Origin of the sequence: Microbacterium sediminicola (assembly GCF_039531125.1) — a bacterium.
Lineage (GTDB): Bacteria > Actinomycetota > Actinomycetes > Actinomycetales > Microbacteriaceae > Microbacterium > Microbacterium sediminicola.
The window spans coordinates 1-115,343 of the sequence record NZ_BAAAPL010000001.1 but is presented as its reverse complement, the minus strand read 5'-3'; the positions used below and the strand labels follow the sequence as shown (position 1 = coordinate 115,343).

Annotated in this window: 96 protein-coding genes and 1 tRNA gene (1 of these 97 running past the window's edge); 42 read left to right on the top strand and 55 right to left on the bottom strand. The window is 67.9% G+C overall.

Annotated elements, in window-relative coordinates; genetic code table 11:
• The 3 genes in view from ABD206_RS00485 to ABD206_RS00475 are tightly spaced (at most 55 nt apart) and all read left to right on the top strand, a layout consistent with a single transcriptional unit that may run on beyond the window.
• A protein-coding gene (locus tag ABD206_RS00485; protein ID WP_344067777.1) for an acyl-CoA dehydrogenase family protein crosses the window boundary here: on the top strand, window positions 1-498 show its 3' portion. The gene continues 735 nt to the left of window position 1, outside the view; the window shows 498 of its 1,233 coding nt (coding positions 736-1,233); its start codon lies off the left edge, out of view; it ends in the stop codon at window positions 496-498.
• A gap of 39 nt (window positions 499-537) precedes the next feature.
• Entirely contained in the window at window positions 538-2,004 is a 1,467-nt protein-coding gene (locus tag ABD206_RS00480) for a phytoene desaturase family protein (RefSeq protein WP_344067776.1), read from the top strand.
• 55 nt (window positions 2,005-2,059) lie between these two features.
• Window positions 2,060-3,106, top strand: a complete 1,047-nt coding sequence (locus tag ABD206_RS00475; RefSeq protein ID WP_344067774.1) for an ATP-dependent DNA ligase — start codon at window positions 2,060-2,062, stop codon at window positions 3,104-3,106.
• A 4-nt stretch (window positions 3,107-3,110) separates the two neighbouring features.
• Here ABD206_RS00475 and ABD206_RS00470 read toward each other — a convergent pair whose 3' ends face one another.
• The 14 genes from ABD206_RS00470 to ABD206_RS00405 form a co-directional block, all read right to left on the bottom strand.
• Complete coding sequence (locus ABD206_RS00470; protein WP_344067772.1) at window positions 3,111-3,584, bottom strand: nitroreductase family deazaflavin-dependent oxidoreductase; 474 nt, start codon at window positions 3,582-3,584, stop codon at window positions 3,111-3,113.
• Window positions 3,585-3,748: 164 nt separating this feature from the next.
• Window positions 3,749-4,774, bottom strand: a complete 1,026-nt coding sequence (gene ligD, locus ABD206_RS00465; RefSeq protein ID WP_344067770.1) for a non-homologous end-joining DNA ligase — start codon at window positions 4,772-4,774, stop codon at window positions 3,749-3,751.
• A 43-nt stretch (window positions 4,775-4,817) separates the two neighbouring features.
• Window positions 4,818-5,873 (bottom strand): SseB family protein, encoded by a 1,056-nt coding sequence (locus tag ABD206_RS00460; RefSeq protein WP_344067768.1) that lies wholly within the window; start codon window positions 5,871-5,873, stop codon window positions 4,818-4,820.
• A gap of 54 nt (window positions 5,874-5,927) precedes the next feature.
• Window positions 5,928-7,511: an aspartate:alanine exchanger family transporter gene (locus ABD206_RS00455; RefSeq protein WP_344067767.1), complete on the bottom strand. Its 1,584-nt coding sequence runs from the start codon at window positions 7,509-7,511 to the stop codon at window positions 5,928-5,930.
• A gap of 108 nt (window positions 7,512-7,619) precedes the next feature.
• A complete protein-coding gene (locus ABD206_RS00450) occupies window positions 7,620-8,639 on the bottom strand; it encodes a sugar phosphate isomerase/epimerase family protein (protein WP_344067765.1) in 1,020 nt (339 codons plus the stop codon).
• The gene (locus ABD206_RS00445) at window positions 8,636-9,709 is read right to left on the bottom strand and encodes a Gfo/Idh/MocA family protein (RefSeq protein WP_344067763.1); all 1,074 of its coding nucleotides are present in this window, start codon (window positions 9,707-9,709) and stop codon (window positions 8,636-8,638) included. Before ABD206_RS00445 ends, ABD206_RS00450 begins: the two co-directional genes overlap by 4 nt.
• Window positions 9,706-10,671 carry a sugar phosphate isomerase/epimerase family protein gene (locus ABD206_RS00440; protein ID WP_344067761.1) on the bottom strand — a complete coding sequence of 322 codons (966 nt, stop codon included), beginning with the start codon at window positions 10,669-10,671 and terminating at the stop codon, window positions 9,706-9,708. Before ABD206_RS00440 ends, ABD206_RS00445 begins: the two co-directional genes overlap by 4 nt.
• On the bottom strand, window positions 10,668-12,203 hold the full coding sequence (locus ABD206_RS00435; RefSeq protein WP_344067759.1) for a GMC oxidoreductase: 1,536 nt from the start codon (window positions 12,201-12,203) through the stop codon (window positions 10,668-10,670). Before ABD206_RS00435 ends, ABD206_RS00440 begins: the two co-directional genes overlap by 4 nt.
• Window positions 12,204-12,217: 14 nt before the next feature.
• Entirely contained in the window at window positions 12,218-13,252 is a 1,035-nt protein-coding gene (gene add, locus ABD206_RS00430) for an adenosine deaminase (RefSeq protein WP_344067757.1), read from the bottom strand.
• A 58-nt stretch (window positions 13,253-13,310) separates the two neighbouring features.
• On the bottom strand, window positions 13,311-14,222 hold the full coding sequence (locus ABD206_RS00425; protein ID WP_344067755.1) for a carbohydrate ABC transporter permease: 912 nt from the start codon (window positions 14,220-14,222) through the stop codon (window positions 13,311-13,313).
• Window positions 14,219-15,196, bottom strand: coding sequence for a carbohydrate ABC transporter permease (locus tag ABD206_RS00420; protein ID WP_344067753.1), 978 nt, complete (start codon window positions 15,194-15,196; stop codon window positions 14,219-14,221). The genes ABD206_RS00425 and ABD206_RS00420 overlap by 4 nt, the downstream gene beginning before the upstream one ends.
• 7 nt (window positions 15,197-15,203) lie before the next feature.
• Window positions 15,204-16,598 (bottom strand): extracellular solute-binding protein, encoded by a 1,395-nt coding sequence (locus ABD206_RS00415; protein ID WP_344067751.1) that lies wholly within the window; start codon window positions 16,596-16,598, stop codon window positions 15,204-15,206.
• 160 nt (window positions 16,599-16,758) lie between these two features.
• Window positions 16,759-17,916 carry an ROK family transcriptional regulator gene (locus ABD206_RS00410; RefSeq protein WP_344067749.1) on the bottom strand — a complete coding sequence of 386 codons (1,158 nt, stop codon included), beginning with the start codon at window positions 17,914-17,916 and terminating at the stop codon, window positions 16,759-16,761.
• A gap of 153 nt (window positions 17,917-18,069) precedes the next feature.
• Window positions 18,070-20,466: an ATP-dependent helicase gene (locus ABD206_RS00405; protein WP_344067747.1), complete on the bottom strand. Its 2,397-nt coding sequence runs from the start codon at window positions 20,464-20,466 to the stop codon at window positions 18,070-18,072.
• A gap of 126 nt (window positions 20,467-20,592) precedes the next feature.
• Between ABD206_RS00405 and ABD206_RS00400 the strand changes: the two genes are divergently transcribed.
• Window positions 20,593-20,967 (top strand): YccF domain-containing protein, encoded by a 375-nt coding sequence (locus tag ABD206_RS00400; RefSeq protein WP_344067745.1) that lies wholly within the window; start codon window positions 20,593-20,595, stop codon window positions 20,965-20,967.
• 246 nt (window positions 20,968-21,213) lie between these two features.
• Window positions 21,214-21,286, top strand: a tRNA-Met gene (locus tag ABD206_RS00395).
• A 262-nt stretch (window positions 21,287-21,548) separates the two neighbouring features.
• Here ABD206_RS00395 and ABD206_RS00390 read toward each other — a convergent pair.
• Complete coding sequence (locus tag ABD206_RS00390; RefSeq protein ID WP_344067743.1) at window positions 21,549-22,145, bottom strand: TetR/AcrR family transcriptional regulator; 597 nt, start codon at window positions 22,143-22,145, stop codon at window positions 21,549-21,551.
• A gap of 62 nt (window positions 22,146-22,207) precedes the next feature.
• Here ABD206_RS00390 and ABD206_RS00385 point away from each other — a divergent pair, with 62 nt between their 5' ends.
• Window positions 22,208-23,137, top strand: a complete 930-nt coding sequence (locus tag ABD206_RS00385) for an NAD-dependent epimerase/dehydratase family protein (protein WP_344067741.1) — start codon at window positions 22,208-22,210, stop codon at window positions 23,135-23,137.
• Between the two features lie 23 nt (window positions 23,138-23,160).
• Here the strand turns inward: ABD206_RS00385 and ABD206_RS00380 are convergent, their stop codons facing one another.
• Window positions 23,161-24,723, bottom strand: coding sequence for a sensor histidine kinase (locus ABD206_RS00380; RefSeq protein WP_344067739.1), 1,563 nt, complete (start codon window positions 24,721-24,723; stop codon window positions 23,161-23,163).
• Between the two features lie 270 nt (window positions 24,724-24,993).
• Here ABD206_RS00380 and ABD206_RS00375 point away from each other — a divergent pair, with 270 nt between their 5' ends.
• On the top strand, window positions 24,994-25,890 hold the full coding sequence (locus tag ABD206_RS00375) for a Bax inhibitor-1/YccA family protein (protein WP_344067737.1): 897 nt from the start codon (window positions 24,994-24,996) through the stop codon (window positions 25,888-25,890).
• A 75-nt stretch (window positions 25,891-25,965) separates the two neighbouring features.
• On the opposite strand, the gene guaA is transcribed toward ABD206_RS00375, so the two are convergent.
• The 5 genes from guaA to fdhD all read right to left on the bottom strand — a co-directional run bounded on the left by guaA (window position 25,966) and on the right by fdhD (window position 31,102).
• Complete coding sequence (guaA, locus tag ABD206_RS00370) at window positions 25,966-27,549, bottom strand: glutamine-hydrolyzing GMP synthase (RefSeq protein ID WP_344067735.1); 1,584 nt, start codon at window positions 27,547-27,549, stop codon at window positions 25,966-25,968.
• Window positions 27,550-27,588: 39 nt separating this feature from the next.
• Window positions 27,589-28,125, bottom strand: a complete 537-nt coding sequence (locus ABD206_RS00365; RefSeq protein ID WP_344067733.1) for a DUF3817 domain-containing protein — start codon at window positions 28,123-28,125, stop codon at window positions 27,589-27,591.
• Between the two features lie 10 nt (window positions 28,126-28,135).
• Complete coding sequence (locus ABD206_RS00360) at window positions 28,136-28,987, bottom strand: SURF1 family protein (protein WP_344067731.1); 852 nt, start codon at window positions 28,985-28,987, stop codon at window positions 28,136-28,138.
• Entirely contained in the window at window positions 28,984-30,102 is a 1,119-nt protein-coding gene (locus ABD206_RS00355; RefSeq protein ID WP_344071365.1) for a GuaB3 family IMP dehydrogenase-related protein, read from the bottom strand. The genes ABD206_RS00360 and ABD206_RS00355 overlap by 4 nt, the downstream gene beginning before the upstream one ends.
• A 139-nt stretch (window positions 30,103-30,241) precedes the next feature.
• On the bottom strand, window positions 30,242-31,102 hold the full coding sequence (gene fdhD / locus ABD206_RS00350) for a formate dehydrogenase accessory sulfurtransferase FdhD (protein ID WP_344067730.1): 861 nt from the start codon (window positions 31,100-31,102) through the stop codon (window positions 30,242-30,244).
• Between the two features lie 166 nt (window positions 31,103-31,268).
• Here fdhD and ABD206_RS00345 point away from each other — a divergent pair, with 166 nt between their 5' ends.
• From ABD206_RS00345 to moaA, 4 genes are read left to right on the top strand one after another with little or no spacing between them, the layout of a single operon-like run.
• A complete protein-coding gene (locus ABD206_RS00345) occupies window positions 31,269-33,593 on the top strand; it encodes an FdhF/YdeP family oxidoreductase (RefSeq protein ID WP_344067729.1) in 2,325 nt (774 codons plus the stop codon).
• Window positions 33,590-34,087 carry a MogA/MoaB family molybdenum cofactor biosynthesis protein gene (locus ABD206_RS00340; RefSeq protein WP_344067728.1) on the top strand — a complete coding sequence of 166 codons (498 nt, stop codon included), beginning with the start codon at window positions 33,590-33,592 and terminating at the stop codon, window positions 34,085-34,087. The genes ABD206_RS00345 and ABD206_RS00340 overlap by 4 nt, the downstream gene beginning before the upstream one ends.
• Window positions 34,084-34,521 carry a molybdenum cofactor biosynthesis protein MoaE gene (locus ABD206_RS00335; RefSeq protein ID WP_344067726.1) on the top strand — a complete coding sequence of 146 codons (438 nt, stop codon included), beginning with the start codon at window positions 34,084-34,086 and terminating at the stop codon, window positions 34,519-34,521. The genes ABD206_RS00340 and ABD206_RS00335 overlap by 4 nt, the downstream gene beginning before the upstream one ends.
• Window positions 34,506-35,669: a GTP 3',8-cyclase MoaA gene (gene moaA, locus ABD206_RS00330; protein ID WP_425561146.1), complete on the top strand. Its 1,164-nt coding sequence runs from the start codon at window positions 34,506-34,508 to the stop codon at window positions 35,667-35,669. The genes ABD206_RS00335 and moaA overlap by 16 nt, the downstream gene beginning before the upstream one ends.
• 161 nt (window positions 35,670-35,830) lie before the next feature.
• On the opposite strand, the gene ABD206_RS00325 is transcribed toward moaA, so the two are convergent.
• From ABD206_RS00325 to guaB, 6 genes are all read right to left on the bottom strand, one after another.
• A complete protein-coding gene (locus ABD206_RS00325; RefSeq protein WP_344067724.1) occupies window positions 35,831-36,064 on the bottom strand; it encodes a MoaD/ThiS family protein in 234 nt (77 codons plus the stop codon).
• On the bottom strand, window positions 36,064-36,981 hold the full coding sequence (locus ABD206_RS00320; RefSeq protein WP_344067722.1) for an NTP transferase domain-containing protein: 918 nt from the start codon (window positions 36,979-36,981) through the stop codon (window positions 36,064-36,066). The genes ABD206_RS00325 and ABD206_RS00320 overlap by 1 nt, the downstream gene beginning before the upstream one ends.
• Window positions 36,982-37,099: 118 nt before the next feature.
• A complete protein-coding gene (moaC, locus tag ABD206_RS00315) occupies window positions 37,100-37,579 on the bottom strand; it encodes a cyclic pyranopterin monophosphate synthase MoaC (protein WP_344067720.1) in 480 nt (159 codons plus the stop codon).
• On the bottom strand, window positions 37,576-38,802 hold the full coding sequence (locus tag ABD206_RS00310; protein WP_344067718.1) for a molybdopterin molybdotransferase MoeA: 1,227 nt from the start codon (window positions 38,800-38,802) through the stop codon (window positions 37,576-37,578). The genes moaC and ABD206_RS00310 overlap by 4 nt, the downstream gene beginning before the upstream one ends.
• On the bottom strand, window positions 38,799-39,599 hold the full coding sequence (locus ABD206_RS00305; RefSeq protein ID WP_344067716.1) for a HesA/MoeB/ThiF family protein: 801 nt from the start codon (window positions 39,597-39,599) through the stop codon (window positions 38,799-38,801). The genes ABD206_RS00310 and ABD206_RS00305 overlap by 4 nt, the downstream gene beginning before the upstream one ends.
• Before the next feature lie 11 nt (window positions 39,600-39,610).
• Window positions 39,611-41,113 (bottom strand): IMP dehydrogenase, encoded by a 1,503-nt coding sequence (gene guaB, locus ABD206_RS00300; protein WP_344067714.1) that lies wholly within the window; start codon window positions 41,111-41,113, stop codon window positions 39,611-39,613.
• A gap of 262 nt (window positions 41,114-41,375) precedes the next feature.
• Here guaB and ABD206_RS00295 point away from each other — a divergent pair, with 262 nt between their 5' ends.
• From ABD206_RS00295 to ABD206_RS00275, 5 genes are all read left to right on the top strand, one after another.
• Window positions 41,376-42,695: a branched-chain amino acid ABC transporter permease gene (locus ABD206_RS00295; protein WP_344067712.1), complete on the top strand. Its 1,320-nt coding sequence runs from the start codon at window positions 41,376-41,378 to the stop codon at window positions 42,693-42,695.
• A 14-nt stretch (window positions 42,696-42,709) separates the two neighbouring features.
• Window positions 42,710-43,690, top strand: a complete 981-nt coding sequence (locus ABD206_RS00290) for a branched-chain amino acid ABC transporter permease (protein ID WP_344067710.1) — start codon at window positions 42,710-42,712, stop codon at window positions 43,688-43,690.
• A 40-nt stretch (window positions 43,691-43,730) separates the two neighbouring features.
• Window positions 43,731-44,699: an ABC transporter ATP-binding protein gene (locus ABD206_RS00285; RefSeq protein WP_344071361.1), complete on the top strand. Its 969-nt coding sequence runs from the start codon at window positions 43,731-43,733 to the stop codon at window positions 44,697-44,699.
• A complete protein-coding gene (locus ABD206_RS00280) occupies window positions 44,696-45,454 on the top strand; it encodes an ABC transporter ATP-binding protein (RefSeq protein ID WP_344067708.1) in 759 nt (252 codons plus the stop codon). The genes ABD206_RS00285 and ABD206_RS00280 overlap by 4 nt, the downstream gene beginning before the upstream one ends.
• Window positions 45,455-45,660: 206 nt before the next feature.
• The gene (locus ABD206_RS00275; protein ID WP_344067706.1) at window positions 45,661-46,077 is read left to right on the top strand and encodes a VOC family protein; all 417 of its coding nucleotides are present in this window, start codon (window positions 45,661-45,663) and stop codon (window positions 46,075-46,077) included.
• 218 nt (window positions 46,078-46,295) lie between these two features.
• On the opposite strand, the gene ABD206_RS00270 is transcribed toward ABD206_RS00275, so the two are convergent.
• Window positions 46,296-47,561, bottom strand: coding sequence for an ABC transporter substrate-binding protein (locus ABD206_RS00270; RefSeq protein ID WP_344067704.1), 1,266 nt, complete (start codon window positions 47,559-47,561; stop codon window positions 46,296-46,298).
• A gap of 286 nt (window positions 47,562-47,847) precedes the next feature.
• Between ABD206_RS00270 and ABD206_RS00265 the strand changes: the two genes are divergently transcribed.
• From ABD206_RS00265 to ABD206_RS00255, 3 genes are read left to right on the top strand one after another with little or no spacing between them, the layout of a single operon-like run.
• Window positions 47,848-48,054, top strand: a complete 207-nt coding sequence (locus ABD206_RS00265; RefSeq protein WP_344067702.1) for a heavy-metal-associated domain-containing protein — start codon at window positions 47,848-47,850, stop codon at window positions 48,052-48,054.
• Window positions 48,055-48,056: 2 nt separating this feature from the next.
• A complete protein-coding gene (locus ABD206_RS00260) occupies window positions 48,057-50,714 on the top strand; it encodes a heavy metal translocating P-type ATPase (RefSeq protein WP_344067700.1) in 2,658 nt (885 codons plus the stop codon).
• A complete protein-coding gene (locus ABD206_RS00255; RefSeq protein WP_344067698.1) occupies window positions 50,711-50,998 on the top strand; it encodes a metal-sensitive transcriptional regulator in 288 nt (95 codons plus the stop codon). The genes ABD206_RS00260 and ABD206_RS00255 overlap by 4 nt, the downstream gene beginning before the upstream one ends.
• 134 nt (window positions 50,999-51,132) lie before the next feature.
• Here ABD206_RS00255 and ABD206_RS00250 read toward each other — a convergent pair whose 3' ends face one another.
• Entirely contained in the window at window positions 51,133-52,149 is a 1,017-nt protein-coding gene (locus ABD206_RS00250) for a zinc-dependent alcohol dehydrogenase (RefSeq protein ID WP_344067696.1), read from the bottom strand.
• 80 nt (window positions 52,150-52,229) lie between these two features.
• Between ABD206_RS00250 and ABD206_RS00245 the strand changes: the two genes are divergently transcribed.
• On the top strand, window positions 52,230-53,168 hold the full coding sequence (locus ABD206_RS00245; RefSeq protein ID WP_344067694.1) for a LacI family DNA-binding transcriptional regulator: 939 nt from the start codon (window positions 52,230-52,232) through the stop codon (window positions 53,166-53,168).
• Window positions 53,169-53,287: 119 nt separating this feature from the next.
• Here the strand turns inward: ABD206_RS00245 and rarD are convergent, their stop codons facing one another.
• Together rarD and groES are read right to left on the bottom strand one after the other, a co-directional pair.
• Window positions 53,288-54,280: an EamA family transporter RarD gene (gene rarD / locus ABD206_RS00240; protein ID WP_344067692.1), complete on the bottom strand. Its 993-nt coding sequence runs from the start codon at window positions 54,278-54,280 to the stop codon at window positions 53,288-53,290.
• A gap of 152 nt (window positions 54,281-54,432) precedes the next feature.
• Window positions 54,433-54,729 (bottom strand): co-chaperone GroES, encoded by a 297-nt coding sequence (groES, locus tag ABD206_RS00235; RefSeq protein ID WP_341577724.1) that lies wholly within the window; start codon window positions 54,727-54,729, stop codon window positions 54,433-54,435.
• 155 nt (window positions 54,730-54,884) lie between these two features.
• Here groES and ABD206_RS00230 point away from each other — a divergent pair, with 155 nt between their 5' ends.
• On the top strand, window positions 54,885-56,225 hold the full coding sequence (locus ABD206_RS00230) for a THUMP-like domain-containing protein (RefSeq protein ID WP_344067689.1): 1,341 nt from the start codon (window positions 54,885-54,887) through the stop codon (window positions 56,223-56,225).
• Window positions 56,226-56,351: 126 nt separating this feature from the next.
• Here ABD206_RS00230 and ABD206_RS00225 read toward each other — a convergent pair whose 3' ends face one another.
• The 10 genes from ABD206_RS00225 to coaA form a co-directional block, all read right to left on the bottom strand.
• A complete protein-coding gene (locus ABD206_RS00225) occupies window positions 56,352-56,675 on the bottom strand; it encodes a hypothetical protein (protein ID WP_344067687.1) in 324 nt (107 codons plus the stop codon).
• A gap of 199 nt (window positions 56,676-56,874) precedes the next feature.
• Window positions 56,875-57,969: a tRNA (adenosine(37)-N6)-threonylcarbamoyltransferase complex transferase subunit TsaD gene (gene tsaD / locus ABD206_RS00220; RefSeq protein ID WP_344067685.1), complete on the bottom strand. Its 1,095-nt coding sequence runs from the start codon at window positions 57,967-57,969 to the stop codon at window positions 56,875-56,877.
• A complete protein-coding gene (rimI, locus tag ABD206_RS00215) occupies window positions 57,960-58,454 on the bottom strand; it encodes a ribosomal protein S18-alanine N-acetyltransferase (RefSeq protein WP_344067683.1) in 495 nt (164 codons plus the stop codon). The genes tsaD and rimI overlap by 10 nt, the downstream gene beginning before the upstream one ends.
• The gene (gene tsaB, locus ABD206_RS00210; RefSeq protein ID WP_344067681.1) at window positions 58,451-59,140 is read right to left on the bottom strand and encodes a tRNA (adenosine(37)-N6)-threonylcarbamoyltransferase complex dimerization subunit type 1 TsaB; all 690 of its coding nucleotides are present in this window, start codon (window positions 59,138-59,140) and stop codon (window positions 58,451-58,453) included. Before tsaB ends, rimI begins: the two co-directional genes overlap by 4 nt.
• Window positions 59,141-59,179: 39 nt before the next feature.
• Window positions 59,180-59,683, bottom strand: coding sequence for a tRNA (adenosine(37)-N6)-threonylcarbamoyltransferase complex ATPase subunit type 1 TsaE (gene tsaE, locus ABD206_RS00205; RefSeq protein WP_344067679.1), 504 nt, complete (start codon window positions 59,681-59,683; stop codon window positions 59,180-59,182).
• A gap of 208 nt (window positions 59,684-59,891) precedes the next feature.
• Window positions 59,892-61,013, bottom strand: coding sequence for an alanine racemase (gene alr / locus ABD206_RS00200; protein ID WP_344067677.1), 1,122 nt, complete (start codon window positions 61,011-61,013; stop codon window positions 59,892-59,894).
• On the bottom strand, window positions 61,013-61,378 hold the full coding sequence (locus tag ABD206_RS00195) for a holo-ACP synthase (protein WP_344067675.1): 366 nt from the start codon (window positions 61,376-61,378) through the stop codon (window positions 61,013-61,015). The genes alr and ABD206_RS00195 overlap by 1 nt, the downstream gene beginning before the upstream one ends.
• Before the next feature lie 355 nt (window positions 61,379-61,733).
• Window positions 61,734-63,587: a glutamine--fructose-6-phosphate transaminase (isomerizing) gene (gene glmS / locus ABD206_RS00190; protein WP_344067673.1), complete on the bottom strand. Its 1,854-nt coding sequence runs from the start codon at window positions 63,585-63,587 to the stop codon at window positions 61,734-61,736.
• A gap of 397 nt (window positions 63,588-63,984) precedes the next feature.
• The gene (locus ABD206_RS00185; RefSeq protein WP_344067671.1) at window positions 63,985-65,166 is read right to left on the bottom strand and encodes an esterase/lipase family protein; all 1,182 of its coding nucleotides are present in this window, start codon (window positions 65,164-65,166) and stop codon (window positions 63,985-63,987) included.
• Window positions 65,167-65,339: 173 nt separating this feature from the next.
• Window positions 65,340-66,302 carry a type I pantothenate kinase gene (gene coaA, locus ABD206_RS00180; RefSeq protein WP_344067669.1) on the bottom strand — a complete coding sequence of 321 codons (963 nt, stop codon included), beginning with the start codon at window positions 66,300-66,302 and terminating at the stop codon, window positions 65,340-65,342.
• Between the two features lie 160 nt (window positions 66,303-66,462).
• Here coaA and ABD206_RS00175 point away from each other — a divergent pair, with 160 nt between their 5' ends.
• Together ABD206_RS00175 and ABD206_RS00170 are read left to right on the top strand one after the other, a co-directional pair.
• Complete coding sequence (locus tag ABD206_RS00175; protein ID WP_344067667.1) at window positions 66,463-67,038, top strand: YdcF family protein; 576 nt, start codon at window positions 66,463-66,465, stop codon at window positions 67,036-67,038.
• Between the two features lie 306 nt (window positions 67,039-67,344).
• Window positions 67,345-68,277, top strand: coding sequence for a Ppx/GppA phosphatase family protein (locus tag ABD206_RS00170; protein ID WP_344067665.1), 933 nt, complete (start codon window positions 67,345-67,347; stop codon window positions 68,275-68,277).
• 12 nt (window positions 68,278-68,289) lie between these two features.
• On the opposite strand, the gene ABD206_RS00165 is transcribed toward ABD206_RS00170, so the two are convergent.
• The 6 genes from ABD206_RS00165 to ABD206_RS00140 form a co-directional block, all read right to left on the bottom strand.
• The gene (locus ABD206_RS00165) at window positions 68,290-69,252 is read right to left on the bottom strand and encodes an intradiol ring-cleavage dioxygenase (RefSeq protein ID WP_344067663.1); all 963 of its coding nucleotides are present in this window, start codon (window positions 69,250-69,252) and stop codon (window positions 68,290-68,292) included.
• A gap of 99 nt (window positions 69,253-69,351) precedes the next feature.
• A complete protein-coding gene (gene glmM / locus ABD206_RS00160; protein ID WP_344067661.1) occupies window positions 69,352-70,707 on the bottom strand; it encodes a phosphoglucosamine mutase in 1,356 nt (451 codons plus the stop codon).
• 20 nt (window positions 70,708-70,727) lie between these two features.
• On the bottom strand, window positions 70,728-71,198 hold the full coding sequence (gene rpsI, locus ABD206_RS00155; protein ID WP_344067659.1) for a 30S ribosomal protein S9: 471 nt from the start codon (window positions 71,196-71,198) through the stop codon (window positions 70,728-70,730).
• Between the two features lie 29 nt (window positions 71,199-71,227).
• Window positions 71,228-71,674: a 50S ribosomal protein L13 gene (rplM, locus tag ABD206_RS00150; protein WP_344067657.1), complete on the bottom strand. Its 447-nt coding sequence runs from the start codon at window positions 71,672-71,674 to the stop codon at window positions 71,228-71,230.
• Window positions 71,675-72,116: 442 nt separating this feature from the next.
• Entirely contained in the window at window positions 72,117-81,746 is a 9,630-nt protein-coding gene (locus tag ABD206_RS00145) for a DUF5979 domain-containing protein (RefSeq protein WP_344067655.1), read from the bottom strand.
• Between the two features lie 369 nt (window positions 81,747-82,115).
• The gene (locus ABD206_RS00140; protein ID WP_344067653.1) at window positions 82,116-82,895 is read right to left on the bottom strand and encodes a CPBP family intramembrane glutamic endopeptidase; all 780 of its coding nucleotides are present in this window, start codon (window positions 82,893-82,895) and stop codon (window positions 82,116-82,118) included.
• Between the two features lie 166 nt (window positions 82,896-83,061).
• Here ABD206_RS00140 and ABD206_RS00135 point away from each other — a divergent pair, with 166 nt between their 5' ends.
• The 3 genes from ABD206_RS00135 to ABD206_RS00125 are packed head-to-tail and all read left to right on the top strand — an operon-like array spanning window position 83,062 to window position 86,010.
• Entirely contained in the window at window positions 83,062-83,988 is a 927-nt protein-coding gene (locus ABD206_RS00135) for a hypothetical protein (RefSeq protein ID WP_344067652.1), read from the top strand.
• Entirely contained in the window at window positions 83,985-84,578 is a 594-nt protein-coding gene (locus ABD206_RS00130; RefSeq protein ID WP_344067650.1) for an arsenate reductase/protein-tyrosine-phosphatase family protein, read from the top strand. Before ABD206_RS00135 ends, ABD206_RS00130 begins: the two co-directional genes overlap by 4 nt.
• A 58-nt stretch (window positions 84,579-84,636) precedes the next feature.
• Window positions 84,637-86,010 (top strand): tyrosine-protein kinase domain-containing protein, encoded by a 1,374-nt coding sequence (locus ABD206_RS00125; protein ID WP_344067648.1) that lies wholly within the window; start codon window positions 84,637-84,639, stop codon window positions 86,008-86,010.
• 220 nt (window positions 86,011-86,230) lie between these two features.
• On the opposite strand, the gene ABD206_RS00120 is transcribed toward ABD206_RS00125, so the two are convergent.
• The gene (locus tag ABD206_RS00120; protein ID WP_344067646.1) at window positions 86,231-87,124 is read right to left on the bottom strand and encodes a glycosyltransferase family 2 protein; all 894 of its coding nucleotides are present in this window, start codon (window positions 87,122-87,124) and stop codon (window positions 86,231-86,233) included.
• A gap of 402 nt (window positions 87,125-87,526) precedes the next feature.
• On the opposite strand from ABD206_RS00120, the gene ABD206_RS00115 reads away from it, so the two are divergent.
• The 4 genes from ABD206_RS00115 (at window position 87,527) to ABD206_RS00100 (ending at window position 93,471) form a co-directional block, all read left to right on the top strand.
• Window positions 87,527-88,867 carry a TolB-like translocation protein gene (locus tag ABD206_RS00115; RefSeq protein WP_344067644.1) on the top strand — a complete coding sequence of 447 codons (1,341 nt, stop codon included), beginning with the start codon at window positions 87,527-87,529 and terminating at the stop codon, window positions 88,865-88,867.
• A 39-nt stretch (window positions 88,868-88,906) separates the two neighbouring features.
• Entirely contained in the window at window positions 88,907-90,127 is a 1,221-nt protein-coding gene (locus tag ABD206_RS00110) for a lipopolysaccharide biosynthesis protein (RefSeq protein ID WP_344067642.1), read from the top strand.
• 442 nt (window positions 90,128-90,569) lie between these two features.
• The gene (locus ABD206_RS00105) at window positions 90,570-91,262 is read left to right on the top strand and encodes a hypothetical protein (RefSeq protein WP_344067640.1); all 693 of its coding nucleotides are present in this window, start codon (window positions 90,570-90,572) and stop codon (window positions 91,260-91,262) included.
• Between the two features lie 97 nt (window positions 91,263-91,359).
• Window positions 91,360-93,471, top strand: a complete 2,112-nt coding sequence (locus ABD206_RS00100; protein WP_344067638.1) for an acyltransferase family protein — start codon at window positions 91,360-91,362, stop codon at window positions 93,469-93,471.
• 103 nt (window positions 93,472-93,574) lie between these two features.
• Here the strand turns inward: ABD206_RS00100 and ABD206_RS00095 are convergent, their stop codons facing one another.
• Genes ABD206_RS00095 through ABD206_RS00085 form a run of 3 tightly spaced genes read right to left on the bottom strand, consistent with a single transcriptional unit; the run spans window position 93,575 to window position 96,889 of the window.
• Entirely contained in the window at window positions 93,575-94,858 is a 1,284-nt protein-coding gene (locus ABD206_RS00095) for a hypothetical protein (RefSeq protein WP_344067636.1), read from the bottom strand.
• A 10-nt stretch (window positions 94,859-94,868) separates the two neighbouring features.
• On the bottom strand, window positions 94,869-95,774 hold the full coding sequence (locus ABD206_RS00090; protein ID WP_344067634.1) for a glycosyltransferase family 2 protein: 906 nt from the start codon (window positions 95,772-95,774) through the stop codon (window positions 94,869-94,871).
• Window positions 95,771-96,889 carry a glycosyltransferase gene (locus tag ABD206_RS00085; RefSeq protein WP_344067632.1) on the bottom strand — a complete coding sequence of 373 codons (1,119 nt, stop codon included), beginning with the start codon at window positions 96,887-96,889 and terminating at the stop codon, window positions 95,771-95,773. The genes ABD206_RS00090 and ABD206_RS00085 overlap by 4 nt, the downstream gene beginning before the upstream one ends.
• Window positions 96,890-96,972: 83 nt before the next feature.
• Between ABD206_RS00085 and ABD206_RS13615 the strand changes: the two genes are divergently transcribed.
• The 5 genes from ABD206_RS13615 to ABD206_RS00060 all read left to right on the top strand — a co-directional run bounded on the left by ABD206_RS13615 (window position 96,973) and on the right by ABD206_RS00060 (window position 101,920).
• A complete protein-coding gene (locus ABD206_RS13615) occupies window positions 96,973-97,272 on the top strand; it encodes an integrase core domain-containing protein (protein ID WP_425561145.1) in 300 nt (99 codons plus the stop codon).
• Between the two features lie 109 nt (window positions 97,273-97,381).
• Window positions 97,382-98,833, top strand: a complete 1,452-nt coding sequence (locus tag ABD206_RS00075) for a sugar transferase (RefSeq protein WP_344067630.1) — start codon at window positions 97,382-97,384, stop codon at window positions 98,831-98,833.
• Window positions 98,834-98,913: 80 nt separating this feature from the next.
• On the top strand, window positions 98,914-100,287 hold the full coding sequence (locus ABD206_RS00070) for a polysaccharide biosynthesis tyrosine autokinase (protein WP_344067628.1): 1,374 nt from the start codon (window positions 98,914-98,916) through the stop codon (window positions 100,285-100,287).
• Complete coding sequence (locus ABD206_RS00065; RefSeq protein WP_344067626.1) at window positions 100,284-101,075, top strand: WecB/TagA/CpsF family glycosyltransferase; 792 nt, start codon at window positions 100,284-100,286, stop codon at window positions 101,073-101,075. The genes ABD206_RS00070 and ABD206_RS00065 overlap by 4 nt, the downstream gene beginning before the upstream one ends.
• A complete protein-coding gene (locus ABD206_RS00060; RefSeq protein ID WP_344067624.1) occupies window positions 101,072-101,920 on the top strand; it encodes a glycosyltransferase family 2 protein in 849 nt (282 codons plus the stop codon). The genes ABD206_RS00065 and ABD206_RS00060 overlap by 4 nt, the downstream gene beginning before the upstream one ends.
• Here the strand turns inward: ABD206_RS00060 and ABD206_RS00055 are convergent.
• Window positions 101,917-102,924, bottom strand: coding sequence for a glycosyltransferase family protein (locus ABD206_RS00055; protein WP_344067622.1), 1,008 nt, complete (start codon window positions 102,922-102,924; stop codon window positions 101,917-101,919). The two genes, ABD206_RS00060 and ABD206_RS00055, sit on opposite strands and share 4 nt — an antisense overlap.
• The gene (locus ABD206_RS00050; protein WP_344067620.1) at window positions 102,921-104,384 is read right to left on the bottom strand and encodes a lipopolysaccharide biosynthesis protein; all 1,464 of its coding nucleotides are present in this window, start codon (window positions 104,382-104,384) and stop codon (window positions 102,921-102,923) included. Before ABD206_RS00050 ends, ABD206_RS00055 begins: the two co-directional genes overlap by 4 nt.
• A gap of 104 nt (window positions 104,385-104,488) precedes the next feature.
• Between ABD206_RS00050 and ABD206_RS00045 the strand changes: the two genes are divergently transcribed.
• From ABD206_RS00045 to ABD206_RS00035, 3 genes are read left to right on the top strand one after another with little or no spacing between them, the layout of a single operon-like run.
• Entirely contained in the window at window positions 104,489-105,769 is a 1,281-nt protein-coding gene (locus tag ABD206_RS00045) for an O-antigen ligase family protein (RefSeq protein WP_344067618.1), read from the top strand.
• Between the two features lie 4 nt (window positions 105,770-105,773).
• Window positions 105,774-106,793, top strand: a complete 1,020-nt coding sequence (locus ABD206_RS00040) for a glycoside hydrolase family 6 protein (protein WP_344067616.1) — start codon at window positions 105,774-105,776, stop codon at window positions 106,791-106,793.
• Window positions 106,790-107,923 (top strand): acyltransferase family protein, encoded by a 1,134-nt coding sequence (locus tag ABD206_RS00035; RefSeq protein WP_344067614.1) that lies wholly within the window; start codon window positions 106,790-106,792, stop codon window positions 107,921-107,923. The genes ABD206_RS00040 and ABD206_RS00035 overlap by 4 nt, the downstream gene beginning before the upstream one ends.
• On the opposite strand, the gene ABD206_RS00030 is transcribed toward ABD206_RS00035, so the two are convergent.
• Both ABD206_RS00030 and ABD206_RS00025 read right to left on the bottom strand, forming a co-directional pair.
• Window positions 107,910-109,658 (bottom strand): cellulase family glycosylhydrolase, encoded by a 1,749-nt coding sequence (locus tag ABD206_RS00030; RefSeq protein ID WP_344067613.1) that lies wholly within the window; start codon window positions 109,656-109,658, stop codon window positions 107,910-107,912. The two genes, ABD206_RS00035 and ABD206_RS00030, sit on opposite strands and share 14 nt — an antisense overlap.
• Window positions 109,659-109,725: 67 nt before the next feature.
• Window positions 109,726-111,168, bottom strand: coding sequence for a sugar transferase (locus ABD206_RS00025; protein WP_344067611.1), 1,443 nt, complete (start codon window positions 111,166-111,168; stop codon window positions 109,726-109,728).
• A gap of 68 nt (window positions 111,169-111,236) precedes the next feature.
• Here ABD206_RS00025 and ABD206_RS00020 point away from each other — a divergent pair, with 68 nt between their 5' ends.
• The 4 genes from ABD206_RS00020 (at window position 111,237) to ABD206_RS00005 (ending at window position 114,743) form a co-directional block, all read left to right on the top strand.
• Window positions 111,237-112,544, top strand: a complete 1,308-nt coding sequence (locus ABD206_RS00020; protein ID WP_344067610.1) for a UDP-glucose dehydrogenase family protein — start codon at window positions 111,237-111,239, stop codon at window positions 112,542-112,544.
• Window positions 112,545-112,592: 48 nt separating this feature from the next.
• On the top strand, window positions 112,593-113,276 hold the full coding sequence (locus tag ABD206_RS00015) for a DUF2510 domain-containing protein (protein WP_344067608.1): 684 nt from the start codon (window positions 112,593-112,595) through the stop codon (window positions 113,274-113,276).
• Window positions 113,277-113,414: 138 nt separating this feature from the next.
• Window positions 113,415-113,675 (top strand): hypothetical protein, encoded by a 261-nt coding sequence (locus ABD206_RS00010; RefSeq protein WP_344067606.1) that lies wholly within the window; start codon window positions 113,415-113,417, stop codon window positions 113,673-113,675.
• 123 nt (window positions 113,676-113,798) lie between these two features.
• A complete protein-coding gene (locus ABD206_RS00005; protein WP_344067604.1) occupies window positions 113,799-114,743 on the top strand; it encodes a CPBP family intramembrane glutamic endopeptidase in 945 nt (314 codons plus the stop codon).
• Window positions 114,744-115,343 lie beyond the last annotated feature (600 nt).

Below are 115,343 nucleotides of genomic sequence, written 5' to 3'. Positions count from 1 at the left end.
GTGCCGGCATCCGCGGTCCTCCCGGGCACCAAGAGCTTCAAGGATGCCTCCACGGTGCTGTACTCGACACGATCGGGCGTCGCCTGGTCGGCCCTCGGTCATGCCACCGCCTGCTACGAGGCCGCCCTGGCCTACGCCACCCAACGGGTACAGTTCGGCAAGCCCCTCGCGAAGTTCCAGATGGTGCAGGAGCGCCTGACCCAGATGCTCGCCGATCTCACCTCCATGCAGCTGTACTGCCGGCGCCTGGCCGATCTCGAATCCGCGGGCCAGCTCCGCCCCACCCAGGCCTCCCTCGCGAAGTACCACAACACCCGCACCGCGCGCCGGATCGCCGCGACGGCCCGCGATCTGCTCGGCGGCAACGGCATCCTGATCGAGAACGGCGTGATGCAGCACATGGCCGACATCGAAGCCATCCACACCTACGAGGGCACCGAGAGCGTGCAGGCCCTGCTGATCGGCCGCGACATCACGGGGATGAGCGCCTTCGCCTGACCCCTGCGAGCGCGGCCGGCCTGATGCCAGACTGGCCCCATGGCAGCGCGCGCAACGGTCGTCGGCAGCGGCCCCAATGGGCTGTCCGCCGCCGTGGCGCTGGCCCGCGCGGGGCTCGAGGTGCGCGTGCTCGAAGCCGCCCCCTCGATCGGCGGCGGGGTGCGCTCGGGTGCCGCGACCCTGCCCGGCTTCGTGCACGACGTGTGCTCGGCCGTGCACCCGGCGGCTCTCACCTCCCCCTTCTTCCGCGCGCTGGAGCTCTCCCGCCACGTCGACTGGCTCGTCCCGAAGGCCTCGTACGCGCACCCTCTCGAGGGCGGGCGGGCGGCGATCGCCTGGCACGACATCGACCGGACTGTCGCCGGGCTCGGTCCCGACGGCCCCGCCTGGCGGCGCCTGCTCGCACCGCTTGCCCGCCGCATCGACGAGGTCGTCTCCTTCACCGGAGACCAGCTGCTGCGGATGCCACGACACCCGCTCACCGCAGCGCGGTTCGGCCTGCGCGTCGCCGCGAACGCCCTTCCCTCGACCCCGTTCCGCACCGACGCCGCCGCCGCGCTCCTCACGGGCGCGCTCGCGCATGCGAACACCCGGATGCCCTCGCTCGCGTCATCGGCGGCAGGCATGCTGCTGGCAGCCCACGGCCACTCCACGGGCTGGCCTGTCCCCCGCGGCAGCGCGCAGGCGATCGCCGATGCTCTGGCCGCCGACCTTTTCGCCCACGGCGGCGAGATCGAGACGGACACGCGCGTCGGCACGCTCGCCGACCTCGACTGGGGCGATCCGGAGAACGATCTCCTCGTGCTCGACACCTCGCCGCGCTTGCTGTTGACGGCCCCGCATCTTCCCCCGCGCTACGCGCGGGCCATCCGCCGCTACCGCTACGGCCCGGCCGCCGCGAAGGTCGACTTCGCCCTGGACGGCCCCGTCCCGTGGGCGAATCCGGAGGTCTCCGCCTCCCCCACCGTGCACCTGGGCGGCACGCGGGAGGAGATCCTCACGGCCGAGGCGGAGGTCTCACACGGCCGCATCCCCGAGCACCCCTACGTCCTGGTGGTCCAGCCCTCGGTCATCGACCCCACGCGCGCCCCCGAGGGGAAGGCCGTCCTCTGGGCGTACACCCACGTGCCCCTGCACTCGCGCGCGGATGTGACCGAGGCGATCACCGCGCAGATCGAGCGGTTCGCCCCCGGCTTCCGCGACCTCATCCTCGCCAGCAGCCACGTCGCCGCGGCAGAGCGGGAGGAGATCAACCCCGCCGAGATCGGCGGCGACATCCTGGGAGGTGCGTTCACCCTCACCCAGGCGTTGCGGCGTCCCGTCGTGTCGCGGCATCCGTGGCGCACGCCGCTGCCGGGGGTGTACCTCGCCTCGGCCGCAACCCCTCCGGGACCCGCGGTGCACGGCATGAACGGCTGGTACGCCGCGCGCACCGCCCTGCGCGACCGCACCGGCATGGATGTCTGCCTGGACGACCTCTTCGGCGGCGATCTCGTCGGCGGCTGAGCCAACCCCGACGGGCGGTCTGGACAACCGGCGACCCTCGCGAGAGGCTGAGCGCGTGCCGCACCCCCTGCCCGACCCCATGCTTGCCAAGGCCGTCGACCGCATCCCCGCGGCCGACGCTGTCGCGGGCGGCCTCTCCTACGAGCCGAAATGGGACGGATTCCGGGCCCTGGTCTCCTGGGACGGCGAGCGGGTCGAGATCGGCAGCCGCGGCGCAAAATCCCTCACCCGTTACTTCCCTGAACTCGTCGCCGCCTTCGAGCAGGTGCTGCCCGAGCCGTGCCTCCTCGACGGCGAGATCGTCATCGCGGTCGGCGAGCCCGGCGCCCAGCGCCTGGACTGGGACAGCCTCACCCAGCGCGTCCACCCCGCACAGTCACGGGTGATGCGGCTCAGCTCCGAAACACCGGCGATGTTCATCGCGTTCGACATCCTCGCCCGCGGCGACGACGACCTGAGCATCCGCCCTTTCGGTGAGCGTCGCGCGCAGCTGATCGAGCTGCTGCGCGAGGTGCCGCATCCGGTGCACGTGACCCGCGAGACCCGGGATGCCGCGCTCGCCGCCGAATGGTTCGAACGCTTCGAGGGCGCGGGGTTGGATGGCGTCGTGGCAAAACCCCTCGGCCTCCCGTACGCACCGGGGAAGCGTGCGATGTTCAAGATCAAGCACTCCCGTACGGCTGAGGTCGTCGCCCTCGGCTACCGCGTCCACCGCAGCGGCAGCGGGGTCGGATCGCTCCTGGTCGGCCTCTATACCGATGATGGCCGGCTCGTACAGGTCGGCGGTGTCTCGGCCTGGACCGACAAGCGTCGCCGCGAGTTGGTCGATCAGCTGGATCCGCTCGTGGAGCGTGACGACGAGGGTCGTGCGGTCACCGGTGAGGGCGAGCGATCACGCTTCGCGAGCGGCAAGGATGTGTCGTTCGTGCGGCTTCGCCCCGAGCTCGTGCTCGAGGTGCGGTATGACCAGCTCGAGAAGTGGCGATTCCGGCACACCGTGCAGTTCCTGCGCTGGCGTCCGGACCGAGAACCGGCCTCGTGCACGTACCGCCAGCTCGATCTGATCCCAGACTACGACGTGGGCGCCGTGCTGGAGTCCTGACCGCTCAGTCGGTGGGCGGCGTGAATTCCACAACGGGAATACGAGTCGTGCCGAGTTTCTCCATGCCCGCGCTCAACGCCTCCCACGCCTTCGGGTGGCGCTCCGCGTAGTGGGCGAGCACGGCATCCGACTCGGCCTTGTCGAGCAGCCGCACATGCGCCGGCACCCGACGCGCGCGGCCCGTCGACAAGAACGCGACACCGTTCGCACGGAGGTTGCGGTACCACTGTGCTTTCGTCCCCCAGCCGGATGCCACGTAGAGCACGTTGTCGCCACGCTCGATCACCTCGACCACGACGAACCGCGACTCACCCGAGACCCGACCCTGATGCTCGATCATGACGAAGCGCGCGCCGAGCATCCACCCCAGGCCCGCCCTGTAGAGGCCGATGGGAGCGCGCAAGATCCACTTGGCCTTCAGCAGGTCGGCAACGACGCTCCCGCGGTCGTTCGTCGTGGCGTGGTCGGTCTCGCTCATGGTTTCTCCTCGGGTGCAACTCGACGGTGGGATGTGCAACTCGGCCTCACCACGTGCAACTCGGCGGGGTGAGGTGCAACTCGGCCTCACCACGTGCAACTCGGCCTCACCACGTGCAACTCGGCCTCACCACGTGCAACTCGGCGGGGTGAGGTGCAACTCGGCTACGTGGGGGTGGGGCGGGCGCGGCTGGGCTGGACGCGCGGGGGCTCGCCGGGCATCTTCGGAAACTCCGGCGGAAACGGCAGCTCCCCCAGCCCCGCCTCGAGATCCCGCTGCCACCACTCCAGCAGGGTATCGATCCGCCCGGGACGCTCACCGAACTGCGCCCACGCGTCGCCGACATCGGCCAGTCGCTGCGGAACGGTGCGCACCGTGAAGGCGCCGGGGTCGACATCCGGCAGTTCGTCCCAGCCGATCGGCGTCGACACCGTCGCTCCGGCAAGCGCGCGGGGACTGTAGGCGCCGGCCATCGTGCGGTCGCGGTTGGCCTGATTGAAGTCGATGAAGACGCGCTCCCCCCGCTCTTCCTTCCACCAGTTCATGGTGACCCGCTCGGGCATCCGCCGCTCCAGCTCCCGCCCCGCGGCGATCACCGCGTGGCGCACGTCGAGGAACTCGTGGGTCGGCTCGATCGGGCAGAACACGTGGATGCCGCGGCTGCCGCTCGTCTTGATCCAGGCATCCAGCCCCGCCTCGGCGAGCACCTCGCGCAGTGCCGGAGCGACGGCCGCGGCATCCGCGAAATCGGTCCCCGGTTGCGGGTCGAGGTCGATCCGCAGCTCGATCGGGTTGTCGGTGTTCGCGCTGAGCGAGGCCCAGGGGTGGAACACGACGGTGTTCATCTGCGCGGCCCACACGATCGCGGCCGGCTCGGCGAGAACGACCTGGGGATGCCGCCTCCCGCTGTTGTACGCGACCGTGACCGTCTGCACGTAGTCGGGGGCGCCCTTGGGCGGGTTCTTCGAGTAGAACATGTCCCCGGCAACGGAGTCGGGATAGCGCTCCAGCGACATCGGCCGGTCGCCGTTGGCCGCCAAGAAGGGGTCTGCCACGGCGATGAGGTACTCCGCGAGCTCGCGCTTGGTGATGCCCAGCTCGGGCCAGATCACCCGGTTCGGGCTCGACAGCGACACCTGCCGCTCACCGTGCGGTGCCGGAACAGTCAGCGCGACGCGTTCAGAGGCCATGGCTCGAGCCTAGGAAGCCGCGGCGACGCGGGGAAGGGTGATCTCAGCCCGCCGGCGGTGGTGCGAGAGCCACGAGAGGCTGCAGCTCTGCGCGGGACAGCCGGATCCAGGGGCCTGCGGGGTCGATGAGGATGCCCGACAGGTTGGCATCCGCACGCAGCGCGGCGCCGATCTTCGCGCCCGTGATGGGCGCGGGGCGGTCGCCGCGGCCGAGCGCGGCGATCTCGACGGGGTGCGTGAAGACCTCGAGGTAGCGCTCACCCTCCTTCGAACGTGCCTCGGCGACACCCATCCGATCCGACCCGGCGGGCTTGTTGGTGGCCACCCAGAGCTTCGCGGCGCCGAGCGCATTCACGACATCCGTCGGCGTCTTCGCGGTGCGCGGGGCCGCAAGTGTCTGCTTGACGAGCGTGTCGGGGTCGGCCTGCTCGACGAGCTGGGCGATGAGCTCCCGCGAGAGCACGGCGCGCGCCGGCGCCGAGGCGGGGTCGAGGATCACGCCCGCGTAGGTGCCGGCCAGCACAAACCGCATCACGGCGCGGGCGGGCTGTGACATCGCCGAGGTGTCGGCGGCGGCGTCAGCCGCCAGGCTCGCCTTGAGCGCCTCAACACCGCTGTAGGCCAGGATGAACTGCTTGTCGCCGATGTTGGTCACCGCCAGCGGCAGGTTGGCACCCTCGGCGAGCAGCTTCTTGGCGTCGCCCTTCACGCGCAGGAAGAGGTTACCCTGCAGCATCTGCCGCGCGACATGGAGAATCTGGGTGGTCTCGGGCTTCTCGGGAAGCGCGGCCAGCGCGGCCTTGATCGGGGCATTGTCCTGAAGCCCGGCCGGCGTCGACGGACCGGCGGGGGTCGTGGCCGCCGGCGGTGTGGGGGCAGTGGGCGCTGCCGGGGCCGTCGGCTGCGCGGCACCCAGTCCCTGGAACGACGACATGGAGATTCCCACGGCGGGGGCGTCGGGAGCGGCATCCGGAGCGGTCTCGGGCACGTCGGAGCCGGCAGGAGCGGCCGAGTCTGCGGCCTCCTGTTCGGCGGCGGCGGCTTCGCCCTTCCGCTTCTCGTTGTCGGCATTGGACGAGCGTCGCGAGAACAGTGCCATGCTTCGAGGCTACAGAGGCCGCCTGGATGCCGCATCCGGGTCGAGCTGGGACGGTCAGAACAACTGCAGCAACTGCGCGAGCAGGATCTTCACGACCAGCGCCGTCGGGTAGACGAGGCTGTAGCCGAGGGCGACGCGCACGTCCTGCCCGGCGCGGTCCTGCGCGAATGCGAGCACTGCGGTGTTGGTCTGGGCGCCGGCGATCACGCCCGAGAGCTTCGTTGCGCCGACATCCGTGAGCCGGCGCAGGGCGAACAGGATGCCGAACATCCCGACCACGGTGGTCACCGCGCCGACCCCGAGCAGCGCGAGGATCTCGCCTGACCCGATCGCCTGCAAGATCTGGGAGCCCGCCTTCGAGCCGGCGTAGGCCAGGAACAGCAGCAGACCGAGCTCACCGAGCGCTGTGGCCGCGGCGTGCGGGATGGTGGTGACGAAGCGTCCGATCCTGCCGATCCTCCCCATCACGATCCCGATGACCAGGGCCCCCGCCGCCGAACCGATCGCCAGGTGCGATCCACCGGGAAGAGGGATCTCGATGAGCCCGAGCGCCATACCGGCCGCGATGCCGAGACCGAGGGCGACGGGGTTCAGCTCGGTCATGCCGCGCTCGGAGTCACCGAGGAACGCGGTCACCTCGGGAAGGGTGTCGCGCGGGGCGACCACTCGCAGGCGGTCACCCTGATGCAGCACGAAGTCCGGCGTGCCGAGGAACTCCACGTCCCCGCGCCGAACCCGCACGATGGTCGCGCCGAACCGCTCCGCGAGCCCCAGCTGCGCGATCGAGCGGCCCGACCAGCGCGAGTCCGACAGGATCGTGCGCCGGTAGTCCAACTGGCTGCGGTCGTGCGTGATGTTGATGTCGGACGGGTGACCGAGCTCATCCACGACGGCGGCGACGACAGCCTCGGGCCCCACCGTGTTGATGATCCCCCCTGGCTCGAGCACGGTGTCGGGACGCACGACCAGCACCTCGCCGTCGGGTCGCCGAAGGCGCGAGATGACGACGCGCCCGCCGTACCGCGCGGTGACCTCGGCGACGGTGGGGGCGGTGTCGGTGTCGATGTGCACCACGAGATCCACGATGCGTGCGGGCGCGTCACGGTCGCCCGACCGCCGTCGGAGTGCGACCGAGACGGCGGCCATCGCACCGATCACACCGATCACGTAGGTGCTCGCGTAGCCGACCGTGGCTGCCGGGCTGCCTCCGGTCGCCGCGAGCGCGGGGGTGCTGGTCAGAGAACCGGCGAACACACCGGCGATCGTGTCGGGGCTGAAGCCGAGCCAGGTGCCAAGCCCCAGGGCGAGACCCGCGGCCAGCACGAGAACCGCGGCGATCGTGAGCAGCATCCACAGGGAGCTGCGCAGGGCGTTGACGAATTCAGGACCAGCGAGCACGCCCACACAGAACGCGAACAAGACCAGCCCGAAGTCTCCGATGTACGAGGGGACGACGATCTCGACACCGAGCGCGACCCCGCTCGCGGTGACGACGATCATCGTGAACAGCACCGCGACGGCGCCGAGCGCGACCCCGTAGATGCGGATCTTCCCGAGCGCCGCACCGATGCCGACAACGAGCGCGAGCAGCACCACGGGCTGTGCGGCGAAGAAGTCGAACACCGACGCGAGGGTCATCGTTCTCCTTCCACACTGCTTCGACCAGGCAGCGGGCTCCCTCACTCGCGCGCGTGCCGCGAGCCTACGCCCGAGACGCGCGCGCCAACGAGGGTCGAAGGTCCCCGCTCAGCGCCCGTCGGCGAAGGCGGCGTCGAACGGGCGGTCCGGGAGCGGCCACAGCAGCGAGCGCACGAAGCCCACGGCCTCGGCGGCGCCGTGCCGGCGATCCATGCCCGCGTCTTCCCACTCCACCGAGATGGGGCCGGTGTAGCCGATCGCCTGAAGAGCGCGGAAGGCGTCCTCCCAAGGGATGTCGCCGCGACCCATCGAGACGAAGTCCCACCCGCGACGGGGGTCAGCCCACGGCAGGTGGGAGCTCAGACGCCCCGCGCGTCCGCCGCCCATGCGAAGGCGGGTGTCCTTGCAGTCGACGTGGTAGATCCGGTCCTGGAAATCCCAGATGAATCCGACCGGGTCGATGTCCTGCCACACCATGTGCGAGGGGTCCCAGTTGAACCCGAACGCCGCTCGGCGATCGACCGCCTCGAGCGTGCGCACGCTCGTCCAGTAGTCGTAGGCGATCTCGCTCGGGTGCACCTCGTGGGCGAAGCGCACGCCCTCGTCGTCGAAGACGTCGAGGATCGGGTTCCAGCGGGCGGCGAAGTCCTCGTAGCCGGCATCGATGACGGATGCCGGAACCGGCGGGTACATCGCGACATACGGCCAGATCTTGGAGCCCGTGAAGCCGACGACGGTGTCCACGCCGAGCTTGCGCGCCACGCGTGCGGCCTTCTTCATGCCGTCGGCGGCGCGCTGTCGCACACCCTCCGCGTCGCCGTCGCCCCAGATGTCGGTGCGAAGGATGCCTTCGTGGCGGAAGTCGATCGGGTCGTCGCACACGGCCTGCCCGGTCGCGTGGTTCGAGATCGCGAACAGCTGGAGGCCGTGGCGGTCGAGGATCTCGAGGCGCTCGCGCACATAGGCGTCGTCCTCGTCGGCGCGCGCGACGTCCAGGTGGTCGCCCGCGCACGCGATCTCCAGGCCGTCGTACCCGGCCTCGGCCGCGAAGGCTGCGACCTCCTCGAAGGGAAGGTCCGCCCACTGCCCCGTGAACAGGGTGACAGGGGTGGTCGATGGCTCGGTCATGGGGTGTCCTCCCACTGGCCGGTGGCGGCGGATTCCAGGACAGCCTCGGTCAGTTGCACTGCGCGCACACCGTCCTCGAAGGTCGGAAGGCCGTCGGGCGCCGCCCCGGCGACGGCCGCATAGGTGTCAGCGGCGAACGCCGTGAAGGCGTCCTGGTAGCCCTGCGGGTGCCCCGCGGGGGTGCGTTCCAGCCGCGCCGCATCCGGTGCCATCTGCGCGGCATCCCGCAGAATGAGCATGCTCGCCGCACGCTTTCCGACCCACATGGTCTCGGGATGTTCCTGGTCGAAGGCGACGGAGGCGTCGCTGCCCGCGATCTCGAAGCTGAGCTGGTTCTTGCGGCCGGGGGCGACCTGCGACACCAGGAGGGACCCGATCGCTCCGCGTGAGAACTCGACGGTCAGGGCGATCGACTGCTCTCCGGCCGAGACGGCGCGGGGGACTCGGCCCGGCCCGACCGTGCGCGCCGTCGCGACCAGGCGCACGATGCGGTCGCCGGTCACGAACTCCAGCAGATCCACCAGGTGCGATCCGACGTCGGCGAAGGTCACCGATCGGCCGCCGTCGACGGGGTTCAGTCGCCAGGCATCCGCGGGTGCCGACAGCAGCCAGTCCTGCAGGTAGGCGCCTCGCACGGTGATGACCGGACCGATCTCCCCCGCGGCGATGCGGGCGCGTGCGTCGCGCACGAGCGGGTGGAAGCGGTAGACGAACGGCACGGTCGCGACCTGTCCGGCCGCTGCGTCGGCGAGCGCGCGGGCGGAGGCGAGGCTCGTGGTCAGCGGCTTCTCGCAGACGACGGGGAGTCCGGCATCCAGCACCGCGAGCGCCTGCGGCGCGTGCAGGCGGTTCGGGGTCGTGATGTGGATGACATCCATCTCTCCCGAGGCGAGCATCTCGTCGAGGGTTGCGAACCCGCGGTCGATCCCCAGTTCCTCGGCGGCCGTGCTCCCACGCTCGGGCGTGGAAGCGACGATCCCGGTAACTCGGGCACCGGCGGCGCGGGCGGCCCGGGCATGGACGGCGCCCATGAAGCCGGCGCCGACGATTCCGATGCGAAGCGCGCTCATGCGGCGCGGAAGGTCGCGTCCGCCCACTGGGCGCAGCGGACTGCGGAGTCGTACGGGTCGAGCATCGTCAGGTCTTGCTCGACGATGACCCAGCCGTCCCAGCCTTCGGGCAGCCGCGAGAGGATGCCGACGAGGTCCAGGTCACCGTCGCCCGGCTCGGTGAACAGGCCGCGGCTGGGGCCCCACGCGTAGTGGGTCGGAGTCGCGCGGCTGAGAGCGGCGACCTCGAGGTTCAGATCCTTGACGTGCAGGTCGATGACACGGTCCGCGTGGCGGGCGATGACCTCGCCCGCATCCTCGCCGAGCCACGCGATGTGGCCGATGTCGAAGGACGCGCCCATCCGCTCGGGCGCGATCGCGCCGAGGACGTAGTCGATCTCGGCGACGGTCTCGACCCACGAGCCGATGTGGTTGTGAAGGCCCGCGCGCACGCCTTCGGCGGCGAGGACGTCGGATGCCTCGCCCAGCGCCTCGGTGACCCGCTCCAGCCGCGCCTGGTCGAAGCCGGCGCCGACGGCGGTGGCCTCCAGGGTCCGGACATCCCAGGGGTGCCAGGTCAGCGCGGGCGCGAGGAAGATCGTGTCCAGTCCGAAGTAGGCCGACTCCTCCGCCGCCCGGCGGATGCCGTCGAACAGGTGCACGCGCTCGGCGGTGCCTGTCGCGGGAAGCTCCGGCGGCACGTCGATCGCCGCGTAGCCCGGCGCGAGCGCGAGGCCCGCGGCATCCACCATGCGGCCGAAGTCCTGCAGGGTCTGGGTCTCGAGCACCCCGAGCATGACGGTGTCCCAGCCCGCGCGCTTCACATCCATGAGGATGCCGGGATAGTCGGCACGGAAGGCCGGGTCGGCGATCAGCCATAGGTCGGCGCTGTCCGGATCGCTCGGGTCGGCCTTGCGGCTGAACCACTGGATGGGGTTCAGCGCGACCTTCGACCGCGGGATGGTCAGCGGCGTGGCGGTCATGCGCACACCTCCTCGGCGGCGGCAGCGGCCAGCGCCGGGTGGACGACGACCGCCTCGGCGGCGCGGACGGCCGTGACGGTGCCGGTGAGCGTCGAGTTGCACACGAGCGCGGTCGGCACGACGCCGTTGCCGGCGACGAAGAGGTTGTCGAACCCCCAGACGAGGCCGGAGTGGTCGCACACGCTCGTCCCGTCGTCGCTGTCTCCGGCGCGAACGGTGCCGGTGTAGTGCAGCGAGGATCCGGCGGGCAGCACCTGCGAGTCGGTCTCACGGTTCCACTCGCCAAGCCGCTCGGCGATCCCGGCCATGAAGTCACCCGCCTGTTCGATGAGGGCGAGGTCGGCTTCCGACCACGAGAATTCGGCGCGCATCACGGGCATGCCGGCGATGTCGCGGTCCTCGTCGCTGAAGACGATCCGGTTCTCGGCGCGCACCTCGGTGGGGACGTAGACCGAGACGCCGACGCCGTAGGCGAGCGGATTCGCGTCATCGTCGATGTAGGTGCGGTTCATGACCTGGCACTGGTAGGGCAGGGCGGGCGAGTTGACCGGCACCCAGAGCGAATCGCTGACGGTCTCGCCGTCGCGGTAGCCGGGGAGCTCCTCGAGAGCGATGCCGAAGCGGTCGAGGTCGAGCAGGACGCGGTTGGTGACGAAAGCGTGCTCGTTGAGGTGGGTGCCGAGGGCGGCGGGACGGATGCCGGAGGCCCAGAGCAGCTGCGGGCTGCGCAGCGCGTCGGCGGCGACGACCACCACGGCCGCGGCGATCTCGGTCACCTCGCCTGTCGTGATGTCCTTGGTGCGCGCGCCGCGGACGGTCGCACCGTCGTGGACGAGCTCGGTGACGATCTGCCCCGACACGAGCGTGAAGTGCTCGTCGCCGCCGACCTCGATGGGAGGGAAGATCACGGCCGGGCCCGTGCGCACCAGACGCCCGTCGACGTCCCTGACCGCCATGGGCATCGCCTGTGGCAGGCGGCCGGGGGCAGCCATGTGCCCCAGGTGCGCGGTGAGGGCGTCCAGCACGTGCTGTCCGGCAGTGGTGGGACCGATCGGCGAGGCCGTCACGCGCAGCACATCGCGGGCGATCTCGAGGTCACGGTCCCACCGGTCCGGGTCGCCGAAGCGCTCGGCCTCTTCGGGCCACGGGGTCGCCGCGGTCCAGTGGACTCCCATTCCACCGACGTTCCAGCCGACGGCGGCGCCGGGCAGCTGCGCACTGTCGTGACCGAGCGCGGCGATGCGGTGCATCCCCGGCTCGAGGTCCGACAGCGCGGTGGCACGCTCGGTCGCCGGCTGATCGGCGGCGTAGAGCCCCTGAATCCCGATCGAGACCTTCTCGTTGTACTGCTCCCAGAGCTCGGGGTCCTTGGTCTCGTGCAGGTGGTGTCCCGAGCCGTCGGCGATGGCGGGACCCGCGTCGACGATCGTGATCTGCGCCTCGGGGCGCTCGGCGCGCACCAGGGCCGCGACGGCGGCACCCATGATGCCGCCGCCGACGATGAGCACGTCGGTGTATTCAGGGGGGGTCATGCTGTGTGTCTCTCCTATCGCAGCGCCGACAGCGCGAGGATCTGCGCGTCGACGTCGGCCAGCATGCGATCGCGCTGCGCGCTGTCGCACCAGGACGCTTCGAACCCGGCCCGCGCGATCCGCGCGGTCTGGGCGTCGTCCAGTCCCATCGCCGGAAGGGCGTGGGTGTATTCGCGGCCGATGTCGGTCTTGAAGAAGACCGCGTCATCGGTCGCCAAGGTCACGGGAAGGCCCGCACGCACCATCTGGGCGATGCGGTGCTCGGGGGTGAACTCCCACGCCGAGAGCATGTGGGTCGAGTGGGGCGTGCACGTGAAGGGCACCCCGGATGCCACGGCGCAAGCGAGCGCATCCGCGTCATCCACCACGCGGTAGCCGTGGTCGATGCGGTCGACACCGAGGGTCTCGATCGCGTCGACGACGTTCTGCGGCGAGGCGTTGAGGGTCTCCCCCACGTGCGCCGAGGTCTTCAGCCCGTGCCGCTGGGCCAGCTCGTACGCCTCGCGGAACCGCAGCGGGTCCTCCGTGAACTCGGGCGTCAGGTCGTCCATGCCGATCCCGACGACCACGTCGCGCGGGTGGGCGATGACCGTCTCGACCATCTTCACCGCGGTCTCGGGCGAGAGGGAGCGGTTGATGGCGGCGACGATCCGGAATCCGACGCCGAAGTCCCGCTCCGCCTGCGTCAGTCCGTCTGTCATCGCATCGATCAGGCTCGGGTAGTCGATGCCGCGGGGCGCGAAGTTGTCGGGGTTGATGAAGTACTCGCGGTAGCGGAGGTTCCCGTCGCGCACGCCGTCCTCGACGCCCTCGTATGCGACGCGGGCGATCTCGTCGCCGGTCGTGAGGGCCAGGTGGGCGGCGTTGAAGACATCCAGGAAGTCGGGCAGACCCTCGTAGTCCAGGAGCGCGTCCAGGTCGTCGGTCTTCAGCTCGATCTTGTGCGTCGAGGCGAGCTCGACGAGGGTCGGGACCCGCATGACCGAGACGAAGTGGCAGTGCAGCTCGGCTTTGGGGAGCAGGCGCAGGTAGTCGTGGGTGCTCAGCATGATGTCTCCTGTTCGGGAAGCGTGGTGCTCCCCATCGTGGAGGTCGCGGAAGTCGGGCTCATTTCAGAGCACCCCCCGTGATGCCGGCGACGAAGTAGCGCTGCAGGGCAATGAGGATCACCAGCGGCGGCAGCACCGAGATAAGTGCGCCGGCGGCCGTCACGTTGGTGCCGTTCGAGGTGATCTGCTGGGCGATGCCGGCCAGCTCGAGGGTGATCGGCGTGGTCGAGCCCGACACGCCGACGAAGATGAGCGGGGTGAGCAGGTCGTTCCACGACCACATGAACTGCAGGATCGCGAGCGACACGAGGATGGGCGCCGACAGGGGCAGCACGATGCGCAGGAAGATCCGCAGCTCCGAGGCGCCGTCCACGGATGCCGCCTCGAACAGCTCTCCCGGGATCGTGTACATGTAGCCGCGCATCAGATAGATGCCGAACGGCAGCGTGTAGAACACCTGGAAGATCCACACCGCGGCGGGAGTCCCCGTGATGCCGAGGAACGAGAACAGCTGGATCAGCGGGCTGAACGAGACCTGCGGGGGCACGGCCAGCAGCGCCACCAGGATGCCGAACACGATGATGCTGCCCTTGAAGGTCCATCGAGAGAGGACGTATCCGCCGTAGGCCGAGAGCAGCACCGTGATCGCCGTGGCGGGCAGCGCGAAGGAGAGCGTCGCCAGGATCGTGGTGTCCAGGCGCAGGGTGTCCGCTGCCGTCGCATAGTTCTCGAGCGTGATGAGCGGCTGGGCGAAGATCGTCCACCACCCGCTGGCCGCCGAGTCAGGCGTCGTGCGCAGCGACATCGCGATCATCTCGAGGATCGGCGTGAACCAGAACAGCGTGACGACCAGGACGGCGATGTGCAGCAGGATGCGGCCGAGGCGGGCGCGCGCACCGCGGCGGCGACGGCCTGCTCGAGAGGCGTGCGCGGCGAGGGTGTTCTCGCCGTGGAAGGCGGTGGCGCTCATATGTGGATCTCCCGTCGCGCGTGCCGGACGTTGAACCACACGATCGGCAGGGACAGCACGAGCAGCAGGATCGCGAGGGCGCTGGCCTGTCCGACGTGGTTGGGGAACTGGAACAGCTGGGTGAACATCTCGTTGGCCACGACGTCTGTGCCGCCGTTGCCGTTCGTCATGACGTAGACGATGTCGAAGACCTTGATCGCTTGGATCACCTGCGTCGTGATGACGGTGACCATGCTCGGCCAGATGATGGGGAGGACGATGGTGAAGAACACGCGGAACTCGCTCGCACCGTCCAGGCGCGCGGCCTCGAGGTATTCCGAGGGGACCGCCTTGACGGCGGCCGACAGGATGAGGACGGCGACGCCGAGCCCGGCCCAGACGCCGACGACCACGAGCGCGAGGGTGTTGAGCCACTGCGCATCGCTCGGGGGGCGCGCCGTCCAGGCGACCGGGGCGAGCCCCACGGCCTGGAGGATCGCATTGAACAGGCCGAACTGGGTGCGACCTTCGGGCGACCAGGAGTACAGCAGTCGCCAGGCGATGCCGGCCGCCGTGAGGGAGATGGCCGTGGGGAGCACGAGCATGGTGCGGGCGACGAGCTCGTACTTGACCCGGTCGATCATGACCGCCATGACGGTGCCGATGACGACGATGCCCAGCGGCATCGCGACGATCCAGATCGCGTTGTTGAGGAAGATGGGGAGGACGTCGCTGCCGAGCGCCCAGAGATAGTTGTCGAGCCCGCTCCAGGCCGAGGCATCCGCGCTGCGGAAGCTCAGGACGAACGTGGCCACCGCGGGGTAGATCAGCACGGCGAGCAGCCCGATGAGGATCGGCGCGAGCCAGAACCAGGGGCGGATCCGCCGCGCGACGGTGGGCCGCGCTCGGGAGAGCAGGCGCTCACCGGCCGCCGTGAAGAAGATCACGGCGGCCGGGACGAGCACCGTCCCGATGAGGATGGACAGGACGGTCATTGGGTCATCAGCCCTTCGAGGCCTCGATACCCGCGAGGATCTCATCCAGCGAGTCGGGGTCCTGGACGTAGGACATGATGCCCTGCAGGTAGGCCGTGTTCACGGCGGTGGCGACAGCGGATGCCGGACCCGGCGTGACGGTGTCGGCGGCGAGAAGGATCTCGGCCGAGCTGGCCATGTTGTCGTTCGGGTAGGCGCTGAGCGGCACATTGACGTTCGCGACGGTGTACTGACCGCTCGCGGCCAGGAGCGCCTGCGCCTCGGCCGATGCCCAGTACTTCATGAACGCCGAGGTGGCGTCGTCGTCGTTGAGGGCGAAGGTCACGTGACCGGCGACATCCAGCGCACCCGCGTAGTCCTCGACCGAGGCCGGGATGTCGAAGAAGTTCAGACCGGTGGGAACGACCGCGTCGGGGTTGGAGGCACCGACGATGGAGGCCGCGTAGTTGCCCCAGAGGGTCAGCTGGCAGGTCTGCGGGTCGCTGTACATGCCGTTCATGAACACGAACGCCGAGGTCGAGACGACAGCCTGCGGGCCGCCGTCGACGAGCGTGTCGGAGGTGGCGATCTTGCCGAACTCCTCGAACGCCCACTTCACCTCGTCGCTGGTCCAGGGCAGCTCACCCGAGGCCCACTCGGCGAGCTTCTCGCTGCCGAACTTCTTGACGAAGAGGTTCTCGATGAAGCCCTGCGCGGGGAAGCCCGAGCCGGCGCCGGCCTCGAGGCCCATGCACCACGGAGCGGCGTCACCGGCGGCAGCGGCCTCTTCAGACCAGGCCATCAGGTCGTCCCACGAGCCCGAGGTCGGACCTTCGTAGGTCGCGGTGTTGTAGAAGATCTGGAAGGTGTCGGCCTCGTTCCAGACGCCGTAGACGTCGCCGTCGATGGTCGCCGAGTTGAGCAGACCCTCGTTGTAGTTGGCGGCGAGCACGTCGTCGCCGATGACCTCGCTCATCGAGACCGCGTCACCGCTCGCGGCGTACTGCAGCATGAGGCCGAGTCCCTGGCCGTCGACGACGTCGGGAGCGTTACCGGCCTCGACAGCCGCCGCGACGACCGTCGCCTGGTCCGCATTGCCGACGTAGTCCACGACAGCTCCGGTGGCCTCTGCGAACGGGGCCATCGCGTTGATGAACGCGTCGGCCTCGGTGCCGGTGGTGACGCCGAGGACCTCGATCGTGGTGCCCGAGAAGTCCGCGCCGCCGGCGGCCTCTTCTGCCGCGGCGATCGCCGCGTCAACGAGGTCCTGGGGAAGACCCGAGTCGGTGCTGGTGGTCGCGGTCGGGTCGGCGTCGCTCGACGAGTCGCTCGAGGATGCGCAGCCGGCGAGCACGAGGGCGCCTGCGGTGCCGAGGACCGCCAGGCTCGCGAGGCGCGTGCGCCAGAGGTGGTGCTGAGTCATGTGAACTCCGAGGGATTGAGGGGGGTGCCAGTCGCAGTCAGCGGCCGGTGTGGTGCTCCAGCAATAATGCGCGAAGGTAGCAGTATTGGCCTACTCGGAAACCGGGAATTTACACGGCGGAAAAGTGAGCGCGGCTCACCTTTGACCTGTTATGCCCAGGTCAGGGCATGTTTCTCAGGTCGAAGATCTCGCGTTCGGCGACATCCAGCGCGAGGCGCACCGCCCCGATCAGCCCCCCGCTTCCTACGAAGCGCGCGGTACGGACACCGAAGTGCGGTGCCCCCACCGCAACGAGCTCTTCCCGAAGGATCTCCAGGACTTCGGCTTCCGCTTCGTCGAATCGGCCGGCCACGACCACCAGCGGTGGCGCGAGCAGCCAGCCGATCACACTCAGCAGCGCCGCGATGCCCGCGAGGAAGCCGCGGACATTCGCCAGCGCGTCCGCATCGCCGGCCATCGCCTGGTCGAGGATCTCCTGCGCCGCGCGCTGCTCGACTTCTTCCGGCGAGGAGACCCCACCCAGGGGATGCTCTCGCCACCGGGCGATATCCACACCGCGGATACGGATGAGCTCACCGGCGCTGCCCTCGAAGCCGCGGTGGATGCTCCCTCCCAGAAACAAGCTCGCGCTCAGGCGAGCACCCGGGATGAGGTAGACGAAGGTCTCGGTGCCGTCGGCCGCCCCCGTCCAATGCTCGGCGAGCGCCGAGAGGTTGGTGTCGTTCTCCGCGATGACCGGGACCTCGAATGCCTCGCGGAAGGGCGCACACAGGTCGACTCCTGCCCATGCCTCGACCACGGCGGGCGTCACCATCACCCCTTCGTCGGAGATGCGACCACCGAGGCTGAGCACGATCGCACGCACGGATTCGGTACCCACTCGAGCCGATCGCAACGTCCCTCGCGCAACCTCGACTGCCTGCGCCAGCGTCGCCGCGGGGTCATCGAACCGCGCAGTCGGCTCCTCGGCGCGGGCGACCTCCTCGCCCCGGATGTCGGCGACGACGGTATGGACGCGAAACTCGTCGAAATGGACGGCGACCACAACCGCTCGAGTCGAGACGAGCGCGAAGTACTTCCGCGGCCGGCCACGACCCGCGGCGCCGTCGGGCGAGTCGACCTCGGTCACCCAACCGGCGTGCTGAAGCGCGGCGACGATCAACTCGAGCGTGCGACGCGAAAGCCCGGTGGCCTCCACCAGATCCGCAGAGGTGAGCGGCTCCGACTGGGCGAGGAACGCCCGCAGCACGCTGGCCGTGTTCACACGTCGCATGCCGGTCTGGTCAATGCCCTCCGACGGCGCGACAGGACCGCTCATGCCGGCACGACCCCGGTGAACATGAGCTCAACATCCGCGGCGAACTCCACGCTCACATCCCCCGGTACTTCGACAGCTCTGCTGTTCACCGTACCGCGGCGGTGCGCTGAGAGGTCTCTCGCCGAGTCCGATCGCACTGCAGCGGCGGCGATGCTAGAGCTTGGTGATGGGTGCGATCTTGATGAGGAGCTTCTTGGTGGCGCCGTCGTCGAAGCGCACGTGCGCCACGCGCTTCGCACCTTCGCCGGTGACGGCATCCACCCGCCCCTCGCCGAAGTCGTCGTGCCGGATGCGGTCACCCGTTGCCAGCTCCATGTCGCCGTTGTCGCGCACCTTCGCCGGGATCCTGTTGGCGATCTTGTCGATCGAAGTGCCCTTGGGGACGAGGTCGCCGCCATAGCGGTTCGAGCCGCCGCGACTCCCCCAGCCACCCGACTGCCCGCCGCGCCCGGGGCGGGCGTTCAACGCGCGCGACTGCATGCCACCGCGGGAGTTGACATCGCCCGGAGACTGCCGCCAGTCAATGAGCGGCGCCGGGATCTCCTGCAGGAAGCGGCTGGGCATCGCGACCGAGACCTCACCGAACTGGGCGCGGGTCATCGCGAGCGTGAGATACAAGCGCTGCCGCGCGCGGGTCACTCCGACATAGAACAGGCGGCGCTCCTCCTGCGGACCACCGGGCTCTCCGGCCGAGATGCGGTGCGGGATGAGGTCTTCTTCGACACCGGTGAGGAACACCGTGTCATATTCGAGCCCCTTGGCCGTGTGCATCGTCATGAGGGAGACCGATCCGGTCGCGTCGTCCAGATCGTCGGCGTCGGCGACGAGTGCGACCTCGCCGAGGAAGTCGATGACCGTGCCGTCGGGGTTGTTGCGCGCGAACTCGCGGGCGACCGCGACCAGCTCGTCGAGGTTCTCGACGCGCGCCTCATCCTGCGGGTCCTTGCTCGCCCGCAGAGCGTCGAGGTATCCCGACTTCGACAGCAGCAGCTGCAGTCCTTCGGCGACGGCTGTCGGTGGGGCGAGTTCACCCGAGGCGGGGAGCATCTTCTCGGTCGCCTCGACCAGCACCGCATCCAGGTGCGCGATCGCCGCCTGGATCTTGGGGCCGACCCCGAGGGCGGAAGCGTTGGCCAGGGCGTCGCGGAAGGTGATCTGCTGGTCCGCGGCGTAGCGGGCGATCGCCGTCTCGGTGACGTCCCCGATGCCGCGGCGCGGCTTGTTCAGGATGCGACGCACGGCCATCTCGTCGGCGGGGTTGGCGACCGCGATGAGGTAGGCGAGGGCATCCTTGATCTCGGCGCGCTCGTAGAACTTCGTGCCGCCCATGATCTTGTACGGCACCGCGGCGCGGATGAAGATCTCCTCGAGCGCACGCGACTGCGAGTTGGTGCGGTAGAACACCGCAATCTCGGCGTAGTCGACATCGGCCTTCCGCAGCCGCTCGATCTCGTCGGCGATGAACTGGGCCTCGTCGTGCTGCGAGTAGCCGGTGAAGCCGACGATCTTCTCGCCGTCCCCGGAGTCGGTCCACAGCTTCTTGTCCTTGCGGTCGAAGTTGTGGCCGATGACGGCATTCGCCGCCGACAGGATGTTCTGGGTCGAACGGTAGTTCTGCTCGAGCAGCACGACCTTCGCCCCCGGGAAGTCGCGCTCGAACTCGCTGATGTTGCGGATGTCGGCGCCGCGGAAGGCGTAGATCGACTGGTCGGAGTCGCCGACGACGGTGAGCGATGCGCCTTCGAGCAGCGGGTCCTTCTCCGGCTCGAAGATCATCATGCCGCCGACGGAATACGGATCGGACTCCCCTGCGCCGACGGGCCGCGTCAGCTCGTGGATGAGCGCGTACTGGGCGTGGTTGGTGTCCTGGTACTCGTCGACGAGGATGTGCCGGAAGCGGCGGCGGTAGACATCCGCGACCTTCGGGAACGCGCGGAACAGGTAGACCGTCTGGGCGATGAGGTCGTCGAAGTCGAACGCGTTCGCCTTCTGCAGCCCGCGCTGGTAGTCGGCGAAGATCTCTACGAACAGCCGCTCGGCGGGGTCGCTCATGTTCGCCTGGCGCGCGTAGGACTCGGCGTCGGCGAGCTCGTTCTTGAGCTTGGAGATCCGGCTCTGCACGCCCGCCGGCGTGAAGCCGAAGGCATCCCCGTCGTGGTCGCGGACAAGGCGCTTGATCAAGGCACGTGAGTCGCCCGAGTCGTAGATCGTGAACGCCTTCGTGAAGCCGAAGTTCTCGGCCTCACGGCGCAGGATCCGCACACACGCGGAGTGGAAGGTCGAGATCCACATACCGCGCGCGTTCTCGCCCACGATCTGCTCGACGCGCTCGCGCATTTCGCCGGCGGCCTTGTTCGTGAAGGTGATGGCGAGGATCTGGCTCGGATATGCCTCCCGGCTGTGCAGCAGCGAGGCGATCCGGTGGGTGAGCACCCGAGTCTTGCCGGACCCCGCTCCCGCGACGATCAGCAGCGCGGGTCCGCGGTAGGTGACGGCCTCGCGCTGCGGCGGATTGAGTCCCTCAAGCAGTGCGTTCTCAGCCCGGTCCATAGCCCGACAAGTCTAGGCGCGACATCCGACACCGCACCGTCGGCGATGCCTGCCCCGCGGCCACCAGCCCCACCGCGGCCGCACCGCGCACGGCCTTCCCTCAGCAGCACCCGCCAGACTGGGGTCATGCGCACAGTGCTCAACATCATCTGGCTCGTCCTGTCCGGCTTCTGGATGTTCCTCGGCTACATGGTCGCGGGCGTGGTGCTGTGCATCCTCCTCATCACGATCCCCTGGGGCATCGCGTCGTTCCGCATCGGCGTCTACACGCTGTGGCCCTTCGGCCGCACGATCGTGGACAAGCCGACCTCGGGGGTGTTCTCCTTCCTCGGCAACGTGATCTGGGTCATCCTGGCCGGCTGGTGGCTCGCCCTCGGCCACATCGTGTCGGGGATCGCGATGTGCTTGACGATCATCGGCATCCCCATGGGCATCGCGAGCTTCAAGCTCGTTCCGGTCTCGCTGATGCCGCTCGGCAAGGACATCGTCGACGTCCCCTGACGCGCGGCCCTCCTCAGGACGCTCTCTCGCCCCACCTCCGCGTGCCCACCTGCCGTACTCAGGCCGTGCGACGCGAGCGAGCCCAAGCTTCCGCAGAATCGCGCGGGTGCGACGCGCGCTGCGCAGCGTTCAGCCTGAGTACAGTCGGTCGGACTTCGGCGACCTGAGCGTCAACAGTCGACACACAACGTCTTCGTTGGACACAGTGAGGGTGGATGTCACACCTTCCACCTAGCGTGGGGGCATCGCGGCGATCCGGATGGTTCCGGGCACCGGCTCATACCCGGCAGCGCAGCGGGTTCGACTCCCGCCGTCGCGTCGACAGCGCGCGACACCCGAGCCACCCTGGGCTCATCGATCCGAAAGGGGCGATCCTGGCGGGCAGGTCGCGTCTCGCACGCATAAGGGGCTGGTTCGGGCGGGAGGCGCTGAGCGACGAAGAACAGCAAGCCGCCCGTGCCGCGCACGACGACACGGAGCGCGCACGCGCGGAGGCGGAGAGCGCGATCCGAGCCACGTCGGTGCAGACGCAGACCTGGTGGTTCTCGGGCTGACACGCCTCTCGCACGCTCGGTCCTCGGCTACGGCCGCCCGAACACCAGCTGAGCCGACAGCGCGCGGGCGATCCCCTCGGCGGCCTCGGGCGCGACGCTTTTGAGTGCGGGTGTCTCAACCACGAGGGTCGCAAGCCCGTGGACCTGCGCCCACAGCGCGAGAGCGGCGACATCCAACTCCTCACCCGAAAGACCCGTGCGCGCGGCGACGAAGCCGCGAACAGTCGCCGAAGCGGCGTCGCCCGCAGCAGCCAACTCGTCCTCCTCGCCGTCGGGACGACAGAGCGCACGATCGAACATCAACGTGAACTGCCGCGGATACCCGGTCGCGTAGCGGAGGTAGGCCGCCGCGATGTCACCGACGGTGGAGGCCCCATCGGCCGCGACGCGCTCGAGATCGGTCTGCAAACGACCGAACGCCCGGAGCGCTACCGCGCGCAGCAGATCCGTCCGGTCCTCAAAGTGGTTGTAGGCGGCGGTGTGGCTGACACCCGCACGTCGAGCGACCGCGCGCAACGCGACACCGTCTGCCGAGCCTTCACTCAGAAGGTCGTCGGCGGCATCCAGGAGCGCATTGCGCAGGTCTCCGTGGTGATAGCTCGCGCGTGGTTCTGATGTTGACATCGGTCATATTGTGCCCTAGCGTCGGCTCGAGAGAAGTAACCACTGGTCATATTGGAGGGGACATGTCCCACATCGTCATCGGCGCGGGCGCTCTCGGCACCGCCACGGCAATCGCACTCCGTGATGCAGGGCACCACGTCACCGTTCTCAGCCGCAGCGGAAGGCCCGCCGCCCCGGACGTGGGCTCCGCCAGCGTCGACGTGCGGGATGCGGATGCCCTCCGTGCCGCGCTGCGCGAAGCGACGACGGTCTACCAGTGCGCGATGCCGCCCTACCCTCGGTGGATCCAGGAGTTCCCCGCCCTCCAGACCGCCATCTTGGATGCCACCGCCGACGTCGGCGCCGACCTCGTCATCGGGGACAACCTGTACTCGTACGGCCGGCCCACGGGTGTCCTCGCCGAGACGAGTCCCGAAGCTCCCACGACCCGCAAGGGCCGCATGCGCAAGACAATGGCGGATGCTGCGTTGTCAGCCCATCACGAGGGCCGTCTGCGCGTCGCGCTCTGCCGTCCCTCGAACTACATCGGCCCGGGCTACGCACGCTCGGACTCGGACCTCTTTCGCCCCGCACTGGAGGGTCGTCCCCTCCAGATCCTGGGACGCTCGGATCAGCCGCACTCGTTCAGCTACGTCCCCGACGTCGGCCGCGCGATGGCAGGGCTCGGCACGAGCGAGACGGCCTGGGGCAGAGCGTGGATCGCCCCCGTCCTCGCTCCGATCACCCAGGGCGAGCTCGCGACCCTCGTCTGGCACGCTGCGGGGCAGTCGGGCACGCCACGTCTGCGGGCCTTCTCCCCCATTGCGGTGCGCGTGATCGGCGCCTTCTCACCACTCGTGCGCGAACTCGGCGAGATGATGTACGAATTCACCGAGCCGTTCGTCGCGGATTCCTCGGCGATCCGCACGGCCCTCGGCGTGGCATCCACCCCGCTCGACGAAGCCATTGCGGCGTCACTCGAAGCGGCGGCCGGAGCGAAGATCGGCGCCTGATCCCGGCGACGATCACGCCTCCGTCAGTGCGCCGGCAGCTCTAGTGTCACGGTCGTCCCGCCAGCGGAGTTGCCCGACAGCTCGACCGAAATCAGGCTGCGCGCCGCAACGGCTGCCACCAGGCTGAGCCCCAGACCGGCGCCCGGAATCGCATTCTGCTTCGCATACGGCGCGCGATAGAACCGCTCGAACGCACGCCGCCGCTCGTCCGGCGACATTCCCACACCTGAGTCGACGACCTCGATCACCGGCCCGCCCTCGCCGGCGTAGGCACGAACCTCCACGAAGCCGCCCGCGCGGGTGAACGCGATCGCGTTCTTGAGCAGCTCATAGACGATGAGCGCCAACCCGCGGGCGTTCACCTGTGCGATCATCCCGCGGGTAACCTGCACACGGACCTCGACGAGGGCTTCCTCCGCGCGCGGAGCGACCCGTTGCAACGCCTCATCGATGGCCAGCGTGATGTCGGTCGCGTCCCGGATGCTGGAGACCTTCTCGCGGTGAGCGAGCAACAGTCGCTCGATGGAGTCTCGCAGCACGGTCAACGATTCGTCGATCTGCTTCACGCGCTCGCGCAGGACGATCGGGTCCTGCTCATCGATGGCCTGATCGGTTCGCGCCATCACCACCGTGAGAGGCGTGCGCAGCTCGTGGCTCATGACCTCCAAGAACGTGTCACGCATCTCGATGGACTCGAGCAGCTCGGTCACGTCGGAGGCGCTGAAGATGGTGCCGACGCTCGGATCCTCCGGGTCGATCAGGGCGGACACGTACCGGACGGCAATCTGATCCCCGGGCGGACCTACCCACACGGTGCGCGAATTCCCCACGCCATCCGTGCCTACCCTCAATGACGCGGTGTCGACCCGCGTCGTCCGGTCGGCGCCGTACACGTGCCACGGCCGGCGCGCCGGTGTCGCCGTGCTCAGATCGACCCCGGCGCGCACAAGCTGATCGCGGGCTGCGTCGTTGAAAACCTCGAGGCGTCCGTCTCCCCCGACCACGAGGATGCCGTTCTCGGTTGCGGTGAGGATCGCCGCGAGCGTTGACGCCCGAGTATCCGACACCGCCTTTTCACGACGGAACTGCCGCCCGATGGGGACGATCGCCGCCGCGAACACCGCTCCGAGCCCCGAGTAGAGCAAGATGCCGACCACCTCGTTGGCTGCGGCGGGGAAGATGCCGAGTGTGGAGTAGACGACGAGCGGCCACGTCGATACCGCGGCGACTCCGGCGACGGTGAACGGAAGCGGAAAGGCGAAAGCGAGCCACGCCAGCGGGATCGCCATGACCAGCCCCGCCAGCGGAATCGGCTCGAAGAACGAGCCACGTTGCACGCCGAAACCGACGATGTCGGCGATGGGGATCAGGGCAATCCATGCGCTGTGGCGGCCCTGTGGACGCACGCGGACGACGACCATCGCGACCGTCGCCGCGAACACGATCATTCCCGCTGCGAGGGCGTAGCCGGGCCGCACCTCGAGCCCGTACAAGAGCGCTGCGGCGAGCAGCACAATGCCCGAGATGCCCACCATGATCTGCGGATACAGCAGGTAGCGCGGCGCGATGTACGCGTGCTTCTCCACGTTGAGACCCCCGCTTGGGTTCGGTTCCGGGATCCACTTTGCCGTGCGCGCCGCGCTCATTGCTATCCCCCACACCGTGTCACACCCGTCACGCTACCGCGCCCCGGATCGGGATCTGAAGATCCGACGGCAGACCGTGTGGCGCGGTGGCTCACGATGCGCCGCTCAAAGCCGGTTCACAGCCGGGAGCAGGGCCGTCGCCACCGCCGTCGGATATCGTTGACGAACAGCGACACCGCTGGATACCCCGACTTTGGAGTGTGACTCACCGTGGCGGCTGGAAACAACCCCGCATTCAACAACCCGGCGTTCCAGGAGAAGGGCGCCTCGCGCGCCGGCTTCGGCACGCAGACCTCGTACGCGACGACGTCGTCCGCAGCGACGGATGCCGCGGTCAACGCGCAGCTTGAGGGCGCGTACGCGGCCCCCTCGGCCGGTGCGATCGAGACCGGCCGGATGACGGTGGAGGACACCCTCCTCAAGACCGTCGGACTGTTCGCGATCCTGCTGGTGACGGCCGTCGCCGGCTGGATGTGGACGATGGCGCCCGTGACCGCGGCAAGCCCGTACCCGACAATGGTCCCTTGGATCGTCGGTGCGCTCGGCGGGTTCGTGATGGCGATGGTCGTGATCTTCGGCTCGCGCAAGAAGATCCGCCCGGCTCTCATCTGGGGCTACGCGGCCTTCGAGGGTCTGTTCGTCGGCAGCATCTCGGCCTACTTCGAGTTCATCTGGCCCGGCATCGTCGTGCAGGCCTCGCTCGCGACCCTCGCGGTGGTGGGTGTGACTCTCGCCCTGTTCGCCAGCGGCAAGGTCCGCGCCTCCAAGAAGGCCACCAAGGTCTTCATGGTTGCGATGATCGGCTACCTCGTCTTCTCGCTCATCAACCTCGTGATGGTGATGTTCGGCTTCACCGGCAGCGGCGGCCCCTTCGGCCTCTACAGCATGGAAGTGTTCGGCATCCCGCTCGGCCTCATCATCGGCGTGCTCGTGGTCATCATGGCCGCGTACTCGCTCGTGCTCGACTTCGACTCGATCCAGCAGGGTGTGCGCAACGGCGCTCCCCGCCAGTTCGCCTGGATGGGCGCCTTCGGCATCATGGTGACGGTCGTCTGGCTCTACATCGAGATCCTGCGCATCCTCGCGATCCTCCGCGGCAGCAACTGACGCACAAGACAAAGAAGCCGGGCCTGTCCTCTCGAGGACGGGCCCGGCTTCTTCTCGCTCACGCGAGTGGGAGTGTCACTCCCACTCGATGGTCCCCGGGGGCTTGGATGTGACATCCAGCACCACCCGGTTGACCTCGCGCACCTCGTTCGTGATGCGGTTGGAGATTTTCGACAGGACGTCGTAGGGCAGACGCGTCCAGTCGGCGGTCATCGCATCTTCGCTCGAGACGGGACGCAGCACGATCGGGTGGCCGTAGGTGCGGCCATCGCCCTGCACACCGACCGAACGGACGTCGGCCAACAGCACGACCGGGCACTGCCAGATCTCGGCGTCCAGGCCCGCCTTCGTCAGTTCCTCACGGGCGATGGCGTCGGCGTCACGCAGGATCTCGAGGCGGTCAGCGGTGACCTCACCCACGATGCGGATGCCAAGGCCCGGCCCCGGAAAGGGCTGACGGCCCACGATCACCTCAGGAAGCCCCAGCTCGCGACCGATCGCACGCACCTCGTCTTTGAACAGGGTGCGAAGCGGCTCGACGAGCTCGAAATCGAGGTCTTCGGGCAGGCCTCCGACGTTGTGGTGGCTCTTGATGTTGGCGGCCCCCGCGCCACCGCCGGACTCGACGACGTCCGGATAAAGCGTGCCCTGCACGAGGAATCGGATCGGCTCGCCTTCGGCCTTGGCCTCGTCGACGAGCTCGCGCTGGACGCGCTCGAAGGCGCGGATGAACTCACGGCCGATGATCTTGCGCTTCTGCTCCGGGTCGCTGACGCCGGCCAGCGCATTCAGGAACGTCTCGCGCGCATCGACGGTCACCAGGCGCACGCCGGTGGAGGCCACGTAGTCCTGCTCGACCTGCTCGCGCTCGCCCTTGCGCAGCAGCCCGTGGTCGACGAACACGGCGACGAGCTGGTCACCGACCGCCTTGTGCACGAGCGCGGTCGACACGGCCGAGTCCACGCCGCCCGACAGAGCCGAGAGAACGCGGGCGGATCCCACCTGGGCGCGGATGCGATCGACCTGCTCGGCAATGACGTTGCCGCTGTTCCAGTCGGCGGCAAGTCCCGCGGCCTTGTGCAAGAAGTTCTCGAGGATGCGCTGCCCGTGGTCGGAGTGCTTGACCTCGGGATGCCACTGCACGCCGTACATCTTGCGGGCGTCGTTTCCGAACGCGGCCACGGGGGTCGCGCCGGTGCGGGCGAGCACGTCGAAGCCGGCGGGGGCCTCGGACACCTGATCGCCGTGGCTCATCCAAACGTTTTGCTCGACGGGCTGGCCCGAGAACAGCACGCTCTGGTCATGGATGATCGACGCATCCGTCGCGCCGTACTCCCGCAGCCCCGTGTTGGCGACCACGCCGCCAAGAGCCTGGGCCATCACCTGGAAGCCGTAGCAGATGCCCAGCGTCGGGACGCCGAGATCGAACACCCCGGAATCGAGCGAAGGTGCGCCGTCCTCGTACACCGATGAGGGGCCTCCCGAGAGGATGATCCCGATCGGGTTCTTGGCGGCGATCTCCGCAGCGGTCGCGGTGTGGGGCACAAGCTCGCTGTAGACGCCGGCTTCGCGTACGCGGCGCGCGATCAGCTGCGCGTACTGCGCACCGAAGTCGACGACGAGGACGGGGCGCTGCGAGGTCTCGGTCTGTTCTGTCACCGGATGCTTTCGACGAGGGGCGGGCGGATGTCGGGGGCGTCAGTTCTGCGTGGGCAGCTGCGTCGTGAGGCTGGAGTGCTCGGCGAGGCGGTGCGTCTCGGCCTCGCGTTCGGCGAGATAGCCCTTGACTTGGCGCGCCACCCGGGCCTCCATGATGAAGGACAGGAACGGAACGATGCCGCCGAGGGCCAGCAGGATGAACCGGCCGAAGTGCCACCGCATGAGGCTCCAGATGCGGAAGCACGCGAACAGGTAGACGACGTAGAACCAGCCGTGCGCGACGAGGATCGACAGGGAGAGGTTCACACCGTCGCCCGCGGATTCGAGTTCGCACCCCATGCCGCCGGGCACGAACAGCGAGTACCACTCGCAGCCGGGGCCGACGATGACCGGCGCGAACCACAGGAACCCGCCCGAGCCGCCCGCGAAGAGCTCGACGTGCAGCGGCGAGTACTTGAGGATCATCTCGGCCAGGAGCATGAGCAGCATGACACCGGTGATGATCGAGGCGACCTGGTAGAAGGTCAGTGCGCCCTTGATGGCCGGAAAGCTCGACGGTTTGGGGGCGCGGGGCATGACATCCAGTCTAGCCGCCGCCGTTCGCGGCCCCGGCGGCCGCGTCTTCGAGGTCTTCGACCTCTTTCTCCCAGGCATCCTTCGCCAGGCGGTACCAGAAATAGAACGCAAAGCCCGCGAACACGGCCCACTCGGCGGCGTAGAAGAGGTTCAGCCAGTTGATCCCCGACCCCTCGTCCGGCGCGGGCGAGTCGATGTCGTCGAGACCTGCCGCCGCGGTCTGGGACGCGAGGTACGGCCGATACACGTCGATGCCGTCTGCGGAGTGCCACTGCGAGAGCAGCGCCGCCGGCGACATCCGCGTCATCGTGAAGGGATCCGCACCACGCGGCGGAGTGACCGGCCCCTCATCCGAAATGAGTCGCCCGGTGATCGTCGCGGGCTCGCCCGCCGCGGTCGCATCAAGCTCGGTGACCGCGGCCTCGGCGTCCTCGAGGGTGGGTGCCCAGCCGATCGCGACGGCGATGGATGTCGGCACCGCCGTCTCATCCAGCCGCAGCTGCCCCGTCACCCAGTAGCCTTCGACGCCGTCGTTGTAGCGCGAGGAGACGATGAGGAAGTCATCCGCGATCCACGTGCCGGATGCCTCGACGCGTTGGCCGACGAGGGGCTCCGGCAGGTACTCCCCCGGGCCGGCGATGTCGGCGAGTGGCTGCACGATCTCGGTCTCGCCGGGTTCGACCGGGTTCACGATGACGGCCCTGCCCAGCTGCCACTGTCCGAGCCACGCGAAGACCCCGGCGACGATGAGCGAGAGCGCGAGGACGCCCAGCCACTGCGGGCGCAGCATGACCTCGCGCAGCGTCGGCGGGAAGACCTCCGAGGCGTCGGAGGTCGGCACGACGGGCGTGGGAGAGGTCATCTGCCGGCGTACGGGGCCACGACGACCTCGACGCGCTGGAATTCCTTCAGGTCGGAGTACCCGGTGGTCGCCATCGACTTCTTGAGCGCCCCGATGAGGTTCGCGGTGCCGTCGGCGACGGGGGCGGGGCCGTAGAGCACGGACTCCAGGGTGGTGACCTGATCGACCTTCACGCGGCGACCACGCGGAAGCTTGGCATGGTGGGCCTCGGGTCCCCAGTGGTAGCCGAGGCCGGGAGCATCGGTCGCACGAGCGAGGGCCACGCCGAGCATCACCGCATCCGCGCCCATTGCGAGGGCCTTGACGATGTCGCCGGAGGTGCCCACGCCGCCATCGGCGATGACGTGCACGTAGCGGCCGCCCGACTCATCCAGGTAGTCACGGCGCGCGCCCGCGACATCGGCGACGGCGGTGGCCATCGGCGCGTGGATGCCGAGCACACCGCGCGTCGTGGATGCCGCTCCTCCCCCGAACCCGACCAGCACGCCGGCAGCCCCCGTTCGCATGAGGTGGAGCGCGGCCGTGTAGGTCGCCGCCCCGCCGACGATGACGGGGACATCGAGGTCGTAGATGAACTTCTTGAGGTTCAGCGGCTCTGCCACGGAGGAGACGTGCTCGGCCGAGACGGTCGTTCCGCGGATGACGAAGAGGTCCACGCCCGCTGCGACGACCGTGCCGTAGAGCTCCTGCGTGCGCTGCGGGGTGAGGGATCCGGCGACCACGACACCGGCGTCCCGGATCTCTTGCAGGCGGTCGCGCACGAGCTCGGGCTTGATCGGCTCGGCATACAGCTCCTGCATCCGGATCGTCGCGGTCGCGTCATCCAGGGCCGCGATCTCCGCGAGCAGCGGCGACGGGTCGTCGTAGCGGGTCCACAGGCCCTCAAGGTCGAGGACGCCCAGTCCTCCGAGCTGACCGAGCATGATGGCGGTGCGAGGGCTGACGACGGAGTCCATGGGCGCGCCGAGCACCGGGATGCCGAACTGGTAGGCGTCGATCGACCACGCGGTCGAGACGTCCTCGGGGTTTCGGGTGCGGCGCGAGGGCACGACCGCGATGTCGTCGAACGAGTACGCGCGGCGAGCGCGCTTGGCGCGGCCGATCTCGAAGTCCATGCTCACCCGCCCAGCCTACCGGCCCTCCTCTTGTCCCACCCTTCCCCCGAACCCACATGCTTGTTGCGAACCCACCGGCTTATTGCGCATGCAACGTGTGGGTTCGGCACGAACGTGTGGGTTCGGCACGAAGAACGCGCTAGAGGATGCGGTCGGGGCGGGTGTAGACGGTGAAGCTCTGGCCCCGGCTGAAGCCGAGGAGGGTCATCCCCGACTCCTTCGCGAGGTCCACGGCGAGGGAGGAGGGGGCGCTGACGGCGGCGAGGATCGGGATGCCGGCCAGCCGCGCCTTCTGCACGAGCTCGAAGGACGCGCGCCCCGAGACCTGCAGGATCGTGCCCCGAAGCGGCAGCCGCCCCTCGCGCACACCCCATCCCACGACCTTGTCGACGGCATTGTGGCGTCCGACGTCCTCGCGCAGGCACAGCAGGTCACCGGATGCCGCGAACAGGCCCGCCGCGTGCACGCCACCCGTGCGATCGAACAGGGCCTGGTGCTCACGCAGCGCGTCGGGGAGAGAGGCGAGGAGGTCGGCATCCACCCGGATGTCATCGCCCGCCACATCGAAGCGCGACTGCTTGCCCACCGCATCGATCGATGTGGTGCCGCAGATGCCGCACGCGGAGGTCGTGGTCGAGTGGCGTGCGCCGGCCTCGTCCGGGGGGATCGCACCGCGCCCCAGGACGGCGTCGATGACGTTGTAGGTGTTCTCCTCACGCCGCCCGTGCTCGTCGAACCCCGCACAGTAACGCAGTGACATGAGCTCGCTCGGGGCGGCGATCACGCCCTCGGAGACGAGGAAGCCGGCCACGAGGTCGAAGTCGTCGCCGGGGGTGCGCATCGTGACCGACCACGACGTGCCGCCGATGCGGATCTCGAGCGGCTCTTCGCGGGCGACGACGTCCTCACGTCGCGACACCTGCGGCGCCGCGGAGTCCTCGCCCGAGGCATCCGTCCACCGCACGCGCGTCACGCGCGTGCGCGCCAGTCCTGCCGCCATGCCCACTCCTTCGTCTCCAGCCCATTGTCCCCCGGCGAACGCACCGCGGGACGTGCAGGCTCAGCGTGCGGGGGCGGATGCCTCGGCACGGCCCGGCGGGAGGGCATCGGCGATACCCTCGAAGGGCGGTCGCTGTCGACCGGAACACCGCTCGGAGAACACTGTCATGGCCACCAAACCCCCCACCGCCGATATCGACGAGTCGAAGCTGCGCGTGAAAGCGCCCGCGACCGAGGCTGTCGGTGTTCCCGCCGTGATGCACGCGATGGGGATGTCGCTGGAGCAGATGGGCGTGGTGCGCAGCGCCCGCGCGCTGCTGCGGGTCAACCAGAAAGACGGCTTCGACTGCCCCGGCTGCGCCTGGCCGGAAGAGGACAAGCGCCACATCGCCGAGTTCTGCGAGAACGGCGCCAAGGCCGTGGCCGAAGAGGCGACGCTGCGCCGCGTTCGTCCCGAGTTCTTCGCGCAGCACTCCATCGAGGAGCTCCTCACCCACGATGACTACTGGCTGGGCCAGCAGGGGCGCCTGGTCGAGCCGATGATCCTCGACGAGGGCGCGAGCCACTACCGGCAGGCCAGCTGGGACGAGGCTCTGGATGTCGTCGCCGACGAGCTGCGGAACCTCGACGATCCCGATGAGGCCATCTTCTACACTTCGGGCCGCACCTCGAACGAGGCGGCCTTCCTCTACCAGTTGCTCGTGCGCGGGGTCGGGACGAACAATCTCCCCGACTGCTCCAACATGTGCCACGAATCCAGCGGCACGGCCCTGACCGCGACCCTCGGCATCGGCAAGGGGACGGTCTCGATCGAGGACATCCACGAGGCGAGCCTCATCATCGTCGCCGGGCAGAACCCGGCCACCAATCACCCCCGCATGCTCAGCGCCCTCGAGAAGGCGAAGAACAAGGACGCGACGATCGTTGCGGTCAACCCTCTCCCGGAGGCCGGGCTCTTCCGGTTCAAGAACCCGCAGACCGTCCGCGGCGTGATCGGCGACGGCACCCCGATCGCCGACGAGTTCGTCCAGATCCGCATGGGCGGCGACCAGGCCCTGTTCCAGGCGATCGGACGGCACCTGCTCGAGCAGCACGACGCGCGCCTTGCGGCCGGCGAGCCCGGCATCCTGGATCAAGACTTCATCGATGGCCACACGAGCGGCTTCGCCGCTTACGCCGCGACGGTGCAGTCCACCGAGTGGGCAGAGCTCGAGACCGCGACCGGTCTCAGCGAAGCGCGCCTGCGCGAGCTCGGCGACCTACTGATCGCCTCGCCCTCCACCATCGTGTGCTGGGCGATGGGCCTCACGCAGCACAAGCACTCGGTCGCCACCCTCCAGGATGTCGTCAACGTCCTGCTGCTGCAGGGAAACGTCGGTCGCCCGGGCGCCGGAGTGTGCCCTGTGCGCGGACACTCCAACGTGCAGGGAGATCGCACGATGGGGATCTACGAGAAGATGCCCGAGCCCTTCCTCGCCGCCCTCGACTCCGAGTTCGGCTTCACGGCGCCCCGCGCGCACGGCTACGACACCGTCGAGGCGATCCGCGCGATGCGCGACGGCAAGGCCAGCTTCTTCATGGGGATGGGCGGCAACTTCGTCTCCGCCACCCCCGACACCGCCGTCACCGAGCAGGCTCTTCGCAACCTCCGCCTCACCGTGCAGGTCTCCACCAAACTCAACCGCTCGCACCTGGTGACCGGCTCCCGCGCGGTCATCCTCCCGACCCTCGGCCGCACCGACCGCGACCACCGCGGCGGCATCGATCAGCGCGTCACCGTCGAGGACTCGATGGGCGCCGTCCACGCCTCCCGCGGGCGCCTGAAGCCCCCCGCAGACGACATGCTGAGCGAGGTCGCGATCGTCGCGCGCATCGCCCAGCGGCTGTTCTCGGGTCCGGATGCCGCGCCGAACGCACCCCAGGCCGACTGGGCAGGCATCGAGGCCGACTACGCGACCCTGCGCACCCACATCGAGCACGTCATCCCCGGGTTCGAGGACTACGAGGCGCGGATCGCCAAGGGCCGCACGTTCTTCCTCCCCAACGGCCCCCGCGACGCACGGCGCTTCGCGACGGCGACGGGTCTGGCGATGTTCACCGGCAACGAGCTGGAGTACCCGCACATCCCCGAAGGGCACCTGCTGCTGCAGACCCTGCGCTCGCACGACCAGTACAACACCACGATCTACGGCAAGGACGACCGCTACCGCGGCATCACCGACGGCCGCCGGGTCGTGCTGGTCAACAAGGCGGATGCCGATGCCGCCGGTGTCGCGGACGGCGAGATCGTCGACCTGGTCTCGGTGTGGACCGACGGCACAGAGCGCCGCGCAGAGGAGTTCCGGATCGTCCACTACGACACCCCGGAGCGCAACGCCGCCGCCTACTACCCCGAGACGAACGTGCTCGTGCCGCTGGATTCCACGGCCGACCGCTCGGGCACGCCGACCTCGAAGGGTGTCGTCGTCCGGCTGGAGCGCCGCACCCCGTGACGGCCGGCGCAGGGGACGCGGTGCGGGCGGCTGTGATCACAGCCTCCGACCGCGCCGCGTCGGGTGAGCGACCGGATGCCACGGGGCCCGAGCTCATCGCGCGTCTGGCCGCTGCGGGCTACGCGTGCGACGCGGCGATCGTCATCCCCGACGGCGAGGAGTCGGTCGCGGATGCCCTGCGCGCAGCTCTCGACTCCGGAGCGCGGCTGGTCGTCACGACCGGCGGCACCGGCGTCGGACCACGTGATCGCACGCCCGAAGGCACGCGGCCGGTGCTGGAGCGCGAGCTCCCCGGCATCCCCGAGCTGCTGCGACGCGAGGGCGCGGAATCCACGCCGTTCGCGGTCCTCACGCGGGGGATCGCGGGCGTCACCGGCGAGGCGTTGATCGTGAACCTCCCGGGGTCGACGCGTGGCGCGATCGAGGGTCTCGGGGCGCTGCTGCCCCTTGTCCCGCACGTGTTGGATCAGCTGCGAGGAGGCGATCACCGATGAGCGCGGGTACCCTCGCCCAGGTGGGAATCGCACGCATCACGACCGAGCCGCTGGATCTGGCCGCGCACATCGCGGCCGTCAGCGGCCCGAGCACCGGTGCCGTCGCGACCTTCCTCGGCACCGTTCGCGACCACGATCCGGGAGCCGCCGGCGAGGTGACGCTGCTGGAGTACTCCGCCCACCCGGATGCCGAACGGATCCTCGGCGAGATCGCCGCCGCCTGCGGCGAGGGCGTGGAGTGCACGGTTGCCGTCAGCCACCGGATCGGCGAGCTGCAGATCGGAGATGCCGCGGTCGTCGTCGCCGTTGGATCCCCGCACCGCGCCGAGGCGTTCGAGGTGTGCCGCGCGGTGATCGAGCGGATCAAGACCGAGCTGCCCGTCTGGAAGCGTCAACACGACGCATCCGGCACCGCATCATGGGTGGGACTGTGACCACCCTGCTGCCGGTCCCCCGCGTGCGCGCCGCCGAGCCGGTGGCACACCCGCCGCGCGTCTCCGGCGAGCACCGTCCCGGGTTCCGCGGGCCGCTGGTCGACCGCTTCGGCCGTGTGCACCGCGACCTGCGCATCTCCCTCACCGACCGCTGTTCGCTGCGCTGCACCTACTGCATGCCCGCCGAAGGGGTGGAGTGGCTGGCCAAGGACAGCATCCTCACCACCGACGAGCTGGTGCGGGTCGCTCGGGTGCTCGCTGAGCTGGGGATCACCGAGGTGCGCCTGACCGGCGGAGAGCCGCTGCTACGCCGCGATGTCGTGGAGGTCGTGCGCCGCATGGCCGAGATCGAGGGCGTCGATGGGCCGCTGGATGTCTCGATGACCACGAACGGGCTGAAGCTGCCGCAGCTGGCGGAGCCGCTGCGCGAGGCGGGGCTGTCGCGCGTGAACATCTCGATCGACACCCTTCAGCCCGAGCGCTTCGCTGCCCTCACCCGCCGCGACCGGCTCGACGACGTACTGGCCGGGATAGATGCGGCGCGCACCGCCGGGTTCTCTCCCCTCAAGCTCAACGCCGTGCCGATGCGCGGAGTGAATGACGATGAGATCGTCGACCTCGTGCAGTTCGCCGTCGACAACGGCGCGCAGATGCGCTTCATCGAGCAGATGCCGCTGGATGCCGGCCACACCTGGTCGCGCACCGAGATGGTGGATGCCGCCGAGATCCTCGATCGGCTGAGCGCGCGGTTCACCCTGACCGAGATCGGCGAGCGCGGGTCCTCCCCCGCGCAGGAGTACCGGATCGATGACACGGCCACGACGGTCGGGGTCATCGCCTCGGTGACGGCGCCCTTCTGCGGTGCGTGCGACCGGGTGAGGCTCACCGCCGACGGTCAGGTGCGCAACTGCCTGTTCGCCCGTGAGGAATCGGACCTGCTCCCCCTGCTGCGTGGCAGCGCCGTGGCGGGCCGTGGCGAGGCATCTGTCGACACGGATCCCTCTGGCGCATACCGGGCCGGCCCGGCCGACGACGATGCGATCGCGGACCTCCTGCAGCGCACAATCGCCGGAAAGCGCGCCGGCCACGGCATCGATGACCCCGGCTTCCTCCAGCCGCAGCGCCCGATGTCCGCCATCGGCGGCTGATCCCGGCACCCTCTCGCCCGAACTCTCCGGCGGTCGCTCCGCCTAACTCAGGCTGGATTCGGCGAAGGTACGCAACACGCCGTGCTATCGGCCCACACAGGTTCGCGCAGCCTGAGTTAGGTAGGACTCGTCGCGGGAACTCCGGCGGGCCCCGGCCCCGGCTACCCGCCGGCGAAGGGCGGCAGGATGTCGACCACGTCGCCCTCGATGAGCTCCGCGTCGGCATCCACCCGGCGCCCGTTCAGCAGTACTGCGCAGCGCGGCAGCACCGTCCCCAACCGCGCATGGTCACCGACGACGGCGACGCGCAGGTCGTCGAGACGGCGCTCGGATCGCGCCTCGCTCTCGCACCCCGCGGCCTCAGCGGCGCCGGCGAAGTAGCGAACGGTGGGCATCACTCCATCGTAGCCGTGGCCGTCGCCCAGGCTCGGGCGAGGGCTGTCACCTCGTCGAGGATCACGCTCGTCTGGGCCGGCCCTCCGCCCTGTCGGCCGGCGATCAGCCCCGCGATGAACGCGCTCAGCGGCGCCGCGGGTCGCGCGACGTCGTGAGCGACATCACGGGCCAGGTCAAGGATCAGCGCGATGGGCACCTCGTCCTCGGTGAGGCCGAAGCGCTCGCGCAGCACTTGGGCCCATCCGTCGAGAGCTTCGGGGGGCAGGGTTCGCTCAGTTGCAGGCACAGTCACGGCGGAACCTCCGTCGGTTCGGGTATCGATGCGGGGGCTGGAGCGGATCACGCGCACGAATCGGGCATGCGCTTGCGTGAGATCATCCCACGTGTCGATGTCTGCCGTCACCTCTCCGCGATCCGGGGCCCACAAAACCTCCAGTTTGCCGACGATCTCAGAAAGTCGCGCTCCGAAAGCCGTGCCTGCTGTGGATAACGTTGCGCGCAGCGCCTCGGTGCGCACGAGCGCGCACAGCCACTGCTTCTTGCCCGCGGCATCCACAAGGCCCGCGCCGTCTGTGCCGCGCTGAGCGCCGACCAGAGCCGACACCGCCGCCGCCCCGTCGACGAGGTCACCGGCCAGCAGCAGCGTCCACTCGGCATCCAGGTGGGACATGCCCGCCGCAAGGCCCGCGACCGGTCCCCCGCCGGGCGACTCCTCGACGACGTGGATGACTCCCCCCGGCGCCCCGGTCGCATCCCCGACGACGACCACTGCCCCGTCGCACGCCGCCAGCGCTGCCTCGGCGGTGCGCGTGAGCAGCATCTGCCCGCCGACCTCGAGCGCGGTCTTGCGCACCCCGCCCATCCGCCGGGCGCTCCCGCCCGACAGCACCACAGCCCCCAGAACGTGCCGCGTCACATCACCTCACCGCCCACCTCTCGCCGAACCCACATGCGTATTGCGAACCCATACGTTTGTGGCGCAATAAGCATGTGGGTTCGCAAGCAACGTGTGGGTTCGCGGAAGGCGGGAAGGGTCAGTCGCGGGTCCATGATCCCGAGCGGCCACCCTCTTTGGCGGTGATGCAGGCCTCGACGATCATGGCGGTGCGGTCGATGCCCTTGACCATGTCGACGACCGAGAGTGCGGCGACGGTGACCGCAGTGAGCGCCTCCATCTCGACCCCGGTGCGGTCGGCCGTGCGCACCGTGGCGGTGATCCGCACACCCTCATCGAGGATCTCCAGATCCACGGCCGCGCCGTGCACGCCGATCGTGTGCGCCAGTGGCAGCAGTTCCGGCGTGCGCTTGGCGGCCTGGATGCCGGCAATGCGGGCCACGGCGAGCACATCGCCCTTGGGAACGGCGCCATCGCGCAGCGCGGCAACCGTCGCCGGCGCCATTGACACGAGCGCCCGCGCCGAGGCGGCGCGAATCGTGGGCTGCTTGCCGGTGACATCCACCATGCGCGCATGCCCCGCGGCATCCAGGTGCGTGAAGGGGACCGGTTCGCTCATGGCACCAGCATGACATCCACGAGTTCGCCCGGGTCGACACGGTCCTTCTCGGCCGGGACCCGCGCCCACCCCTCGGCGTGCGCGAGCGCACCCGCCCGGTGCGATCCCGATCCGCCGGCGGTGGCGGGGCGCACGGTCCAGCGCGCCGGGTCGCTGCGGTCCACGGCGACGGGCATGTACTGCTCGCGCTCGGGCGGGGTGCGCCAGCCGACCGCCGCAGGCAGCTGCAGCACGGGCCGAGTCACGTCCGAGCGCCCCTGCAGGCGAAGCAGCACCGGGCGCACGAACACCTCGAACGACACCGCGACGCTCACGGGGTTGCCCGGCAGACAGAACACCGGGATGCCGGATGCCAGCGCGCCGAAGCCCTGCGGCTTGCCCGGTTGCATCGCCACCGGGAGGAACTCGACCCCGGTCGGCTCGAGCACGTCGCGCACCACCTCGTAGGCTCCCACGCTCGCCCCGCCGGTGAGGATCACGAGGTCCGCAGCCCCGTCGGTCTCGATGCGCTCGAGCAGGGCGCGGAGGTGCGCGGGGGTGTCGTCCACGATCTCGGTCGCGAGCACCTCACCGTCGGCCTCGCGAATCGCGCCGTCGAGCAGGATGCCGTTGGATTCGGGGATCTGCCCGGGACCGATCGGTTGCCCGGGGGCGACCAGCTCATCGCCGCTGGAGATCACGACAACCCGCGGGGCGGGTCGCACCAGCACGGATGCCGCCCCCGCCGCCGCCACCGCCGCACGCTGGCGCGGCCCCAACCGCACGCCCGCTTCGAGCACGACGTCTCCGGCAGCGACATCGTCCGCCCGGCGGCGCACGTGCGCGCCCGCCTCGGGCACAGAGGCGAGATGAACGGTGCTGCCGACACCGACCTCACGGAAGGTCTCGGCGGTGCGCTCGTGCGGAACGATGGCGTCGGCACCGGCGGGCAGCGGAGCCCCCGTCATGATGCGGGCGGCCTCGCCCTCGACGAGGACAGCGCCACCGGACGCGCCCGCCGCAATGTCGGCGACGACCGTGCGGGGCATGTCACCGTCGACGGCGCGGAGGGCATACCCGTCCATCGCGGAGTTGTCGAAGGCGGGGATGTCGACGCGGGCACGCACCGCTGTCGCCGTCGTACGGCCGAGCGCCGCCGCCACGGGGAGTTCCACTGGCGCGAGCGGGGTGATCGCGGCGAGCGCGGCCTCCCGATGCTCGTCGACCGTGCGGGCGAAGCTCATCGAACGGCACCTTCCGTCATCGGGGCCGAACTGCCGGCACCGTGTAGCGCGAGCTCGCGTGTCCGCCCGCCGAGTGCGTCGATCACCGCGACCCGGCCGAGCAGCGGCTCCCCGATCCCGACGATGAGCTTGATCGCCTCGGATGCCATGAGCGACCCGGTCTGCATGACCAGCGGTGCGAGCACCCCGACCTGCGCGCAGGTGAACACCTCGCCGGTGCTGCCGGCGGGGAACAGGTCGCTCAGTCGCACCGGGTCGGCCCCGGCCGGCGGCGACGCCCAGAAGACGGTGACCTGCGCCCACATCTCCAGCACGCTCCCCCACACCACCGGGATGCCGAGGTCCGCTGCGGCGGCATCCACCGCGTCACGCGTCTCGAAGGTGTCCGAGCCGTCGAGCACGAGGTCGTAGTCGGCCAGCAGCTGGGCGGCGTTCGCGGCGATCAATCGCACCGCGTGCTCTCGCACGACGACCTCGGGCGCAAGTCCCCGGGCGCGCGCGGCGGCGCTGGAGGTCTTGGGCCGACCCACGGCATCCATCGTGTGGATCACCTGGCGGTGGAGGTTGGAGACATCCACGACGTCGTCATCGATGATCCCGATCGTGCCGACCCCGGCGGCGGCGAGCCCGAGGATGACGGGCGAGCCGAGCCCTCCGGCCCCGATCACGGCGACGCGCGCTGCCGCGAGGCGACGCTGGCCGAGGTCGCCGATGCCGGCCAGTGAACGGTGGCGAACCGTGCGGGCGAGCTCTGCCGCGCTCAGCTGGGGGACGGGCTCGACGAGCGGTGGCAGCACGCGGGGCTCCGTCAGCGCTTGTAGTTGGGCGCCTCGACGACGATCTGCACGTCGTGGGGGTGCGATTCCTTGAGGCCGGCCGAGGTGATGCGCACGAACTTGCCCTTGGTCTTGAGCTCTTCGACCGTGCGGGCCCCGACATAGAACATGGACTGACGAAGCCCGCCGACCAGCTGGTGCGCGACAGCAGACACCGGGCCACGGTAGGCGACCTGCCCCTCGATCCCCTCGGGGATGAGCTTGTCGTCGGTGGGGACGTCGGCCTGGAAGTACCGGTCCTTCGAGTACGAGGTCTGCTTCCCCCGGGTCTGCATGGCCCCGAGCGACCCCATGCCGCGGTAGAGCTTGAACTGCTTGCCGCCCTGGAAGACGACCTCTCCCGGCGACTCGTCGGTGCCGGCCAGCAGCGACCCGATCATGACGGTGTCCGCTCCCGCGACAAGGGCCTTGGCGATATCACCCGAGTACTGCAGGCCGCCGTCGGCGATCACCGGGATGCCGGCGGCGCGGGCCGCCTTGGATGCCTCGTAGATCGCGGTGATCTGGGGGACACCGACGCCGGCGACGATGCGGGTCGTGCAGATCGAGCCCGGTCCCACACCGACCTTCACTGCATCCACACCCGCGTCGATGAGCGCCTGCGCGCCCTCGCGGGTCGCGACGTTGCCACCGATGATGTCGATGTGCGCGAACGAGGGGTCGGCCTTGAGGCGCCGGATGATGTCGATCTCGCCCTGCGAGTGGCCGTTGGCGGTGTCGACGACGATGACGTCGACACCGGCGTCGCGGACGGCCTCGGCGCGCTCCCATGCCTCGCCGTAGAACCCGACGGCAGCCCCCACCCGCAGGCGCCCGTGATCGTCCTTGGTCGCGAGGGGATACTTCTCGCTCTTGTCGAAGTCCTTGATCGTGATGAGGCCGACGAGCGTGCCGTCGTCGTCGACCAGAGGAAGTTTCTCGACACGGTGCTGCGCGAACAGCGCGATGACCTCGTTCGCACCGATACCGGGGCGACCGGTGACGAGGTTCTCGCTGGTCATGACATCGCGCACCTTCGTCGTCTGGCGTTCGAAGCCCGAGACGAAGCGCATGTCGCGGTTGGTGATGATGCCCACGAGTGTGCCGCCCTCATCCACGACAGGAAGACCCGAGATGCGGTACTGCGCGCACATCGCATCGACCTCTTCGATCGTGGTGTCCGGGGTCGTCGTGATGGGGTCGGTGATCATGCCCGACTCGCTGCGCTTGACCCGGTCGACCATCGCCGCCTGATCGGCGATCGAGAGGTTGCGATGGATGATGCCGAGACCCCCCTCACGCGCGATGGCGATCGCCAGACGCGCCTCGGTGACGGTGTCCATCGCCGCCGAGACAAGCGGGGTGGCCACCGTGATGCGGCGGGTGATGCGGGAAGAGGTGTCGGCCTCGCTCGGGATGACATCCGTGTGGCCCGGAAGAAGCAGTACATCGTCGTAGGTGAGTCCGACGAATCCGAACGGGTCGTGATCTTCCATGCTGCTCCTCAGAACGACGGGCCTATCGCGCCATTCTACGTTTCTCGCGCGCGCGTCGGGCGCGCGAGAAACGAAGTAGATCTTGTTCGGGACGCCCTCGCCGGCCGCGACGCAACGGAGACGGCGTATCACGGCCTGGTAACGCTCTCACACGACGTCCCGAGTTGGTTCTCCCCGGAAACACCGGCGACACATTACGCTCGTACGGTCGTCTATCACGGCCGATACGACCCCGTGCGGCCGCCTGCCGTCTGGAGGTCCAGTGGAACGTCCGATCACCCGCGCGACGTCGACGCGCAGCCGATGGGGGGCCGCGCTCGCCGTGCTGCTGACGCTCATCGGGCTCGTTGCGCTGCCCAGCGCGGCCGTCGCAGCCGAGGATGACCCCTACCGCATCAGCGGCAACGTGCAGCTCGAGGGCGAGCCCCTCGAGGGCGTCGAGATGATCGTCGACGGCCCCGGCGGCGAGCAGATCGCCGTGACCGACGAGGCCGGCCAGTGGTTCGTGGGCGTTCCGGAGAAGAACGCCGACTACACCGTCACCCTCAACGAGGACACTCTCCCCGAGGGCATCGCCGTGATCGACGAGACGGGCGAGGACACCAGCCCCAACGTCCGCGAGGTGACCGTCGGCGCCGGCGGTCGGGTGGTGGCGAACTTCTTCATCGGCGAGGGCGAGCGCAACACCACGCCGTTCATCGACCAGTTCTTCGAACGTCTGGTCAATGGCGTCAACTTCGGCCTGATGCTCGCTCTTGCAGCGATCGGCCTTTCCCTCGTCTACGGCACCACCGGCATCTCGAACTTCGCCCACGGCGAGATGGTGACCTTCGGAGCGCTCATGGGTCTGCTGTTCGCGGTCGGGTTGAATCTGCCGCTGCTGGTCGCCTTCCCGCTCGCGATCATCGTCTCGGGCGCCTTCGGCTACGCGATGGATGCCGGACTCTGGCGTCCACTCAGACGAAAAGGCCTCGGCGTCGTCCAGCTCATGATCGTCTCGATCGGCCTGTCGCTGGCCCTGCGCTACATCTTCCAGATGTTCGTCGGCGGCGGCACGCTGCAGCTTCCCAACCCGCTCTCGGACGTCATCCCGCTGCCAGGTTCGATCATCCTCACCTGGATGGACCTCGTCAGCATGATCATCTCCGTCGTAGTGATCCTGATCTTCGCCCTGTGGCTCACCCGCAGTCGCATCGGGCGAGCGACCCGCGCCGTCTCCGACAACCCGTCACTGGCCGCAGCGAGCGGTATCGATGTCGACAACATCGTGCGCATCGTCTGGATCGTCTCCGCTTCGCTGGCCGGCCTGTCGGGCATCCTCTGGGCGTACTTCCGCCCCGGCATCAAGTGGGACATGGGAACCAGCATCCTGTTGCTGATCTTCGCCGCGGTGACCCTTGGCGGTCTGGGCACGGCCCTCGGAGCCCTTGTCGGCTCGCTCATCGTCGGGATCATGGTCGAGACCACGAGCCTGTTCGGCATCCCCGACGACCTCAAGTACGTGGGCGCACTCGTCGTCCTGATCCTTGTCCTCCTCCTCCGACCACAGGGCATCCTGGGTCGAAAAGAGCGAGTGGGCTGACGGGAGGCATCACGATGGACTTCATTCAGATCCTCAGCAACACGCTGAGCCAGATCCTCTCCCCCACGACGATCGGCTTCGCCCTCGCGGCGATCGGCCTCTCGATCCACTTCGGGTTCACGGGGCTGCTCAACATGGGTGTCGCCGGCTTCATGGCCGTGGGCGCCTACGGGTTCGCGATTTCGATCCTCACCTTCGGCCTCCCCTGGTGGCTCGCAGCCCTCATCGGGTTCGCGCTCGCGGCGATCTTCGCCCTCATCCTCGGCATCCCGACCCTGCGTCTGCGCGGTGACTACCTCGCGATCGTGACGATCGCGGCCGCCGAGGTCGTACGCCTGCTGTTCCTCTCGACCGCCTACAAGGACGTCACCGGATCGGCCGACGGCCTGTTCGGCTTCCAGGCCGAGTTCCGTGCCGCCAACCCGCTCCCCGAGGGCACCTACGGGTTCGGGCCGTGGACCTATTCCAGCGACCAGTGGTGGGTCATCATCATCGGCGTGATCCTCACCGCGGTGGCCGTCCTGTTCACCTGGTCTCTCATGCGCAGCCCGTGGGGCCGCGTGATCAAGGGCATCCGCGAGGACGAGGACGCGGTCCGCGCCCTCGGCAAGAACGTCTTCTCGTTCAAGATGCAGGCGCTCGTGATCGGCGGTGTGATCATCGCCGCCGGCGGCATCGTGACCGCGATGGGCACCAACGTGAACCCGAACATCTACGTCACCTCGCAGACGTTCTTCATCTGGACGGCGCTGCTGCTCGGCGGGGCCGCGACCATCTTCGGTCCCGTGCTCGGCGCGGTGCTCTTCTGGGTCGTGCGCGCGTTCCTGTCGAACCTGCTGCCTGCTCTGGTGGACGTGGGGCTGCTGCCCTTCCTGTCGCGCGAACAGGCCCAGCAGCTCGTGTTCGTGCTCATCGGTGTCGCACTGATGCTGTTGATCATCTTCCGACCGCAGGGGATCCTGGGGAACAAGAAGGAGCTGAGCTTTGTCAAGTAACGAGGTCAGCGCACCCGTCGCGCGCCCCAAGACGACGGGCCTGCACAAGGGCGAGGAACGCCCCGGCGTCGAGAAGGTCGACCCGATCATCATCGCCGATGGCGTGAAGCGCACCTTCGGCGGCCTGACGGCCGTGGATGTCGACCATCTCGAGATCCCCCGCAACGCCATCACGGCCCTCATCGGACCCAACGGCGCGGGGAAGACGACGTTCTTCAACCTCCTCACCGGCTTCGATCAGCCCAACGAGGGATCCTGGACCTTCGACGGCACGGCGCTCGCGGGCGTTCCGGCCTTCAAGGTCGCGCGCATGGGTGCGGTCCGCACCTTCCAGCTGACCAAGGCCCTGGGACTTCTCACGGTTCTCGAGAACATGAAGCTCGGCGCCACCCACCAGCGCGGCGAGAACTTCTTCCAGTCGCTTTTCCCGTGGCTCTGGCGCAAGCAGGATGCCGAGATCGAGGAGCGCGCCCGCGTGCTGCTCAAGAAGTTCAAGCTGGATGCCAAGGAGTCCGACTTCGCCGCCAGCCTGTCCGGCGGGCAGCGAAAGCTCCTCGAAATGGCGCGCGCGCTCATGAGCAAGCCCGAGTTCGTCATGCTCGACGAGCCGATGGCCGGTGTGAACCCGGCCCTCACGCAGTCGCTGCTGGATCACATCCTGGACCTCAAGGACGAGGGCATGACCGTGCTCTTCGTCGAGCACGACATGCACATGGTCCGTCACATCGCCGACTGGGTGGTTGTCATGGCCGAGGGCAGGATCGTCGCCGAGGGTCCGCCCGACACCGTCATGCAGAACCCGGCCGTGATCGACGCCTACCTCGGCTCGCACCAGGATGTCGACCTCGGTGTCGTCACCGGCCGCGTCCCGGGAGAGCTCAACACGGCGGCGGTCGAACTGCAGCACGAGGTGCAGGAGTTCGACGACGCGATCGAGAAGTCGCACCACCCGGGGGCCGCGGGCGCGGCTGACTCCGCTGCTGACACTGACGGGAAGGCGACCTCATGAGCACCGCGACTGCTGAGCCGGTCCCCACGAAGCAGGGCACGCCCGTCGTCCTCGTCGACGAGGTCCACGCCGGCTACCTGCCCGGGGTCAACATCCTGAACGGCGCGACGTTGACCGCCTGGGACGGTGAGTTGATCGGCATCATCGGTCCCAACGGCGCCGGCAAGTCGACGTTGCTGAAGGCGATCTTCGGCCAGGTCAAGGTGCGGGAAGGCACCATCTCGCTCAACGGTGAGAACATCACCGGCCTGCGCGCGAACAAGCTCGTCGGCAAGGGCGTCGGGTTCGTCCCCCAGACCAACAACGTGTTCCCGAGCCTCACGATCGCCGAGAACCTGCAGATGGGCCTCTACCAGCGCCCCAAGCTCTACGACGAGCGCCTGGAGTTCGTGACGGGCATCTTCGCCGAGCTCGGCAAGCGCCTGAACCAGCGGGCGGGATCGCTGTCGGGCGGTGAGCGTCAGATGGTGGCGATGAGCCGCGCGCTCATGATGGACCCCGCCGTGATCCTCCTCGATGAGCCCTCAGCCGGCCTGTCCCCGGCGCGTCAGGATGACGCGTTTCTGCGCGTGAGCGAGATCAACAAGGCCGGCGTGACAACGATCATGGTCGAGCAGAATGCCCGCCGCTGCCTGCAGATCTGCGACCGTGGCTACGTCCTCGACCAGGGCAAGGACGCCTATACCGGCACCGGCCGCGAGCTGCTGAACGACCCCAAGGTCATCGGCCTGTACCTCGGCACCCTGGGCGCCTAGGCTCCCCCACGAGACCCCGCCCTCTCACCCGAGAGGTCGCATAGTGCGGCCTGACAGTGCGCACAAGCGGCACGTCGTGACCGTTCGCGTGTGTGCGCAGGTTCGTCGGTCGCCAACTCCTCAAGAGTGCGCATATTTCGGCCCAGCGGGTCCCGTCATCGCGCGCTGGGGGCCATCCTGGAGGAGTTGGCAAAAGGGAGGCCACCATGTCCGATTCCCCCACACCCGTCCCGCCGCCCACCGTTCCCCTCGGCGCGTTCTCGGTCAGTCTGACCGTGTCGGATCTGGCGGCATCCACCCGGTTCTACACGGCGCTCGGCTTCGAGCCCATCGGCGGTGACGCCGAGCACGGCTGGCTCATCCTGCGGCACGAGGATGCGGTCCTCGGTCTCTTTCAGGGGATGTTCGATCGAAACATCCTCACCTTCACCCCGGGCTGGGGTGCGGACGGCCCCACCGGGGCTCCGTTCACCGACATCCGCGACATCCAGCAGGTGCTGCGTGATCGCGGACTCACCCTGGCCGACGACACCGACCCTGCGGGGACGGGACCGGCATCCATCACACTGATCGATCCCGACGGCAATCCCGTGCTGATCGACCAGCACCTCGAGCGTCCCTGACGTCGTACCGCCTCCGCCGCCGCGCCCATCGACCAATCCCGCGGAGCTAACTCCTCAATCTCGACCACGGCATCGCCCGTGGGTCCCGCCGCGCACAGGCCGGCGGCGATTCTTGAGGAGTTGGCTGCAGGCCACCGCCGCCGAGCGAACATTGCCCCGCACACACGAGAGCGGGGCTCCGACCCGAAGGTCGAAGCCCCGCCCGTGTCGAGAACGACTCAGCCCATGTAGGCGACGTAGTCGTTGTCGGCGGTGTACTCGTAGATACCGATCGACGCCTCGGTCGGGTCGCCGACCTCGTCGAAGGTGATCGGGCCGGAGACGCCATCGTAGTTGGCGATGCCACCGCTGTTGATGATCTCGGCGCACTCTGCGAACGACGAGCACTCGGTGCCGTCGCCGGAACCACCCGAGACCTCCTGCAGCTTGGCGGCGATCGCGGCACCGTCGGTCGAACCGGCGGCCAGCGATGCGAGAGCCAGCAGGATGACCGCGTCGTACGACTCAGCGGCGTAGGCGAACTCGGTGAGCTCGTCGTTGCCCTCATCGACCCAGAAGGTGTTCAGCGAGGTGGTGAAGTCGGTGATCGCGTCGATCGACAGACCGGGCAGCGTGCCCTTGGCGCCCTCGAGCGAACCGCCCACGTCAACACCGTTGCTACCGAACTGCGACAGGTTTCCGTCGACGAAGTAGAGCTTCTCGGCGGGGACTCCCGCGGCGAACAGCTCGGGGAGGATCGTCTTGACCTCTTCGAACGTGATCAGGGCGATCGCGTCGGGGTCGGCCGCGACGACTTCCGAGACCTGGGCCGAGAAGTTCGTGTCACCCGTGTTGTACGTGGGCGCAGCGACGACGGTTCCGCCGGCTGCCTCGAACGCCTCGGTCACGAACTCGGCGAGGCCGGTGCCGTACGAGTCGTTGAGGACGATCATGCCCAGGGTCTGCGCGCCGGACTCGGCGATCAGGTTTCCGAGCACCTCACCCTGCAGGGTGTCGGACGGGGCGGTACGGAAGTACAGGCCGTCGTCGTCGTAGGTGGTGAACGCGGCCGAGGTGTTGGCCGGCGAGAACTGGATGACGCCGGCACCGACGACCTGGTCGATGAACTGCAGCGAGACGCCCGAAGAGGCCGCACCGATGATGGCGGAAACGCCCTCACCGAGCAGACGCGGGATCTCGGTCTCGTACGCCTTGTTGTCGGTGTCACCCGAGTCGCCCTGGATCATCTCGATCGTGACGCCCATGTCGGCGGCATTGACCTCGGATGCGGCGTACTCGGTACCCGCGATCTCGGGCGGGCCGAGGAAGGCGAGGTTACCGGTGACGGGCAGCGCCGTACCGATCTTCAGGTCGAGGGACTCCATCGGCTCGTCGGTGCCGCCGTCAGAGCTGCCCGAGCAGCCGGCCAGGAAGAGCGCACTTGCTCCGAGAACGGCGATTCCGCCGAGGACTGAGCTGGTGCGCGAACGCGTAAAGACGCCCATGATGCTCCTTGCTGTGTGGTTTCAGGACGCGCGGAAGCGGTCCCAGGTGGTGCCAAACCTAGCTGCGCGGCGGTCTCTGACGTGTTGCGTGGCATTACGTGTGTGTAACGCGACCAAATCGTTACCGAGCCGTCCCGACCCGTGACAACCCGCCGGGGGGAGCACGACACGGAGGGATCCAGATAAGTCCTCCCCTCTTGCGCAGGAGTGGGTATACCCTAGGGGGGTACTCAGATATACCCCCGAGGGGCATCCGTCGGATCGCCCCACCGAGAGGAGCACCGACATGGCGACCTTCACCTATCAGGTGACCGGCATGACCTGCGGCCACTGCGAACGCAGCGTGCGCGAAGAGGTCTCTCAGATCCCCGGCGTCGAGGTGCTCGACGTCAGCGCGACGAACGGCACCCTCTCCCTGTCGGCCGACTCCGTCGACGACGCCGCCGTGCGCGAGGCCGTCAACGAGGCCGGGTACGAGGCGGCGAGGGCCTGAGAATGGATGCCGCCCTCGGCCGCATCGAGCTCGACATCCAGGGCATGACCTGCGCCTCGTGCGCGAATCGCATCGAGCGACGGCTCAACAAGATGCCCGGTGTGACCGCCTCGGTCAACTACGCAACCGAAAAGGCCACCATTACGGCCGGCGACACGGCCGACGACATGGATGCCACGGCCTTCATCGCCGAGATCGAGAAGACCGGCTACGGCGCGGCGCTGCCCGCTCCCCCGGAGGAGCAGCGGGAGGAAGGTCCGGACCCGGAGCTGGGGCGCCTGCGGCGGCGCCTCGTCGGCGCGGTGGTGCTGTCGGTGCCGCTCATCGCGCTCGCGATGATCCCGCCGCTGCAGGTCCCCGGTTGGCAGTGGGTGTCGCTCGTGCTTGCGACCCCCGTCGTGGCGTGGTCGGCCTGGCCGTTCCACCGCGCCGCCGCGATCAACCTCCGACACGGCGCCGCGACGATGGACACCCTCATCTCGCTGGGCGTGTCGGCCGCCTACCTGTGGTCGGTCTGGGCGCTGTTCTTCGGCACCGCCGGGATGATCGGCATGACACACGGGTTCTCCCTGATCACGTCGCCGGGCGAGGCATCCGGCGCCATCTACTTCGAGGTGGCCGCGGGCGTCACGATGTTCATCCTGACCGGTCGCTACCTCGAGCTGCGCGCCAAGCGCCGCGCGGGCGCGGCGATCCACGCGCTGCTGGGTGTCGGGGCCAAGGAGGCCTCCCTTTGGGACGGCGTGCGCGAACTGCGCGTGCCCGTCGAGCGCCTGCACGTGGGCGACCTGTTCGTCACCCGGCCCGGCGAGCGCATCGCCACCGACGGCGTGGTCGAAGAGGGTTCCTCCGCGGTGGACACGGCCGCGATTACGGGAGAGTCCGTGCCGGTCGAGGTGACAGAGGGGGACGCTGTCACCGGCGCGACCGTGAACGTCGGCGGGCGGCTGCTGATCCGCGCCACGCGCGTGGGTGCCGACACCCAGCTGGCGCAGATGGCCAGGCTCGTCGAGCAATCCCAGGCCGGTAAGGCCGAGATCCAGCGACTCGCAGACCGGGTCTCCGGGGTGTTCGTCCCCGTCGTGCTCGGGATCGCGGCGGTGACGCTGCTGGTCTGGCTGATGCTCGGCGTCGACCCCGCGATCGCGTTCAGCGCGGCAGTGGCAGTGCTCATCATCGCCTGCCCCTGCGCGCTCGGGCTTGCGACCCCGACGGCGCTGCTGGTCGGCACCGGGCGGGGGGCGGCCCTCGGCATCCTCATCAAGGGACCCGAAGTGCTGGAATCGACCCGCACCGTCGACACGATCGTGCTCGACAAGACCGGCACGGTGACCGAAGGACGCATGGCGGTGACGTCTGTCCTGCCCGAGCCGGGCGTGGATCCGGGCGAGCTCCTGGGCCTGGCCGGCGCGGTCGAGGATGCGTCGGAGCACCCGATCGCGCGCGCGATCGCCGCCGCCGCCGCAGGTGAGGGCGTCACAGCGGTGGGGTCTGCCGGCCCGGCGCAACCGTACTCAGGCTCAGCGAGTCGCCCGGAAGCAGCGACCCCCGGAATTCCGGGCGCTGACCCCGGCGAGGACACACGCAGCCTGAGTACGGCAGGTGCCGGCGACCAGACCGGGAGCGACCGCTCGCTGCCGCCGGTGACCGAATTCGTCGCAACCCCGGGCCTCGGCGCCGCAGGCGTGGTCGACCGTCGTCTTGTCGCGGTCGGCACCCGCGACTTCGCCGCGCGCGCCACGCGCGGCATCCACCTCTCCTCCACCCCGATGCCGCTGTCCGTCCCGCCGTCGACCAGCGCCGCCCTGCCGTACTCAGGCTCAGCGCCGGCATCCGGCGGCGAGACCCTCGGAATTCCGGGGCCGAGATCCGAGCGAGCCGCGTCCAGCCTGAGTACGGCAGGCCGCGCACAACACAATGCAGGAGTTGACGCCGATCTGGCGACGGCCCCTCCCGGAATTCCGGGGGACGCGGGAATCTCCGATCCGCAACTCCTGCGTTATGCCGGGGCGGCGGGCTCGACCGAGGTGTTCGTGGCGTGGGATGGGCACGTGCGGGGGTCGATCGTGGTCGCCGACACCATCCGCCCAACGAGCACCGCGGCGATCAGTGCCCTCCGCGGGATCGGCCTCGAGCCGATGCTGCTCACCGGCGACAACGAGGCCACAGCCCGGCATGTCGCGACCGAGGTGGGCATCGACCGGGTGATCGCCCAGGTCCTCCCCACTCAAAAGGCCGCGGTCGTCGCGCAGTTGCAGGCCGAGGGCCGCACCGTCGCGATGGTCGGCGACGGCGTCAACGATGCGGCAGCGCTCGCGCAGGCCGACCTCGGCATCGCGATGGGCACCGGCACGGATGCCGCCATCGAAGCTTCGGACCTGACGCTCGTCCGCGCGGATCTCTGGGGTGCGGTGGATGCCATCCGCCTGTCCCGCGCGACCCTGCGCACGATCCGTGGCAACCTGTTCTGGGCCTTCGCCTACAACGTCGCGGCCATCCCGCTCGCGGCGCTGGGCCTGCTGAATCCCATGCTGGCCGGAGCCGCGATGGCGGCATCCAGCCTGTTCGTGGTCGGCAACAGCCTGCGTCTGCGGCGCTTCCGCAGCATCGTCCCCACCGTGGGACGAGCCGACACCGACACGAGAGGCGGACGCGCGTGAGCGAGCACCACGGCTACATCACCGACAAGGACCGGTACCTCAACCGCCTCAAGCGCATCGAGGGTCAAGCCCGCGGCATCCGCACGATGATCGAAGGCGAGAAGTACTGCATCGACATCCTCACCCAGATCAGCGCGCTGACCAGCGCTCTGGATGCCGTCGCCGTCGGCCTACTCGAAGACCACCTCCGCCACTGCGTGGTGGATGCCGCCCGCGAGAGCGACGAGCAGGCCGAGGTCAAGGTCAAGGAGGCCACCGCCGCCATCGCCCGCTTCGTGCGGTGATACCACCAGGCCGAGTTGCACCTCACCAGCGCGAGTTGCACCTCGCCAAAGACCTGCAACTCGGCGCGAGGAAGCGCAACTCGGCGTGACGAAGAGCAACTCGGCGCCACAAAGAGTGGCCGGGGGTGGATGCCTCAGTCGAAGGTGACCACGACCTTGTCGGCCGCACCCGGCGTCTTGGCCAGAGTCAGCGCCTCGAGCGCCTGCGCGAACGGCAACGTGTGGCTGATGATCTTCGCGTACTTGTCGGCGTGCGCCATGATCGCGTCGGTCACCTCGAAGATCTCGGTCGGGTAGCCCATCGCCATGCGGATGTCGATCTCGGACCCGAGGATCGCGCCGAAGTTCACCTCGACGGGCTTCTTGTGCACCGCCGGAATCGTGAGCACTGCGCGGTGCTTGGCGATGGCGAGCACCGTCTCCACGACGCTCGGGACACCGGCGGCGTCGATGAAGACATCCGTCCCGACCTTGCCCGGGCGACGCATACCGTCGGTGGCTGCGCCGTGCAGTTCGGTCAGGCGCGCGGCGACATCCTCCTCGGCGGAGTTGATGACAGCGTCGGCGCCGACGGCGAGTGCGACCTCGAGGCGCGAGGGCTGGATGTCGACCACGACCACATGCGCGACGCCCTTGGCCTTGAGGCTGATGGCCGCGCCGAGGCCGATCGGACCGGCGCCGAAGACGACGGCCTTGTCACCCTCGCCCGCGCCCGACCGGTTCACGGCGTGGTGGGCGACGGCCATCGGCTCATTCAGTGCGGCGACGGTCCAGGGAATCTCGCTCGGGATGACGCGCAGCTGGCGACCGGGGACGATGTCTTTGACGACGACGTACTCGCTCATCGCGCCCTGCGCGCCGCCCGAGCCGAGCAGGCCGTCGGTGAAGGCCATCGTGTCGATGACGACGTGATCGCCGACCGCGACGCCCTGCGCCTCAGCGCCGACCTCGACGACCTCGGCCGCCGGCTCATGGCCGAGCGGGGTCGCGCCCTGACGGGGCGGGATGCCCCCGACGTGCGCGTACATCGCGTCGGAACCGCAGATGCCACAAGCCTTGATCTTCAGCAGCACATCGTTCGGGCCCACCTCGGGCATGTCGATGTCGACCCATTCGATGGTGTCGGGGCCGGTGACGTAGACGGATTTCATGTCGACTCCCTTGTCCGTGGAACGTACGCGACTAGGGTAGCTACTAAATCGATTAAGTGCCCGGTCGAAAGGTTCCGTGGATGCCGACGCCCACGCCCGCCCCGCGCGTGACGATCCGCGACGTCGCACAGGCCGCCGGCGTCTCGGCCGCGACCGTGAGCTTCGTCCTCAACGACACGCCCGGTCAAACCCTTCGACCCGAGACCCGCGTGCGGGTGCGGGCCGCGGCATCCGAGCTCGGATACCAGCCTCACCGGCTGGCGCGAGCGCTCCGCGAGGGGTCCTCCCGCCTCGTCCTGCTGAAGGTCGGCGCGCTTCCGGCGACCGGCCGCAGCCTGCCCTCTCTCATCGCCGGGATGGAGGCCGAGCTGCACCACCACGGGTACGCGCTGGTCGTCTCGTACGGTGATCCCGGTCGTGACACGGAGCTGCTCGAGGCGGTCGCACCCCACACGGTGCTCGACCTTCCGGCGATCTACGCCTCGCCCGAAGCGACCGCCGATGGCGGCTGGGCGGAAGGCTTCGCGGCCCACACCGCGAACCAGCTGGGCCACCTCATCGATCGTGGGCATCGCTCGATCGCGTTCGTCGTGCCGCACGATCCCGCCACGCGCGGGCTCGCTCGCCTGCGGGTGCGGTTCGCCCAGGATGTCGCAGCCCAGCGGCACGCGGCGCTGCGGGTCGTGGAGCTCAGCCCGAGCGCGAGCGTCGTCGAGATGCTGCGGGCACTGCGGCCCGCAGCGCAGTCCACACCGCCCACCGCGGTCGCCGCTTTCGACGACGACACCGCATTCGCCATCCTCTCGGCGATGGTCGACCTCGGCTGGCGCGCCCCCGATGACCTCGCGGTGATCGGATTCGACGAGGGCCCGCACGCAGCGCTCTGGCACCCGGCGCTCACCTCGGTGCGGATCGAGGCCGAGGAGTTCGGCCGCCGCGCGGCCCTGCGCGCGATCGGCCTCGATCCGGGCGACTGGATCGGCACACCGTCGACCGTCACCCCTCGCGCCACCACCTGAGGTGCCCCGCGCCCCCTAGCCGAACCCACCTCTTTGTTGCGAACCCACACGCTTCTGACGCCATCAACGGGTGGATTCGCCATAAGAGTGTGGATTCGGCGGTGCGGCAGTGCGGGGCCTCAGGTGAGCTCGGCGACGTCTGAGACGCCGGGGACGGCATCCTTGCCCGCACGGCGAGAGCGGCGCGCTGCCGCCAGCGAGTCGACGGTGAGCACAATCAGAGCGACCCACACCAGGCTGAAGCCGATCCACCGCTCCGCGGGCATCGGCTCGCCGAGGATCAGGATGCCGCTGAGGAACTGGAGGATCGGCGCGACGAACTGCAGCAATCCGACCACCGACAGCGGCACGCGACGCGTCCCGGCTGCGAAGAACAACAGTGGAATCGCGGTGACGGCACCCGCGAGGGTGAGGAGCACGGTGTGCCACGGGCTCACCTGGCCGTAGGTGAAACTCCCCGCGGCGCCCGTCACCACGAGGAGGACCAGAGCGACCGGCGTCAGCCACGCGGACTCGAGCGTCAGACCGCTCAAGGCATCCACCGACGGGCCGATGCGCTTCTTGATAAGGCCGTACGTCGCGAAGGATCCGGCCAGGGTGAGGGCGATCCACGGGAAGGCGCCGTACCCGACCACGATCACGACGACCGCGGCCGCGGCGATGCCGATCGCGACCCACTGCGCCACACGCAGCCGCTCATGGAGGACGACGACCGCGAGGATCACCGTCGCGATTGGATTGATGAAGTAGCCCAGGCTCGTCTCGATCACGTGACCCGAGAGGGCCGCGACGATGAAGACCTGCCAGTTGATGTAGATGAAGGCACCCGCCAGGCCCGTCAGCAACAGCAGCCGAGGCCGACGGATGATGGCGATCAGCGGCTTCCACCCACGGGTGACGGTCAGCAGCAGCACGCAGAAGACGAGCGAGAGGAAGATCCGCCAGCCGACGAGCTCGAACGGCCCCGTCGGCGCCAGCAGGACGAAGTACAGCGGCAGAAAGCCCCACAGCAGATACGCGACGAACGTGTAGACACCGCCGATGGCCCGCTCGCGGGCGGGGTCGGCGGGTGTGGATGCCGCGGGGGCGGCATCCGGGGAGTTCTGCGTCACCGACCCAGCCTAGGACCGCCCGGCGACCTGGCGACGCGCGGTTACCGCCACAGCGGCGGCACAATCCTGCCAATCCGAGACCCGTGGCCACCCGGCGGCACAAAAGAAGAGACCCGGATGCCGAAGCATCCGGGTCTCCGCAAGAAACCGACTCAGCGGACGACGACCGCCAGGACGTCGCGGGCCGAGAGCACGAGGTACTCGTCAGCGCCGAACTTGACCTCGGTGCCGCCGTACTTGCTGTAGATGACGCGGTCGCCGACGGCGACGTCGAGCGGAACACGGTTGCCGTTGTCGTCGATGCGGCCGGGGCCGACAGCGATGACCTCGCCCTCCTGGGGCTTTTCCTTGGCGGTGTCAGGGATGACGAGACCGCTGGAAGTGGTCTGCTCTGCCTCGACCTGCTTGATGACGATGCGGTCCTCGAGCGGCTTGATGGAAACCGACACGGGTCTACCTCTGCTTTCCTGTGATACCCAAGACTCGTTAGCACCCAACGTGTGAGAGTGCTAACGCCAGTGTAGAGAACGGGTTGGCACTCGTGCAACGTGAGTGCCAAAATCCATGCCCCGAGCGGATTGGGCCGGCACCGTAGGCTGGGGCGGTGGATGCCGCCGAGTTGCACGCGCTGCTCACCCCCGAGGGGTTGCGGCTGCTGGATGCCACCGACCCCGTCGCTTCGTCGGCGGATGTCGCGCGCACCGTGTCGACGCTGCGCGCCGCCGGCCACTCCCCCGACCTCGTCTCCGCTGTCGTCGGCCAGGCGCGCCTGCGAGTGAAGGCACGGGCGAAGTTCGGTGACTTCGCCGATCGCATGCTCTTCACCCGCGCGGGGCTGGAGCAGGCCACGCGCCTGTCCGTCGCCGCGCACCACGCCGGCCGGTTCCGCGCCGCCGGGATCGAGCGCGTCGCCGACCTCGGCTGCGGGATCGGTGGCGATGCTCTGGCGATGGCCGGGCTCGGCATCCGGGTGGATGCTGTCGAGGCCGACGAGGTCACGGCCGCGCTCGCCGCGTACAACCTCGCCCCCTTCGGCGCCGACGCGCGGGTGCACCACGCCACGGCACAGGAGTTCGTCACGGCGACACTCCCGAACGCCGCCCGGCGCATGCACAACGCAGGAGTCCATGCTCTGCCGACCGGCGACGACGCCGTCGAACCGCGTGAGTGCGCTCCCGATCGCGACGAGCCGGATGCCGACTCCTGCGTCGCGCACCGACCCGACGTCCCAACGGCGGTCTGGTTCGACCCGGCACGCCGCACAGCAGGGCACAGCGAAACCCGCCGCACCGCGCCCGAGGACTGGTCGCCGTCACTGGACTGGGTGTTCGACCTGATCTCGCGCGTCCCCGGTGGCGTGAAGCTCGGGCCGGGCCTTGACCGCGACCTCATCCCCGACGACATCGAGGCGCAGTGGGTGTCGGCGGACGGGTCGACGGTGGAGCTCGTGCTGTGGTCTGGGGTGCTGGCCCGGCCCGGCATCCGTCGTGCGGCGCTCGTGCTGCGCGGGTCCCGCGCGTGGGAGCTGACCGCACCGGCGGATGCCCCGGATGCCGCGGTGCGGCCCCTCGGCGCCTATATCCACGAGCCGGACGGCGCTGTCATCCGCGCCCGTCTGATCGGCGAGGTCGCCCGGTCGCTGCACGCCGGCATGCTGTCCGAGGGCATCGCCTACCTGACCTCCGATGACGCGCGCACCAGTCCCTTCGCGGCGAGCTTCCGGGTGCGTGAGACCCTCCCGGCCGACACCAAGAAGCTCGCCCGCGCCCTCCGCGAGCGCGGCATCGGGACGCTCGAAATCAAGAAGCGCGGGGTGGATGTCGACCCCGCAGCCCTGCGTCAGGCGCTGAAGCTCCGCGGCGACGACTCCGCGACGCTGATCCTCACACGCATCGACGGCGCCCGCACCGCGATCCTCGCCGACCGCCTCCCCCCGGCATCCTGAGGCGGACTGCCCCTCCCTCGCTGAACCCACACCTTCGTTGCGAATCCACACGCTCGTAGCGCCACAAACATATGGGTTCGCAACCATCGTGTGGGTTCGGGGCACGGCGGCCGCCAGCGAGAGGCGTCAACTCATCTGGATGACGGCGTAGGCGAGCCAGCCCAGGCTGTAGACGACCGATGCCGAGGCGAGCACGAGCGCCCAGATCGCGACGGCGCGGCTGTCGCGCGGATGCCGCAGCGCGAGGATCCCGGTGATGATGGCCACGACCCCGATGATGATGCCCCAACCGACGAACAGCGAGACAAGCAGCCCGACGATCGCGAACCCGAGGGCCCACCCGGCATAGCCGTGGTCGAGGGGCGGGGCCTCGATCGGGCCGGCATTCGGCTCCCAATCGGGTTCGTCGTGCTCGATGCTCGGTCCCGAGGTGACCGTGGGCAGATCCACCGGTGCAGTCGGCAGCCGCGAGAACCCGCGATCCGACGTCCCGAACCCGCTGACCATCACGCCTCCCCCGCGCCGTTGGATGCCGCCACGTTACCGCCCCGCGACTCCTCCGCCGAACCCACAAGCTCGTTGCGAACCCACACGTTCATGCCGACATTTAGATGTGGGTTCGCAAGGAAGGTATGGGTTCGCGGTACCGTCATGCATCCGATGGCGCGACCTGGATCTCGGTGATGGGAAGCGTCGAGTCGGCACCGAACTCCATCGTCGAGGGCGCCCGCCCCGACGCGATCAGCTCGGCGGCGAGCGCGGCGATCATCGCCCCGTTGTCGGTGCACAGCGACAGCGGGGGGATCCGCACGGTGACCCCCGCGTCCGCGGCACGCGCGAGCGCGACCTCACGCAAGCGCCGGTTGGCGATGACCCCACCGCCCAGCAGCAGGCGCGGCACGTCGTAGTCCTTGCACGCGGCGAGCGCCTTCGTCACCAGCACGTCGACGACGGCCTCGCGGAAGGATGCCGCCACGTCCGCGATCGGTACCTCCTCGCCGGCCGCCTCGCGCTGCTCGATCCAACGTGCGACCGCGGTCTTCAGCCCCGAGAACGAGAAGTCGTAGCGGTGCGCGGCCAGGTCGGAGGCACGGGAGAGCCCGCGCGGGAAGCGGATGGCATCCGGATCGCCCGGCACCCCGCCGTCACCGCCGGCTGCCGCGCGGTCGATCTCCGGCCCACCGGGATAGGGCAGCCCGAGGATGCGGGCGATCTTGTCGAAGGCCTCGCCGGCCGCGTCATCCATCGTCTCGCCCAGCAGTTCGACGTCGCCGGTGAGATCTCGCACGAGTAGCAGCGAGGTGTGTCCGCCCGAGACGAGCAGCGCGACGGTCGGGAATTCGAGCGGCTCGGCATCTGCATCCAGGATGTCGGCCGCGATGTGCCCGACGAGGTGATTGACCGCGTACAGGGGCTTGTCGAGCGAGACGGCGAGCGCCTTGGCGGCGCCGACACCGACCATGAGCGCGCCGGCGAGCCCCGGCCCCGAGGTCACGGCGACCGCGTCGAGATCAGCGAGGGACACGTCCGCTTCGGCGAGCGCCTGGCGCAGGGCCGGCTCGAGGGCCTCCAGGTGGGCGCGTGCGGCGACCTCGGGCACGACACCGCCGTAGCGGGCGTGCTCGTCCATGCTCGAGGCGATCGTGTTGGACAGGAGCGTCCGGCCACGGACGATGCCGATGCCGGTCTCGTCGCAGCTGGTCTCGATCCCCAGCACGAGCGGCTCTGCACCGTTCAGCAGCATGAGCCGCTGCCGATCGCGCAGGAACCGTTGGTGACCCAGCTGGTGAGGTCGAGCTGCATGATCACGGCGTCGACATCGTCCGGCTGGTAGTAGCGCGGGCGGCGTCCGGTCTCGACGAAACCCTCCGATCGGTACAGCGCCTGCGCCGCGAGGTTGTCGTCGCGCACCTCGAGGAACATCGTCTTCGCGCCGGCCGACAGCGCCTCGCCGAGCAGGGTCGTCAGCAGGGCGCGGCCGCGCCCCTTCCCGCGGAAGGCGACATCCAGCGCGATGGTCTGGATGTCTGCATCCACCCCGCCCTTCACGTGGCGCAGCCCGCCGTAGCCGATGATGCGCCCGGCCTCTTCGACCACGACGTAGAGCGAGTGCGGGGAGTCGAGCTCCCCCGCCATGACCGCGGGCGACCACGCGTCGGTAGGGAAGGATGCCCGCTCGATCGCCATGATCGCGTCGACGTCGTCGATCGTTGCCCGTCGCATGCTCATACGCCCACCTTCTTGGGTCCTGCCGACACAGTGACATCCGGCGACCGCAGGTACAGCGCGTCGGCGGGGCCGACCTCGCGTCCGGCGGCCAGCGCGCGCGCGGCGACGAGGGCCACCATCCCGGCGGGCACGGATGCCGCGTCGTGACGCACTGCGTCGAGCTCCGCCAACCGTGCATCGGCCTCGTCACGGCGGACCAGCGCGGGCTCGGTCACCCGGATCGGGAGGCCGTCGTCGTCAAGTCCCTCGTAGACGGTGTAGGCGACCTCGCGACGGCGCGCGTCGGTGACGACGGCGAAGCGGCCGGGGTCGGCATCCACGATGGCGGCCTGCAGCAGGGTGCCGAGGGCGACCGCGTCGTGACTCACGACCGGCACGAGCCGGATGCCGCGCCCCAGCGCGAACGCGCGTGCGGCCGCGATCCCCACGCGCAGCCCGGTGAACGGGCCCGGTCCCATCCCCGCGGCGACGGCGGTGAGGGGCGTGGCGGAGGTCGCGGGAGCGCCGGCGCCGGGCGCGCCGAGCGGGGCATCGGGCCGCGCGTGCGCCAGCACCTGCTGCAGCAGGTCGCCGATGACCTCGGCGTGCCCGAGCGGGTTCTCGCTGGATGCCTCGGCGACGACGACACCGTCCGGCTCGACGACCGCGACGGCCGTGCCGGTCGAGGTGTCGATGCCGAGAATCACCCCTCTAGGGTACGGCGCGCATCCGACGTCCGCCGCGGGCTACGACGGCTCGCGCCGGATGCGGACGATGCGTGGGGAGTCGGCATCCAACTCCTCCGTCGCCCGCGAGTACGTTCCGCAGGCCGTGTCGACACCGCGCCCGTGCCATTCGCGGTCGAGCTCGACGTCCCACCAGTGCTCGTGGATGCCATCCACCATCCCGCGTCCCCACTCGACGACGACGACGGAGTTCTCGACATCGATGTCGAGGTCGTCGAGCTCTGCGGCGGAACCCAGGCGGTAGGCATCCACGTGGACCAGCGGCGCTCCGCCGACGAGCGAGGGATGCGTGCGGGCGAGGACGAAGGTCGGGCTCTGGATGGGGCCGCGCACGCCGAGCCCCTCCCCGATCCCGCGCGTGAGGGTCGTCTTGCCGGCCCCGAGGGGACCTGTCAGCACGACGAGGTCGCCGGGCCGCAGCATCCGCCCCATGCGCACACCCAGCGCGTGCATGTCGGCCGGCTCTGGCACCTGCAGCTCCCCGACCAGCGCGTCCAGGCTCATGACGACACTCCGTCTCCCGCGACCGATCTGCCGAACTCAGGCTGAGAAAGACAGCCAGCTCCGAGCTCTCGCAGAATCATGCGGTTTTCGCGCCGGCCCGACGTCGACGCGGCGCCGTCCAGCCTGAGTACGGTCGACGCCAAGAAGCCAACCGTCCCCGAAGACCGTCCTCCGAGGCGCCGAGTCGGCCCGATTTCACGCCCGATGCTCACGACGAGACCTGACGGCGGGGGACGCGGGGTCCGATGCGGGTGACGATCTCGTAGTTGATGGTGTCGGCGGCATCCGCCCACGCGTCGGCGGCGGGATGCCCAAGTGTCGGGTCTCCGAACAGCACCGCCTCATCGCCCACCGCGACCGGATGGTCGCCGACGTCGACGACGAACTGGTCCATGGCGATGCGGCCGGCGACGGTGAACTCGCGGCCGCCGATCGACACCGGCCCCCGCATCGACGCGGTGCGGGGAACCCCGTCGGCGTAGCCCAGCGGCACGAGCGCGAGCGTCGTCTCCCGATCGGTGCGGTGCAGGTACCCGTACGACACGCCCTGCCCTGCCGGCACTCGGCGGAGCGCGGCGACCGCAGCCCGCAGTGTCATCGCGGGGCGAAGGCCGAGATCCGCCGAACTCCGGTCGGCGAAGGGTGAGAGCCCGTAGATCCCGATGCCCAGACGCACGCAGCCGAGTCGCGCCTCGGGCAGGGCGATCGCGGCGTGGGTGGCCGAGATGTGGCGAAGCCGCGGGGCGAGGCCGAGCGTGGATGCCGCGGCCGAGGCATCCAGGAATACCCGCAGCGCGGCGCGATCGTCGTCGGACGAGGTGTTGGAGAGGTGGCTGAACAGGCCGATCACGCGCAGCTTGCCGATGCGCTCCAGGCGTGCGGCCTCGGCGAAGACGACGCCGTACTCGGCCGGGGCGATGCCGTTGCGACCGAGCCCGGTTTCGAGCTTCAGGTGGACGTCCGCGGGTCGGCCGACGGATGCCGCCGCGGCGGCCCTCTGCAGCTGATCGATGTCGGAGATCCCGAGCTCGATGCCCTGGCTCACCGCCTCGGCGAACGAGGCGCCCGGGGCGTGCAGCCACGCGAGGATCGGGGCGGTGATGCCGGCTCGGCGCAGGGCGAGCGCCTCGGTGATGTCGGCGACCCCGAGACGGGTCGCGCCCCCGGCGAGCGCAGCGACGGCGGCGCGCGTCGCCCCGTGCCCGTACCCGTCGGCCTTGACGACGGCGATGACCTCGGACTCGGTCAGCCGACGCAGGTGCCTCACGTTCGCCGTGATCGCCCCGACGTCGATGGATGCCTCCCGCATCCCACCTGCGAGCGTCCTCATCATGCGGCACCTCCGTCGGACTCGGCGACGACGTAGGCCGTTGCGAGGTGGGCGTCGTGCGACATGGACAGGTGCAGGGTTGTAATGCCGCGGGATGCGACCACCTCGGCGGTCGAACCGGTCAGGGTGAACCAGGGCCGGCCCGAGGGCTCGGGCGTGATCTCGATCTCGGTCCAGTGGACGCCGTCCGAGCCGCCGAGCGCCTTGATCAGCGCCTCCTTGGCGGCGTAGCGAGCCGCGAGCGATCGCGGGCGCAGCAGACGTTCAGCCGGCGAGAACAGCCGTGGCAGCAGCTTCGGAGTGCGCGCGATCGTGCGCTCGAAGCGTTCGATGTCGACCAGGTCGACGCCGATCCCTACGATCATGCGTCCTCCTGTCGGTCCCGCGTGGCGGATGCCGCGGCATCCGCCACCCTACCGCCGCCCGGTGCCCGACCGCCCGCCCGCCGTACTCAGGCTGACGGGAACGGAAACAGCCGAAATCGCCGAAATCGGCCTGCCGCGCAGCATCCAGCCTGAGTACGGTCGGGGACACAACGCAGGAGTTGAGCCCCCGAAGCAGCCCGACACGCCGACTCAGGCCGCCTCGGGAGCCCGTGACTCCTGCGTTGTGTCGGCGGGACGCGCGAAACCCCAGGTGCGCACGTACGCACCGGATGCCGCACCCAGCCGCCCCGGACGGCCGAACCGCTACTCGACTCTGCCCCGGAGGACCGAACCCCTACTCGACCGTGACGGACTTGGCGAGGTTGCGCGGCTGGTCGACGTCCAGGCCCTTCGCCGTGGACAGGCCCATCGCGAAGATGTGCAGCGGCACGACCGCGAGGATCGGCTCGAACAGCGGCCCGGCGAACGGGATGCGCAGCACCTCGTCGGCGTAGGGCAGCACGGCGGCGTCCCCTTCTTCGGCGACGGCGATGATGCGCGCCCCGCGGGCACGGATCTCCTGGATGTTTGAGATGACCTTCGAATGGAGCAGCGGCGAGTGGCTCGGCGAAGGGACGAGGACGAACACCGGCTGGCCAGGCTCGATGAGCGCGATGGGACCGTGCTTGAGCTCGCCGGCGGCGAAGCCCTCGGCGTGGATGTAGGAGATCTCCTTGAGCTTGAGCGCGCCCTCGAGGGCGATCGGATACCCGACGTGGCGCCCGAGGAACAGCACCGAGCGGGTGTCGGCCATCCACTTGGCGAACTGCTCGATGTGCGCCTGCTCGTCGGAGAGGATCCGGGAGATCTTCTCGGGCACCTCTTCGAGCTCGAGCACCTGCTGCGCGATCTCGGTGTCGCTGAGCGTTCCGCGGATGTGCGCGATGTGCAGGGCGAGAAGGTACTGCGCGGTCACCTGCGCGACGAAGGCCTTGGTGGATGCCACGGCGACCTCGGGACCCGCGTGGGTGTAGACGATCGCATCCGACTCCCGCGGGATCGTCGCGCCCTGCGTGTTGCAGATCGACAGCGTCTTGGCGCCGCGCTCACGTGCGTACTTGACTGCCATGAGCGTGTCCATCGTCTCGCCGGACTGGCTGATCGAGACGACGAGGGTGTCGGGGCCGATCACGGGGTCGCGGTAGCGGAACTCGTGGGCGAGTTCGACATCCGCCGGCACCCGTGCCCACTGCTCGATCGCGTACTTGCCGACCATGCCGGCATAGGCGGCCGTGCCGCAGGCGATGATGATGATGCGGTTGATGCCCGCGAACAGTTCGTCCAGGCCGTCGAGTTCGGGGATGGCGACGATCCCGTCGCGGATGCGACCGCGCACCGTATTCGCCACGGCATCCGGCTCTTCCGAGACCTCCTTGGCCATGAACGACGACCACCCGCCCTTGTCGGCGGCCGAGGCATCCCACATGACCTCGAACGGCTCGACCTCGACGGGCGCGCCGGTGAAGTCGGTGACGGTCACGCCCTCGGCCGTGATGGCGACGATCTCGTCCTGGCCGATCGCGAGTGCGTTGCGGGTGTGCTCGACGAAGGCGGCGACGTCGGATGCCAGGAAGTTCTCCCCGTCGCCGAGGCCGATCACCAGCGGGGAGTTGCGGCGCGCGCCGACGACCAGGCCGGGGGTGTCCTTGTGCATGGCAAGGAGCGTGAAAGCGCCCTCCAGACGACTGACCACCGCGCGGAAGGCGGCGACGAGGTCCCCGTCGTGGGCCCGGAACTCGCGACCGAGAAGCACGGCTGCGACCTCGGTGTCGGTTTCGCTGCGGAATGTGTAGCCCTCGGCGACGAGTGCCGCCTTGATCTCGGCATAGTTCTCGATGATTCCGTTGTGGATGAGGGCGAGATCGTCGTTGTCGGCGAGGTGTGGGTGGGCGTTCGCGTCGGTGGGTCCGCCGTGGGTGGCCCAGCGGGTGTGGCCGATGCCGGTGGTGCCCGAGGGCATGGGGACCGCGGTCAGGTCATCGCGGAGAACCGCCAGTTTGCCGGCGCGCTTTCGCATACCGAGGGCCCCGTCGGCGTCGATGACGGCGATACCGGCGGAGTCGTACCCGCGGTATTCGAGCCGCGAGAGCCCCGACAGAAGGATGGGCTGGCTGTCACGATGCCCGACGTAGCCGACGATTCCGCACATTCCACTGATGGTAGGCGACCCGCCTGTCCCCCAGCCGCGCGCACGCCGGGAATGCCCCTCGCCCCGCCCCGCCCGGGCGAGTTGCGCATCCCCCACGCGAGCTGCACATCGCCCACGCGAGCTGCACATCGCCGACGCGAGATGCACATCCCCCACGCGAGCTGCACATCCCCCACGCGAGCTGCACATCGCCCACGCGAGCTGCACATCGCCCACGCGAGCTGCACATCCTCCACGCGAGCTGCGCATCGCCCTCTTCCGGCACGAAACAGCAACTCGGCTCAGGGAAGTGCAACTCGACCTCACGAAGTGCAACTCGACCTCAGGATGTGCAACTCGGCCGGCCAGGGGGACGAGGTCCGTGGCGGAGCCTGGCGCGTCAGCCGGGCGCGGCGCGTCAGCGAGACGCGGCGATAGTCGCGACGATGTCGTCAACGACGTCCTGGTTCACGAAGAGGCTGTCGTGTGCGCAGGGACCACCGAAGGGCGGGATGCCGCCGGCTTCGTCGATGATCGCACCCCAGGCCTCGGTGCCGGCGACCGTCGACCAGTCGGCATCCAGCTCGCACTGGGCGACGAACTGGGAGTCCGCGCCCGCGGTCGCCGAGGCGACCCCGACGATGCCGTCGCCGGGCTCGACGATCATGTCGACCAGCGGCGCGATGCCGAGGCCGAAAAAGCCCGCGAACGACTGTGCCGCCTCGAGCGCGGGAGCGGGGAGCAGCCCGACCGTGAGGTGGATGCGGTAGTCACCGGCGACCGCGTGGACGGGGACGTCCGAGGGCCACTCGGGGATGGTCTGCAGCTGCGCGGATCCGGTCTGCAGCGCCTGGCCGCCGTCTCCGGCGATCGCCATGATGGTGCGAACACTCGGGGGGATGTCGCAGCCGCTGCGCGCGTCGGATTCGAGCTCGGTGTTGCAGATGCCCACGACCGCCGGCAGCACGACGTTCGCGAGTACGGATGTCGAGGCGAACGCGGTCTGCGCAGCCCCGCCGATCGTCAGGACGTTGTTGGCGATGTCGGATCCCTCTTCCGGCGTCGCGACGGTGATGACCTGCCCGACATGCTCCGTCACTCCCCCGTTGCTGCCGCCGAGGGCAAAGCGCAGGGCAAGGCCTCCCATCGAGTGGGCGATGATGTCGACATCCTGCCCGGAAAGCTCGGCCAGGCACTCGATGGCACCGGCGAGCGCGGGGGCGGTGGCTGTGTGGCCGACCCAGAGGGCGGCGATGGAGGAATAGTCGAACGCGAATACGCTCGTGTCGGGCAACGCCGCCAGGCGCTCCTGCAGCGAGCGGATGTCGTCGGCATCCGTGTTGTCGGAGGTCCACAGCACGTCGCGGGAGAACGGCGAACTGCTGATCTCTGCGCCCTCGGTGGACTCGGCTGTGCTGAGCCAGCCGTGCACGAGCAGCACGGGATTCTGTACGTCCTCGCCGTCGTCGAGGCGCTCCAGGTAGGGGGCGAGATCGGCAAGGCAGGAGGCCTCGTAGGCGGTCGGTGCGGCAACGGTGGTCACGGTGGGGGAGCGCTCGTTCGGCGTGGAGTTTTCCACAGCGACAGCGACGGTGGGCATGGCGAAGAGCGCCCCCACCGTTAGTATCGGTGCAAGCGCCAGCCCGATTATGCGGCCCCTACGCGACGAAGGTTTGTCTTTCGCAGCGGGCCCCCGATAGCCACCCCGCATACTTCATCTTTGCACGCTCGTCGGCGTGTCGTTATGTCCGGCAGGTTACGAGGCGGGTGATTTCAGACTTTCCTCAGCAAAACCCTGTCGACGGCATGATTTTCGGCCTTGCGCAGCACCAAGGTCGCCCGGTGTCGAGTGGGCAGCACGTTCTCCAGAAGGTTCGGGAGATTCGTCTCATTCCAGTACCCGAGAGCGGTCTCGACGGCCTCGTCGTCGTTCAGGTGGGCGAAGACGTTGAAGAACGATCCCGGGTCGGAGAATGCGCTCTGCTTGAGCGCGAGGAACCGGTTCACGAACCACCTCGTGATGTGGTCGGGGTCGGCATCCACATAGATCGAGAAGTCGAACAGGTCACTGACGGCGACCTCGTTGGGACTCGGCGGCGGCTGCAGCACGTTCAGCCCCTCGACGATGACGACATCCGGCTTTCGTACCGTGACGAACGCATCGGGGATGATGTCGTACTTCAGGTGGGAGTAGAACGGGGCGCGCGCTTCGGGGTTACCGCTCTTGACATCCGTGAGGAACTGCACGAGTGCGCGGCGGTCGTAGGACTCCGGGAAGCCCTTGCGGTGCATGATTCCGCGGGCCTCGAGCTCGGCGTTGGGGTAGAGGAACCCGTCGGTGGTCACCAGCTCGACCCGCGGGGTGTCGGGCCAGCGGCTCATGAGCTCGCGCAGCAGGCGCGCAATGGTGGACTTGCCGACCGCGACCGAGCCCGCGACTCCTACGACGAACGGGGTGGTGGAGTCGGCCTCGTGAAGGAAGCTGCTGGTGTCGGCACCGATGCGGCGCGTCGAGCTGGCATAGAGGCTCAGCAGACGGCTGAGGGGCAGATAGACCTCGCGCACCTCGGTGAGGTCGAGCCGGTCGCCCAGGCCGCGCAGCTGCACGATCTCGGTTTCGGTGAGGGGCTGCTCCATGCCCGCCGCCAGCCGCGCCCAGTCTTCACGGACGATCTCGCGATACAGCTGAGGCTGCAGCTGCTCTCGCTCGTCCAGGGTCGTCACGTCTACCGACACCGGCCCATCGTAACGGCCGGGTAGCGCACGGGTGAATCCGCGTGCCGCGCCGAAGCGCCGAGCCAGCGGCCGCCAGACGCCAGCCCGAAACCACCCGCCAGTACACTGACGCCGAGCCGTCGACGCCGCCGTCGCCCGACCGACGCCGAGAGGAGCGCGCGTGGATGCCGACCCCACCCCGACCCGAGCCCGCTGGGCGGGGTTCGCAGCGCTCTCCGCGCTCGCGGTGATGGCCCTGGTCGCGGCCATCGGCTTGCCGCTCTACGTCTTCCCACCCGCGCCGACGGTCACCCGCGCCGACCTCATCTACGTGATCGGCCCACCGACGGCGACGAGAATCGCGGATGCCGAAGCGCTGCGATCTGCGGGCGTGGCCGATCACGTGCTGGTGTCGGTGCCGGCATCCGGAGCCGACTCGGCGGATGAACTCTCCTACTGCGATCGGGTCTACGTCACCTGCCGCACGCCCGAGCCCTTCACGACGCGCGGCGAGGCATCCATGCTCGCGGCCTACGCGGCGCCGGGCGACGAGGTCGTTATCCTCACCTACACCCCGCATGTGCTCCGCACCCGGTACATCTTCGACGAATGCGCGGATGCCACCACCACCGTCGTCCCGGTCGACGAGCATCTCGGCCTCACCCGCTGGATCTACAACTACGCCTACCAGACGGCCGCGTTCGTGAAGGCCTGGATCGTCGGCTGCGCGCCCGCCCCCACCGACGCCCTCCCCTGACCCGCCCGGCCGCCCCAGCCCCTCGGGCACGGCCGCCCGCATGCCGTACTCAGGCTGGACAGCCGAGCTTCGCCCGGCGCGGTGCGGAGTTCCGCGGAGCCGCGACACAACGCCAACCGCTCAGCCTGAGTACGGCAGACAGCTCGGCGACAACACAACGCAGGAGTTGAGGCAGCCGCGCTCGGCAGAACCCGCATGATTCCGCGGCGCCGCACCGCCACCGCACGCGGAACTCCTGCATTGTGCAGCTCGTCGGGCGGAGCGACGTCCGCTGCACCCGCGACACCCCGCCGATAGGCTGGCCACGTGCGTCTCGGAGTGCTGGATATCGGCTCGAACACCGTCCACCTGCTGGTGGCGAACGCCAACCCCGGCGGCCGCCCCCTGGCCCGGACGAGTCACCGCACGGTGCTGCGCCTGATGCGCTACGTCGAGGCCGACGGGTCGATCAACGGTCAGGGCGTGAAAGCCCTGGTCGATGCCGTCACTGAGGCGCGCAAGGTCGCGAGGGACGAGGGCGTCGAAGAGCTCCTGGCGACCGCGACCTCCGCGGTGCGCGAAGCGACCAATGGCACCGCGGTCATCGCGCAGATCGAACAGGCCCTCGGCCAGGAGCTGCAGGTTCTCGGCGGCGTCACTGAGGCCCGCTACACGTTCCTCGCCGTACGCCGCTGGTTCGGCTGGTCGGCCGGGCAGATCCTCCTCTTCGACATCGGTGGCGGCTCGCTCGAGATCGCGGCCGGCGGCGACGAGCTGCCGGATGAGGCGGCATCCGTGCCGCTGGGCGCCGGACGCATGACCCGGGCGTTCCTCCCCGACGATCCCCCCGGCGAGGACGCCGTGGAGCAGCTGCGCGACCACGCTCGGGCGACACTGAAGCCCTTCGGCAAGGTGTTCCGCGACCTCCCACACCCGGACCATGTGGTCGGCTCATCCAAGGCGATTCGCTCGCTCGCGAAGCTCGTCGGTTACCCGGTACCCGGCTGGTCGGGCATCGAACGGATGGTTCTCCCCCGCGCCGCGCTCGGGTCGTGGATTCCGCGCCTGGCGCGCATCCCCGCTGCATCCCGCCAGGAACTCCCGGGAATCACCGCCGACCGCACCTACCAGATCGTCGCCGGCGCCGTCGTGCTGCACGAGGCGATGCGCACCATGGATGTCGATGAGCTCGAAGTCAGCCCTTGGGCCCTGCGCGAAGGCGTGCTCTTGCGCTACATCGAGTCGATGGCCTGGGGCTGAGACCCGACGGCGCTACGGGCGGCCTCCCCCACCGCTCGGCGCTGACCCGCTCGTCGGCGCGGTCGTAGTGTCGACGCGCGCGACGAGGGATGCGGTGTATCCGGAGGATGTGTCACCGGCGATCGTCGCCATCTGCAGCGCCCCGCCGTCCTCACCGAACACGTTGTCGCTTGCGAGCGTGATCTGCGCCAGGTTCTGCGCCGAGCCGCTGTAGGCCGACTGCGTGTAGACGTCGTTAAGCATTGACTCGGGGAAGGCGATCTGCGAGGTCGCAATGGCATTGGTCGAGTCGGTGATGGATGCCTCGTCCGGGTACACCTCGAAGTGGATGTGCGTCCACCGGCCGGTGTAGCACCCTGGCACGATCGAGGTGAAGGTCACCTGTCCGTTGGCATCCGCGACCTGCACGCCGCGGAGGAACGTGTCGTTTTCGACACCGCTCGAATACATCGAATACTGACCCTGCGCATCGCAGTGCCAGGCATAGACGGCCACGCCCGCGAACGCCGCGTCACCGTTGGCCATGTCGGTCACCCGGATGGTGAAATCCAGCGGGATGCCGTCGACCGGCGTCGACGCGCCGAGGTTGGTGCGGATGTCGCTGCGGATGATGCCCGACTGCTCGAGCACATCGGGCCCATTCGACCCGTCGCCCGGGTAGGGGCCGGCCGTCTCATCCGGGATCTCTGCCGAAGGCAGCCCGATGACGGTGGCATCAGTGCTCGCGGACGCGGAGGGTGTGGCGCTGGAAGTCGCACTCGGCGTCGCGGTGGCCGAAGACTTCGGCGCGCACGCGGCGAGCACCGCGGTCGCCGCCCCCAGCCCGACGACGCTCAGCGCGCCGCGGCGACTGATGAGGGTGCCGAGGTCGAATTTCACGCCCTGGTCGACGACCTCTTCGTCGGGTCTGTCGAGCAGGCGTCCCTCGTACGCGGGACCGTTCGGGGTCTGTTCAGGATCGGGGAATCCGGCCATGGCATCCTCCTGGAGCGGTGTTCGTCCATCCGAGTCTCCGGCACGAGCCCCGGAAACGCACCAGTTCTGCATATGCAGTCCCTATGAAACGCGCGATGCCTAGAGCGCGAGCCGCTCCCGGACGACTCCCGCGAGCGCATCGGCGTGGGCCTGCGCGACCTCGGCGGAGGCCGCCTCGACCATGACGCGCACGAGCGGCTCGGTCCCGGAGGGCCGCAGCAGCACCCGCCCCGAGTCGCCGAGCTCGGCGGATGCCGCCGCAACCGCGGCCTGCACACCCTCGTCGTCCACGCGCGTGCGGTCGACGCCCGGCACGTTCACGAGCACCTGCGGGTAGACCTTCATCGTGGATGCCAGTCCCTCGAGCGTGCACCCGGTGCGGGCCATCTCGGCCATGAGGTGCAGCCCGGTCAGCAGCCCATCCCCGGTCGTGGCGTACTTCGACATGATGACGTGCCCCGACTGCTCGCCGCCGAGAGAGTAGCCGCCCTCGTTCATGCGTTCCAGGACATATCTGTCACCGACGGCGGTCTGCTCGACGCGGATGCCGTGCTCGGCCATCGCGCGGTGGAGCCCCAGGTTGCTCATCACCGTCGCCACGAGGGTGTTGTCGGCAAGAAGTCCCCGCTCCTTCATCGATACCGCGAGGATCGCCATGATCTGATCGCCGTCGACGATACGGCCGGAGGCATCGACGGCGAGGCACCGGTCGGCATCCCCGTCGTGGGCGATGCCGAGATCGGCCCCGGCCGCGACAACCGCCGCAGCCAAAGACGCGAGATGCGTCGAGCCGACACCGTCGTTGATGTTCAGCCCGTCGGGGTCGGCCCCGACGACCGTGACCTCGGCGCCGGCATCCGCGAACGTTTCGGGCGAGACCCCGGATGCCGCACCGTGCGCACAGTCGAGCACGACGTGCAGACCCGTCAGACGCGCGGGCAGCGACTGCAAAAGGTGCAGCACATAGCGGTCCTCGGCATCCGCGAATCGGACGATACGCCCCACTCCTGCGCCGGTCGGCTGCAGCTTCGGACCCGCCATCGCGGCTTCGATGCGCTGCTCGACGATGTCGGGAAGCTTCACCCCGCCGCGCGCGAAGATCTTGATGCCGTTGTCGGGCGCGGGGTTGTGGGATGCCGACACCATGACGCCGAAGTCGGCGTCGCGGTCGGCGATGAGGAACGCGAGGGCCGGGGTCGGGAGGACGCCGGCATCCAAGACATCCACGCCCGAGGAAGCGAGCCCGGCCGACACGGCGGCGGTGAGGAACTCCCCCGAGACGCGGGGATCACGGGCGACGACGGCCGTGAGACGCTTGCCCGCGGCGCGACGCGCGTCCGCGGTACGGCCCTGGCCCAGGACGACGGCGGTCGCCTGGGCCAGGGTGAGTGCAAGATCGGCGGTGAGGATGCCGTTGGCAAGTCCCCGCACGCCGTCCGTGCCGAAAAGCGGCATGGTCTGCAGCGTGAAGCGGATTAACGCTTCGAGTACTGAGGAGCCTTACGCGCCTTCTTGAGACCAGCCTTCTTGCGCTCCTTGACGCGAGCGTCGCGCGAGAGGAAGCCGGCCTTCTTGAGGGTCGGACGGTTGTTCTCGGCGTCGATCCCGTTCAGCGCGCGGGCGATGCCCAGGCGAAGAGCGCCGGCCTGGCCCGAGGGGCCACCGCCGTGGATGCGGGCGATGACATCGTAGGCGCCACCGAGCGTCAGCACGGTGAAGGGGTCGGTGATCAGCTGCTGGTGGAGCTTGTTCGGGAAGTAGTCCTCGAACGTGCGGCCGTTGATGGTGATGACACCGGTGCCGGGCACGAGGCGCACGCGGGCGATGGCCTGCTTGCGACGGCCGACGGCTGCGCCGGGGACCGAGAGCACGGGGCGCTCGGCGGCGACGACCTCAAGGTCGGCCGGCGTCTCGGTGGAGTAGTTGGTGGTTTCTTCGTTCGCCACGGTATGTCCTTTGTGAGTCTGTCCGGCGCTTACTGGGCGACCTGGTCGAAGGTGTACGTCTTGGGCTGCTGAGCGGCGTGCGGGTGCTCGGCACCGGCGTACACCTTCAGCTTCGACAGCTGCTGGCGGCCCAGGCTGTTCTTGGGGAGCATGCCGCGCACGGCCTTCTCCACGGCGCGGACGGGGTTCTTCTCGAGCAGCTCGCTGTACGAGGTGGCGGTGAGGCCGCCCGGGTAGCCGGAGTGGCGGTAGGCCATCTTCTGCGTCAGCTTCTGACCGGTCAGGGCGACCTTGTCGGCGTTGACGATGATGACGAAGTCACCGCTGTCGAGGTGGTTGGCGAAGGTGGCCTTGTGCTTGCCGCGCAGGAGCGCTGCAGCGTGGGAGGCGAGGCGGCCCAGAACGACGTCGGTTGCGTCGATCACGAGCCATTCGCGCTGGATTTCGCCAGCCTTCGGGGTGAATGTGCGCGTCACAGTAGTGCTGCTTTCTGTTCGAACGGAGTGGTTCGTGAATCCCGCTCCGGGGTGGTTCTTCGGCCGAGGGCCGCCGAACACGCCAGTGGAGGGCTCACGTTCGTGGATGCCGCAGTGGCACCAAAGGGTTAGCTTACGGCATTCGGATGCCGAACGCGAACCCTCCGCCGTGGCAGGGTCGAACCATACGAGGCCCGGGTAGCGCGCGAGGCCGCGATCGACTCCCCACAGCCGGTTGTGGCTAACTCCTCAAGATCGGCGCGTCCAGGGCCGAAGAGCCTCCAATGGCGCCTCTTGAGCACAGATCTTGAGGAGTTGGCAACGCCGAACACGGCGCAGCCCGGCCGAACACGGCGCAGCCCGGCCCAACCCGGCGCAGCCCGGCGAAATCCGGCTCGGAGCAACCCAGCGCAGCCCGGCTCAACCCCAGCCCCGCCGCGACTCAGTCGGCGAGCAGGTTGCGGCGCCAGATCACGACGATCGCCCCGAGACACACCAGCATGAGCCCGCCGAGGGGCAGCCCCCAGGCGAACAGCCCTCCGGTGGGCGGCAGGGGCTTCACGAAGGTGTTCTCCACGTCGATCTCGACCACGTCGGATGCCAGCACGAACGCCGCATCCGTTCCCGAGGTCACCACCGCAGTCCCGGCCGTGCCGCCGCTGTCCGGACCACCGCCGGTGTAGGGGGTCACGGTCACCGTCGTGGATGCCGCCCCTCCCGTCTCCGGCTCGGTCACGGTGCACGCGGCCCCGAGCGGAACGTTCACGATGCTCGCCACCACGTCCGAGGGCCCACCGATGGTGACGGTCTCATCGACCACCGCCAGACCCGGCGCCGGGTGTGAGTCATCGATCAGCACACAGGACACATCCACCGAGAAGCTCTGCGAGACATCCGCCGCACCCGTGCCCGCCAGCGACTTCGACAGCACGAGCTGGCCCACCGCGAACGAGTTCACGTAGAGGACGCTGGTCTGTCCCGTGGGTCCGACCGCGGGCAGCGGGTCGAGGTCGGCGGCGGATCCGGGGCGCGGCAGACGCGGGATGCCACCGTCGATCACCCAGTGCACGACGGATGTGACACCGGCCGTGTCCACCTCGGCGACGATGCAGTCCGCACCCTCGGGGAGTCCCGTCCAGGTGAAGGTCTCGCCGTCGGTGATCGTCTGCAGCATCGGTTGGTCGGCCGTCACGAGCCGCGAGTCGAACACACATCCGAGCAGCACCTGGAAAGGTCCGTACTCGACCGGGTCGCCGTTCGCGTCGACGGCGTCGGTGTTGACGACCTTGCTGACCGTCACCTCGGCGTAGTTGAAGGTGTTCTGCACCTGCAGGCCCGGCTGTGGCTGGTCGTCGACCGACAGGATCGTCGGGTCGGTCGTCACGGTGAAGTCGTATCCGGCCGTGGCATCGGCCACGAGCACACCCCCGGTGGCATCCAGGATCGCGGTCGATCCCGCTCCCCCGGTCGATGTCTCGCTCAGGGTGCACTCCGATCCGGTGGGCAGGTTCGTCCAGAGCGCCGTCGGCGACGAGGCGTTCACGGTGCGCAGATCGCCGCCCGGGATGTCGACGGCCACCGCGTCGCGCACGCACGACAGCTGCAGTTCGAAGTCCGCCGTGCCGTACTGGGCCGCAGCCGCCCCGGCGAAGACCTTCGTCACCTCAAGCGAGCCGGTGAGGTACCAGTTCGTCACGGCTACCGTCCCGACGCCGGTGTCGGGCAGCGTCACGACGCCGGTCGTCGTATCCACGCCGTCATTCGGGGTGATGACCACGGCGTCCGCGCCCTGAAGGTCCGGCTCGGTCACGGTGCACTCCGAGCCCGCGATGAGTCCCGTCACCGACGCCGACCAGGCGTTCGAGGCCGAGAGATCCACCGAGGTGTTCACGAGCGTCTCGCCCGCGAAGGTGCAGACGATGTCGACCGTGAACGTCTGGGGTTCGCCGAACTGCGCAGCCCCGGCTCCCTCGAGATCCTTCGTCACGACGAGCGCGACGAGGTCATAGAGGTTCTCGTACGACACGAAGTTCTGCGTCGCACCGGCGTCGGTGTCGGGCGAGAGCTCGGGGATCGTCGCGACCCGGGTGGGCTGGTCGACCGAGGGCGCCACCGTCGGATCGATGACGTTCACCGAGGTGACCGTCGAGTCCGCCTCGCGCGGATCGGTCTCGGTCACGATGCACTCCGCGCGCGCCGGCAGGTCCTCGTAGCGCTGCGTGTCACCGTCATCGAGCGTGAAGGTGGTGTTCAGCACCGTCGCGCCGTCGAAGGTGCACGAGATGCTGTATTCGAACCCGGTCGGCACCGGGAAGACGGTGCCCGGCGGGTCGGGCACGGTGACGGTCTTGTCGATCTCGATCGACGCGTACTCGAACGTGTTCGTGATGACGAACGCGATCTCATCGACCGTCAGATCCACCGTGATCGAGGTGCCGTCCACCGTGGTCGGCGCCCCGGTCGACGGGGTCGCGGTGATGGATGTCGCACCCGCCGTCCCGTCGTCGGTTTCCGTCACGGTGCACACGCTCCCCTGCGGCAGGTTCGCGACGGTCGCCGTCAGGTCAGCGGGCCCGCCGATCGTGACATCCACGTCGCGAACGACCTGGCCCGGGTGCGGGTGCGACGCATCGACGAGGACACACTCGACGCTGACCGGGAAGGTGCGGGTCACATGGCCCGCGGCATCACCGTCGAGTTCCTTCGAGATCACGAGCTGACCGCTCTCGTAGGTGTTGGTGAAGGCGACCGAGGTCTGATCGCCGGCCCCGACCGCCGGCAGCGGATCCAGCGACACGCTCGTGCCGGCCGTCGACGCACCGGTCGTGCCGCCTTCGGTCACGACGTACGCGGTGGATGCCGCACCCATCGTGTCCGACTCGGTGACGGTGCACTCCGCCCCCTCGGGAAGCCCCGTCCACGTGACGGTGTCGCCGTCGCTGATCGACTGGGTCATGGGCTCGGTCGCGGTGACGTCCACCCCACGGAAGGTGCACGCCAGGGTCACGTCGAACGGCCCGTACTCGATCGGGGTGCCTGCGCCGTCGACCGCGCCGCCGGCATCCACGGTCTTCGTGACCGAGACCTGCGCGTAGTTGAAGGTGTTCTGCACGATCAGCGGTGTCTGCGGCTGATCGGCGACGCTCAAGATCGTCGGGTCGGTCGTCACTGTGAAGGTGTACCCGGTCGCGGCCTCATCGCCCGAAGGGAGGATCACCGACTCTCCCGCGCCCCCGGCGTACGGCTCGGTCAGGGTGCAGTCCGCCCCGGTGGGCAGGTTCGTCCAGTTCGCGATGGGACTTGCCTGCGTGACGAACCGGTACTGACCGCTCGGGATGTCGACGGTGGTTCCGCTCCGCTCGCAGAACAGGCGCAGCAGGTAGATCGTGTTGCCGTACTCCCCGGATGCCGCGCCGTCGAAGGTCTTGGTCACCTGCAGCGAGCCGGTGAGATACCAGTTCGTGACGGTGATGTTGACGACATCCTCCGTGCCATCGAGCAGCACGTAGCCGATCGAGGTGTCGGATCCGTCGTTCGGCGTGATCACGACGGCGTCCGCGCCCTCAAGGCTCTGCTCCTCGAAGAAGCATTCGGTGCCGTTGACGAGCGGCGCGTTGGAGGAGTCGGTCCACCCGTTCGCTGCGCTCAGGACGGCGGTGCCGGTCAGCACCGGCGACCCGCTGTGAACGCACACGACGTCCACGAGGAAAGTCTGGTCGAGCCCGAACTGGTCGGCGCCTTCACCTTCGAACTCCTTGGTGACGACGAGCCCGGTGACGTCGTAGAGGTTCTCGTAGTGCACGAAGTTCTGCGTGGCGGCGCCCGCCGCGTCAGCGCTCAGTTCGGGGATCGTCGCGGTGCGGGTCACCTGGTCGGTGGAGGGGGCAGCGGTCGGGTCGATCACCTCGACGCTGGTGACCGTGGATGCCGCCGCGTGGTTCTCCGTCTCGGTGACAACGCACTCTGCTCCCGCGGGCAGTTCGACGCCGCCATCCGTGCGGGAGTTCCACGACTCGCCGTCATCGAGCAGCAGCGGGGAGGTGTCGGGGATGTCGAGCACGACATTTCCGAGGTAGGTGCACAGCACCGATACCTCGAAGTCGGTCGGGATCGTCACCGGCGGGTTGAGCGGGTCGTAGGTCACGACCTTGTCGATCTCGAGGCTCGCGTAGGCGTACGTGTTGGTGACCGTCTGCGTCTGGATCAGGCCGGGGTCATCCGTCGCGATGACCGTTGCGGGCGAGAGCGACACCGCCGCCCCGGCATCGTCCTCGACGAAGGCGCACTCCGCGCCCCACGGCAGCCCGTCGATCTGCACGGTGTCGCCGTCGTGCAGCGTCGGCACGGCCGGGATCGCGGACGCGGGGACATCCTCGCCCGCCGACGTGCACTCGAGGTGCCCGGTGAACTCGGTCGGCACCCAGGACTCGCCCGCGGCGGGGCCGGCGACGGTTTTGGTGAGTTGGATGCTGCCGCTGGCCAGCGCCGCACCGACGACGGGGACCTCGAACGCCGTCAGTGTCTGGTGGGCACCGGCATCGGTGTATTCGCCGCCGAACATGGCCGAGTTCCATGCGATCGGGTCGGTTCCGGGGTTGACGGCGGCGGCGGGGGCGACCGTCTGCCACGTGACCTGCAGGTACTGTCCCGGCTGGAAGTAGACGGCGGGCGAGTTGGCCACGGCACGGGCGTAGAGCGCGGTCACGGCCGACAGGTCGGTCGAGGGCGTCACGAGGGTCCAGTCACCGGGCGCACACGTCCCGCCGTCGACGACGTCGGTGCACAGCGCCGATCCGGGCGTCTGCGTGGAGTAGTAGATCTCGACGGTGTAGTCGGAGTTCGGCGAGCTCGACGAGGTGGCCGTCAGCTCGGGCCGCCACTCGGTCGTCGCCGACGGCGCGGTGATGCCGGACAGTCCGGGGTTCGGCAGGTAGACGATCGTCGACACGGTGTCGAGCGGGAACGTCCCGATGTTCTGGACGTTCAGGCGCCACTCGTTGTTCTGTCCGGGCTTGGTCACCGGCGCGCAGGGCGCGCGGTAGAAGCCGTCGGCCGAGGCATCCGCGGTGGTGCACGTCGAGGCATCGGTGGAGACGACCCCGAGCGCGGGGTCGATGGCGCGCACCTCTTGATACATCGAGAGGGCTGCCAGCGGCACGGTCGTCACCTCGGCGAGCGCGAGACAGGCCGCCACGACGCCGGCGGTACCGTTGCACGCGTCGAAGGAACGCTCACCGGTGAGGTCGAAGGCGTTCGTGAAGTTCTGATGCGCCGACGCCCCGGGACGCAATCGCATGTCCCAGGCGATCGTGTAGGTCTGGCCGAGGCCGAGCGCCGTATCAGAGGGGAAGGTGAACTCGATGTTCAGCGGCTCGGATCCGGGACCTGCGGTCCAGGTGATGTCGATCGTGACATCGGCCGGGTCGATCGGCATCGTCGTGTAGGGGGCGCCGGGCGCGGAGCCGCCGGTGAGGGTGAACGTGTAGTTCGCCGGGTCGGTCGGGTCGATCCCGTCGGGGAAGATGAAGTCCGGCAGACCCACCGATACTCCCCCGCTTGGCAGGATGTCGGTGATGACCGGATCGATGATCGGGTAGTCGCCGGAGTTCGTCGTCGCGAGGGTGACCTCGAAGTCCTGTCCGGGCTGAACGGGGCCGGTGGGGGTCTTCACGAGTTCGGCTTCGGTCGGCAGATGCCGGAAGGTGAAGTCGGTCGAGGTGCTGTCGGTGGCGGGAGACCCGTTGCCGGGGACACCGGTCGCGTCCGCGGTCACCTCGTTCGGGTAGACCCCGGCGCTGGACGTGCCCGGTGCGGGGCTGTTTCCGGCGAGCGTCGTGGGGACCACACCGCCGGTCAGCAGCGCATCCCGGCGCTGGACGAAGAGATTAGCGGTGAGCGTGGGCGTCGCCGGGTTCTCGAAGAGCAGCAGCATCGCGTTGGGGTCGGCGATCTCGGCCGAATCCACCCGCTGATAGGTGAAGCGCACCCCCTGCACGTCGCCGTAGGCGATGGTGCCCGACCCGATCGGGGCGGTCTGCGCGATGCCACCGGCCGGCAGCGCGGCGCGCGCCTGACCCGCTGTCATCCACTCCTGGGTGGCGCCGTGGGTCACCGTGTTCCAGGTGCCCCCGGTGACGGTGATCGAGTTGTCGGGCTCGACCGTGTAGGTCGCACCGGTGAGCAGCTCGATCTTGACGCGGTTGGCGGGCGAGACGATCGCGAACCGGTTGGGGTTCACATCCACCAGGCCACCGAAGTGGTACGCGTTCCAGAAGTCCGCAGAGGTGTCGGTGATGACGACCTGGTTGCTGCGCGCCGTGCCTGCCGGGCGCCCGGTGAGGAGCATCCGAATCGCGTCTTGCGTGTTCTCGTACTCGAACGTCGGCGCGAAGGTCTTGTTGGCGGTGACCGTGCGCTCCTGCGTATCGGTCAGGGTGATCTGTGCGCTCGAGCAGCCGATCACCGTGTTCGCGCCCGGGCTGACCGCGGGAGTGGACGGCGCGCAGCTGCCGGCCGGTTCGACCGACGGGTCGGTCAGCGAGCCGAACATCGTGTTCTGCACGGTGCCAGGCGTGGGGGCGACGGTCGGATCGCTGCGCAGGCGCTCGCGCAGCTGAGCATCCAGCACCACATGCAGCCGCCCGTCGTGGTTGCCGCTGGAGGAGGCCGAAATACGCCCGGAGGCCTCGATGCGGATGCCGACGACCGTCGCGAGCTGGGCCGAGGTCATCGCCAGGGCCTCCGCGGACGTGAACGGTCCGGTCTCGACTCCCGAGGCGTGCTCGAGGTAGACATCCACCGTCGTCGCCCCGACGGGCGCGGTGATGGTCTCGATGTTCGTCAGGGTGAAGACATCGAACGTCGTGCCGTCGAACGCGACGTTCGGCGCCGGGTCGGTGAGGATCAGCGTGTCGACCTTCTGCGGACCGTTGTTCTCGACGTTCAGCGTCATGCGCGTCGAGGGGTAGTCGGCCTGATCGGTGCCGGTTGCCGGGATGCCGAGACCCGAGGTCCCCCCCGTCTCGTCGGTCCACGACTTGCTGGTCGAGATGTTGGCGGTCGCGTTGAGGATCGTGATGTCGGCGTGGTCGCGGGTGGTGCGTCCGTCACCGCAGGCCGTGCCGACGAAGGCCTCGAAACAAGCGGCCGCCTCGACGGTATTGCGCACGACGCTCGCGTCGCCGGTGTTGTACAGCTCGTTGGCGAGCACCGGGGTGCCATCGCCTCGGCGGTCATCGCGCAGCTGGAAGTTGAGCGTGATCGGCCGACGCTCGACCCCGGAGGTGGCAACGCCTGACCCGACGGCGGGCTGGTTCAGATCGCCGGGCGTGAGTGCGGAGGCACGGTTCGGGCTCTCTTCGAACACGTAGCGCACACCGGTCGTCGTCGCCCGCTCCGCGTCGGTCAAGACGTAGCCCGGGAAGACGGTGTTCCCCGAGGTCGGGCCATCCCACGGCCCACCCGAGATCGCCACCCACGCGCCGGCGCCACCCGCTGCCGTGTAGTCGAAGAGCTCGACCGAGGCGAGGGTGTCGTAGGCGATGAGCGGGTCGGTGGTCTTGGTGATCGGAGCCAGGCTGATGAGGTCGAACGCGTCGAAGAACGATGTGTCCATCGTCGCCGCGGTCGCCGGCGCGAACCCGGTCGAGCCGGTCTCGGTCACCGACATCTGCGTGACGCCGGTCAAGCCGCCGGTCGACCAGTTGAGCACGGCGTTCGCGCCGTCCTGCGAGCGCTCGACCGCCGTGCTCGGCGTGAGGTCCTTGTCGACCAGGTCGGGACCCTCACCGGACACCGGGATGAGGGTGGATGTCGGGCACGGCGGGGTCGTGGATGCCGTCGCCGCTGTCACCGAGGGCTCGGAGGCTTCCGCCGCCGCGCAGTTACCGACGACGACCTCGTCGGGAGCGACCGCGAGGTCGCGAATCGGGATCCCCCCGCTGCGCGTCTCCGTGCGGGTGGAGAAGGTGATGTTGGGCTGGAAGGTCGATCCCGGCGGGAAGCCGACCAGGTCCGTGGCGTCGTAGACGAATCGCAGACCGACGATCGTGTCCTGCAGGCCGCTCGGGATGGCGATGGTCGCGTAGGGCGCGGCGGGAGGCGCGGGAGGGACGAGCCCGATCGCACCGGGCAGATCGGTCCAGCTGGAGCCGTCGGTCGTGTACTGCACCGTCAGGCTCGCGTTGCTGTAGAGGCTGAGCTGCGGCAGGGCGACCGCGTTGTAGAGGTTCCACCAGTCGGGGCTCGTGGTGATCGAGTCCTCGACGATCACCTGAGTCGGGTTGATCGTCGTGTCCGGGAAGGCGGAGATGACCGCCGGCACCTGCGCGGTGACCTCTTGACCGGGCAGCAGGTACGACTCGCTCGGAGTGATCGACTTGCTGACCGTGAGCGCGATGCGATCGCCGTAGATCTCCAGCGTGTCTGTCGCGGTATCGGTGGCGGTCAGCGTGATGTTCGTGAAGGAGCGGCCCGTGACATCCACGTCGTTGTCGACGGTGACGAGATCGGGGGGTGACACGGGGCGGTCGGCGTCGACGATGAACGGGGTCTTGGCTTCGGCACCCGAGGGCATCGGACCGCCGGTGAAGGTGACGCGGAATCCCGTGACCCGCTGGGGCCCGGTGAAGGCCGGGATCGTGTCAGCGACGGTCGTCGTGAGGATGCCGGAGTCGCCGCCGCTGTAGAAATAGACGACCTCGACGCCGGTCGCGCCGGCCGGCCACTCGATGCCATCGCCGGCGCCGCCGCTGACGGTACCGAACCCGGCGAAGGTCAGTTCTCCCGAGAGGGCGCCGGGTGTTCCCGCGCCGGGCTCCTCGATGACCAGGCGCAAGAGGGTCGCGGTGCCGGTGTTGGTCGCACCGACCCGGACCGTGGAGGACTCGCCCGCGCGGATCTGATCGGCGTCGAACTGCTTGTTCGCCGTGACCTGCAGCCCGAAGGCGATGATGTTGTAGGGCTCCGTGACGACCGGAGATGAGGCGGAGTCGGGTCCCACCGTGACGGTGGACTGAACGGTGTTGTCGAGCGTGGTGGCGGGGAGCCCATCGGTGTTGGCGCGCTGGGTGAGCTCGACGCCCGCGCTCGCCGAGGTGCCTGCGGGAATGCGATTGCCGTCGGTGTCGGTGAAGGTGAACCGCACGCCGAAGATGTCGGCCGTGGCGGGGATGCCGGGCCCGGCGGCCGGGTATACCGGGGGGCCCGCCCCCGAGTACACGGTCACCCACGCGTCGGTCGCCGCGTCGTAGACCTCGGCTGTGACCTCCTCTGCGCCGGCGGGCAGCGGCACTGCGGCGAAGTCGGTGAACTCGAGGTAGAAGAGCGGGTTGGACGCGTCTTCGGGCAGCGGCGCCGCGCCCGCGACATCCTGCACCGTGAGGGTGTCGACCCCACCGTTGGTGTCGTTGGTCGCTGACAGGGTGAGGGTCGTGGTCTCCCCGGCGAAGTTGTAGTTCTGGTCGGGCGAGAAGCTCTTGCCGGTGGAGGTGGCAAGGTTCATCGGCACCGCCGCGATGATGTCGGCAGTATCGCCGCCGGGCGCGGAGTTGGCCGCGGTGATGTCGGCGGTGTTGGTGATCGTCTGCCCATCGAGCTCCCACGGGGCATCCGATGCGAGGCGCACGTCAACAGCCACCTCGAACGATCCGAGCGGAAGGCCGGTCGTCGGGTCGGGTGTGTTCACGTTCGAGGTGAACACGAGCGACACGTTGTCACGCCCGCCGACGTCGGTGACGGTCGCGACACCTGGAGCGGCCGACGGAAAGGTCGTGCCGATGTATTCGATGTAGTCCGGCAGCAGATCGGTGACCGTCGCCGTCTTGCAGCCGGTGACGCCCGCCGCCGAGGTCCCGCAGCTGACGTTGAAGAGGTAGCGGAACTCCTCGCCCGGAGAGATGACACCGTCAGGCGAGGGGGAGGTCTCTTGCGCCGACTTGGTGAGCCCGACCGTGGCGTTGATCGTGTCGGCCGAGGCGGCGGTCGCTGTGAACGCGACCGAGCCCGAAACGACCAGCAGTGCGGTGGCGATGGACGCGAGGATCCGCCGCATTCGCCCTTGTGCCGAAACCATGCGGATGTATCCCCTGCCCAGAGACGCGCGAAGGCACCGCGCGTCTCTCTCACTGCCCCGAGGTCGTCATCCCCGAAACACCTGGTGCCACCCTAACTACCCTGTGCGACATCTTGGAAGTCGTTAGGAATCTGCTGAGCCTCCGCGACCGCGCCCACCCCGTGTAGCCAACTCCTCAATTCCTGCCCGCCCGGGCCGCTACAGGCTTCATCCACCACCTCCGCCACCCGATCTTGAGGAGTTGGCTACGTCCGCGCGCCCACCAGAGCGGGCAAGCCGAGCGTCGAGGCTGCCATGCTCTTCGATCTCTTCCAAGCGCTCGGCCACGAGATGGCGCTGCGCGCAGTCCGCCTCGGGAAATCTCACCCCCTACCCCGCGACGGTCCCCACGACCGCCATCGCCACCCACATGCCGTTGTAGACGACGTGGGCGATCACCGCACCCCAGATGCGCGCAGTCGACAGCACCAGCCCGCCGCACACCAGCCCCACGAGGCCGAGGGAGGCGATCTCGTAGCTCGGCAGTGTCGCGAACGCGGCGTGCGAGCCCACGAACAGCAGCGTCGTCACCACGAGCGCGACAAACCACCCCCACGCCCGGGTCCCCGACCGGCGGCGCATCGCGGTGTAGATCGCGACCAGCAGCACGGCGTGGAAGAAGAACTCCTCCAACAAAGGTGCGCCCACGACGGGCACGAGGACCCCGTCGAACCAGAAGTTCGCCGGGAGTGCCCCATCGAGCGTTGCGTACGAGGGCCACGCGGCAGATCCGGTGGTCGCCGTTTCGAGCCATCCCTGCGTCAGCCGCAGCAGGATGCCGAACCCGAGCCCGTACACGAGGTCGAGCGGGTGGAAGCGCAGCAGCCCCCGCGGCCGCGAGCGCACGAAGGCGACGATGATCGCCGCGAGCATCCCGCCCCACAGCGCCAGCATCGCCACCGACGATCCGGTGGTCCCGCCGATCGTCTGCTCGGCGAGGGTGGCGAACAGGATGCCGGCACCCAGCAGCACGACGGCCCAGCCGACGAGGTCCCACTCCCACCGCGCCACGGTGGAGCCGCCCGAGCGCCAGGTGTGGGTCTCGGTGCGTTGGCGGCGGGATTGGCCCGTTCCCCGCGAGAGCACCGACGTCGCGCTAGAATCTGCCATGGGCGCCAGGGTACCTGTCGATCAGGCCACCCGGGGGATCGGCGCCTGACCCACCACACTCGCCCACACCGCACGCTCAACCGCGTCGCCACCGTGTGGGCGAACCCGTGTGAGAACCGCTCAGCACGACCCCGTTCGACCGACCAACGCACCGACTGAGGAACCCGTGGCCGACCGCAGAAGCACGAGAGCGCAGCAGCCGCGCCCGCCGCGCACCCGCCCGAACATTCCGGCATCGTGGTGGGCGGTCGCGATCGTCATCGTCCTCGCGGTCGTCGTCGGCGTGCTCGCGTGGATGGCCTACGCCCGCGCCCAGACTCCTCCCCCCGAAGAGACGCCGCGCGTCACCCCGACCATGGGCGTGAAGACGACGACGCCCACCCCGACGCCGACTCCGACCGCGACCAGCACGGTCGCCGCGGCCACCGGCGCTGCCGAGCGCTTTCTCGCGATCTCGGACGGCGACATCTGGCGTGCGACCGCCGGCGAGTGCGGCGTCACCGCCCCGGTGATCGAGCGGTCCACCGACCAGGGCGCCACCTGGACGGATGTCACCCCGACCTACCGCGGCATCGGCCAGGTGCTTTCGCTTGAGCCCTACGCCGCCGACCAGGCCTACATCGTCGCCCTCATGGGGGATGCCTGCGAGCTGCAGGGCCTTCGCACCTTCACGTACGGCCAGTTCTGGGAGCCGAACGACGACATCCTCGCGAACGCGACCTACGTCGACCCGGCCAACACCGGCACGATCGTCACGCCGGCAGGCTCTCTCAACGCCCCGTGCGAGGTCCCGACGAGCGTGAACGGCATCACCGAGACCACGGCGCTGATCTGCGGCTCGGAGGCGGGTGCGATCGCCAACGCGAGCGAGTGGCAGTCCCTCACCACCAACGCGGTCGCCGTGCACGTCTCGAACGAGAACGAGATCGCCACGCTCACCTCAGACACGGCCACCTGCGACGGCCTGATCTCGACCTACGCCGGAACCTCGACGTGTGTCCCCGGCCTCTCCCCCGACAACGCCGCCGCCGTCACCGTCGTCGAGTCGACCCCCTGGCTTTGGTCGGGCGACACCGTTCAGGCCGTCGGATGATCCAGATCCTGACCATCTGCTCCGGCAACATCGCCCGCTCGCCTCTCGCCGAGCAGTACCTCCGTCTCACGCTCGAGGGCCTTCCCCTCACAGTGTCGAGTGCCGGCACGATCGCCCGCCCCGGCGACCACCAGACGGATGGCTCGCAAGACGTCGCCGCCGAGCTCGGCATCCCCGAGGCAGACCTCGCCGCCCACCGCGCGCGGCGTCTGACCGAGACCGTGCTCGAGGGCCAGAACCTCGTCCTCGGCCTCTCGCGCGAGCATCGCAAGGCGGCCGTCGAGCTGAGCCCCGCGCACCTGCGCTCCGCCTTCACCCCCCGCGAGTTCGCACGCCTCGCCGAAGAGGTGACGGATGCCGAACTCCTCGACGCCGCGAACGTCGCCGGCACCGACCCCGAAGACCGCCTCCGCGCCGCCCTCCAACTGATCGGCGGCGTCCGCGGCACGGTCGCTCCCCCGGCCGACCCCGCCGACGACGACGTGGCAGACCCCGCCGGCCGAGGCGAGGCGGCGTACGTCGCCTCCGCCCAGCAGCTCATCCCGGCGCTAGACCAGATCGTCCGAGTGATCCGCGTCACACTCACCTGATACCTGCCCGTAACGCCTCATATGTGAGGATGTTCGGAGGCACCCCACGAGAGGCACCATGGAGCTCCGCGACTACCTGCACATCCTGCGCAAGAACTGGCTCGTGATCGTTGCGTTGACGCTCGTGGGCATCGGCGCCGCCGCGGCCTACTCGCTGACACGGACGCCGCTGTACGAGTCGCAGAGCTCGGTTTTCGTCTCGACGCAGACCAGCACCGGATCCGTCTCCGAGCTGACACAGGGCTCCAACTTCTCGCTCGATCGCGTCCCGACCTACGTTCTCGTCGCGACCTCTCCCCTGGTCCTCGACCCGGTGATCGACCAGCTCGGCCTCGACACGACGGCCACAGAGCTTGCGGAGTCGATCTCCGTGTCGTCGCCGCTGAGCTCCGCGATCATCAACATCTCGGTGGAAGACTCCGACCCGCAGCTCGCGGCCGACATCGCAAACGCGACAGCCAGCCAGCTCGCGGATGCCGTGGAAGAGATCGAGACCACCTCCGGCGCGGCGACGAGTCCTGTGAAGCTCACGGTCATCCGCGCGGGCATCCCCGGCACGGCGCCGGTCAGCCCGAACGTTCCGCTCAACCTCGTCGTGGGCGCTCTGTTCGGCATTGTTCTCGGTGTCGCCGTCGCGATCCTTCGCACCGTGCTCGACACCAAGATCCGTTCCCCCCGCGATGTCACCGCGCTCACCGAGCGGCCGATCATCGGCGTTATTCCGTTCGACCCGAAGGCCACAGAGCGTCCCCTGATTCTGGATGCCGACCCGCACGGCGCTCGCGCGGAGTCCTTCCGGGCCCTGCGCACGAATCTGCAGTTCATCGAGTTCGACGGTGGCCAGACCTTCGTCGTCACTTCGAGCATCCCGTCCGAGGGCAAGTCGACCACCGCGGTCAACCTCGCGATCGCGCTCGCCGATGCCGGCAAGCGCGTCGCCCTGATCGACACCGACCTCCGCAAGCCCAAGGTGGCCGAGTACCTCGGCATCGAAGGAGCCGTCGGCCTCACGGATGTGCTGATCGGCCGCGTCAAGGTGCAGGATGTCATGGGCCCGTGGGGTCGCCGTCCGCTCTACGTCCTTCCGGCGGGCAAGGTGCCGCCGAACCCCAGCGAGCTGCTCGGGTCGTCCCAGATGAAGGCGCTCCTCGAGGAGTTCGGCAAGTCCTTCGATGTTGTCCTGTGCGACGCGCCTCCTCTTCTCCCGGTCACAGATGCCGCTGTGCTGTCCAAGCTCACTGCTGGCGCGATCATCGTCGCCGCGACGGGAAAGACATCGACGGGTCAGCTCGCCGGCGCACTCGATGCGCTCGACACGGTCGGCTCGAAGGTCGCGGGACTCGTCATGACGATGGCGCCGACGCGCGGCCCCGACTCCTACCTCTATGGGTACGGCTACGGGTACGGCGGCTACGGCCAGGACTCGAAGTAGGATCTAGTCGCGCTGAATTTCGCAACGCGCCGGTCCAGGGGAAGGGCAACTACGCTGAGAGCCGTGCCGGACGTCAAGCTGGCGCGCACGATGCACCACTTGAACCGAATGACCGGCGCGGTTCCACTCGACATCACGTTGAAGTTGTTAAGCGCACGCCGTCAATCGGTAGACCGCAACCCCGCGCCAATGGGATGCTCAGGCGGAGTTTAAGTTCGCGTCACCGCCGGCGCCGAAAGGTCCGCTCCATCGCCGTGGTCAGCATGCGATAACCCGCATAAGAGAATGCAGAAAATCCAGGGCGGCCATACCGTACACCGCGAGCGATCGTCTCGACTACCTCGGTCAAGCTTCCACGCCTGGCAGCGTAGATAACGGATGTCGTCAGGATGAAGTCACCCAAACTACGCTTGTCTTCCGAAATTCGCCGAACGGCCCACGCGACCGACGCGGCTGGGTCGATTCCCGCGCCGCCCGAGACGCTGGCCCCGCCGATGTTGTAGGTCGTAAGCGCCTCTTCGCACTGAACGACCGTCAAGTCTGGTGTCTGCTGATCGACTGAGAGCAGCCAATCCACATCCTGATGGAAACGCAACTCGGGATCGAACGGGATCCGAATCGCAAGTTCGCGTGGAAAGAGGAGGGTGGACGCTTGCACGAACCCCTGCCCGCCTTTCGGGCGATGCTTGCGCAGTACATACTCCCCGATGCGCTCCCCAGGCTTCAACAAGTCTCGCGGCCATATTTCTTCCGCCGTACGGAAGCGTGCCACCAACCGGGACGTGGCTAGCCACTCTGTGCCGCAAACCCGACGCTCGGCCGCAAGCCCCACTTGAGTGGAAATCTTCTCAGCGGACCACATGTCGTCATCGTCGAGTAGTGCTATCAGGTCGCTCGTAGCCGCTTCGATCCCCGCCTGTCGCGCGACGTTCCCGCCCGCTCCCGGCCCGACTCGAATGGTCCGTATCCGCGAGTCGTCTGGGAGTAACTGGCTCACTGCCGCGGAGGAATCCACGCACACGATGACCTCCGCCACCGGATAACTTTGCGCAAGCGCGGATTCAACTGCAACGGCGAGCGCAGCTCTCCCCACGGTCGGGATGACTACTGACACGGACGGCTCGGGGGCGTAGCGCAAGAGCGACCTCGTTTGAGATGGGACAAGTTCGGAGAAATACTAGCGTTCCGACCCGCATCGAGACGCCGACGCCTATTGCGCGGCGGAGTGCGCCAGATGCGTTTCAGCGATCGCACTCCACCATGAGGACCGGAACGGTTATAGGGACCGGAACGATCGCCGCAGATCGGCCCGAGATGGTGCGGTTTGACCGAGGCAGACTTCCGGGGCATTCTTGACGAGATCACCAGTAGCGACCCCAGCTCTCGGTGCTCTCGCGTCGTCGGACCCAACGGAGTGTCAGCTGGATCAGAGCGCTTCTGCCGCGCGATGGAGACAGTTCGTGATGCGCTGGAACAGAAATGTTCGATATTACGTCTGCTATGAGAGGAAATCGCGTTGGTAGTGCTGCACAATTCGTTCCCGGCATATGAAGACTACGAACCCCTGGTTCCGGTGCATCGTCTCTCAAATGGGATCTTCCCGGCGATTCATCGCTTCTATGACACTTCGCCAATCAGCCCGTCCGGGCGATATATCACCTTCACTGAGCTTCCGTACGAGGATCATCTCCCGTACCCCGGGGATGAAGCCACCGTAGTCGTCGTCGATCTGGTGACCGGCGAGGATATATACCGGAGTCGAACCATCGCTTGGGACACGCAGCTTGGAGCGCAACCGCAATGGGGCGCGACTGATAAGCAACTCTTCTTCAATCGAATGAGCAGAAGCGACTGGCTCCCGTACGGCGTGATTGTCGACCCGGCGACAGGCGAAGAACGGCGGCTTGGTGGGACTGTCTACATGGCTTCTCCCGACGGACGAAAAGTCGCGTCACCGAATCTGACACGGATAGGAATCGCGCAGGCGGGCTACGGCGTGATCGTCCCGCCGACTCATATGCCGCGCGCCGTTGGCGCACCGATCGATGACGGACTCTTCGTCACTGATGTCGAGTCTGGCGATTGCACCCTCCTCGTGAGTCTCGCAGAGCTCCACTCTCAGTTCGAGAAGGAACTCGATGTGCGACTCTCGGAAGGCGCCCTTATCGGCTTTCATGTCAAGTGGAGTCCGGGCGGAGACCGTCTCATGTACATCATCCGTTGGAGAGCTTCTAACACGGACGCTCCCCCGCGGAACTGGATCATTACGATGGATGCCGACGGATCGAACCGGAAGATCGCGCTAAATGATGCTCGATGGTTGGGGGGACATCATCCAAACTGGTGCCCCGATGGCGATCGGATTGTGATGAACCTCGTATTCCCCAACCGAAGAGTCTTCTCCTCAAAGGTCGCGCACCTCATGGACAAGGTGGGCCGAAAATTCAAAGTGCCACTCTATAAGCCTTGGTATTCCCTCCGTCTTGCATCATTCCGCTACGACGGTTCAGATCTAGCGATAATTGCGCCGAGTCAGTTGGGATCCGGACACCCGACATGGGACGACGGGATGGAGAGCGTCCTTACCGATGCATACCCGTCAGAGCCTGTTACCCAGGGGGACGGAACCGTTCCAATACGTCTGGTTTCTGCACAGCGAGATCAAAGCACTGAACTCATCCGCATTCGCACGAAACCAGTGTTTGCGGGGCCACGGCAGGAGTGGAGGGTTGATCCTCACCCGGCCTGGGATCCACCTCACGGCGGCTTCGTATTCAACGCGCGCATTGACGATGTGAGAGGCGTCTACTACGCCAACATGCGGGAATACAGAGCGGCTCTCGGTGCATCCGCATAGTTGGGCGGACCGAGCTGTCACTGGCGCATGGGGACGGACGTGAAGCGGCGCACATCCGAGCTGATCCTCGGCCAGCTAGTTGGCCAGATCGCCCTCGTCGCCGCAATCCCATTCCTCACTCGACTTATGCCGCAAGCGGAGATGGGCATTTATCAGGCTGGATTCTCCATAGCGCTCATTGTCCAGCCCCTTGCGACATTGCGTAAAGAGTTGCTCATCCCAGTGGCGAGCACGACGGACGGATCTCAACATAGGCGCCGGGCGCTCCTGCTCTCGGCGCTATTTGCGGTAGTGGCCGGAGCGCTAATTGGTCCTGGCATTTGGGTGGTCTTCGACGGAATCGTCGGTCAGACGCTAATTGCCGGAGGAATCATCCTCTTCTCGGTTGCGCTGCTTGCAATTGAGAACGCCTACCTCATTCGGTTGGGGCAGTATCGTCGACTCGCCATCCGCAACCTCACCGCTGGCGTATTCGCAGCTGCCCTGCAGGTTATTGCGGCCCAATTGATCCCGACCGCAATTGCAGTCGCAACCGCACTCCTCGTTGCTCGACTCTGCGCTACTGCACTCACGATCGCTCGGAAGCCTCTGCTCAGTGAAAAGTATGGCGGTGGCGAGAGGGCTTCCCAGCGCTCTGCGAGTGCCGTCGTTTCCGCGATGGTTGCAGCGGCGTCGAGCCAAGCGGTAGTTGTTGGATCTTTCTGGACGCTCGGCCCGGCCGCCGCCGCACAGATTGGAGTCGGCCAACGAATAGCTGGGGCGCCGACGAGCCTTATTGGTCAGGCGCTTTCGCAGGTGGCGCTGGGAGCCGCGTCGCCGCTAATCAGAGAGCGGCGGGCAGGGCTACGGGCGCTTCTGGTCGCACAAACAATCAAGACTGGCGCGGCAGCAAGCGTCACCGCGCTCGCACTGATTCTGCTGGCACCAATCCTCGCGGAGCCAATTCTCGGCCCGGGCTGGCACGAAGCGGGAGTATTGACGGCGATCTTTGCTGTGCCTCTGAGCCTCCAGCTCGTCGCACTCCCATCGACAACCCTGCTGGTTCCGCTCGGTCGCGAGCGCCAGCTTCTGGTTCTGCAAATCACGCGACTGACGGCTATCGCCATCGCTCTGGTCTCTGGTTCCCTTCTGAGCGGCGATCTCTACTTGACGTGCATCCTGACTTCCGTGACATGGAGCCTCGCATACGCCCCCCTGCTTGCCGCATCGTTCGTCGCGGCTACCCGCCACGACCAATCCGCCATTGGCAACAACGATTGAAGCCTGTCCACACCACTCCCCCTCGAACGGAACCTAGATGCACCCTCGATCATTCGTGTCGGTCACTGGCGGGTACAACAACATTGGCGATGCTGTAATTCGGCGTGCAGCGTACGAATGGCGCGACCCCAGCGAACCAGCCGTACTGTACGCTCGCGACGCTCCGAGAGCCTGGGACGAGCAGCTCCGAGTCGCCCAGCGAGACAGCGTCCTGCGCGCCAGCCGGCGTCGATGGCTCCTACGGATCGCAAGAAGCCACAAGCCTGTCGTGATTTTCGAACCGGGTGAGGTCCTCTTGAACCTCCGCGCAGTCCCGCGCGAACTCGCGTTCGCCGCGATCGGGTTGCTACTGCGAATAACGGGTGGGGTGATGATCCTCCCGCCTCGCGCCATCGTAGAGAGGAGCAGGCTCGCCGTTCTCGCTCACCGTATGACCTGTCGCGTGGCCACGGTCGCGTACTGGCGCGACCTGACAAGCTTGAAGCGGGTTCGGGTCGGTGACCTAGTGCCCGATATCGCCTTCGGCTGCGATCTGCGTGACGGCGAACCTTGGGAGAATCGTCGTACGGTAGTCGTGAGCTTGCGGGGTGACCGTGCTCTTCCTGACGAAGGTTGGTTCGACAGCGTTCAAAGATGGGCGAAGTCCAATGCTTTCGACATCGTCACAGTCGCGCAGGTTGAAGAGGATGAGGATCGAGCGAGCTGGATTGCTGAGCGGCTAGATGCCCGACACTTCGCCTGGGAGTCGAGTCCGGCTGTCCACGAGGAACGAGTGAGAGAGCTGTACGGTAGCGCAAGGCTTGCAGTTTCAGACCGCCTCCACGTTCTAATCCTTGCAGCACTCGGAGGTGCAATCCCCGCCGAACTCGTGCCGCGGCCCAACGGAAAGGTCGCTACACATTTTTCCGTCATTGGGTTCCCGAACGTATCACAAGATTCGGAAGGGCTGTCATCTGAACAAGTCGACCGCTTCCTGTCCGGACAGCTCATGAGGCGCGAGGAAGTAGCCGCCAGGATCCGTGCCGCCAATCAGCAAGTCGCCGAAGCGCTCACCTTCGTGCACGCCAAAGTCGAGGCAGCCGTAAGCTCCAGATCGTCACGACCAATTGGATCCACCGGAAGCTGCGATACCTGACCGAATCGGGGCACCCAAGCCCTCCGACACGTGCGTCGTATGTCACGTTGTCGTTACACCCCGTCCGTAAGATGCGGCGCAACGAACAGGAGAGTGCATGCCAATTGGGGCCGCTGTCGCCGAGCCGGGAGTGAAGAAGAGCGCGTTCAGACCGGATATCCAAGGTCTACGGATGATCGCAGTTTTCGCGGTCATCGCTGACCACCTATTCCATTGGCCGAGCGGCGGGTTCGTAGGCGTCGACGTATTCTTCGTGATATCTGGGTTCCTAATAACTTCACTACTCCTTAGAGAACATGAAAGGACAGGAACGCTCTCGTTCTGGGGCTTCTACCGTCGGCGCATCAAACGGATCGTTCCGGTGGCGATGATTGTGATCGTCGCAACTACAGTCGGCGCATATTTTCTATTCACGTCGGCTCGCTTCAACGAGACGTTCTGGGACGGAATCTGGGCAACGATCTTCCTTGCGAACTGGCACTTTGCCGCGCAAGGTACGGACTACTTCAATATCGGAACAGCGGTTTCACCCCTCCAGCACTACTGGTCGCTGTCAGTGGAGGAACAGTTCTACTTCGTCTGGCCGTGGTTAATGCTCCTGATTTTCGCGCTTGTTCGAGCAACGCGAGGGACGGGACGCCATGCGCGCGGGATTCTACTCGGGGCCGTGGCGTTCCTCAGTCTCGGATCGTTCGCGTGGGCGATGTGGGAAAGCATTACTAGCCCAACTTGGGCATACTTCTCTACGCTCTCCCGGGCTTGGGAACTGGGTATTGGCGCGCTGCTCGCTGTCGTTGCGGGTGTGTTCACACATCTGCCCGCGTGGTCCCGGCCGTTTATTGCGTGGGCAGGGTTGAGTGGGATCGTCGTCGCTTTCTTCACAATCACCGAAGACGGCGGTGGATTCCCTGCCCCCTGGGCAGCACTCCCGGTACTTGCAACAGCCCTCGTAATTATCGCCGGCACCGGAGCTGCGCCAGGGTTTATCTGGCCGATATCCAACCCAGTTTCCAACTACATCGGCAACATCTCTTATTCGCTCTACCTGTGGCACTTCCCGTTCATTGTCTTCCTCGCGCCATTCTTCCCGTCAGGATCTTGGATCTACTACGCCGTGACCATTGCCTGCATCTTTGCAACGGCGTCGCTGTCGTACCACCTCGTGGAGGATCCGATCCGTCGCTCGCGCGTGTGGGAGCCGACTCGAGCGCGGCATTCACGAGCGCGTCAATTCCGACAAAGCCGCGCAATAACCAGCATCATACCCGTCGCGGTCATCGGTATAGTAACCACCGCGTTGGTGATTGCAGCACTATTGCCGAAAACACCACCAATTAGCACCAGCAAGTTTGCCGAGCCTTCGATCGTTCCGTCGACGCCAACGGGCACGCTTTCCCTCTCGGAGGAACTGGCAGACGAAATTGCCACCGCACTTGTAGCCGATGTGTGGCCCGACACAACACCTGCGGTCGCAGACGCCAGTTCTGATCGAGCACCCGAACTGGAGAGTGCCGAGCAGTGTATGCACCCAGCCAACCTCACCGACCCGGACATCTGTACTTTTGGCGAAGGAGATAAGACAGCGCTAATACTCGGCGACTCCGTTTCAGTTGCTTGGATGCCAGGCCTACGCGCGGCACTTGAGCCCAGTGGCTACCGTGTCAGAGCCATTGGCTACGGGAGCTGTCCTTTTGTGATGGCGGAAGTAGTACTCCCAAATCGCCCTGATGAGACGGCCCGATGCAACAATTTTCACGAAGCGGTGCTCCCACTGATCGAGCAGATCGACCCCGACATAGTTATTCTGTCGAACAATCAAGGCGGGTATGGCACCCTCGTCGAGGGATCAACGGAGTGGGTTCGTGCACGTGCAGACGCGCTCGACGCCGTGTCCAGCGAGACGAGGCGCGTCTTTATCCTTGAGCCTCCTCCTGTAGGAAAGGTGCCATCCGAGTGCGCCACGCCACTATCCGTGCCCGCAGACTGCGAATCAACGGTGGGCAGCGATTGGCGAGCAATGACGCTCGGCGATGAAACTGCTGCGGCAGCCACGGGTGCAAGTGTGATCAACACTGAGAGCTGGTTCTGCCTCGACGGCCAATGTCCAATCTTCGTGGGAGACTCCCCCGTTCGGACGGACCAAATTCACCTCACCGCCACCTATTCGACCCGCCTCGCCCCACTCCTGGCGGAGTACCTCCTTGGGTAGCTGTCGCCAATGGGACGCTGCGGAATTCCAATCTGGCTAGGGACATCAGTCATGCCGCTCGGTTTTGGTTGCAGCTCGCCGAAGAACAAGCCTGCTCCTCCGATTACCTACGCGAACGCATCGGACGGTAGCGACTCATTCCGGAACTAGGAAGTGACGGCCGGATAGTGGTAAAGAGCGTAGCGGCAAAACCAATAGCGGCAAGAAATGCAATCACAGCGAAGTAATTTACGACATGGTAGGCGAGACCTCCTCTCGCGAGCCAACTGACAAGTGCCATGCCCGTAACCGCGCGAAGAACCAACCCGATGGAAGTGCGGTGAGGCCCCGATTCGATCCACGACAAAAGTATTCCGGTGAAAAAGATCGCGACGACCGCTACGATCCCGCCAAAGGATGCGAATAGCTCCGCGTAGCCACTCACGGTGACAGGTGTAGTCCATGCCTGAGACGACGGATCGACTCCGATCATGGCGGCCGACACAGCACGCTCAAATGAGAATGAACCAGCGATCTCATTCCCACTGTACTTCGCAAGAAAATAGCCAAAGTCAGCAATGATGGGAACCGCGCCTGGCTCAGTCGCGAGCCCTTCCATTGCGTAGTAGACAGGAACCGCGGGTACTGTCGTAAGCCTGCGAAAGAGCTGCTCGGCGACGGAGTAGCCACTCGAGGAATACGTCGGATACAGCGACGCAACGACCACGAAGTATCCAACTGCAACGACGCCCGTCCACCAGAACTTGCGCACCATGGTGCCGACCGTGATCCGTGAGCCCGATATGACGATATACAGCGCGACGAGGGTAAGTACTAGCGAGAACGCGTCCCCCTTAAACCCACTGAGGAATGTTGTGATAACGAATGCCGCTGTCGCCCACCGCCAAGGACCATAATCGCGCCAACGCATCTGCAGCGCTTGCGCATTAACCGATGCAAGTATCCACGCGATAGGTACTCCGAAGAGATACATCCGCCCGGGAATTCCGAAAAGGCCAGACGAGCTAAAATCAAATCGCTCGGTTTCGATACTGCTCGAAAAGATCGGTATTCCGCCCGCGATGAGGTGATAAATCCCTAGTACGCCAGCAACAAGCACAACCGCCCAAACCGCCGCGCTTGGGAACGCTTTCAATCTCACCGGAGGAGACGCCCCACGCGCGCGAATCACAAACTCGGCCGCAAAGTATCCGATAACGAACGCGACGAGGGACACCATGAATAGCCACGCGCTCGCATACGACGCCCGGCCGCTCTCGCCCAGCATCATTAGGCCAATTACCCGGAACACCATCTGCACCGCCGCCACCAGCGCGAAACCAAACGTTGCGCGCCAGAACGATCCGAGCGCAAGTACAAGCATGAGTGCAATGAGCGCCAGTTCCACGTTTACCCCGCTAACCGCGACCCTGCGCGACGTATGAAGGCTCGCGAGCGGAGTTCAGTCCGGCCCAGAGTCCAGAGGCGGTTGCGAACGACTCTTGGAGGCGCGGAAGGCGGGACAGAGCGAACGCCAGCCGAGCGCCGAGCATCGCAGGCAGGAACACCCAAAGCTCACGATGCCTCCGGTACAGGATCGCTCTACTACGCGCCGCATGGAAGAGGGTGATCCTCGACTTCGAGCCGCCACTTGAGCCGGTCGTCACCCCGCTCTCATGCCCAACAGTCAAGCCGACGTAGGTCGCGATGTGCGCACCACGTCGCGACATCCGCAAGAATAGGTCTGCCTCTTCGCAATAGAGGAAATACTCTTCCGACAATCCGTCCGATTCAATCCATAGGCTCTTTGCCATGGCCATGAAGTGCCCGCCGGGGTAGGCAAGCCATCGCCTACTGAGCCTGCGGTCCGAGCTGAGTTGCACGCTCCGGCCCGTCCAGCGATCCATCGCCGCGCGCCCGTCTCCCGACCCGCCTGGGCCCATCACCGCGGGGACAACAATCTGACGCTCGTCTCGCGCGACGTATCCTGACATCTCCGATATTGATCCCGCGGAGATACGAACGTCTGGATTTATCACCATCACGACGTCAAAATCAAAACCGGAGACCGCATAGAACGCAAGGTTGTTGCCGCCGGCGTACCCTCTATTCTCCTTAGATACCGTCAATACGATTCGCCTGAAAGTTCGCTCGAATTCCGAGCACAGTCGGGAAAGTTCACTCCCTTCGCACGCATCCATCGAGTTATCAACTATCGAGATGATGAGCTCCGAGGCGCCGGGCTGAGCGCTCAAATCATTCAAAATCGCCGATACACGATCGGTCGAGAAGAAGTTCACCAAGAGGATTGCCGCCGTGGTCATTGCGCTACCCTCGCGTTCAAACCTTCAGTTACCCACCTACGTATGCGCAGTTCGAACTCGGCAACATCAAACTCAAGCGCGCGCGTGCGTGCGGCTTCACGATGGGCATCCGCCACTGCAGCCGCCGCAGCGGAGAGATCTGCAGGTGACGCGAAATCCACGAGCCTACCAGTGACTCCGTCGACGACGCTTTCTGCCGCTCCTCCAGTCCGGTTCGCGATCACCGCCGCGCCCGCCGCCATCGCCTCGACCGGCATGATGCCGAAGTCTTCGATCGCAGGGAAGACATATGCGTGGCACCGCTCGTAGAGCGAATACAGCAGTTCATCGGAGGGTCGTATGACGAAGTGAACCAGCGCGCCCGATTCGCGAGCGAGCGAGCGCAACCGCGGCTCATCTGGGCCATCCCCCGCGATGACTACTGGAAAGCCGGTTATTCGCCCCGCCCTGATTACATCGTCGAGGCGTTTGTAAGGCACGAATCTCGATGCACCGAGAAGGAATGATGGTGGCAACTGGCTCAGGATTCGCTCGTCGTCCGCCGAAAGTCGCTCCTGCCAGCTACCACCCCCCTGTATTTTTCGCACGTCGACGGGCGGGTAGATCACAGTCGCATCGACGTCCCAGGATCTGGCAATTCGTTGGCGAACGAAGTCGCTGTTCGCGACGAAGTTTCCACCTTCCTGAGCCCGTTTTCGATCGATCCATCGAAAGGACGGGGCCATCATCCTGGCGAGGAGTGTCCGACCTCGCTCGTCAAGTGCAGGCTCCCAGATATATCGCGCTGGCGAATGCACGTATACGAATCGTGGCTTTTGAGAGCCGCCTCGGGGCCTAGCGTGATGCGCGAAGAGGTGCGAGCTGACGAGGAGCCAGTCGGCGTCGGTCGGGGGCAATGCGCGCCAGGTGACAGGCATAAACGGAAGAGCAAGTGCCTTGTGCCGCCGCAACGGAGTTCTCCCGATCCACGACTCCTTCACTCGCGTGTCTCCAGAACCGGTCTCATCCCATAGGCAGCGGACATCGGCGTCCGGGAAGACACGCGCGAACGCCTCAACGACTTTCTCAGAGCCACCTGACTGAGCGATCCACTCATGGACGATCAAACCTGGCATAAGTACATGCTCCCGGTGGCGGCACTAGATATGCAAAAGACAGTTTCATCATGAAGCACGTGTGCTAGATCACCAATTTTGGGATGCCCGTCGGTCTCCACAGCCATCCACCTACACCGCCAGCGCTCGATGCCGGTTCTCTGCACACCGTCGACAACGTCAAGTGGGTCACCGCCGAGTGGGTCGACTGGTACAACAATCGACGCCTGCACTCGACGCACGGCGAAGTCCCACCCAACGAGTTCGAAGCCGTCTACTACGCTCACCTCGAAACGCCATCCCACCCGGTGCTGGCACCCGCATGGGAGCGGCAGAGAACCGGGGACGGTTCATCCCGCGCACCTGCGGATCAGGCCGGCTGGCGCCAACGAGGCATGGTCTGAAGCGAGGCCAAGTCACAGCCCAATCCTGACTCACCGACGCAATTGCGAAACCTCGGTCTGGTACACATGCACCGAGTTGGCTCGTTGGCGTCTGTGGGAGGGTGGAAACGTGCGACATTCTCGAGACGAGCGCACCTGGCCCGCGCGCTACGGGTTGAGGCTGTTCATTAGCGACGCCGTGGTCTTGATCTGGGTGGTGTTCGGAACCCAGATCGTATGGTTCGGAACGGGGAATGCTCAGCTCACCCTGCGGGAAGCGCATCTGCCTGACGTTTCGTATTGGCTCACATCCGCCGCTCTCGTGATTCTCTGGTTGTGGGCCCTGTCGCTCGCAGATTCGCGAAGCTACCGCGTGATCGGTATAGGAAACGCTGAGTACGCGACGGTTATCGCCGCATCGATACGGCTCTTCGGTGTCATCGCGATCGTCGCTTTCCTCTTCCGAATTGATATCGCCCGCGGTTATCTCCTGATCAGCCTGCCGGTGGGAATCGTCCTGCTCTTGCTCGTACGTTGGCTGTGGCGACAGTGGCTGCATGCCATCCGCGCGCGCGGACACTTCATGGCGCGCGTGTTGCTCGTCGGATCGCCGGCATCGGTCACGCACGTCGGGCAAGACCTGTCGAAGAACACGAACGCCGGCTACAAGGTTGTGGGAGTCTGCCTCACCTCACCCGATACCGACGGGCTCGTCAAGGACGCCGGCTACGAGGTTCTGGGCGCGATCGACGACGTCGATGCGGCACGTGAGCGATCCGGCGCCGACACGATCGCTGTCACCAGCGCTGACGACCTGCCCCCGGAGAAGGTCAAGCAGATCTCCTGGAACCTTGAGGCAGGAAAGCAGCACCTCGTGCTCGCGCCATCAATCGCCGACGTCGCCGGCCCCCGCATCCATATGCGCCCGGTCTCGGGGCTTCCGCTGGTCCACGTGGAGACGCCACGCCTCTCGCTCGGTCAGCGATTCGCGAAGCGGTCGTTCGATCTCGTGGCCGGCATCGTGATCGCGATCCTGATTTCACCGGTCATGGCGGCAGTCGCGATCGCGGTCTCAGCAACGAGCGTTGGTCCGGTCTTCTACCGGCAGGAGCGCATCGGACGCGACGGCGAGCCGTTCCGCATGATCAAGTTCCGCTCGATGCGGATCGGTGCCGACGCTGAGCTCAAGGCATTGCTCGAAGCTCAGGGCACCAGTGAAAAGCCGCTGTTCAAGATCAAAGACGATCCGCGCATCACGCCGGTCGGCAAATTCATCCGCAAGTACTCGCTCGACGAGCTCCCTCAGGTCTTCAATGTCATCGGCGGGTCGATGAGCCTCGTGGGGCCGCGTCCCCAGATCGCGGCCGAGGTGGCGCTTTACTCCGACACCGCTCGTCGCCGTCTGATGGTGCGCCCCGGCATCACCGGACTCTGGCAGGTGAGTGGCCGCTCGAGCATGGACTGGGAAGAAGCGGTCAAGCTCGACCTTTACTACGTCGAGAACTGGAGTCTCGCGACCGATCTCACGATCCTCGTGAAGACCGCGCGCGCCGTACTGGCTCCCGGCGACACGGCGCACTGATCCGGTCGATATATTGAAGGCGGGCCGGTTCTCCCAAGCGTCGCGCCCCCACCGTTTGTTCTTCGACCCCCGGCGAGGCCATGGATCTGCGTAGCTACATGCGATTGCTGATCCGTCGGTGGCCGGTGTTCCTGATTGTCACGATCGTCGTCGGCGGATTGCTGGGGGGTGCCTCATACCTGATCACCCCCGTCTACACGGCAAAGACCGAGGTGCTCTTCTCCCCCCGCACGACGACCGAGACCACCGTCGATGAACGGCGCCTGGGCGCCATGTACGTCAGCGACCGCATCGCGAACTACGCGGCACTGGTCACCAGCGAGAGCGTGCTCGAGCCGATCATCCGCAAGCTCGACCTCGACATGTCGGTTGGGGCCCTCGAAGACGACATCTCGGTGGAGATCCCCACGAGCACGACGCTGTTGAGCATCTCGGTCACCAGCGACAGCGCCACGGGTGCCGCCGAGATCGCCGAGGCGATCGCTGCCGCCCTGCCCTCCGTTGTCGCCGGTGTCGAAAGTGCGGCCACGGTTGCCACATCCCCCGTCATCACCGAGACCATCCAGCCCGCCTCGCCCCCGAGCAACCCGACGTCGCCCAACGTTCGCCTGAACCTGATCGTCGCGGCCATGCTCGGCCTGTTCGCGGGCCTGCTGACGGCGGTGTTGGTAGACAACTTCGACAACCGGGTGCGCCGCGGGGCGGATGTCACTCCCCTCGGCATCCCGTATATCGGCGGTATGCGCCTTGTCCGCGGCAAGCGCGCGAAAGACATGCTCATCCTCGACAAGCAGCCGCACGAGATCTCGGCCGCCTATCGGCGCCTGGGGATCGACGTGCTGTTCCGCGCGGGCGAGGCACCCGTCAGCATCCTGTTCACCTCGGTCAAGACCGGCGCCGGCAAGACGACGACCGCCGCGGCGATTGCGGGTGCTCTCGCAGAGTCCGGCAACCGCGTCGTCTACATCGACGCCGACGTGCGTGGCGGGCGCTTGGCGGCACAGGCGGGCATCCCGCAGACCCGCGGTGTCACCGACCTTGTCTCCAGCCGTATCGGGCTCGATGAGGCGATGTTCTACTGGCGGCCCGGCCAGTTCACGATCATGCCCTGCGGCGGTGCGGCGATCGACGTGAGCGAAATGCTCGCCGGCGAGCGCATGCAGATGCTGCTCATCGAGATGGAAGAGCTCTTCGACGTCATCATCGTGGATGCTCCGCCCACCACGAACGCCAGCGAGGCCGCGCGCTTCACGCAGAACTTCCAGAACGTGGTCGTGGTCGCCGAAGCCACCGAAACCAAGCGCGCGGAGCTGCTGCGCGGGGTCAAGGCGCTGCAGCAGGCCGGCGCGAAGGTGCTCGGCGTCATCCTCTCTCGCGTCAGCAAAGACGAAGAGGCAGCCGCCGCCGAAGACACCAGCGCTGAAGCGGCCACCGAGGAGACGGCAGCGAAATGAGCGCCCGCCCCCTCGTCACCCAGAACGCCACCTTTCAGATTTCGCCGTTCGACGAGGAGCAGGTCGTGGCCGCGCTGCTGGATCGCACCCCTCCGCTGGATGCCGGCCGGCCGCACCTGATCGTCACCCCCAACATGAACCACCTCGCGCGGCTGCAGGCCTCGGCGCCGCTCGGAGCCGCCTACGACCGCGCCGACATGATCCTGGCCGACGGGTGGCCCGTGGTGCGCCTCGCCAACAGCCTGGGCGCGCAGATCACGGGCCGTGCCACCGGCAGCGGCATCGTGCGTCGTCTGGCCGACACCCCGGGCGAGGGCCGCACGATCTTCCTGGTCGGAGGCTCCACCCCGCAGGCGACAGATACCGCGGCCGCCCGGTTTCGCTCGAACGGATGGCTGGTGGAAACCGAACACGCGCCGATCGGCTGGCTCGACGACACAGCCAACATCGATGAGCTCGCGGGTCGCATCGCCGCATCGCAGGCATCCATCGTCCTGCTCGGTGTCGGCTCCCCCAAGCAGGAGATCCTCGGCGCCACCCTGCTCGACGCCCCCGGCGTGACAGCGACCATGCTCGGCATCGGGGCATCCATCGACTTTCTCGCCGGGCACACCCGCCGCGCACCCGAATGGATGCAGCGCCTCGGCATCGAGTGGTTGCACCGCATCATCACCGACCCCGCCCGGCTTCTGCGCCGCTATGCCGGCGATGTCGTGCCGTTCGTGCGCGTTGCCCGTCAGTCCCGTCGTTTCCGTCCCTCTCCCCCCGAAGGAGCGACCCTGTCATGACCCTGCTGATCGTCACCCCGATGCACAATGAGGCCGACAATGTCGAAGGCCTGCTTGCCTCACTGCGCGAGCAGGCCTTCCGTGACTTCGACTGGGTGGTGGTCGATGACGGCAGCACCGACGGCACCTCGGCCCGCATCGCCGAGCTCGACACCGACGGGCTTGCCTCCGTCGTCGCGAAGACCAACGACGGCGGCCTCATCGGCGGCTCGGCCTACACCTCATGGCGATTCGGCGTCGCCCACGCGCTGCCGACCAAGCCCTACAGCCACGTCATGAAGCTCGACGCCGACGTGCGCCTGGCTCCCGACTATCTGGAGCGGATTGTCGCGCTCGCATCGGGCGATGTGGGAGTCGCCGGCGGGGTCATCGTCACAAGCGGTATGGCTGAGCAGAAGTTCCACGTGCCCGGTCCCGTGAAGCTCTACACCGCGGATGCCTACCGGGCGACCGAATCCATGCCGTCGGCGATCGGGTTCGATGTGCTCGACGAGGTCGCCGCCCACCTGGCGGGGCTTCGTACCGCCGTCGACACCGACGCGCGCTTCGAGCTCGCACGCGCGATCGGTGCGAGCGAAGGCAAAGTGCACGGCCGCTACCGCAACGGACGGGTGTGCCGGTGGACGGGCTATTCGTTCCCCTACTTCCTCGTGCACTGCGCCCGCTACGTGGCTCGACGCCCGTACGTGATCGGGTCGCTGGCGATGCTGTGGGGCTACATCCGCGCCGGTCGCGGGCCCTACGCGCCGGAGCTGAAGAAGGCACACGCGCGGATGCAGCGCGCCAAGCTCGGCCGGGCACTCCGCAGCCCCTTCGGGTTCTGGCGCGAGGCCTACAAGGTCTAGCCCCGGCGCGCAGCGAGCTCGCGGTACAGCGCGACGTGCGCCGCGATGTGCGTCGGCCAGTCCCGCTTGCTGAGATCCGGTCCACCGGAATCGGGCACGCGGCGCAGGGCATCCGCGACGACCTCGCCGGTCAGATCGCCGTCGTAGAGCATGACCCAGTCCGCGCCGACCTCAGCCGCGATCGCCTCGTTGGCACCGCTGCTGGGAACGAGCACCGGCCGCCCCACCGAGAGGGCGTAGAGCAGCGCCCCCGAGTTGTACATGTGGGGGTAGGGCAGGCAGACGAGGCGATGGCGACGGATCTCGGCCACGAGCTCCGTGTCGTCGCGGTGGCGCTCGTCCAGCTCCGCCGTTGCGGCGCCGGCGAAGCGCTCGGCGAGCGCGCGACCGTAGTCCGGGTCCAGCGCCCGGCCGGTGACGGTGAGGGTCGCGCCGGCCGCGGTCGCGGCATCCAGCAGCGCCTCGATGCCCTTATAGGGGCGCAGCATGCCGAAGAGCACCACGTCGCGCTCGGCCTCGACCTCGGCGCCCGGTGATCCCGCACCCAGCGCACCGTGCGCGGTGAGCCAGTCCCGGTAGTCGGGGTGCAGCATCACAACGCCCTGCGTCAGGTCGTTGTCGGCCGCCGCGTTGAGGTAGATCCGCGTCGTGATGAGGCGCTCGAGAAGGCGCAGCATCCACCCCTCGAAGCCCCCCTCACGCTCGTGCGACGCCCGGTTGTGCACGGTGAGCACCACGGGCACGCGCCGCGCGCGCAGACGCAGCAGCAGCCACGTCGACAGCACACGCTTGATGAGGGTCTTCGGCCAGCCTGCCGCCCGGTAGAGCTGGTGCGGCCAGTGCACGTGGAAGACGTCCGGGCGGGTGAGCAGCGCCGCCTTCGTCGACAGCGGCAGCACCGTCACCTGCTCGCGGACGCCCGCCATCAGCTGGTGCAGGTAGGGGTTGTCATCGGGCTTCAGCGGGCCGGTCGACCAGAGCACGGTGAGCGCGGTGGATCTCATGACGCGGCCTCCCCGCGGTGTCGGACGCGTCGCACCAGGGCCAGCAGGGTGCCGAGGTCACGACGGTAGGGCGGCAGCGCGAGGGCAGCGGCGCTGACGGCGGCGAACGCGGCCGCGCTCACGATGAGGGCGACGAGATCGGGCAGCGCGTCGGCGGCGGTCCCCGCGCCCCAGGCGGCGAGCGCGGCGAGCACGAACAGCACGGCAGGGCGCACGGCGGGGAGGATCGTCGGTGCGATCGGAACGTGCGCGCGCGGCAGGGCGAAAAAGAGCGCCGAGAGCAGGATCAGGAGCTGCCCCGCGGCCCCCGCGTAAGCGACCCAGACCGGGCCAAGGGAGACGACGGCGATCATGAGGCCGATCATGACGACTCGCGCGCCGAACTCGGTCGCGAACAGCAGGCCGGTGCGGCCCTGGGACAGCAGCACCCAGTACGAGACGTACCCGATCGCCTGCAGAGCGCCCGCGAGGCACAGGGCGCGGAGGAAGGGCACGGCCTCGTGCCATCCGTCTCCCAACACGACGGGGACGAGCCAGTCCCCTGTGCCGGCGACGAACGCGAGCAGCGAGAGCAGCAGGGTCGTCAGGGCCAGCTGGGTCTTCTTCACGGCATCCAGGTAGGCCGGCCGGTCCTCGAGCCGCCGTGACAGGTACGGCAGCACGACGCGGGTGAGGGGCGCGGCCACCTGCTGCGCGGGGATGCGTGCGATCTGGAACGCCCGGTTGTAATAGCCGAGCGTCGCCGCACCCCATACCCGGCCGATGAGCACCTGGTCGATGTTGGTGGAGATGTAGTTGACCACCTGTGTGAAGAACGTGTTGGTGCCGAACACCAGCAGGGAGCGCATCTGCTCACCGCGGCGGTAGAGCCCCGGCCACCAGCGCGCGCGGGCGACGAGGATGACGTTGGTGACGATCGCCGCGACGACCTGCATCGCCACCAGCGCCCAGTACGACCATCCGATCAGGGCTCCGACGAGGGCGACCGCGAAGCCGATCGCCTGGCCGAGGACGTCGGCGAGGGCGATGACGCTGAAGCGGAGGTCGCGATTGAGCTCGGTGCGAAACTGCACCGCCAGTCCGTTCAGAAGGAACACACTCGAAAGGGCGAGAGTGATCGGCGCGACCCGGATGTCGTCGTAGAGCGCCGCGAGCGGCAGGGCGAGGATGCAGACCACGACCGTGACCGCAATGCCGATGGCGGCATTCCACCAGAACAGGTTCGAGCGCTGCCCTCGGGTCAGCTCTTTCGCCTGGAGGGCGGCGAGGGAGAGCCCGAAGTCGCCGACGACGTAGGCGATGCCGACCACAGCGGTGACCATCGCCACCAGACCGAAATCGGCAGGTGTCAGCAGTCGGGAGAAGACCACGAGCGCCAGCAGCTGCAGCGCATAGCGACCCCACTGGCCGCTGAGCGCCAGCAGAGCGTTGCCGCCAGCAGAACGTTGCCCGGTTGCCACCCGTTCCCCCGTTTCTCGGCCTGTACGCTCTAACGGTACCGGTCCGCATGCGCGCGTCGACGCGCTCCGGAGGGCGACAGGCTCCCGCGACAAGATGGGCAACGATGGAACCGAAGTGGCGCCTGTTCATCACGCGCGACGCGGCCGCCGTCGTGCTGATCGTCCTGCTCTGGTGCCGCGCGGTGGGCCAGCTCATCGTGCTCTCGCTCACGGCCGAGAAGTCGTTCGTCGCCATCGGCCAAGATGAGGTCACCTCCCCCGCCGCCAGCCTCACCTCGCAGGGCTTCTTCCTCCTCGCGATCGCGTTCGCGGTCGGGGTCATCCTCTTCAACATCAACGACATCACCCGTCCCGGGCTGTGGCGCATCATGCTCGTGCTCGCCCCGTGGCTGTGGATGGTGGCCCGTGACGCCTACTCGGGGTCGGCCTCCGCCGACTCGGTGCTCTACGTCGCCGTCATTCTGGCGTTGGCCGCCCTGCGGCCACATCCGCGCATCCTCGGCGCGCTGGGATTCGTCGTCGTCCTCACCGCGGCGCTGGCGATCCTGTTCGGGTTTCTGCTGCCCGATGCGGGACTCTTGCGCGAAGCCGACGGCGCCGTGCGCGAACGGTCAGACAAGGAGATCCTGCCGGGCCTCGGCCTGCTGCAGGGAATGTTCACGTCGGAGAACAACCTCGGCCAGTACCTCTCGATGGGGATCGCCGCCGTGCTCATGATCCCGAAGTGGTGGCAGCGGTGCGCGGGTCTCGCGATCGTCGGATTCGCGATCATCTGGTCGGCCAGCCGCAGCTCCCTCGTCACGATGGTCGGTGTGCTCGCCGTCGGCAGCGTCGTGTGGCTGATCATCGAATTCCGTCGGCGAAAGCTCGCCTCCATCGCCGCCCGCGTCGCGATCGGTGGCAGTGTGCTGGTGATGTGTGCGCTCCCGCTGATGGGCTGGAGCAACGACGCCTTCACCGCCCGCGGCCAGATCTGGAACGGGTCTCTCGAAGAGTGGTCAAGCCGCGCGTTCCTGTTCGGACTCGGCCGCGAGTGGTACACGCAGATCGCCGGCACCGTGACCTCTCCGCTGAACTCTGCGGCCTACCACGGCCACAACCAGTTCGTGCAGCTGCTGGTCACCGGCGGCGTCGTGCTCGGCATCCTGGCCGTCGCATGGCTGCTCGTGCAGGCCTATGCGATCACCGAGCCGACCAATCGGTACCTTGTCATCACTGCCATACTCGTGGTGGGGATTGCGCTCGGGGGATTGCTCGAAGTTCCGCTCGGGTTCGTCGACCGGTCGGCGTTTTGGACCGTGACGGTGGTGCCGTTGGCGGTGTTCTTCTTCGCCAGACCGAGAGACACCGCGATTCCTGACACCCGAATTGCGATCAGGAGATAGCGGCATGCCGACCGAAGGCCACCTGACCCGCCGTGAGCGACGCGCGATCATCGTGACGGCGATCGTCGCGGCCGTGGTCATCGTGGCTGCGGTGCTGATGGCGACGACCGGAGCAGCGCGGTGGATTCTCGGAGCGTGGTTTCCTGGGACGGGCGCCCTCCCCGAGCCGACTCCGGTCAACGCCGAGCTCTACATCGACCCCGACATGCAGGTGCTCGCCGCGGCGGCAGAAGACCCGCGGTTGGATCCGATCGCCGAAACCGCGCAGGGCAAGTGGTTCACCGATTGGTCGACCGCCGAAACCGCCGAAGCGGACGTCAACGCCTACGTGCAGGGAGCGTCCGCGGCCGGGCAGGTGCCGGTGCTGGTGCTCTACCGCATCCCGCAGCGCGACTGCGGTGCGTGGGCCAGCGGCGGCGCTGACGACGAGCAGGAGTACCGCGACTGGATCGACGGCATCGCGCGTGGACTCACCGGCGAAACCGACGCGATCGTGATCGTCGAACCCGATGCCCTTCCCCAACTCGACAGGTGTGAGCAGGGCGACCGCGCCGGCTCACTCGCGTACGCCGTCGAGGCGCTCTCGGTCACCGGGGCGGATGTCTACATCGACGCCGGACATGAGAACTGGATCAGCGCCGCCGAGATGGCCCAGCGCCTGGTGGATGTCGGCATCGAGAGCGTCACCGGCTTCAGCCTCAACGTCGCCGCGCACTATTACACCGACGGAGAGATCGAGTACGCCGAGCAGCTGCGCGCCGAGCTGATGAGCCTCGGCGTCGAGGATGCCCACTACGTCATCGACACCGGACGCAACGGCGCAGGTCCCCAGGGCGACGACAACTGCAACCCGCCCGGGGCGCGCCTGGGCGAGCAGCCGCAGCTGTTCACGGGCACGGCGCTGGATGGGTTCTTGTGGATCAAGAACCCGGGCGAGACCGACGGCCAGTGCCGAGGCGGTCCGCCTGCCGGGTTCTGGGCACCGGCCGCGCTTTCTCTGCTGGGACTCGGCGGGCTGGAATGAGCGAGCAGGCGCCCGCCCCCGCGAACTCCCCCGCGAAGAACGACGCGCCGCGGACGAATTCTGCCGGCCGCTTCGCGCACATCGACGGGATGCGCGCCTTCGCCGTCATGCTCGTGGTCGTCGCCCATGCCGGCGCCGGTGGCATCGTGCCCGGCGGCAGCGGCGTGACGATCTTCTTCGCGATCTCAGGCTTCATCATCACGTACCTGGTGCTGCGTGAACGCGACCGCACCGACGGGTTCTCGGTGCGTGGCTTCTACTTTCGCCGTGCGGCGAAGATCGTGCCGCCGTTCATCGTCGCCGTCCTGGTCCCGTCGCTGATCTGGGCGATCTGGAATCCCATCGACTGGTGGGCACTGGCCGCCGAAGTGTTCTTCTTCTTCAACTGGGTCAAGATGTCGACGGGGTACCTCGTGATGCCCGGTACCGGCGTCGTGTGGAGCCTGTCGATCGAAGAGCAGTTCTACCTGGTGTTCGCGGTGCTCTGGTTGCTGATCGTGGGGTTGCGACGGTGGCGCGCGGTACTGGCGAGCGTCGCCGCGCTCGCCCTGATCGCATCGGTCACGGCCCGTTTCGTGCTCGCGGCCTTTCCCGGCACCGAGGAGCGCATCTACTACGGCACCGACACCCGCATGGGGGGCATCGCCCTCGGCGTCCTGGCTGCCGTGCTGCTGCACCTGTGGATGCAGCAGGGGTCGCCGTCCACCTGGTGGTCGAGGGTGATCGGATCGGATGCCGCCTTCGTCGGCGCGCTCGCCCTGTACCTGGCGAGCCTGCTCATCCGCGACGAATGGTTTCGCGACACGTTCCGTTTCCTCTTCCAGAGTGTCGCGGCAAGCATCGTCATCCTGTACGGGTTCATGGGGCGCCGCACGCGGCTGAAGACGTTCTTCCAAGCCGCGTCGGCCTGGCGCCCGGTCGCGCTCATCGGGCTCGCCAGCTACAGCATCTACCTCATCCACCTGACGGCGATCGACGCCGTCAGTCCGCTGTTCGTCAGCTGGCCGGTATGGGCATCCGTGATCGTGCTCGCAACGTTCGGCACCGGGATCGGCATCGCGATCTACTACGCCGTCGAAGTGCCCGTGCTGCGGTGGCGGCACCGCCGCGAGCGCGTCATTTCGCGCTGAGGACGAAGCTCGACGTCTCCGGGCCCGATGTCGCCGCCAGCTGCAGCCCCACGGTCACGGTCTGCCCCGCCGCGAGACTCTTCGCCCAGCCGCTCCCCTCGCAGCTGACCGTCGTTCCCGACAGCGAGCACTTCATGCCCCAGGCGTTGACGATGCGAGTCGCGTTCGGCGACGTCCAGGTCGCCGTCCACCCACTCGTCGCGCTCGTCGCGGTCACCACGACATTGGCCACGTAGCCCTGCGACCAGACGCTGGTCGGCTTGAGGTAGCCGGTCACCGTCGAGGTCGCGCTCGGCGTCGGGGTCGGAGTCGGAGTAGCCGTCGGCGTGGGCGTCGCGGTCGGGGTCGGGGTTGGGGTCGGCGTCGCCGTCGGAGTAGCCGTGGGGGTCGGAGTCGGAGTAGCCGTGGGAGTGGCGGTCGGACTCGGCGTCGCCGTCGGTGTGGCGCTCGGCGTCACCGTCGGAGTCGGAGTAGCCGTGGGAGTGACCGTCGGAGTCGGAGTCGGCGTGGGTGTCGGGTCAGACGCGGTCAGCAACGGCGCCAGGGCCGCCACCTTCGCGGCTTCGGGTGTCGACCAGTCGGCCTGCACGATCCCCCCGGTGTCACCCGAGTTCGGGTTGAATGACCAGAACGAGAAGCTGATGCCGGTCTCATCCAGGTAGTCGACGATCTCAGCCAGCCACTGCGCGTCGCTCGTGGTTTCGAGCTTGGTGCCGAACTCCCCGAGCAGCACCGGAGCGATGCCCTCGGTGGCGATGTAGCCCCAGTTCTGGTCCCACACCGAGGTGAGATTGGCCGGGTACGACGGGTCGCTGAACCATTTTTGCGAGCTGACCGACGACGGATAGTCGTGGGGCGAGTAGACGACGCGGTTCGCGACGTTGAGGACGACCGGGTCGTCGGCGACACCGCGCAGCCCGCCGCCCCACCATGTCCAGGTGTCATCGACGTCGTGGTGGACGCCTTCCACGATGATCAGCAGGTTCGGGTTGACGTCGAGCACGGCGTTTCCCGCGCGCGTGGCCGCAGCCTGCCAGTCGGTGGCTGGGTCCCCGCAGCCCCAGCAGGCGGTGTCGTGCGGCTCGTTGTGCAGGTCGAAGCCAATGACCGTAGGGTCATCGAGGTAGCGCTCGGCGAGCATCGTCCAGTCGTCGATCCACTGCTGCTCGCTGACGTCGGCGGTGTACCACAGCGCCGACTGTCCGGAGGAGTTGGGCCGGTGCCGGTCGAGGATGACATTCAGGCCGTGCGCGGCCGCGCGCTCGATGAAGGTGTCCATCAGCTCGATCGGCGTGAGAGAGACGAGATCGGGATTGATGCGGGCGTTGATCGAGCTCGTCGCGGTCGCCACCAGGCAGTCGTTCGCGTACGGAAGCCGGATCGTGTTGAAGCCGAGTTCTGCAATGGTCTCGAGCCCGTCGTCGAGCGTGATCGACCAGAGGCCGTGCGGCGTGCAGTTGGAGGTCTCAAGGCCAAACCACGACACGGACTTGATCGTGTACTCGTCGCCCGACTCGGTCACGATCTGTGAACCGCTCGTGTGCAGCCATCCCGACGGGGTGGCTGAGGCCGCCGAAACAGATGCGGTCAAACCTGCCGCCAGAACCACGCCGACCGCGGCCCACGCAGCCGCAACACCTTTGGACTTCTTTCCCCGACTGAATATCCGCACGACGCCTCTTTCGATCCCCCGATGGTCAATACGGGTACCGTAGTCGGCCGAGATGACGAGCATGCAACATCCTCGGGACATTCGACATCACAGTCGGCGCTGGACGTACGCCAGCGCGGATCCTGCCCGGTCAGTACGCTCCCTCGCGCTTCAACACCGCCGACACCGTGCGCAGGATGATCGTGATGTCACCGGTCAGCGACCAGTTCTCGACGTAGTAGAGGTCCAGGCGCACGGTGTCATCCCAGTCAAGATTCGATCGCCCGCTCACCTGCCAGAGCCCCGTGATCCCCGGCTTGACCAGCAGACGACGCTCGGCCCAGTGGTCGTATTCCTCGACCTCGCTCGGCAGGGGCGGCCGGGGGCCCACCAGCGACATCTCGCCGCGGAAGACGTTCAACAGCTGCGGCAATTCATCGAGACTGTAGCGACGCAGAAATCCGCCGATCTTGGTGATGCGGGGATCGTCGCGCATCTTGAACATGACCTGGTTGCCGTCCGAGGCATCCAACAGCGACGCGAGAATGCCCTCGGCGTCGCTCACCATCGACCGGAACTTGAGCATCTTGAACGGCTTGCCGTTCAGACCAATGCGCTCCTGCCGGAACAGCGCCGGACCGGGGCTGTCTCGACGGATCAGGATCGGCAGGATCAAGAAAAGGGGACTGAATACGAGGATCGCGAGCCCGGATGCGACGACGTCGAGCAGCCGCTTGACCCAGAGCTTCGGGCCGGACGTGTCAGGGAAGTCGACGTGGATGAGCGGCAGGCCGGCCACCGGGGTCGCGTGGATGCGCGGACCCGCGATGTCGGTCAGTGACGGCGACACGATCAGCGTGACATTCGCCCCCTCGAGCACCCAACCGAGCTCGCGCATCTCGTTCGCACCGATGCTGTCGGACCCGGTCAGGATCAACGCGTCCGCAGAGCTGTCGACGAGCGCCGGGAGGATCGTGTCGAACGAGCCGATGATCGGGATGCCGTCGATGAGATCAACGCCATCCGCGGCACCGTCTCGAGTGACGGCACCGACGATGGCGAGTCCGCCGCCCTTGTCGCGCTGGATCTCTTTCGCGATGCGCACCGACTTTGCGGCATCGCCATACAGAATGGCCGTCGTCTTGAACTCATCACGTCGTCGGCGGCGCACCAGCCAGCGACGCATCACCCAGCGCTCGAGCAGGATCAGCAGCACACCGAGAGGAAGACCGGTGAGCAGGAAAGCTTGACCGATCGTGTAGTTGAAGACGAAGGCGACGATGCCGAAGATGCCGAACACGCGAATGGTCAAATCGGCGACACGCTTGTACTCGGCGGTACCCGCACCAAGGATCCGAATGTCGCGGGTGCGATAGACCCACAGGAAGAAGATCCAGAGCACCCCCAGCAGAATGACGGGGACGGCGAACGGGATGATCACATACTGATCGGCGCCGGGGAACTGGAGATAGACCGGCTTGCCGAATCCATACCAGCCGATCTGCGCACTGAACAAGGTCACGAAGATGACCAGAAGGTCCGCGAAGAAAAGATACGACGCGAGACGGTCCGGCCAACGGGCATCGGGAGTCATTGAAGTCCTTGGGGGGAGGGCGACGCTCCGAAGCCTACCGACTGCAGCCCAGCCCGTAGGCTAGGCGCGTGAAGCTCTCTGTCATCGGATGCGGATACCTCGGCGCCGTGCACGCGGCGGCAATGGCCTCGATCGGGCACGACGTCGTCGGCATCGACGTCGACCAGCGGAAGGTCGATGCCCTCGCCAAGGGCGAGGCGCCCTTCTTCGAGCCTGGGCTGCAGGAGATCTTGACCGACGGCATCGCGTCGGGGCGACTGTCGTTCACGACCGATATGGCTGCCGCGCAAGGCGCGAAGGTGCACTTCATCGGTGTCGGCACACCGCAGGTGCGTGACGGGTACGCCGCCGACCTGACCTATGTGAACGCGGCCGTCGACGCGTTGGTGCCGCACCTGTCGCCCGGTGACATCGTCGCGGGTAAGTCGACCGTGCCCGTCGGCACCGCGGCGGAGTTGACGCCCCGGGTCGAGGCTGCGGGCGCAGTGCTCATCTGGAACCCCGAGTTCTTGCGTGAGGGCTTCGCGGTGAAAGACACCATCGACCCGGACCGGCTCGTCGTGGGCGTGGGCGCATCCGCCGGTGACGACGTGGTCGAGACGATGAAAGAGGTCTACGCGCCGGCGGTGGCGAAGGGGACGCCGTTCATCGTCACCGACCTCGCCACCGCGGAGCTCGTGAAGGTGTCGGCGAACGCGTTCCTCGCGACCAAGATCTCGTTCATCAACGCCATGGCCGAGATCGCCGAAACCGTCGGCGCGGACGTGACGCAGCTCGCGGACGCGATCGGACACGATGCGCGCATCGGGCGCCGGTTCCTCGGCGCGGGAATCGGGTTCGGTGGCGGTTGCCTCCCCAAAGACATCCGCGCCTTCTCGGCTCGCGCCGAAGAACTCGGCAAGGGCGAGTCGGTCGCGTTCCTGCGCCAGGTCGATGAGATCAACATGCGCCGCCGCGACCGCGCGGTGCAACTCGTCGTCGAAGGGCTGGGCGGGTCGGCGTTCGAGAAGAAGATCGCCGTGCTCGGCGCCGCGTTCAAGCCGCACAGCGACGACATCCGCGACTCCCCCGCCCTCGATGTCGCCGTGCGCCTCCACGGACTCGGGGCGGAGGTCACCGTGACCGACCCCGAAGCGATCGCGAACGCCCGGGCGAAGCATCCGCAGCTGACGTACATCGAAGACCGCGACGCGGCGCTGCGCGATGCGGACGCCGTCGTCGTGGTGACCGAGTGGGACGAGTACCGGCGGCAGATGCCCCCCGAGCACGTCTCGACGCTCACCGACGGACGCATCGTCGTCGACGGACGCAACTGTCTCGACGCCGACGCCTGGCGCGCGGCCGGTTGGACCTACTACGGCATGGGGCGTCCGTAGCGGCGGCTCGAGGCTCGTCGGGTACGGACGCACCGCGAAGGGATCGTGATGTCGACACCGCAGCAGACGCCGGCCGGGTGGTATCCGGATCCTGCTGTTCCGGGCGTGCAGCGCTGGTGGGATGGCGCGGTGTGGACCGGGTACATGTGGCCACCTGCCGGTGCACCCGGCGGTGTTGCGTCGCCGGTTCGGGATGAGCCTCGCCGCTCGCCCGGAGTCGACACGAACACCGTGTGGATCTGGCTGATCATTCTGTTGCCGGTGGTCTCAACGGTTCTGACGCTGGCGATGCCGTGGCGCATGGTGTTCGACATCCATCCCTACATCGAGGCTGCGGAAGCCGCGTCGCGCGGTGGGGTCTACACGTTGGACATGATGTTCCCCGGCAACACGGTCTTGTTCTCGGTGCTGTGGTGGGTGCTCATGCTCAGCACCTGGGTCATCTTCGGGTTGCAGATCTGGTTCGCGTACCGGGATCGTGCGGTGCTCGTTTCTCGGGGCATCGATCGACCGTTCCACTGGGCGTGGATCTTCCTGTCGCTCGCGTATCCGATCGGGCGAGCCGTGGTCTGCATCCGGCGCACCGGGCGCGGGTGGGCACCGCTGTGGACCCTCATCGGGGTCACGGTGTTCGGCTTCATCGCGTCGGGGATCATCGTGACGCAGATGATGGTCGGGACCATAGACATGGTGTGGGAGCTCGTGGAGTACGGGATTCGGTACTCCACGTAGGTGGGGCGGGGTGCGGCATCCGCTCCTCCACCGCCTCGACCTTCACGCATCAGTCTCAGGCGCGCAAGCGAATACGCTCGGGCGGACGGAAGGCTGGCAATCTGTCGGCATCCACTTCACACTGAAAGGGTGACCGTCGTGACCGAACCTCAGAGCTGGGTGCTCATCGGAGTATTCGCAACGATCATGCTGGGCGGACTCACGCTGTCGACGAACATGATCATGCGCAGCGTCGCCGCGAGCGTCTCAGGCATCGAAGGACGGCTCGACGGCAAGATCGAAGGAATGCGTGCCGAGATGAACGCACGCTTCGATGCGATGGGCATGCGGATCGACCACCTCGATCGGGATGTGACTGCCCTGACACGGCGCGCCTGGGGAGAGCCCTCGGGCGAGTAGAGGTCGGCGGGACGGCATCCGCATCTGGGCACCGGGGTGCGGCATCCATAGCTGATCGCTAGGGTCGGTCGAAACGTCGCTCGGGGAACGACTCGTGCGGTGGCACCGCGCGAGGAGGCACAGATGACGACTGACCCCCAGACCCTGCTGATTGAACAGCGCGAGCGCTTTGCGTTCGCGATGCGGGAGGCGAAGCGTCCGACCGGGCCGTGGATCGGGCTGCTGGTTGCGATCGGCCTGTTCGCGTCGCTGTCTGCGGTGAGCATCCTGGTGGTGTTGCTGGCGCAGGCCGTGCCGGCAATCGCCGCGTTCGCGGTATCGGCCGACCTCGTTGTGCAGGGCGTGACGTTCATCGTCGTATGGATCCTGCTGTGGGTGTGGATGCGATTCAAGGAACGCCGTGCGTTCGCGAGCATCGGGTTCCGAGAGCCTCGGCGCGGGTGGGTGCAGGCCGTGCGGGGGTTTGCGATCGGGGTGCTGGCGATGGCCCTCATCGTGGCGATTGCCGTGGGAACCGGGAACATGCGGTTTCTGACCTTGCCCGACGGCAACCCGTTCGCGTGGGCGGCGCTCGGATGGGTGCTGGTCGCGATCCCGGTGTTCGTCATCCAGGGCGGGGCCGAAGAGCTGATCAACCGCGGCTACCTGGTGCAGACGTGGATGCCGCGGTATGGACTCGTCTCGGCGGTCATCGTGCAGGCGGTCTTCTTCACACTCGCGCACTCCTTGAACCCCGGGATGAGCGTGTTCTCGGTCGCGGCGCTGCTGCTGGTGTCGGTGTTGCTGGTGTTCTGGGCACTCTCGGAGGGGTCACTGTGGGGTGTAGTCGCGTTCCATGCCGCATGGAACTGGGCGCAGGGGGGCCTGTTCGGCGTGAAGGTCTCAGGGAACCCCGTGGAGAACTCGCTGCTTGCGGTCGCGGAGACCGACGGGGCGAACTCGCTGATCTCGGGCGGGGAGTTCGGACTCGAGGCGAGCGTCGTGACGCTGGTGGTACTGGCCGGGATGAGTGCGGTCGCGATTGTTGTGTACGTGCGGGGGCAGCGGCGCGGGGTGGCGGTGGAGTGAGCTCCGGTGCCGGATCCTGAGAGGGCCTGCGCGACGAGCTGAACGCCCGCTGCGATGCCATGAACACGCGCATTGACCACCTGGATCGGGAAGTGTCTGCCCTCACGCGGCGCGCGTGGGGTGAGCCTTCGGGCGAGTAGCTCTAGGCCGCAGCAGTCCCGATCGCGTGGCGTACGGGCTGCCGCGGCCAGGCTGCGCCTGCCCTTTGCCGTCGAGGTGCGGGGTGCGGTTGGTTGGGATGGTTTCGGGCGGGTTGCATGCAACTCAGGCAGGGCAGCGCGCGCGGCATGAGTGTCTTATATTCGCAGCTTTGTTCTATGTGTTCGGCGTGGATCCGATCGAGGAAGCTCCTCACAAAAGGCTGAATTATGAGAGTTTTCCACATCGAGTGGATCGGCGGGTGTAATGTCGGTGGTCTGTGGTGCAATTAGTACATGATTTCGAGCGGGGTGGTGGAATACAGCGAGGCGCAAGCCGCCGAGCTGGAGTCGCTTGTTGCCGCGTTCGAAGAAGCCGAAACTGTGTTGGCTGCGGCGGAGGTCGCGCGGTCGCGGGCGCTGGCGCGGGCGGGGCGGTTGGCGCGGGAGATGGCTGCGAGCA

Coding starts and splice junctions, on each gene's coding strand:
- ABD206_RS00480 (WP_344067776.1), top strand. CDS start 538: ATGGCAGCGCGCGCAACGGTCGTCGGCAGCGGCCCCAATGGGCTGTCC.
- ABD206_RS00470 (WP_344067772.1), bottom strand. CDS start 3,584: ATGAGCGAGACCGACCACGCCACGACGAACGACCGCGGGAGCGTCGTT.
- ligD (WP_344067770.1), bottom strand. CDS start 4,774: ATGGCCTCTGAACGCGTCGCGCTGACTGTTCCGGCACCGCACGGTGAG.
- ABD206_RS00460 (WP_344067768.1), bottom strand. CDS start 5,873: ATGGCACTGTTCTCGCGACGCTCGTCCAATGCCGACAACGAGAAGCGG.
- ABD206_RS00455 (WP_344067767.1), bottom strand. CDS start 7,511: ATGACCCTCGCGTCGGTGTTCGACTTCTTCGCCGCACAGCCCGTGGTG.
- ABD206_RS00450 (WP_344067765.1), bottom strand. CDS start 8,639: ATGACCGAGCCATCGACCACCCCTGTCACCCTGTTCACGGGGCAGTGG.
- ABD206_RS00445 (WP_344067763.1), bottom strand. CDS start 9,709: ATGAGCGCGCTTCGCATCGGAATCGTCGGCGCCGGCTTCATGGGCGCC.
- ABD206_RS00440 (WP_344067761.1), bottom strand. CDS start 10,671: ATGACCGCCACGCCGCTGACCATCCCGCGGTCGAAGGTCGCGCTGAAC.
- ABD206_RS00435 (WP_344067759.1), bottom strand. CDS start 12,203: ATGACCCCCCCTGAATACACCGACGTGCTCATCGTCGGCGGCGGCATC.
- add (WP_344067757.1), bottom strand. CDS start 13,252: ATGCTGAGCACCCACGACTACCTGCGCCTGCTCCCCAAAGCCGAGCTG.
- ABD206_RS00425 (WP_344067755.1), bottom strand. CDS start 14,222: ATGAGCGCCACCGCCTTCCACGGCGAGAACACCCTCGCCGCGCACGCC.
- ABD206_RS00420 (WP_344067753.1), bottom strand. CDS start 15,196: ATGACCGTCCTGTCCATCCTCATCGGGACGGTGCTCGTCCCGGCCGCC.
- ABD206_RS00415 (WP_344067751.1), bottom strand. CDS start 16,598: ATGACTCAGCACCACCTCTGGCGCACGCGCCTCGCGAGCCTGGCGGTC.
- ABD206_RS00410 (WP_344067749.1), bottom strand. CDS start 17,916: ATGAGCGGTCCTGTCGCGCCGTCGGAGGGCATTGACCAGACCGGCATG.
- ABD206_RS00405 (WP_344067747.1), bottom strand. CDS start 20,466: ATGGACCGGGCTGAGAACGCACTGCTTGAGGGACTCAATCCGCCGCAG.
- ABD206_RS00400 (WP_344067745.1), top strand. CDS start 20,593: ATGCGCACAGTGCTCAACATCATCTGGCTCGTCCTGTCCGGCTTCTGG.
- ABD206_RS00390 (WP_344067743.1), bottom strand. CDS start 22,145: ATGTCAACATCAGAACCACGCGCGAGCTATCACCACGGAGACCTGCGC.
- ABD206_RS00385 (WP_344067741.1), top strand. CDS start 22,208: ATGTCCCACATCGTCATCGGCGCGGGCGCTCTCGGCACCGCCACGGCA.
- ABD206_RS00365 (WP_344067733.1), bottom strand. CDS start 28,125: ATGCCCCGCGCCCCCAAACCGTCGAGCTTTCCGGCCATCAAGGGCGCA.
- ABD206_RS00360 (WP_344067731.1), bottom strand. CDS start 28,987: ATGACCTCTCCCACGCCCGTCGTGCCGACCTCCGACGCCTCGGAGGTC.
- ABD206_RS00355 (WP_344071365.1), bottom strand. CDS start 30,102: ATGGACTTCGAGATCGGCCGCGCCAAGCGCGCTCGCCGCGCGTACTCG.
- fdhD (WP_344067730.1), bottom strand. CDS start 31,102: ATGGCGGCAGGACTGGCGCGCACGCGCGTGACGCGCGTGCGGTGGACG.
- ABD206_RS00345 (WP_344067729.1), top strand. CDS start 31,269: ATGGCCACCAAACCCCCCACCGCCGATATCGACGAGTCGAAGCTGCGC.
- ABD206_RS00335 (WP_344067726.1), top strand. CDS start 34,084: ATGAGCGCGGGTACCCTCGCCCAGGTGGGAATCGCACGCATCACGACC.
- moaA (WP_425561146.1), top strand. CDS start 34,506: ATGGGTGGGACTGTGACCACCCTGCTGCCGGTCCCCCGCGTGCGCGCC.
- ABD206_RS00325 (WP_344067724.1), bottom strand. CDS start 36,064: ATGCCCACCGTTCGCTACTTCGCCGGCGCCGCTGAGGCCGCGGGGTGC.
- moaC (WP_344067720.1), bottom strand. CDS start 37,579: ATGAGCGAACCGGTCCCCTTCACGCACCTGGATGCCGCGGGGCATGCG.
- ABD206_RS00310 (WP_344067718.1), bottom strand. CDS start 38,802: ATGAGCTTCGCCCGCACGGTCGACGAGCATCGGGAGGCCGCGCTCGCC.
- guaB (WP_344067714.1), bottom strand. CDS start 41,113: ATGGAAGATCACGACCCGTTCGGATTCGTCGGACTCACCTACGACGAT.
- ABD206_RS00290 (WP_344067710.1), top strand. CDS start 42,710: ATGGACTTCATTCAGATCCTCAGCAACACGCTGAGCCAGATCCTCTCC.
- ABD206_RS00280 (WP_344067708.1), top strand. CDS start 44,696: ATGAGCACCGCGACTGCTGAGCCGGTCCCCACGAAGCAGGGCACGCCC.
- ABD206_RS00275 (WP_344067706.1), top strand. CDS start 45,661: ATGTCCGATTCCCCCACACCCGTCCCGCCGCCCACCGTTCCCCTCGGC.
- ABD206_RS00270 (WP_344067704.1), bottom strand. CDS start 47,561: ATGGGCGTCTTTACGCGTTCGCGCACCAGCTCAGTCCTCGGCGGAATC.
- ABD206_RS00265 (WP_344067702.1), top strand. CDS start 47,848: ATGGCGACCTTCACCTATCAGGTGACCGGCATGACCTGCGGCCACTGC.
- ABD206_RS00260 (WP_344067700.1), top strand. CDS start 48,057: ATGGATGCCGCCCTCGGCCGCATCGAGCTCGACATCCAGGGCATGACC.
- ABD206_RS00250 (WP_344067696.1), bottom strand. CDS start 52,149: ATGAAATCCGTCTACGTCACCGGCCCCGACACCATCGAATGGGTCGAC.
- ABD206_RS00245 (WP_344067694.1), top strand. CDS start 52,230: ATGCCGACGCCCACGCCCGCCCCGCGCGTGACGATCCGCGACGTCGCA.
- tsaD (WP_344067685.1), bottom strand. CDS start 57,969: ATGCTGCTGAACGGTGCAGAGCCGCTCGTGCTGGGGATCGAGACCAGC.
- rimI (WP_344067683.1), bottom strand. CDS start 58,454: ATGAGCATGCGACGGGCAACGATCGACGACGTCGACGCGATCATGGCG.
- tsaE (WP_344067679.1), bottom strand. CDS start 59,683: ATGAGCCTGGACGCGCTGGTCGGGGAGCTGCAGGTGCCAGAGCCGGCC.
- alr (WP_344067677.1), bottom strand. CDS start 61,013: ATGAGGACGCTCGCAGGTGGGATGCGGGAGGCATCCATCGACGTCGGG.
- ABD206_RS00195 (WP_344067675.1), bottom strand. CDS start 61,378: ATGATCGTAGGGATCGGCGTCGACCTGGTCGACATCGAACGCTTCGAG.
- glmS (WP_344067673.1), bottom strand. CDS start 63,587: ATGTGCGGAATCGTCGGCTACGTCGGGCATCGTGACAGCCAGCCCATC.
- ABD206_RS00185 (WP_344067671.1), bottom strand. CDS start 65,166: ATGCCCACCGTCGCTGTCGCTGTGGAAAACTCCACGCCGAACGAGCGC.
- ABD206_RS00165 (WP_344067663.1), bottom strand. CDS start 69,252: ATGGCCGGATTCCCCGATCCTGAACAGACCCCGAACGGTCCCGCGTAC.
- glmM (WP_344067661.1), bottom strand. CDS start 70,707: ATGCCGCTTTTCGGCACGGACGGCGTGCGGGGACTTGCCAACGGCATC.
- ABD206_RS00145 (WP_344067655.1), bottom strand. CDS start 81,746: ATGGTTTCGGCACAAGGGCGAATGCGGCGGATCCTCGCGTCCATCGCC.
- ABD206_RS00140 (WP_344067653.1), bottom strand. CDS start 82,895: ATGGCAGATTCTAGCGCGACGTCGGTGCTCTCGCGGGGAACGGGCCAA.
- ABD206_RS00130 (WP_344067650.1), top strand. CDS start 83,985: ATGATCCAGATCCTGACCATCTGCTCCGGCAACATCGCCCGCTCGCCT.
- ABD206_RS00125 (WP_344067648.1), top strand. CDS start 84,637: ATGGAGCTCCGCGACTACCTGCACATCCTGCGCAAGAACTGGCTCGTG.
- ABD206_RS00100 (WP_344067638.1), top strand. CDS start 91,360: ATGCCAATTGGGGCCGCTGTCGCCGAGCCGGGAGTGAAGAAGAGCGCG.
- ABD206_RS00090 (WP_344067634.1), bottom strand. CDS start 95,774: ATGACCACGGCGGCAATCCTCTTGGTGAACTTCTTCTCGACCGATCGT.
- ABD206_RS00085 (WP_344067632.1), bottom strand. CDS start 96,889: ATGCCAGGTTTGATCGTCCATGAGTGGATCGCTCAGTCAGGTGGCTCT.
- ABD206_RS13615 (WP_425561145.1), top strand. CDS start 96,973: ATGCCCGTCGGTCTCCACAGCCATCCACCTACACCGCCAGCGCTCGAT.
- ABD206_RS00070 (WP_344067628.1), top strand. CDS start 98,914: ATGGATCTGCGTAGCTACATGCGATTGCTGATCCGTCGGTGGCCGGTG.
- ABD206_RS00065 (WP_344067626.1), top strand. CDS start 100,284: ATGAGCGCCCGCCCCCTCGTCACCCAGAACGCCACCTTTCAGATTTCG.
- ABD206_RS00060 (WP_344067624.1), top strand. CDS start 101,072: ATGACCCTGCTGATCGTCACCCCGATGCACAATGAGGCCGACAATGTC.
- ABD206_RS00055 (WP_344067622.1), bottom strand. CDS start 102,924: ATGAGATCCACCGCGCTCACCGTGCTCTGGTCGACCGGCCCGCTGAAG.
- ABD206_RS00045 (WP_344067618.1), top strand. CDS start 104,489: ATGGAACCGAAGTGGCGCCTGTTCATCACGCGCGACGCGGCCGCCGTC.
- ABD206_RS00040 (WP_344067616.1), top strand. CDS start 105,774: ATGCCGACCGAAGGCCACCTGACCCGCCGTGAGCGACGCGCGATCATC.
- ABD206_RS00035 (WP_344067614.1), top strand. CDS start 106,790: ATGAGCGAGCAGGCGCCCGCCCCCGCGAACTCCCCCGCGAAGAACGAC.
- ABD206_RS00030 (WP_344067613.1), bottom strand. CDS start 109,658: ATGCTCGTCATCTCGGCCGACTACGGTACCCGTATTGACCATCGGGGG.
- ABD206_RS00025 (WP_344067611.1), bottom strand. CDS start 111,168: ATGACTCCCGATGCCCGTTGGCCGGACCGTCTCGCGTCGTATCTTTTC.
- ABD206_RS00015 (WP_344067608.1), top strand. CDS start 112,593: ATGTCGACACCGCAGCAGACGCCGGCCGGGTGGTATCCGGATCCTGCT.
- ABD206_RS00005 (WP_344067604.1), top strand. CDS start 113,799: ATGACGACTGACCCCCAGACCCTGCTGATTGAACAGCGCGAGCGCTTT.